The organism is Cognatundibacterium curvum (assembly GCF_014284235.1).
Classification (GTDB): Bacteria; Pseudomonadota; Gammaproteobacteria; order Burkholderiales; family Burkholderiaceae_D; genus Undibacterium; species Undibacterium curvum.
In genome coordinates this window covers 1-115,343 of the sequence record NZ_JACOGD010000003.1, presented here as the reverse complement: position 1 = coordinate 115,343, position 115,343 = coordinate 1, and the positions used below count along the sequence as shown (strand labels likewise).

Below are 115,343 nucleotides of genomic sequence, written 5' to 3'. Positions count from 1 at the left end.
CTTAAATTCTTTGTAGAAGTGCTGCAATGCTTTCGCCGCTACTTTCTGCTGTTGAGGCTGACCACGGAAATTACTGATACCAGCCAATGCAGCCAAACGGTCAGTCATATTTTCTGCATCGTAGAACTGGGTTTTCGCGAGTTCAAAGGTGGACTCATCGACCCATTCCAGCAAATAGGACAAGGCCAGATTTTTCAGACTGCGCTTTGCCATAGATACCGCATCCGGACTGAACTTACCCGGGGTCAGGTGCTGTTCATAAGCCGACAGCAAATCAGCACGCAAATGCTGGCTGATCTGCGCACGCGCAAACTGACGCGCAGTGTGGATAGCTTGCGGATCAACCACTTCAAATTCTTCTGCAATCATCGCTTCCGATGGCAGGGTCAGCACCAGTTCGCGGAAGGCCGGATCAAGTGTGTCATTGTTCAGTGTGGCACGCAGGGCTTCGATAAACATACTGTCCAGTTCCAGCGGCTCACCAGCCTGCACGGCTTGAGTCAGGCGCACCAAGCGACGGGTCGCCAGCCTTTGGCCTGCTTCCCAGCGATTGAATGGATCGCTGTCATGCGCAAGCAGCAGACCCAGCTCTTCGTCGCTGTAACTGATATTCAGCACGACTGGCGCAGAGAAATTACGCAACAGCGAGGCAACCGGCTGCTCTGTCACCTGAGTGAAGCGGAAAGTCTGACTGGCTGCGGTCAGTTCCAGCACCAGGCTATTTACACCAGCCTGCGCTTCATAGCCTTCGCAATGCAAAGGCATATCCTGACCTGCACTGTTCAACAAGCCCATCGCAACCGGGATATGGAAAGGCAGTTTTTCAGTCTGACCCGGAGTCGCCGGGCAGCTTTGGCTCAATGTGATTTCAAAGGTTTGTGCTGCAGCGTCATAGTGCGTTTGCACATCGACACGCGGCGTACCGGCCTGGCTGTACCAGCGTTCAAACTGAGTCAGGTCACGTCCATTGGCGTCCGACATCGCGGCACGGAAATCATCGCATTCCACCGCCTGTCCATCGTGGCGTGCAAAATACAGATCCATGCCTTTGCGGAAGCCCTCATGACCGAGCAGGGTGTAATACATACGTACGACTTCCGACCCTTTTTCGTAAATCGTCACGGTATAAAAATTATTGATTTCCACGAAGGAGTCAGGACGCACCGGATGTGCCATCGGGCCTGCATCTTCGGAGAACTGCACCTGACGCAACACGCGTACATCTTCGATACGTTTCACCGCACGGCCAGTGCTTGTGCCAACCAGATCGGCAGAAAATTCCTGATCGCGGAATACTGTCAACCCTTCTTTGAGCGACAACTGGAACCAGTCGCGGCAAGTCACGCGGTTTCCCGTCCAGTTATGGAAGTATTCATGCCCGACCACAGATTCTATGCCCGCATAATCAACATCGGTGGCAATACTTGGATTAGCCAGCACATATTTGGTGTTGAAAATATTCAGGCCCTTGTTTTCCATCGCGCCCATATTGAAGTCACTGGTCGCCACGATCATAAAGCGATCCAGATCCAGCTCCAGCCCGAAGCGCTCTTCATCCCAGCGTATGCTGTTTTTCAACGAATCCATCGCATGCTGGGTTTTATCCAGATTGCCCTTCTCCACCCAGACTTGCAGCAATACTTCACGACCTGAGCCGAGCTTGTATTGCTCTTCCTGACAAACCAGACTACCTGCCACTAACGCGAACAGATAAGACGGTTTCTTGAACGGGTCTTCCCACTTGGCGAAATGACGGCCATCACCCAGATCACCCTGTTCAATCAGATTGCCGTTACCAAGCAAGACCGGGAATTTCTTTTTGTCGGCGCGTAAAACCACGGTGTATTTGGCCATCACATCCGGACGATCCGGGAACCAGGTAATTTTGCGAAAACCTTCTGCTTCACATTGGGTAATGAAATTCCCATTGGAAGCATACAAGCCCGACAAAGACGTGTTTTTAGACGGTTTGATCAGCGTTTCGATTTCCAGCACCACTTCATCCGGTGCATTGGGAATGCGCATGGTTTCGCCGTCTATCGTGTAGGCAGACTTTTTCAGATTCACGCCATTCAGGCGTAATTGCAGCGTCTTCAGTTCGGCACCGAACAAAACCAGATCTTTTTCGGCACTGTCAGGGTTACGGCGCATGGTCAGGCGGGTCGCCACATGCGTGGCATCAAGATCAAGATCGAAGCCCATTTCTACGGTGTCGACCCAATATCCGGGCGCAACATAGTCTTTGCGGAAAATGGCTTGTGGAGTCGCTGCGGTATCGTTACGCATATGCTGGCTGTCTCGTGAAAAAAGTTAGAATAGCAAAGGCTTGCCGTTCAGGCCGGATACTGGCTGCGCGCTGCAGGCAGCATTTGCACTGAGGCCGCATACCATGTCTGAGGCGACCTGGGCCCGCATCAGAACGGGCAAAGGACGCGTTTACAGTCTGAGAGTCAAGCGCTTTGATCAGAGCTGCATTTTACCAATACCAGACCTGATCAAGGTAATTTGCAATGCGTTTCATAAAGCGAAATGAAGAAAATTTGGGAAAGTCCGCTGTTTTTTCCGGAAATAGCGGCTGGCTTGCGGCTGTTCTGCCAATACGCAGGCTGGTCGTGGCACCCGTGACTTGTTGTGCTGCCTCGCTGATTACAAAACGAAACGGAACAAAACCCAGCTTGGTACTATCATAGCAGTACGCATGTTGATGCGCGTAATCCGGAGAAAATCATGAAACAACTGTTACGCCCCCTGATATTACTTGCTTCGGCACTGATACTGAGTGCCTGTGCGACCACCTTCAGCAGCCAGGTCAGCGTCTTTCAGGAATGGCCTGCCAATCAGGGTAAATCGTATATCGTAGAACGCGCCCCAGCTCAGGAAAATAATCCTGAGTACAAATTCTATGAAGAAGAATTACGCAGACAACTGGATGCCAAGGGATTTCAGCCGGTCGCCACTGGCGCTGCGCCACAAGTCAAAGTTTCCATCGCTTATGGCAGTAATCTGAGTGAAGTGCAATTCACCGGCTTTGGCCATCCGGCTTTGTATGACCCTTTCTGGAATCTGCACTTCCGTCGCGGCTATTTTTATCGCCCTTATTATTTTGCGACCGATCCCTACTTCCCGCTGCGCGCCTCGGACCTGAACCTGCGCCGTTATTATCTGCATCAGCTGGAAATTAACATCACCGATGCAGTAACAAATAAAAAGCTGGCTGACATCCGCGCCTCCAGCGAACAACTGAGTCCGCAGATTTCGCTGTATATGCCCGATCTGATCGAAGCGGCCTTACTCGGCTTCCCACAAAAAAATGGCAGCACGACCCAGGTCGAACTGCCATCAAAAAAATAACAGCGAAATAACAGCGAAATAACAGTGCTTGCGGCGCAGGCCGCTGCAGCTGTTTTAGCCTGCAGCTCAGGCTGGTGGATCGCGCAGGGCCTCAACCAGCGCGCGATCCACGATAGAGCTGGCAGAAATCAAGACCGCATCGCCATGCCTGAACTGGGTAATCAGCTCGTCACTGGAAATCGAAAAAGAGTCATGTCCCTGGCGGCTGGTGAAAATATAACGGGTACGTTTAGGACTGACCCAGGCCAGTTTGAAGCGGGTTGTGACATCGGCGCTGTTGGTGAAATCCACCCAGACACCACGCTCCAGTTCATCCACCAGTTGCAACCACTCATCCGGTGCCTGATCCCCCTGGTCCAGCACATGACGATTCAAGCGTTTCTCACTCGCGCGTTGCGCAATGTTCACCGCAATTTCCAGTTGGCGACGCGGTGACAATTCCAGCGGTGCGCGCGCAATGGCTGCATGACGTTCTGCGAGCTTGGAAAAAAACAGTACGCGGTCTGGCTCATCCCATTTAATCGCATTCAGCCAGGCATTGAGTAAAGTCAGCATGGCGGGCAGCTTACTGACCAGCTCTTTGCGCTCTTCCGAACTGTTCTTGGGCTTCAGGCTCCAGATCAGGTCATCCATAGTCCTTAGCGCATTTTCCAGTGCGTTCGGCTTTTCTTCCTTGACGTTGTGCGCGATAGTCAGGATGCGTATCCACTGATTACGCAGAAAATCCTCCAGGAAGCCAGCAACTTCACCGGTTTCAACCCGGATGGCCACATCGTTTTCAGCAAACTCGCGCGCCAGCCGCATTTTTTCCTGCTTCAGAGCGAGTGCGACCGGTTCAGAAATCGCTTCCTCTGCCTGTTGCTCCTCTTCTTTCAGGAAGGCTTCCAGGTCGGCCACCACATCAGAAAACAGGTCAATCTGCTCATCAAATTCCTGCTGCACCCTTTCGACCACGTCTTCTATCATTTGATACAAGGGATCTTCCGGCGTTGCCTCACTGCCTAATAACACACTGGATTTGGCCAGCGTGTCGATCAATACGCGCGCCGGATGACTGTCTTTAAAAAAGAAGTCCTTATCCATCAATGCCACTTTTAAAGTGGGTATCTGTAACTGCCCTATGAGGGCTTTGATATCGGATGGAATGCTCGGATCATTGAACACATAATCAAAAATACGCGCCAGCAGTTCTATCGTATTCTGATCAATATGCGTCAGCTCGCTGCTGCTAGCCTGCTGGCTCAGCTGACGCAAATAGATGCCCTGTCCATTCTGACTGGCAGCCTGTTGCTGACGTTGCAAACTGGTCAGGTAATCAAAAAACTGACGGTCTATCGTCACCATCTCGGCGCCAGGCGTGCCATAGGATGGCGCAGACATTCCCTGCTCCTGCATGTCATGCGCAAGCTCCGGCCTGACATTACCTGGCTTAGGCGAGAAAATATTTCTGAGTTTATTTTCCAGGTAAGGATCGGTAGACTCCAGATCTTCACGTCTGCTAAAACGCCCGCGTTTTTTACTCTCGCGCTTGGCCTCATCAATATCGACCAGCACTCCGCGCTCTATGAAAGCCTCATTCAGTCCCTGATACACATTGGCCAGTTGCAGAAAAATTTCGGGTTGCAGCAGGCGCAGCACCAGATGCTGGCTTTCCTTATTACTGTCGAACTCTTGCCAGGCTTGCAGAAATGCAGAAATAAACACTTCGGGCCGGAAGGGATTTTGCGATACGCTGATAGGCGTGCGTCGCAGCACATGACCAATACGGATGTTCAGCGCCACCAGATGATCGGCGTTATTGACTTCCAATGCCTTGGCCAGATTGGTAGTCAATACTTTATTTTCCATCTCTTCAAACGTCACCAGCGAAATATCCTGCGCCTCACCCGCCTCTTTGAATTTTTTGCGGGTATTGACCACACTCACTTCTTTGGCCAGCGCAGCATTAATTTGCGACGCTACAATCCGGTAAAAGCTGGTGTGGTTGCGTTTCAGAAGCTGATAGGTTTGAAAGCTATTGGCAGCTTCTTCTGGCCTGACATTTTGATCCGACACCTTAAACAAGGCCTGCGTCAGACGGGAAGCAAATGCTTCCAGCTGGGATGACACCAGATTGGTCGCCACCGGTACCAGGCTTTGCAGCAGCAATAAGCGGCTGGAGTTAGAAAACTCATTTTTTTTGGCGATATGTAAAGGAATGGTGTCCATAAATTGAATTCAAAATGTGCTCTGTACTACACGGACTGCGCTACCTGACCTAACGCTAGCGATGACCGGGACCAGACTGACTCCGGTCAGTGCGAATAAAATGCTTCGGATGCGACGGTAATTGCCACGACTGTCAATACAGCCAGGAACAAGACGATCAGCAAACGACCAAACTGGGGCTTCTCTTCCTCATCATCTTCGAAATGCGGCTCGGCCATCACAACTCCTCTCTGATTAAGCTGGATATTCCGGAAACCCGGAACAATGCGGGGCAACTCGGGGGATACGGGACGTACATATCCAGTTCCTGTCAGGGTATGATCAGGCTGGAGCCTGTGGTTTTCCTGGCTTCCAGATCGCGGTGCGCCTGCGCCACATCTGCCAGTGCATAGCGCTGCCGCACATCGACCTTAATTTTGCCGCCCTGAACCATAGAAAACAGCTGAGCCGCCATATGCTCAAGATCCGCACGCCGTGCGGTGTAGTGCAGCAGGCTGGGTCGGGTAATAAACAGGGAACCGCGTGATGCAAGCTCGGACAGAGAAAAATCCGGCACCGGTCCTGAAGCATTACCAAAGCTGACCATCATGCCCAACGGCGACAGACAATCCAGCGATCCTTTAAATGTCTGCTGTCCGATGGAATCATAAACAACGGGTACACCTTTGCCATCCGTTATTTCCCTGACTCTGTCCACAAAATTCTCTTTATTGTAATTAATCACATGGGTGCAACCATGGGCTTTGGCCAGTTCCGCTTTGTCATCGGAACCGACCGTCCCTATCATTTGCACACCAATCGCACGCGCCCACTGGCAGGCGATCAGACCTACGCCACCGGCGGCGGCATGGAACAGGATAGTTTCACCGCCTTGCAAATGGAAAGTACGGTGAAACAGATACTGTACGGTCAAGCCCTGCAACATCATGGCGGCCGCGGTCTCAAAACTGATTCCCTCTGGCAGCCTGACCACATGTGCAGCAGGCATCACACGCGCCTCGGCATAGGCACCATTCGGACGCGCAGCGTAAGCCACCCGGTCGCCGACCTGCAAACCATGCACATCCGGGCCTAACTGCTCAATCACACCGGCTGCTTCCATGCCTAATCCTGCCGGTAATTCCTGAGGATACAAGCCAGTGCGAAAATACACATCAATAAAATTTAAACCACAGGCGTGATGGCGCACCAAAATTTCTCCCGGTCCCGGCCTGCCCAGTTCCACGTCCTCGTACTCCATCACTTCCGGACCACCGGTACGGTACATACGGATTGCCTTCACCATCACGACCTCCCTTATTTTTTAGTCGATAACAAATACATTCCACTCAGTACCAACGCTGTTCCCAGCAATTGCCAGCCGGTGACCGGCTCGGACAACAACCATGCACCCAGAAACAAGGTCGATACCGGGCCTATCATGCCAGCCTGAGAAGCAGTTGCCGCACCGATACGCTTGATCGCCATCATCGTCAGGAATACCGGCAACACTGTGCAAAACAAAGCATTGAACAATGACAGATAAATCACGGCATCAGGTTGATTCCACACGGAAATTGGCCGGATCGCCAGACATTGTGTAATGCAAGCAACACTTGCGATACACATGGCATAGGACACCAGCCGCAAAGTACCGAGTCGCGCCAGCAATTGTCCCGACTGCATCAAATAGGCGGCATACGAAACTGCCGCACCCAGCACCAAGGCCGCGCCCAAAACCACATTGTCAGCACCCCAATGCAAATCATGTAAAAACACCAGCACAATGCCTGAATAACTGAGCAATAAGGCGCCCAGTTCCAGCCTCGTTACCTGACGCTGGTACAAAATCATTGAGAAAAACAGCACAAAGCTCGGCGTCAAAAACAAGATCAAACGTTCCAGCCCGGCGCTGATGTACTGCAAGCCCAGAAAATCCAGGAAGGAGGACAGGTAATAACCGGTCAGCCCCACCAGTAGCAAACGCCATTTTTCACCTGTACTGAGCCGCAAAGGCTGACGCATCTGCATCATCGCAATCACAGCAAATACCGGCAATGAAAATGCCATGCGGAAAGCGATTAAGGTAACAGCATCCAACTGGTAGCGGTACAAGAGTTTTGCAACAATTGCTTTCGCGGAAAACAGGACGGCGCCTGCTGTTGCCATCGCAAGACCAGACAAATAATTCCGTCTGGAAATAATGTGTAAGGGATTCGTGTTCATGCCAGTCATTGTAAGCGCTATCCACGCTGAGCTGAAAACAAGCTAATTAGCGCCAATCAACAAAGATGTGCAGATAAACTGCTGTCATCCGGGTGTTGCAGATGAAACTGTATGAGCAACACGCGTGCTTACATTTGTAAGAAAATTCACACCTTCAACTCTGCAACAGGCAGTTTGCGAGAGACGTACATTTACTTACAAATTCCACGCAATTTATTGCAACTTACAGGGAACTTTATGATGCCAGGCCACTGTGTACCTACAAGAGGCAGGAAACCAGACTGACTGCCCGGCCCGGAGTTCCACTATAGAACAACTTTGTATCTAATCAACATTTCATCTCTGAACACCGGATTTGGAAATGTTCTCTGAGGGCGATATGGTAGAATGCTGCCCTTCAATATCTAAAAAGCCAGGCAAATCAGCCACCTTTGCGTGTGCAAATGCCGATTCAGGAAAGAGCGATCATGGCAGGACATAGTAAATGGGCCAACATCAAGCATAAAAAAGCTGCGACCGATGCAAAACGCGGCAAAATCTGGACCCGTCTGATTAAAGAAATTACCGTAGCCGCCAGAATGGGCGGCGAGGATGTCAACTCTAACCCACGTCTGCGTCTCGCCGTTGAAAAAGCGGCCGATGCCAATATGCCGAAAGAAAATGTCTCGCGTGCAATTCAGCGCGGCGCTGGCACACTGGAAGGCGCTAATTACGAAGAAGTACGTTATGAGGGTTATGGCATAGGCGGCGCAGCGATCATCGTCGACTGTATGACAGACAACCGGGTACGTACCGTCGCAGAAGTACGCCATGCCTTCAATAAATTCGGTGGCAATATGGGTACTGAGGGTTCGGTCGCCTTTTTGTTTACGCATTGCGGACAAATGCTGTTTGCCCCTGGTACGAATGAAGATGCACTGATGGAAGCTGCACTGGAAGCCGGTGCCGATGATGTGATTACCGACGATGAAGGCGGCATCGAAGTCATTTGCGCCCCATTCAGCCTGTCTGACATCCGCTCGGCACTGGAAGCGGCCGGTTTTAAGCCGGAAGTAGCCGAAGTCACCATGAAACCGGGCACAGAAACTGCATTCAGCGGCGACGATGCGATCAAAATGCAAAAACTGATCGACGCGCTGGAAAATCTGGACGACGTACAGGAAGTTTATACCAACGCCATCATTGAAGATTAATATGAAAATTCTGGTTGTCGGCTCAGGGGGCCGCGAACACGCTCTTGCCTGGAAACTTGCTCAGTCTGAGCGGGTACAAACTATTTTTGTGGCGCCGGGCAATGGCGGCACAGCGACTGATGCGCGTCTGAAAAACATCGCCATCAGCGATCCGGCGGCACTGGCAGATTTCGCTGAACAGGAACACATCGCACTGACCGTAGTTGGCCCGGAAGTGCCGCTGGCAGCAGGTATCGTGAATATTTTCCGTGCCCGTGGCCTGAAGATTTTTGGCCCGAGCAAAGAAGCCGCACAACTGGAAAGCTCTAAGGATTTCGCTAAATCCTTTATGCAGCGCCACCATATCCCAACCGCTGAATATCAGACCTTTGCTGACTTGCAGGCAGCCCATGCCTACATCGACGCCAAAGGTGCGCCGATTGTGATTAAGGCCGATGGTCTGGCCGCCGGCAAAGGCGTGGTGGTTGCGATGGATTTGAATGAAGCACATGCCGCGGTCGACATGATGCTGTCCGATAATAAGCTCGGCGATGCCGGTGCACGCGTCGTGATCGAGGAATTCCTGGCAGGCGAAGAAGCCAGCTTTATCGTGATGGTAGATGGCAAAAACATCTTGCCACTGGCCACCAGCCAGGATCATAAGCGCTTGCTGGATCAGGATGCAGGTCCGAATACCGGTGGTATGGGTGCCTACTCCCCGGCACCTATCGTGACACCGCAATTGCATGCACGCGTGATGCGCGAAATCATCGTACCGACAGTACAAGGTATGGCCAAAGATGGCATCGTATTCACCGGCTTTCTGTATGCTGGCCTGATGATCGATGATCAGGGTAATCCTAAGACACTGGAATTCAATTGCCGCATGGGCGATCCTGAAACCCAGCCTATCATGGCGCGCCTGAAAACCGATCTGGTACAAGTGATGGAACATGCAGTCAATGGCACACTGGACAGCGTGGAACTGGAATGGGATCGCCGCACTGCGATGGGTGTGGTGATGGCAGCAGCGGGCTACCCGGATACGCCACGTAAAGGCGATGTGATCAGCGGTATTCCTCCGGAAACCGCGGATAGCGTGACCTTCCATGCCGGTACCAGCCTGAACGACAAAACCCTGCACACCAGCGGTGGTCGCGTATTATGCGTGGTGGGCCTGGGCGATACCGTCAAACTGGCACAGAAACATGCTTACGACGTGGTGGAAAAAATTCATTTTGATGGCGCACAATACCGCCGCGATATAGGCTGGCGCGCACTGAACCGCAAACACTGATAGATGACGGAGTGTGTACTCCGTGACTCACCTGGATGGGTTGGACGCAGTCCAGCCCGTCTTGCTTTCTAACCCAGGCATTATCAAGGCACAATCAAGGCATATTCTGATGAAGGATACGATGACAGATACGCAGGCAGTCAAGTCTTACTTCTTGTCCTTACAGGCGAACATCGTACAGGCGCTGGAAGCCGTCGATGGCAAGGCTTTTCTCACCGATAGCTGGGAGCGGCCGGAAGGCGGCGGCGGTATTTCGCGCGTGATCGAAGAAGGTCAGGTATTTGAGCGTGGCGGCGTTAATTTTTCCCATGTGATGGGTAATAACCTGCCACCATCCGCTGCGGCCAGCCGTCCGGAGCTGGCAGGCCGCAAATGGGAAGCGATGGGCGTTTCACTGGTGCTGCATCCGCGCAATCCGTATGCGCCGACGGTACATATGAATGTGCGCTTTTTCACCACTCATGCAGAAGGCAAGGAAGCGGTCTGGTGGTTCGGTGGCGGTATGGATCTGACGCCGTATTACGGTTTTGAAGAGGATGCGCGTCATTTTCACCAGACCTGCAAAACTTCACTGACACCGTTTGGTGATGAATTGCATGCACGCTTCAAAAAATGGTGTGATGAGTATTTTTATCTGAAACACCGTAAAGAAGCACGTGGCGTCGGCGGTATCTTTTTTGACGATTTTAACCAGCTCGATTTTGAACAAAGCTTTGCAATGACACGCAGTGTCGGTGATGCTTTCATCCCCGCCTATCGCCCTATACTTGAAAAGCGCTGCGGACTCGCCTATGGTGAACGGGAGCGTGACTTCCAGACTTATCGCCGTGGCCGTTATGTGGAGTTCAATCTGGTGTTTGACCGTGGTACCCATTTTGGTCTGCAATCGGGCGGACGCACAGAATCGATACTGATGTCGATGCCGCCTATCGTTAAGTGGCGCTACAACTGGACGCCGGAAGCCGGTAGTCCGGAAGAACAACTGAGCACGCATTTTCTGGCGCACAGGGAATGGGTATAAATCAAAGCGGACCGCGTCTGCTGGTGTTCGGCGGCAGTTTTGATCCGGTGCATGCCGGTCATCTGGCGCTAGCACACAGTCTTTGTCTGCAGCTCAGACCAGAACAGTTAAGAATTATCCCGGCAGGACAGCCGTGGCAAAAAAACGCTCTGACGGCTACATCAGAGCAAAGAGTCAGTATGCTGAAACTGGCTTTTGAAACATGGACACTCTGTCCGGTCATCATCGACGAACAGGAAATCCAGAGAGCAAAGCAGCAGCAGGTCAATTACACCATAGACACGCTGCGCGCTTTGCGACAGGAATCAGGCAGCCGGGCATCCATCAGCTTTGCGATGGGTGCAGATCAGCTGCAGAACTTACATACCTGGCGGCAGTGGCGCGAACTGTTTGACCTGGCCCATCTGTGTGCGGCAGCCCGCCCCGGATTCAGCCTGGAGGTAGCCGCACCGGAAGTAGCACAGGAATGGAGACGCAGGGCGAGCAGTGCACTCACCATACAGAACACCCCGTGTGGCGGGAGTTTTCTGGAGCCGGAACTGGCGGTGGATGTGTCAGCGACCCAACTGCGCGCAGGATTACATCAGCATAACCCGACAATGAGATCACTAGTTCCTCACAAGGTGCTAGACTACATACAACAACATTCAATTTACTGAAAAAATGGATATTAAAAAATTACAAGCCCTCGCCGTTGATGCCCTCGAAGATGTTAAAGCGCAGGACATACAACTGTTCGACACCGTACACCTGACCAGCCTGTTTGACCGCGTGCTGATCGCTTCCGGTACCTCTAACCGCCAGACTAAGGCGTTGGCAGCGTCGGTACGCGATAAAGTCAAAGAAGCCGGCGGCGAAATCGTCAGCGTAGAAGGCGAAGCCACCGGTGAATGGGTACTGGTTGATCTGGGCGACATGGTCGTGCACATCATGCAGCCAGCGATCCGCGCCTACTACCGTCTGGAAGAAATCTGGGGCGACAAGCCAGTCAAACTTGGCGCTGCTAAACGCACTACCAAGAAAGTCAGCGAAGATGCTGAAGACAAGCCTAAGCGCGCACCGCGTAAAACTGCTGCTAAAGCGGCTCCGGTAGAAGTCACACATGACATGATGGCGATCCAGACTACGCTGGATGACGAACCGAAAAAGACGCGCAAGCCACGTACCGTCAAAGCGGCTGATGCAGAAGCTAAGCCAGCACGTAAAACTGCTGCACCTAAGGCAGCTAAAGTACCGACCGGTGCACGCGTCAAAGTAGCAGCGACGAAGACGGCAACCGCTTCTGCCAAAGAAGCAGCAGCCAAGCGTCCACGTAAAAAAGCGGCTGAATAAGCTGCGCGAATGTGAGGCGGCACATGCCTGCCTCGCAAACCCTGATAATGGCTGCCCTGGGCAGCCATTTGTTTGTCAGTGATCTCTCTCACGCAAAACAGCTATGCAATTGATAATCGCGGCCGTAGGCCACAAAATGCCGGACTGGATAGAAACCGGTTTTCAGGAATATGCCAAGCGCATGCCTCCGGAATGCCGTATCCATCTGAAAGAAATCAAACCGGTGGAACGCTCGGGCAGCAAAACGGCAGAAACCGTGATGGCTCTGGAAAAAGCCAAGATAGAAGCCGTCATCCCCAAAAATGCACGCGTGATTGCGCTGGATGAGCGCGGTAAAGACTGGACCAGTGTCGCACTGTCGCAGCAACTGACAAACTGGCAGCAGGACGGGCGCGATGTGGTGTTCGTGATCGGTGGTGCCGATGGTCTCGATGCCGAATTTAAAGCCAAAGCCGATACCCTGGTACGCATTTCCAGCCTGACCCTGCCGCATGGCATGGTACGTGTTTTGCTGGCAGAACAGTTATACCGCGCCTGGTCTATCACGCAAAATCATCCCTATCACCGGGTTTGAGTATCAACGCTGTTACCGCGCCGTCCAGTCCCGAATTTTCTGATTCATGAAAGCTTAACGTATGTCCGAAAACCGCATTTATCTCGCATCCAAAAGCCCGCGCCGCAAAGAATTACTGCAGCAAGTCGGCATCGCCTATGAAGTGCTGCTGCTGCGTGATGCACCGCCGCGTGGCCCGGATGTGACTGAAATCGTTTTACCCGGCGAAAAGCCACAAGCCTATGTCGCGCGTGTGACGCAGGAAAAAGCGGAAATGGCGTGGAAAGTCATACAGTTGCGCGGCCTGCCGCAACGTCCGGTGCTGGCAGCGGATACCACGGTGGTGCTGGGCGAGCAAATCCTGGGCAAGCCAGCTAATCGTGATGCAGCGATTGCCATGCTGAGCCAGTTAGCCGGACAAACCCATCAGGTCTTGACCAGTATCGCAGTACGTTCAGAACAGGGTCTGCACACCGTCACGCAATGTTCGGAAGTCAGCTTTGCAGCCATGAGTCAGGCTGAGATCGCAGCCTATTGCGACACCAGCGAACCCTATGACAAAGCCGGTGGCTATGGCATACAAGGCGCAGCGGCACGCTATATAGCAAACATACGCGGCAGTTATTCTGGCATTATGGGCTTACCCATTTTCGAAACCTGTCAGTTGCTAGAAGCAGCTGGCGTTCGCAACACCACAGACAGGCCATTATGAGCGAAAACCTCCTCATCAACATCACCCCGCAGGAAACCCGGGTCGCCTTGATTTTTCAAGGCGCAGTCCAGGAATTGCATATAGAACGTACCTTGTCGCGCGGTCTGGTCGGCAATGTGTATCTGGGCAAAGTCGTGCGCGTACTGCCTGGTATGCAATCGGCATTTATCGATATCGGCCTGGAACGCGCTGCGTTTCTGCATGTGGCCGATATCTGGGATGCCAGAGCGCCGGAAGGCAGTAATACGCAGGGACCGACGCCGATAGAAAAGCTGTTGTACGATGGTCAGGCCATCACTGTGCAAGTCATCAAAGACCCTATCGGTACCAAGGGAGCACGCCTGTCGACCCAGATTTCTATCGCAGGCCGTATGCTGGTGTTTTTACCGCAAGATACCCACATCGGCATTTCTCAAAAAATTGAAAATGAGGCGGAGCGCGAAGCCCTGCGCAGCAAAGTGCAGAGCCTGCAGCAAGCCGATGAAAAAGGTGGCTTCATCGTGCGCACCATGGCGGAAGATGCGTCGGATGAAGATCTGAAGGCCGACGTCGATTACCTGCGCCGCACCTGGTCTACCATCACCCAGCTGGCCAAGACCCAGCCACCGACTACCCTGCTGTATCAGGATCTGAATCTGGCACAGCGCGTGTTACGCGACTTCGTGAATGAAGAAACCAGCAATATCCAGGTTGATTCACGCGAAAATTATCAAATGCTGCTGGAATTTGCCCAGCACTACATGCCCTCAGTACTGCCAAAATTACAGCACTACACCGGTGAACGTCCGCTATTTGATCTGTATGGTGTGGAAGAGGAAATTGAACGCGCGCTGGGTCGCCGCGTCGATCTGAAATCGGGTGGCTATCTGATCGTCGATCAGACCGAAGCAATGACCACCATAGACGTGAATACCGGCAGCTTCGTCGCAGGCCGCAATTTCGATGACACCATCTTCAAAACCAATCTGGAAGCGGCGCATGCGATTGCACGCCAGCTCAGACTGCGTAATCTGGGCGGTATCATCATTCTCGATCTGATCGATATGGAAAATGAGGAGCACCGCAGTGCCGTGCTGGCAGAGCTGAATAAGGCCTTGTCACGTGACCGCACCAAACTGTCGGTATCCGGGTTTTCTGCATTGGGTCTGGTCGAGGTCACACGTAAGCGCACCCGCGAATCGCTGGCCCATGTGCTATGCGAAACCTGTCCGGCCTGTACCGGTAAGGGTCAGGTCAAAACTGCGCGCACCATCTGCTATGAAATCCTGCGTGAACTGCTGCGTGAAGCCAAACAATTCAATCCCAAGGAATTCCGTATCATGGCCTCGCAAGTGGTGGTCGATATGTTCCTGGAAGAAGAATCGCAACACCTCGCCATGCTGGGTGACTTCATCGGTAAGCCGATTTCTCTGCAAGTCGAAACCATGTTCCATCAGGAGCAGTACGACATCATCTTGATGTAAGCGACAGCAAGCCGAACTACGCCGGGGCAGCGCTATGCGCTGTCCCTTAGCGAGCTTAACTGCCTGGCACTCAGCCCTGCTTCAGCAGCCATTGCTGCACTACTACCCGTGTCACTTCGGCGATGATATCGCTGCTCGCTTCACTGTCTTTTTTCTTACGGCTGGTGTAAATCGCAAGTACAAACGGTGCGCGTGATGGCGGCCAGACCACCGCGATATCGTGCGCGTTTCCATAGTCACCGGTACCGGTCTTATCACCAACGATCCAGCCCTGCGGCAACCCCGCGCGGATACGGGTATTGCCGGTGGTATTCCCTATCAGCCAATCCTTGAGTAGTTGTTTTTGCGGCTCGGCCAGCGCATTGCCGAGCACCAGTTTATGCAGGCTGTTGGCCATCGCAGACGGGGTTGAAGTATCGCGTAAATCGCCAGGCAGCGCGCTGTTGAGTTCGGTTTCCCAGCGATCCAGCCGGAACGCGTTATCTCCGATGCTGCGCATGTAAGCGGTGAGTTCCGCCGGGCCGCCCAGCTCGCGCAGCAAGGCATTGGCCGCTGTGTTATCGCTGGTTTGTATGGTCGCCGCACATAAATCAGCGATGCGCATGCTGGCGTCTTTATGCTTTTCTGTGACGGGTGAATACGTGACGAAGTCGCTGCTGTTAAGCGTCATTTCACGCTCCAGCAAATCCGCCTCCTGACTGCTTTTATGCAGAATCGCGGCACCCAGCAAGGCTTTAAACGTACTGCAAAATGCATAGCGCTTTTCGCCTTGATAACTGAAGTGACGCCGCGTTTGCGTATCGAGCAAATACACGCCTACCGATCCGGAAAAACTCTTTTCCAGTCTGGCTAATTCCTGACGACTAGCCATCAGCGGAGAATCATTCAGCGCCCAGGCTGGCGAGGCCAGTCCCAGCGGCGTAGCTGCCAGCCAGCCCAACAGCTGGCGACGTTGTTCATTCAATTTCATACTTAGCTACCACAATTTTATTTGAAACTGCAGTTTGGAGTCGCAGCGCACGTTTTGGTTCCCTGACCGGAAACCGGCCTGTACCAGGTATTCCACATGTCAGCACCGACATGACAAATGTCATAGCAAAGTCGTGGCAAGCTGTACTACATGAAAGCTGTTTTCAGCTGCATCATGCAGACTCTTACTCACCTCAGGACTAGTCATGAAAACTGCATCTGCTTTATTGTTCGCCCTGCTCCTTAGTGCCCAGGCACATGCCGCCAGTACATTAATTGAAAACGTCAGGGTCTTTGACGGGGAAAAATATCTGGGTCAAAGAAATGTACTGATCTCCGGTAAAAAAATCAAAGATATCAATTTTCACGGAAAAGCCGACCGTGATACACAAGTGATTGATGGTCGTGGGCGTACTTTATTGCCAGGCTTAATCGATGCACACGTGCATGCCTTCAAAGATTTTGAATTAGCCACGCTGTATGGGGTGACTACCGAAATAGATATGTTCGCCGCGCAGCCGGGTTTACGGGAATTCAACCGCAATTTACAAGCGCAGGATGTACCACGCGAAGCGGATATTTATTCTTCAGGGATGCTGGCAACTGCGCCAAATGGTCATGGCACCGAATACGGCATCGCGGTGGAAACCCTGACCCAGGCAAGTCAGGCACAGGCATGGGTCGATGCACGCATTAAAGAAGGCTCACATTTCATCAAAATAGTGATGGAACCCGGCAGTCCGCAACATGCTGTAAGCAGTCTGGATACGGAGACCGTTAAAGCACTGATACAAGCTGCACATCGTCGCCAAAAACTGGCGGTGGTGCACATCAGTAATGTGCAGGATGCGATCACCGCACTGGATGCCGGTGCCGACGGTTTAGCGCATCTGTTTGTAGGTAAGGGCATCAGTGCGCGTGAGCTGCAACGCTTAACGGACAGTGCGAAACGCCATCATGCATTTGTGATTCCCACCTTTACCGTACTGGAAAGCATTGCTGGCATACAGTCTAAGGAGTTACTGGAAGACGCACAACTGAGTGCTTTACTGAGCAAGGCGCAGTTACCTGCACTGAAGACTGTGTATGGCAAAAGTCCGGATCCTGACTTGCTGATCGCCCCTAAACAAGTCACCGCAGCGCTCGCAGCAGCCGGCGTCAGCATACTTGCAGGTACCGATGCCGGTAACAGTGGCACACAATATGGCATCAGCATCCACCGTGAATTGAGCGCACTGGTAGAGGCTGGATTGACACCTGCTGCCGCATTAACTGCAGCTACGTCTGCACCTGCAAAGCGCTTTCACTTAGCCGAACGCGGACGCATAGCCAATGGCTACCTGGCTGATCTGCTGCTGGTTGAGGGCAGCCCTGATCAGCATATTCGGGATACTAAGCGCATCGTTGAGGTTTGGAAGCATGGATTCGCGCTCAATGAACTGCGTAGTCAAAAAGCCGACATCGTTCTAAAAGAAAAACAAGAAACCGGTAATCGTCCACGCCTGCCCGCAAATGGCCGCATCGCCACGTTCAGCGAGCAAAAAATCAGCAGTCCTTTTGGCATGGGCTGGCATACCAGCTCAGACGCGATGCTGGGTGGAAAATCGCAGATTCAATATCAGGTCATGGATGCTCAATCCGATGGCGATGCAGTGTTACGTATGTCAGCGAAGGTCAATCCCGGCTTTGCTTTTCCCTGGGCTGGACTGAGTTTCTTTCCCGGCCAGGATCAGACCCAGGCCGTGGATCTGAGTCAGGTCAATGTGCTGAGACTGAAAATACGCGGCGACGGCAAAATGTATAGCATCGCCTTTTCTATCCGGGGCAGTTTTATTCCACTGAGTTATCGCATCAAGTCAACTCAGGACTGGCAGGAAGTGAGTGTCCCGTTTAATCAGGTAGCCGGTTTAGATCCGACAATCATCACTGCCATCGCGATCAATGCGGGGCCAGAAACCGGTGAATATCAACTGGACATTGCTGATATCAGATTGCTCAGGGAGTGAGCATTCGCGTAAGATCGCTAATTTGGGAACGATACGTGGGTAGCGGTTCCGGTTTGAACGGACCTGCTGCCCGCCAATTTTATGCTGACTCATCTGCTCTCTGCCTTATGAATACAATGACTGGCGCGCTCATGACAAAACTCGGGTTTCCAAGGCTGCCGCAACGCTATGGCAAAGCGCCTTATTTCTGGCTGCTGTCCTTAGTCATGATGGTCTGGAAGTTCGTGTATGTGACGCCCACGACGACAGAGATCTTGCTGTTGAGCGCATCGATACTGCTCTTTCTTCCGCTATATCTGTGGAGTTTCAGCGTGCAGCAAAGCCAGCTGTACAGCACCATACTAATGACTGCTTTGCTAGGCATAGGCTGGGCTCCGTTTAACTTCGGCAGTTCCACATTCTGTATTTTTGCTGCGAGTATGTGCTCCAGAATCAGCCCAGGCCGGTCAGCCTATCGGGTATTGGCACTGCTGCAGCTGTCAGTGGTCGCAGCAACTGTCTTGCTTGCACTGCCACCTCAGTTCTGGGTGACTGCACTGGTGTTTGGTACTTCAGTCGGTGTCAGTGCAATCATTGCTGCACAGCTGGATTTAAGCAAAGAAAGTCTGTTGCGCAAACAGGAAGAAGTCGAGTATCTGGCAACGCTGGCAGAACGTGAACGGATTGCGCGCGACATGCATGATTTGCTAGGCCATAATCTGTCGGTCATCACCTTAAAAGCAGAACTGGCCAGAAAACTGTTTGAACGTGATGCTGTGGCCGCAAAACAGGAAATTCAGGACATAGAACAAACCGCGAGGCAGGCATTGCATGAAGTACGTCAGGCCATCAGCGGCTACCGCTCTGCCGGACTAAGCCACGAGATAAAAAATGCCAGACACGTATTGGATGCCGCACAGATTCAAGTAGTCACCGAGCTGGAAGAACTCACGCTGCCTGCAGCGCTGGAAAATGTGATGGCCTTGATACTGCGTGAAGCGGTCACCAATATCATCCGCCACGCCCAAGCCAGCATATGTGTGATACAGCTGCGCCGGATAACAGATCAAGCCGTGCTGAGCATCCGTGATGACGGTATTGCCGGATCGCTGTCTGCTTTAAAGAAAGGAAATGGCATGCTCGGTATGCTTGAACGTGCTCACTCTGTGGGGGGGCAGTTGACGCTCGATACCAGTCAGGGTATGCAGATCGTGCTGTCCCTGCCTATGGAGGTGCAGGCATGATACGGATAGTCATCGCTGAGGATCAGGTCATGGTATCGGGTGCACTGGCCGCCTTACTCAGGCTGGAAGCCGATCTGGAGGTGCTTGGACTTGCCAATAACGGCGTTCAGGCGCTCAGCTTATGCCGCGAACTTCAACCCGATATCCTGCTGACAGATATAGAAATGCCGCAAATGACAGGACTGGAACTGGCGGCGGAGATCAAGCTTCAGGTGCAGACATGCAAGGTCATCGTGTTAACCACCTTTGGCCGCAGCGGTTATCTGCGCCGTGCACTGGCAGCCGGTGTACACGGATATCTGCTCAAAGACGCACCGACAGAATCGCTGGCAGCTGCAATTCGCAATGTGCACCTTGGTGGACGGGCTATTGCGCCAGAACTGGCGATGGAAAGCTGGAATGGGCAGCAAGACCCCTTAAGTGAACGTGAACGCCAGGTGCTGCGCCTCGCTGGCGAAGGCGCAAGCAGCAGTGAAATTGCGAAAATCATGTGCCTGTCAGAGGGTACCGTGCGCAATTATTTGTCTGAAGCGATCAGTAAATTGAACGCAAAAAACCGCGTTGAAGCGTTTCGTTTTGCGCGTGATCAGGGCTGGCTGTGAGCAGTCTGGCGTTGCTTGCCTGAGTTCGTCCACTAATGGACTCAGCGCACAGTCTGAGCATTTCACCACTGTGTATTCGCAAAACGCTGCACCAGAAAATCCAGCAATGCACGCACTGCCGGTGACAGATGACGGCGCGAAGGATAAAGAGCGCTGATAGTAAAGCTGGGCAATTGCCATTGCGGCAGTATAGGCTGCAAGCGGCCGTCTTTGAGTTGTTGACTGACCAGATAAGTGGGCAACATCACGATACCGGCATCAGCCAGTGCCGCCTGCATCAGCGTGGTGGCATCGTTGGCTGTGAAACGACTGCTGATGTTGAGCGCCAGATGCTGTTCACCCTGACTGAGCTGCCATGGCGATTTAGCGAAACTACTATGACTCATACAGCGATGCTGCAACAAGTCCTCAGGACGCAAGGGTGTGCCCGTGCGCTGCAGATACGCCGGGCTTGCGACCAGCACCGAATCACACTGTGCCAGCGGGCGCGCGATCAGCATGGGATCGGGATCGCTGCTGATACGGATCGCCAGATCGATGCGCGATTCGACCAGATTCAAGGCACCATCGCCGAGGCTAAGATCGATCTGCAAACGCGGATGCAACTCCAGAAAAGCGCTGACCGCTGTCGCAAGCTGCGCATAGGCGAACGAGACGCTGGATGTCAGGCGCAATTGTCCATGCAACTCGCCATCTGGCATGGCTGTCTCTTGCTGCAAATCCTGCATCATCGCCAGCATTTGCTGACAGTGTGAGAGGCAGCATTCACCTGCATCGGTCAGGCTGACGCGGCGCGTGGTCCTTTGCAACAGGCGCGCATTCAGCCACTCTTCTAACTCTTCCACATAGCGGGTGACCATCGCACGCGACATATCGAGCTTGTCCGCGGTGGCACTAAAACTGCCACTGGCCGCTACCTCGGTAAATACCTGCATCGCCGTCAGTCTGTCCATGCTGTCCTCTGCTGGTTTGAATTCGCACGTTTTTTGAAACAATCATGCCCATTTTAAGGGATTTATCACGCAGGAAGGCAGATATACACTGGCTTCAGTTTCAAAAAACCTTGAATACAACTTACAGCAAACATTGAGCAGATCTACAACAAACTCTGCATCCTCCTACTGAAAAAGGAAACCTACCATGTTACGTCAGACTTTGATCGCCGCCACTATCGCCCTTACCGTCAACGCTGCACAGGCTGAACAGGCTCTGCAAGTGCGCGTGTATAACGCCGATGCCAAGAGCTTTAATGTGAACTCCACCCTGATCACCGGTGAAAAAGAAGCGATGGTGATTGATGCCGGCTTCACCCGCGCTGATGCGCTGCGCATCGCTGCCAATGTGCTAGACAGCGGTAAGGAACTGAAAGTGATTTTTGTGAGCCAGGCAGATCCGGATTACTACTTTGGTGTGGAAACGCTCAAACAATACTTCCCACAGGCTCAGGTATTGGCAACGCCAGCGGTATTAGAAAAGCTGAGCTCTAAAGTCGCCGCCAAAGTCGCTTTCTGGGGCCCGAAAATGGGCGTGAATGCACCGGTCAAACCTGTGCTGCCAGTCGCCTACACAGCAAACACTTTGACGCTGGATGGAAAGACCATAGAAATCCGCGGTACCGAAGGCCTGCTCGCACACCGTCCATATCTGTGGGTGCCGTCTATCCGTGCTGTAGTGGGTGATATCGGTGTGTTCAACAATATGCATGTGTGGACCGCAGATACCCAGAGCGTGGCAGAGCGTCAGGCCTGGATCGCCCAGCTCGACGAAATGCAAGCCTTGAAACCGGCACTGGTGGTACCTGGCCACATGCGTGCAGGCAGCGCTTTAGATGCAAGTGCCATCGGCTACACCAAAACCTATTTGCAAAAGTTTGAGCAATTTGCAGCGAAATCGGCGAATAGCGCAGAGCTGATTCGCCAGATGCAGCAAGCTTATCCGGATGCAGATGGCGCGCTGTCGCTGGATATCGGTGCGAAGGTCACTAAAGGCGAAATGAAGTGGTAATACAGGACGCAGTCAGATGTCAGCGGCAAACGTTCGCGCCCGTTTGACTGGTAATTGAAACGGCAACGGCAACGCCAGTTGTACGTAGCAAGTAGCAGGAACGCAGCAGCCTCCCTATGTATCAAACGGGAGGCTGCTTCCCAGCTTCGCTCATTTCGCTATGCCAAAAAAGTTAAGCACGACTGAAAAGCTAGCTATGAATACCTCAACGAATGCACAACGAACCGCACAACATCTGGCGCTGGTACGCAGCACTTACGAAGGAAGCAATGCAGCCGAGAATGCACAACGCCTGCGCGACGCGGTCACCAGCGACATACGCTGGACTGAAGCTGCCGGTTTTCCATATGCCGGTACCTATATTGGCTGGGATGAGATACAGCATAATGTGTTCGCACGTCTGGGTAGCGAATGGCAGGATTACCGCGTCACGATAGAGCATTACCTGAGCAGTCAGGATCAGGTGGTCGCAATCGGCACTTATAGCGGTATCTATCTGAAAACCGGACTAGCCTTCAGCGCCCGTGTTGCGCATTTGTGGACCTTGCGAGATGGCCGTATCAGCGCCTTCGAACAAATCGTCGACAGCGCAATGGTGTGGCGTGCGATGAAGTAAGCTGATAAACGAGTACGGCCTGTTACAGCACGGTATAAACACAAAACGCACTGCGGACTCAGCAGTGCGCTTATGTTTGATGATATTGCGTCGATTATGTCGCGCGCTACCGTGCTCAGGGCTTGTGCTCATCCCTCAATTCGCGACGCAGGATTTTGCCTACATTGGTCTTAGGCAGTTCAGTGCGGAATTCTATGTATTTTGGTTTTTTATAAGCCGTCATCTGCTCTTTGCAATAGTCCATCAAGACATCGACTGTAAGTGCCGGGTCTTTTTTCACCACGAATAATTTCACTGCTTCGCCAGAAGCCGCATCCGGCACACCGACGCATGCACATTCAAGTACGCCCGGATGCGCTGCCACCACCGCTTCCACCTCATTCGGATAGACATTGAAACCGGACACCAGGATCATGTCTTTTTTACGATCCACGATGCGTACAAATCCGCGCTCATCCATAGTGCCGATATCGCCGGAACGGAAATAGCCATCAGCCGTCATCACTTTGGCCGTTTCATCGGCGCGGTTCCAGTAACCACGCATGACTTGCGGACCACGGATAGCAATTTCACCCGGCGTACCTGGTGCGACCGGCTGGCCAGCATCATCCAGTATCGCCACCTCGGTCGATGGCACCGGTAAGCCTATGGTGCCGGAAAACTGCTTTGCGTCCGGTGGCGTCAGCGTGGCGGTAGGCGAAGTCTCGGACAAGCCATAGCCTTCGAGGATAGGTTTGCCAGTCAGTTTTTGCCAGCGTTCACTCACGCTTTGCTGTACTGCCATGCCACCACCCAGCGTGATCTGTAATTCAGAAAAATCCACCTGTTTGATGTCAGCATGATTCAGCATGGCGTTAAACAGGGTATTCACGCCGGGGAAGAAATTCACTTTATGCTTACTCAGCACGTTCAGAAAGCCCCCGATATCACGCGGATTCGGAATCAGGATATTCATCGCTCCCCAACGCGCGCCCATCATCATGCAGGCATTCAGCGCCAGGATGTGATACAGCGGCAGTGCGCACACTGTGATCCAGGGCCGGTCTGCAGGCAAGCTCTGTAATGCGGGCTGGGACCAGGCATCATTCTGCAGGATGTTAGCAATCACATTCCTATGCGTGAGCACTGCACCTTTGGATAAACCGGTGGTACCGCCCGTGTATTGCAGGAAGGCGATGTCCTCATGCGTTTGCAAGGGCTTGAGCAAATGCAGACCCGTGCCCTCTTTTAGTACCTGTTTAAAACTGACTGCGCCAGCCAACTGAAAAGCGGGCACCATTTTCTTGACATGTCTGACCACAAAATTCAGCAGATGTCCTTTCAGTCCGGGATGCAGATCGCCCATACTCGCAAGCACGATGTGGCGCACAGGGACTTTGCTCAGGACTTTTTCCAGCGTATGCGCAAAATTCTCCAGTATCACGATGGCTTCCGCACCGGAATCGCTGAGCTGATGCTCGAGTTCGCGTGGCGTGTACAAGGGATTCACATTCACCACGGTGTATCCGGCACGCAGTATGCCAGCGACGCACACCGGGTAATGCAGCACATTCGGCATCATCACCGCCACCCGCGCACCGGGTGTCAGACCGCGGCTTTGCAGCCAGGCGCCAATACGGGCCGAATACAAATTCAGATCCCGATAGCTGAGCCGCTGTCCCATACACAGGTAGGCGTCGCGGGTCGCATAGCGTTGAAATGACTCTTCCAGTAAGGCAGTCAACGATGCGTACTGACCGGGATCGATCTCGTCCGGTACACCGGCGGGATACGAGGACAGCCAAGGCTTAGATTGTTGCATAGTGGTCTCCGTTTTTTATTAGGTCAGGCTTAGCTTGCTTACGCTAAGTTTCGCTAGATTTTTTCGCTAGATTTTTTCGCTAGATTTTACTTAGTCACAAGCATAATTTACCTTAATTTTATTTGGCTACCTCACTTGCTTTTACTGAAATGCAACAATTTCACATCCGCAAACTTTATTTATGGAAATCTTCGCCCCATCCTATACAATGCCCGGCTCCGGCATCCAACTCTGAACGACCATGCAAGACACCGAACTACGCTCAGCGCGTGACCATTGGACAGATATCGCCAAAGGCATAGGGATACTGCTGGTGGTGTATGGCCATGTGGCGCGTGGTGTGTTCAATGCAGACTTAGGCATGGATGCAGGCTGGTTCCGGCTGATCGACGATTTGATCTATGACTTTCACATGCCGCTGTTTTTCTGGCTGTCCGGGCTGTACTTACTGAGCTCGCTGCAGAAATACGGTGCTGGCGGCCTGATCCGCAGTAAGCTCGACACCCTGCTCTATCCGTATCTGGTCTGGTCGCTGCTGCAGGGTAGCGTAGAAGTATTCCTGTCGCGCTATACCACCAGCCAGACCAGCATGGCTGAAGTGCTGCGCCTGTTCTGGCAACCGCGCGCGCAATTCTGGTTTTTGTATGTGCTGTTCATCGTGTTTGTGGTGGCGGTGCTGTTGTTACAGCGCCACCCGGCCCGCTTGAAAGCCGGTCTGCTGCTTGCACTGGCGGCGTGGTGGGCGCAAAACCAATGGCAATTGCTATTCCCAGTGGATTTTGTCGCCTCGTTTATGCTGTTCTTCCTCGCGGGCACGCTGTTTCAGCAATACCGCTCCACATTCCGGCAACATGCACTCAGCGTGCTGCTGATCAGCGGATTCAGTTTTAGTACGCTGGCCTGGTTTTATCACAGCCAGCTGGGCCTGCATCATGACAGCAACCACTGGCTGAAACTGCCTTTGAGTCTGAGTGGCATCCTGCTGGTGATCAGCGCCTCCATGCTGTTGGAACGTCGCCAAGCCAGCCAGCCCGGACAAGCTGGCCTGCGCACGCATCTCACACAAGCACTGCTGCTATGCGGCAGCTACTCCATGCCCATCTATCTGATGCACATCCTGAGCGGCAGCGGCATACGCATCGTGCTCAAAAAAGTGTTCCACCTGCAGTCCGCCCCGCTACACCTGCTGCTCGGCTGCCTGTTTGCAGTGCTGTTACCGCTACTGTTCTACCGCCTGCGCGAACGCCAGGGATTTCAGTGGATTGGTTTGCTGTTTACTGCGCCGCGCTGAACTTTGCACGGCTTGCACATGCTGTGACAGGCGGATTAATGACGTTGGTATCGTTCAGCGTTTGTAGTATCTGAACGATTCCATTCGGCGTAATACGCTTCGCTATTAACGCCTTACGGATTACACCTTACCGCGTTGCTTACAATAAAACGAAAGCGGCTAAGGGTAAAAAATAATTCTTCTTTAGCCGCAAAAAATTTAAGCCACTCTTCAACCCCTTGCAGCTAAGGGGTTGGGAGTGGCTTTTTTTGTTTCTAAAGAAGAATGACGAATGATTTTTTTATTCGCGAAGCATCAAACATTCCTCCGATTACTCCTCGTCAATCGGAGCTACGCGAACTCACCTGGATATTACAAAAATAATCGCAATTTCTCGATCATTTGAACTGGCGCACATTCCAATGAACTACGATGATCTGTTCCAATTGAAATTCCATTCAAAAAAACCATTCTCATTTCTCAATAGAAATTCATCTTGTTGATCATTGAAGAACACTTCATAGCATTCAATTTTTTTAGGCAACTGATCACCTATTCGAATGCCCCAAAAATTACCTTTATATTCGCCACCCAGAATTACATCAGTTAAAACACCAGCATTAAATACAAGCTGCAGAGAGTCATTGCTATATGATAAAACCTCATATGACTCCCCCTCCAGTCCATAAGGGTATTTGTTAAGTTTCCAAGTAATATTGCGCTCAAAAAATAAGTGGAGATTATCATTTCCATCAAAAAGAAAAGATGGATCAATAATTCGCAACGTTGCATCAAAGGATGCGCCTAATTTAAATCCAAATATCGATGATCCGATAGTTAGAGATTGAGTCAAATCTATGTCACTCATAAATTCCTATTATCAAAATGAAGTCCATTGACCATTTTTGTAAAATAATCGATTACCTAACGTATCAAAATAACTTTGAGAAGATGTAATTGTCCCAGGTTTAAAGCCTGAAGTTGGATCAATTACCCTAACTTCCATAGCATCGTTATATATGAATTTGTAAGGCCGTAAGGCGTAAACCTTTGGTAGGGCGCATCAAGATGCGCCGTATGGAGGCCTGAGCAATATGAGCGACGTTTGAATTCCTGCTGATCTTCTTTGTTTTTTTCCACTTTAGCTGCTGAAGAGGAAACAGCACCTAGGGCACATCGCGATGCGCAGCATGCATTAGCTATTATCATCAAGTTATTTCAATTCACAGACTGCGCTATCGTAAGGCTACACACCAGCTTCCACTAAACGAGAAAACTCAAATAAAGCCGATCTGAAACGCTATCGACTCAGTCATTCCTGACTGGGTAGCTGTAAACTTCGTCCACATCCGGCGCATCATGATGCGCCCTACCTCAGGATTGCATCTTGCCGTGTTGAGCTGAATATTGGGGCCGGAAATCTTCTGTTAGCTTTTTACGTAGTTTTCTGCGCCGGACCGTCATAAAACAAAGAGCAAATTCATTGAATTTCTGGCTTGCGGCACGATGATTGCAACCACTCCATGGCTGCTGGCAAAGCTGCAGCCGTCTGCTGTTGTGGCTGGAACTGAGCCGGCACTTCCTTACCATCGGCAGTATGCAGCACATGGGTGACCAGGGCGAGCCTTGCACCGTCTGGCAGCAACCAGGAGCTGACACCATTTAATTGCCCTGCACTGCCCTCACCGAAACTGCGGGTGGCGGGCCGCTGCTGCAGTAGTGCAGCCAGAATTTCTGATGCACTGGCAGTGCCCGGCCCGGTTACCAATGCCAGCGGCAAGCTGGTTTGCGGCTGACGCCATTGCGCTGCCAATGCCACATCGGGCTGCATTTGTTTGCCATGCTCTAATTCCTGGTAAGTGCCATGCGTCAGACGTATCATGGTTTTTTCAGACCGCGCATTCTTCCACCAACCCAGCAATTGTCCTTCTTCAAATAATGGGCTAAAGCCAGCTAAAGGGGGACCAATTGCACCACCACCATGCGCGCGTAAATCCAGAATCAGGCCACAAGCGCCGCTTAGCTGCTGCAACAATGCACCCAGACGATCAGCATAGGCCTGACGTAATTCAGGTTGCGGAGCGCCAAACCCCGGCAAAGCCAGATAGGCTACGCCCGGCGCTGGCCACTCCAGCTGCATCTGCGGCACGGCAGTAGCGGCAGCAGATGCCAAGGCGGGCGCCCGGCCACCCCGCGCAGGTAGGATACGGGAATGGGGAACCGGTTCTGCCAACAGATTGAGGCCGAGTTGCAATACCAGATTCCTGTCCTTCGCTGCCAGCGCATGCCTGCTTCGTTCCATCATTGCACGCCAGGCACCCCATCCCATCGTCGGCGCAAACATCGCTTGCTGTTCAATACGCTGCATTTGCTGTTGCAGTACGAAGTCAGGTTGAGCAGCTTGCCGTTTGTCGCCGATTGGTAACCAAATGAGTTGTGCTTGTCCCCAGCGCCAGTCCTCGCCACGAGGATGCACAAAACTGAGTTGTAATCGTTCCGTCTCCGGCGGTGCCCAGGCCAATACACGTAACGCAGTTGCCGTCCCTGAAGGCAGGCTGCTAATGTAATGCCGCAGCATCTGTTGCCCACGCCAGGCACTCAGATAAACAAAGCCTGGCGCCGCATTTGCACTCTGCTTCAGCGGCAGGCGCAATTCCAACAGACAGTCCGTGCAAGGCGTTGCGATCTCTTGCTGGCTAAATGTCTGGATATCTGGCTTTGGCCATGTCAGCGTCTGATGTTCCCAGGCCTGTGCATGACTGGCGCTAACAGACAACAGCACAAGCACCAGCCACCATGCCCGCAACGAATCAACTGCCTGACGCAAAAAGTACCGGATGTTCTGCATAGTTTACGATCTTCCAATTTCCATAGACAGCGAATGTGTGACCACGCCTAAAAGTTGCAACTATAGCAGCAAATTAGCTAAAAATAATAAATCAGCAACTTCAAATCCCGGCGACTCAGCACCCGTCGACCTGATCAAGGGATGCTAATTCTGTGTTGAATTTGAGGGAAAGAAAACAAAGAGGACAGAAAAAACGAGATGGCACATCCGGCGCATCGTGATGCGCCCTGCCTCAGGATTGCACCTGACTACGCTGAGTGTATGGGTATGAACTTTAGCTGTTGAGACTGACATCCTGATTTGAATCCAGTTCTTCGCCAAACATTATCCTATGCCCATCAACGGATACGATGCCGAACTCTCTCATCCCCCAAGGTTCATCCGTCAAAGGTTTCATCATCTCGACCAGCTTCGAATTAAACTCTTCAAACAAAGCTGTCGCATCCGTAACCGTGATGTAGGCAAAATAGGAATGATCACCTAAGGCCTTAGGCGCAATCGCGTCAGGGCATTCGCCAAGCATGAGCGAAAAATTATCCCTGGACAGAAAACACCAGCCACCCTCTTCAAATTCAACATCCATTCCCAACTTATCGCGATAAAAAGGGACAGACACTTTGAGGCCAGGTACCGCAAGAACGAATCTGGGCTGAGTCAACATGATGTTTTTTCGGATGTTATCTGTTGCCATGATCATTGACCTATTCGATAAAGACAAAGTGCGCAAAAACTAAGTTTTATCACATAACATCAGCACGTAGGGAGCTTCGCGATGCGCCTTACCGCGTTGCGTAACTTGCAGTAATTAATTAGGTCAACACTTGGTCAAGTTCTATCTAAAAAAATTAGATGATTCAAACGAGTTATCGGGAATTGTTCACAACTTAAGTGCTAAGAATGCTTTTCAAAAAAGGGAATTCTTGCACACATACAGCATCAATTTGTGATCGTAAATAATCGTCGCCACTATCATGTTTACCTATACATAAATAATAATTTTTATTCTCAAATTTAGCGAAAATTAGCCACTCTCCAGTTAAGGACTTTGATTTAACGAGACGATCCCAACTGCCGGAAACTATATCATTTACGATATGAGGGGTATCGGTCTCGACCACCCACCTGCGCTCCCCGGCAGCATCTGCCTCTACAATTTTTTGCTCGAAATAAGGTATTCCAAATTTATCGATACCTTTGTGAATGTTTTTAGCAAAACTTGCTATTCCATCCTCAAGATAATGTTGATGCCACAATCCTTTAAGTGGGGTACGTGTAAATACAGTAGCTGCTTTGAGTCCAATATTTTCTTCCAATCCCTCTAGTGCCCTTATTTGGCTGATTACTTTTGTAGGATCTAAGTGTCCAGACTTAAACGCTGCAAACAATTGAAGCAAGAGCAAAAAACTGAATCGATCCTCAAATATGGAATCAAGTCGGATTTGATTAGCAAAATTCCTTAACTCAGAATTAGCATCAGAGCCGTCTGCAAACGTTGCATTGAAAGAGTGGCGAGGCATTACATATAACCTGACGAATAGAATGTACCCGCCGCACTGAAACACAAAGACGTCTTTATAGTGCGACGAAAAACACAAGTTAAATTGAAGGGAATGTTTTCACTTTAGATAATACATTACATGTGAATTGACTGGTTGATTGAGCGCCAATCAACCAGTCAAATACATCAAGCACACGCCAACAACTGTGCCGCATCCTGCGCCGCAATGCGGCCTTCGTCAGTGGGGATGACCCAGATTTCTGCGCTGCTGTCGGTGCTATGTATGGCGCAGATGGCGTTGCCGTCGGCGGCGTGGTTTGCAGCAGGGTCGAGTCGCAGGCCCAGATAATGCAGACCGGCGATGACGTCGGCGCGTAGCTGTACGTCATGCTCGCCGATGCCGCCGGTGAACGCGATGGCATCGATACCGCCCAGCACCGCTGTCAGTGCGCCGCATTCACGCAGGATGCGGTAGGCGAACATGCGTATTGCGAGTGCGGCGCGTGGGTCGGATGAGGCGCGCAGGGTGCGCATATCGGCCGAGATGCCGGATACGCCGAGCAAACCGGATTGCTTGTACAGCGTGTTTTCTATGCGTTTGGCATCCCAGCCATCCTGCAGCAAATGCAGCAGCACACCGGGGTCGAGCGCGCCGCAGCGGCTGCCCATCATCAAGCCATCAAGCGCAGAAAATCCCATGGTGGTGGCGATACTGACGCCCTGCCGCATCGCGCACAGGCTGGCACCATTGCCCAGATGCGCCATGATCACGCGCTGACCGGCGCGCGCCGAAACGTCCGCCAGATGACTGGCGACATAGCGGTAAGACAAACCATGAAATCCATAGCGTCGTATGCCCTGCTGACTCAGTTCTGCGGGCAAGGCAAAGCGGTATTCCTGCTCCGGCATTTGCGCATGAAAGCCGGTATCAAAACAGGCCACGTGCAGACAATCGGGAAAGGCGGCGCGGAAGGCTTCGACACCGTCCAGATTATGCGGCTGATGCAGCGGTGCCAGATGGTGCAGGCTGCGCAGATAAGTCAGCATCGCCTCATCCACCACCACTGAATTGGCGCAGCGTTCACCACCATGCACCACGCGATGCGCCACCGCGACGATTTGCGCACCATCGCTGTGTAAGCCTATCTGTTCGCGCAGCAGTGTCAGCATGGCGTGAAACGCGTCCCCGGTAACAGACTCTGCCAGCAGCGTCAGCGCATGTTGTTCGCCGTCATAACGCAGGGTGGCACGTGGTTGTCCGCCCGGCTCCAGACCTTCGGCCAGACCAGACAATATCACCTCGCCTAGTTCCTGCTGCACTAACTGGTACAGCGCAAATTTAATACTGGAGGAACCCGAATTCACCGCCAGAATCGCGCGACTCATGGTGCTTTTTTCCGGTATTGATGCGCCAGTAATTTGACCAGCGCAGCCGATGCGACACGCGCACTGGCGCCATCGGCACGGCTGGTCAGCGCAATCGGTACGCGGGCACCCAGCACAATGCCACAGGTGGCGGCACCGGCCAGATATTCAAATTGTTTCGCCATCATATTGCCGGATTCCAGATCCGGCACCATCAGAATATCGACGTCCCCTGCGACTGGCGACTGTATGCCCTTGATGCGTGCTGCCTCAGCAGAGATCGCATTATCAAAAGCCAGCGGGCCATCGATCAATGCGCCTGTGATTTGCTTGCGGTCTGCCATTTTGCACAGCGCGGCAGCATCAATCGTGGATTGCATTTTAGCGTTCACACTTTCGACTGCGGCCAGCAATGCGACTTTAGGCTGGCTGATCTGCAATGCATGGGCCAGTTCTATCGCATTCTGCAGGATGTCAGCTTTTTCATTGAGACCGGGTGCGATATTCAGCGCCGCATCGGTCAGCAATAAGACCTTATGGTACATAGGCACATCCAGATGAAATACATGCGACAGCCGGCGCTTGGTGCGCATAGCCGTGCATTGCACGACTGCTGACATCAGCTCATCGGTATGCAGACTGCCCTTCATCAGCGACTCTACCTCGCCATTGGCCGCCATCTGTACTGCTGTTTCTGCGGCAGCGTGACTGTGCGGCACATCGACGATGCGTATGCCATCCAGTGACAACCCGGCTTCGCTGGCTAATTGCGCCAACCGGGCGGCAGGTGCCACCAATACCGGAATGATCAGTCCCTGACGCGCCGCATCGAGTGCGCCTTTAAGTGATTCTGCATCGCAGGGATGAACCACGGCGCACAGCACTGGCGCCAGATCGTCCACGCTGTGTATCAGCGCTTGCTGACGAGCGCCCAGATCGAACATGGCGAGGGTAGGCAAATGTGCGCGCGGACGTGCGACCGCCAACGTTGGTGCGATCACCAGTGCCGTACCCGATACCACGGTCACGCCTTTCTGATTCAGGATTTCACACGCGAGGGTGACGCGTTTTTTTTCATCCTCTTTGGCGGTCACAGTCACCGACACCGTGAGCGCATCACCGATATGCACAGGCTTACAGAAATGCAGATTCTGTTCCAGATAAATCGTACCTGGCCCCGGCAACTGGGTACCGAGTACCGCCGAGATCAGCGCGCCGCCCCACATGCCATGCGCGATCACGCCATGGAACAGCGTGGCGTCTGCATATTCCGCATCCAGATGCGCCGGATTGACATCACCGGAGACCGTAGCGAAAGCCTGAATATCAGCATGTGTCAGGGTTCTTTCGGTACTGGCGCGTTGTCCGATGTAGAGATCGTCATACACCACATTCACTATCTGTTGCTGGTCGCTGGCGACCGGATACACAGGATCATTCATCTCTTTTCCTTAATTCACGATGTGATAGCCGCCATCGACATACAGGGTCTGCCCCGTCATGCCGGAAGCTGCATCGCTGACCAGAAATGCGGCCAGCTGACCAATTTCATCCAATGTCACCAGACGACGCAAAGGCGCGCGCTGTCTGGCCTTGTCCATCAAGCCGTCAAAATCCTGTAAGCCAGATGCGGCGCGGGTTGGCACCGGTCCAGGCGAGACCGCATGCACACGGGTTCCGGCCGGGCCCATCTCAGAGGCCAGATAGCGCACCAGCGATTCCAGCGCCGCCTTGACCGGCCCCATCAGGCCATAATGATCAACCGCTTCCGCCGCGCCCAGATAAGTCATCGTGATCAGACTGGCCGATGGGCTCAGATGCGGTTCACATAGCTTAGCCAGACGTGCAAAGGAATGACAAGAAATATCCATCGCACGGCAAAAACCTGTGGCAGAACTGTCGATCACTCGTCCGTGCAAATCCTCCAGCGGTGCCCAGGCGATAGAGTGAATCACAAAGTCAATTTGCTGCCCGCCTGCTGTCGCCTGCTGCACCAGCTTGGCCAGTGCATCTTCCTGCTCCACATTACACACGATCAGCGGCGCCTCAACTTGCTGCGCCAGCGGCGCGACAAATTGCGCTGCTTTTTCATTCACACAACTGAGCACCAGTTGCGCCCCCAGCGCATGCGCCACTTTTGCACAGCCCCAGGCGATACTGTGCTCATTGGCTAATCCGATAATCAAACCACGTTTGCCTTGCAGGGACATGGGAGCGGAATTTTGATGCATAGCTTATCCTTTTTCTGTCAAAAAGCGTTGTGCAGAATTTTGCAGCGATCATTGAAATTGTTTTTTAAAACGCAGCATGGTCACGCTGCGTACCAGCAAGCCAAGCACGACTATGCCTGCAAACATGGGCCATAACACGGTGATACCCGCTCCCTTCATCAGGATGCCGTAACTGGCATTGATGTAGTAATACAGCGGCGACACATACATCCCCCAGCGCATGACGGCGGGCATGGCTTCCGGCGGCGTCCAGGCGCCGGATAAAAACATCATCGGTGCCAGTATCAGGATTACCATCATGCCAGCCTGCGCCATATTGCGGGTGACGGTTGCAATGCCTATACCTATACCTGCCAGCGTACTCACATACACCGTGGTCAGTGCAAAAAACAGCAGCAAACTGCCTGCCACCGGTATAGAAAATACCGGTATCAGCACACCGAACAGACCCAGTGCGGTACCACCTAAGATCACCGCCACCATCGCAATAATCTTAGGCAGCATGATTTGCAGCGGCGACAGCGGCGACACCAGCAATTGCTCTATCGTGCCACGTTCTTTTTCCCTGACCATAGCGGCCGCTGGCAACAGCATGGAAAACAAGGTCACGACATTCAGCAATTCAGAAATCCCCATAAACCAGGCATCGTTCTGATTCGGGTTGAACCAGACCCGGGTGTGATTACTGATCACCGGGCCGCTAGACAGCCCACTGCTGAGGTCTACACCGAGCCGGCTGGCGCTTTGCTCCAGTCCATAGCGCGCAATGATCTGGGTCGCATCCACCGCTGCCAGAAAACCCTGCACCGAATTGGAAGCATCAATCTGCATCTGCACAGCAGTGCCATCACCACGTGCAAGTGCAGCACCAAAGCCAGGCGGTATATCCAGCACCGCCATCGCCTTGCCATCATCCAGCATTTGCTGCCCCTGCTCTGGATGTGTCATGGCTCCGGCCCAGCGAAATTCCGGCGGCATAAAACGTGCCGCCAGCTCACGCGATGCAGCTGTGCGATCACTATCCGACAAGACTAATGCCGCATTATTTAACTGGAATGACACGCCGGACGCTGCGTTATAAATATCGGCAGTAAATGCATACAGCACGAATACCAGTAAGACTGGATCGCGCAACAATTGCAATAACTCTTTCCAGGTCATCGCCTGCACCCGGCGCCACCAGACCCGGTTCAAAAAAAATAAAGTCACTGTACTACTCCCTTAATTTGCCGGACGTTTATGGAAGGCCAGAAAACCCGCACTGAACAAGCCAAACGAATACAGGACCAGGATCAGCATATCCGGCCACAGAGCAGCAAAGCCCACGCCTTTCAGGAAACTGCCAATCGCAATCTCGGCGTAGTACATGCCGGGTAAGGCATGCGCAATCACGCTGGCAACTGCCGACAATGAAGGGATGGGAATAATCATGCCGGAGTACAGTACCGCAGGCACCACCGTCACGATGGCCGTACCTACCATGGCCGCGACCTGGGTATTGACCATCACCGACACCAGCAAACCTATGCCCGTGGTACAGACCACATATAGGATAGTGGCGAGCAGGAAAAACAGCAGATTCCCCTTGAACGGCGCACCAAACAGGAATAAGGCAAAAGCGGTCAGCAGGCAGGCATTCACGACTGAAATCGCGACATAGGGTAAGAGTTTGCCAACCAGATATTCACCGCGCGACAGCGTGGACGAATACACGTTGTAAATTGCACCTGATTCTTTTTCCCTGACCACGCCGAGCGCAGTCAGAAACGGCGGTGACAGCATCAGGATCACCATAATCAGCTTGGGTGCAATCGACCAGATACTTTTGACTTCCTGGTTATACAGATAGCGTATCTCCACCTTAACCGGCTGAAACGCAGCGCGCAGCGTGGCTTGTGGAATCCCGCTGAGTGCAGATAAATGCGCGGATAGCTGTTCGATATTGGCCGCTGCATTGATGGCGCTGACATAGCCCTTGGCGGTCAGTGCGCGGAATGGGAAAGTACCATCGATCCAGGTTTGCACATCGGCTGGCTGCCCGGCTTTCAGGCGGGCACCGAACTGTGGGGGAATAATGATCACGGCACGTATGCTGTTATCCATGACCAGTTTTTCCAGTTCAGATTCGCGCTGACTGTAGGCCTGAAAAGCGAAGTAACGTGAATCGCTGAACTGATGCGCATACTCGCGCGAACTGACCGACTGATCGTAGTCGACGATTGCCAGCGGTATATGCTCCACATCGAGCGACAAGCCGTAGCCAAACAACAGCATCAGCAGTGAAGGAACGACAAACGCCAGCGTGAAGAACAAACGGTCACGCACAATTTCGCGCCACTCTTTATACGCGACGACACGGATACGACGCAGATTCATGAACTGCCTTTCTGATGTTGGGCATCCTGTTGTTCCAGGCTGGTCACGATATGGACAAACACATCTTCCATAGACAGACGACGTGGTCTGAGTGCGCTCACCTCAAACGCCTGCAGACTGGTTCGCACACGCTGGCTGTCAGCCTCCAGGTCTTGCAGCAGCACATGCAGCTTGGGACCAAACAGACTGGCGCTGGCAAAACCGGCCTGCTGCAATACCTGTAAGGCTTGCGGGGCATCTGAGCAATCGACTTCCACTAACTGACCGGCTTCCTGCTCCAGCCGGTTTTTTAACTGTTCAGGCGAGGCATCCGCCACCACGCGCCCTGCATACATCAGCGCGATATGATCGCAATGCTCGGCTTCCGACATATAGTGGGTAGTGACCAGTATCGTTACATGCTCTTCACGCGACAACCGGAACAGTACATCCCAGAATGCGCGTCTCCCCAAAGGATCAACGCCTGAAGTCGGTTCATCTAAAAATAAAACCTGAGGCCGGTGTATCAGCGCGCAACCCAGCGCCAGCCGCTGCCGCAAACCCATAGGCAGGCTGGCGGTCAGCGCATGACCAAAGGGACGCAAGCCAGCCATGTCGAGTATCCAATCCATGCGCTCGGCAGTCTGTTGCCGGCTCAGCCCATAGATGCCCGCATACAGCCGTATATTTTCCAGTACGCTCAAATCCAGATACAGGGAAAATGCCTGCGACATATAGCCTATGCGTTCGCGTATCTGCAAACCCGCAGTCCGCATATCGGCACCGGCCACCATGCCTTGCCCGCTGCTTTGGGTCAGGATACCGGTCAGCATTTTGATGACCGTGCTTTTACCCGCGCCATTGGCACCCAGCAAACCAAAAATCTCACCCTGCGGCACTTGAAAACTGACCTGATCGACGGCCTTGAATTCACCGAAATGACGGCTCAGTTCACGCGCTTCTATCGCCAGCTGTTGTGTGGCGGGCTGCGCCGCAGAGACAACAGCAGCGGTATTTGCAACCGTAGCAACGACAGCCGTAGCAACGACAGGCTCAGCGACAATCGCATCCGCATCCGCACCTGCAGCTGCACGCTGCCTGAGCAAAGCGATAAACACATCTTCCAACTCCGCATCCAGTACCTCAGTCTGCGCCTGTGCAATCGCTGGTGTCTGCTGTAAAGTCTGCAGCACTTGCTGACGCGCCGCGTCGGCTTCAGCACTATCCACAAACACGCGGATTTCCTGGCCCAGTGCTTCCAGTTGTGGAAAGCGCTGGGTCAGACGCTGTACCGCTGCCATCTGCTGCTGCGCATCCGCACAGACGGTGCTGACGATGCAACCGGCTGCCAGATCCTTCATGCGTGCGGGTTCGCCTGAAGCCAGGATTTTCCCTTCATGCATCAGCGATACGCGATGAAAGCGGCTGGCTTCATCCATATACGCAGTCGAGACCAGCGCGGTAATACCTTTTTCCTGCAACAGACGTGACAAGATGCTCCAGAATTCACGGCGCGAGACCGGGTCTACACCGGTAGTCGGTTCATCGAGTATGACTAATTTGGGTTCGTGGATCAGCGTGCAAACCAGACCCAGCTTTTGCTTCATGCCGCCCGACAGATTTTTCATGGGGCGGTCACGGAAGCGTTCCAGGCGCGTGCTTTTCAGCAGTGCCTCTTTACGCTCGCGCAAAGCCTCAGGACTCAGTAAACGCAGGCCACCAAAATAATCGATATTTTCTTCGACTGATAAATCCCCATACAGATTCTGCCCCAAGCCTTGCGGCATCAGGCCTATCCTGTCCTTGATTAGCTCACTGTCCGCCTCATTATTGATTAACTGAGAAAACACGCGCAGTTCGCCCTCATCATGCGCGAGCACACCGGCAACCGCTTTCAGCAGACTGCTTTTGCCAGCGCCATCAGGGCCGATCAGGCCATAGATTTCACCGGGCCGCACTTGCAGGCTGATGTGATCCAGCGCCAGATGTGCGCCATAGCGCTTGACCAGCTGATTCGCTTCGACCAGCCAGGGCTGAGGCGCACCGGGCACCTCAGCTGCAGCGCCATCCTTATTGAATAACAGCGGCATAGGCTTATTTCCAGCGTGGTTTTTGCCACGCCACGTCCTGCTTCCAGCGTATCACTGCATCGGCTGGTATGCCCGGTGTCAGCTGATGTTCAGGATTATTTGTGATGCGCAGTTTGACGGCATACACCAGCTTGGTGCGTTCATCGGTAGTCTGGACTTCTTTCGGTGTGAATTCAGCGCGTGCAGCGATATAGCTGACCGTCGCATCAAAGAACTTGTCGCCAGCCGCATCGGTGTAGACGCGCACAGGCAAGCCCAGTTTGACTTGTCCGATTTTGGATTCCGGTACATAGACCTTGAGATAGAGCCGGTCCAGATTCACCATTTCTAATATCGCGCCGCCCGGCATCACGACTTCACCCGGCTCACGCAAACGGCTCAGCACCACGCCGCTGTCGGGGGCGGTGATTTGCAAATCCTTGAGCACAGTTCCGGCTTCGCTGACGCCAGCTGCAGCCCGCTCACGTTGCGCGCCTAAGGCATTTACCTCCTGTTGACGCGCGCGGATTTTTTCATTGCCCAGATTCGCTTGTGCCACACCCTGCGCGGCGCGCTTCACCGCTTCTTCAGCCGCATGCACATCAGTACGCGCGACCTGCCAGGCCAGATCCGCCTGTTCATAGCGATGGCGCTCAATCACGCCGCGCTCAAACAATTCCTTGTGGCGCTGCGCATCACGCTGACTCTGCTGCTCAACGGCGCTGGCTTTACTCAGCATGGCGCGCGCCTGGCTCAGACTGGCTTCGGCCAGTGCCAGTCCCATCGGTACTTCTTTTTGTGCGACATCGAGGCTGGCCTGAGCCGACTTCCATTGTGCCTCGGTGGCATTCAGCACCTGCCGCGCCTGCTCGGTTTTAGCCTGAAAACTCTCGTCTTCCAGTTGCGCCACCAGTGCACCGGCTGCCAGCGTATCGCCCTCTTTCGCCAATACCTTCAGCACACGGCCCGGATATTTAGCGGCTGCGATAATGCGTTCGCCCTCTACCCTGCCGCTTGCCACGATCAGGCCATCCGGCATAGGCCGGCTGCTGCTGAAGTAATATGCGAGACCGGCGATGATCGCCACGCCAGCCACACCCAGCAAGGCCGGACCCAGATTTTTTTGTTTGCTTTGCATAGTCATTCCTTGCAGATTTATTGGTGGTGAGCAGCCAGCATGCCGGCTGCATAGAGCAGTTGCAGGCGTGCCAGTTCATGGTCGTAAATGGCGTTATCGCGGTTGGAATAGGCTTGCAGACGGCGCGTCTCGGCATCCAGTACATCGCTGTTCGGTGCCAGCCCTGAGCGGTAGCGTTCACGTGCCAGATTCAGCACTTCATCAGCCTGTTCAACCGCAGTCGCCACCAGCCCCAGCCTTTGCCGGGTTTCCTGCTGATTCATCCAGGCCTGTCTGACTTGCAGCTGGATTTTTTCCTGATTATCTTGCGCCAGTTCAGCCACAGCGCGGGCGTTGGCGGACAATTGCGAAGATTGCTGGCGTACCTGACCGCCATCAAACAACTCCCACTTCATCACCAGCCCGGCCCACCAGCCCTTATCCTGCGCCAGATAACGGTTCTCCAGTTTGTTATAACCGGCACTCACGCCTAACTGCGGCAAGTGGCTGGCTTTCACGCTGGCGGCCTGATGCTGCAAAGCCTGCGACTGTTGACGCAGCGCCTGCAATTCAGGACGCTGCTCTTGCGCGGCCAGCAAATAGGCGCTCAGACTCTGATGCAGATCACGCCGCTCATTGCCGGGATCGGTGACCAGATCCTGCAACTCAACCTTGTCATCATAGGCACGGCCCAGCCAGCGGTTGTAGGCGGCACGCGCCAGCGACAAACCATTCTCTGCCTGCAATTGCCACTGCAAAGCATTGGCCAGTGCGACTTCGGTGGCCAGCACATCATGTCTGGCCACATAACCGCGTTCATGTAAAGCCTGCACATCAGCGCGATGTTTTTGCATGGCCTGTACATGGCTGTGGCTGACCTGCAGCGCATGCTCTGCGCGCAATACCTGCACATAGGATTGTGCAATTGCGAGTTTCAGTTCGCTGTAAGTCAGCCGGGTCTGAGCGATACTGACCTGCTGTTGTGCTTCCGCCGCCGCCACGCCTTGCGCGATGCGGCCACTGGTGAACAAGGGAGCACTGACGGTCACGCCGCCGAAATAACTGGCATCCTGCGCAAATGGCAGCGATGCGCCTTTGAGCATAGGCAGTGCCGGAATACTGATCTTGGCAGCCGGTTCGCTTTCTGTGCGCAGATAGCCCGCTTCCAGCGCCAGCTTAGGAAAGTAAGTCGCTTTGGCGGCTGCCAGTTGGGCTTCGGCTGCCTCCTGTCTGGCGCTGGAAGACGCGAGTAAATGATCGCGTTTTAAACCCTGCTCCCAGGCTTGTTGCAGGCTTTCTGCAGCGTTCGCCAGCGGGCTCAGCAGCAGGCCATTGATGCAGATCAAACCAGCTGCAATTAGGTGCGTAGCGCCGTCATTACGGCGATTTTCAGCGCAACAATGCGACGCGGGCCTTTTGTGCGGCAGCGCAAAATATTGTCGGATTCTGTCTGTTCGCAGAGTGAAAACGGAGTTTTTCATGAGACTATCCAGGAATGTTTTTTACAGTGTATTGCTGCAAATGCACTATCCAATTGATTCGAATCAATCGTGATCACTGCCAGGTTCGCCACAATGAAACCACAGCACGAAACCGGAGCCCACCATGAATCAGCCCTCTTCAACTGCGCCATCCACACCTGCCCAGCCCGACAGCATTTGCTATCTGACCCGGGAGCAGTCGGTACATCCGCTAGATTTAGCCTTGCACAATCAACTCGCGCAATGGACTGGCGGTATTTCACCGGCCAGCGTGATCCTGGCCTGGCTGGACTGGGGCTTACATCTGTCCTTCGCACCGGGCAAGCAAATGGAGTTACAGCGCTTGTGGCAACAGCAAATGGCGGAGTGGCCTTTATTCCTGGGCCAGGCACTGCAGAACAGCACGACTCAGCCCGAGGCGGGCGACGATAAACGCTACAGCCACACTGGCTGGTCAGCCTGGCCCTACAACGCGCTGGCGAAAAGTTTTTTGCAGAATCAGGCATGGTGGGACAGCGCAACCACAGGCGTGCGTGGCGTACAAAGCCATCATGAAAACGTCGTCAGCTTTATGGCGCGCCAGTGGCTGGATGTCCTGTCGCCAGTCAACTACCCGGCACTCAATCCTGAAGTGCTGGAGACGGCCCGCAATACCCAGGGCACCAGCCTGCAGCATGGCATGCAGCACTGGATGCATGATGTGGCCGAGGCCGTACAACAAAAACTGCAAGCAGACGCCAAAGTACAGGATTTACCTTACCAGCCTGGACGCGATGTGGCGCTCACGGAAGGCAATGTGGTATTCCGCAATCAACTGATAGAACTGATCCACTACCGGCCACTTAGCCCAAACACCTATGCCGAGCCGGTGCTGATTGTTCCATCCTGGATCATGAAGTTTTACATCCTGGATCTGTCGCCGCATAATTCCATGGTGCGCTATCTGTTGGAACAGGGACATCAGGTATTCATGATTTCCTGGAAAAATCCGGATGCGGCTGATCGTGATCTGGGCATGAATGATTATCTGGAATCCGGCTTATTTGCAGCATTACAGCAAGTCAGCGAAATAACTCAGCACGCAGCGATCCATGCGACCGGCTATTGTCTGGGCGGCACCCTGCTCGCCATTGGTGCAGCTGCACTGGCGAAACGGCAATCCGATAACTATGCCCCCAAACTGGCCAGCATCAGTCTGCTGGCGGCACAGACTGATTTCAGCGAACCTGGCGAACTCGGCTTATTCATTGACGAAAGCCAGCTCGCCATGTTGGATGCATTGATGTGGAAGCAGGGTTATCTGGATGGGAAGCAAATGGGGGCCTCTTTCCAGCTATTGAATTCACGCGATCTGATCTGGTCGCGCATCATGCGCCACTACATGCTGGGTGAAGAAGATACGACGAATGATCTGATGTCCTGGAATGCCGATACCACCCGTATGCCTTACCGTATGCACAGCGAGTATTTGCAGCATCTGTTCCTGCACAATGATCTGGCGCAGGGACGCTATTTGTATGAAGGGCAGCCGCTGCATCTGCAGGACATACAGGTGCCGCTGTATGTGGTGGGCACGGTCAAAGATCATGTCTCACCCTGGAAATCCGTCTTTAAAATTCATCAGCTGACCGACACCACCGTCGATTTCATCCTCGCCTCCGGTGGGCATAATGCGGGTATCATCTCTGAACCCGGTCATGCACATCGCAGCTATCAGTTGGGTGCAACCAGCACGCATGGTGCGATCAAACCCGATGCAGAAAGCTGGTTGAAAACTGCAGAAACGGTAACGGGCTCATGGTGGGAACACTGGCATCTGTGGCTCGCGAAAAACAGCAGCGCAGCAAAGTCAGCAGCACAACAAGCCGATACCGCAGCCAGTCTGGGCGCAGCACCTGGCACTTATGTGATGATGCGCTGACTGGGTAATGAAAAAAAGGGAGTCGCTCACATGAGGACTCCCCTTTTTTTGATTTGCGTTTTATTTGCGTTTGATTTGCGTTTGATTTGCGTTTGATTTGCGTTTATATACGCGAAACTCAATCTTCAGGCACGGCGGCTACGGATTTTACTCACAATACTTACCCCGGCTAATACCAGCGCACCGGCAACCACACCCAGCACAGTATCAAAACTCATAGGAGTGATCGCCGCCAACAGCTGACCGCCCGGTAAGCCTTGCGCGATATGGCTCAGCTCTTCGCTCCAGTGATGGGCAAATGGCAGGCCATGGGTCAGGATACCGCCGCCGACCATAAACATCGCGACCGTACCGATCACCGTCAGCGATTTCATCAGCAAAGGAGCGAAGGCCAGCAAACCGCTACCGACCAGCTTTTGTAGGCTGCCCAGTCCACCAGGAGCGGCGTGACGCTGCAGATACAAACCCATATCGTCGAGCTTCACAATCGCTGCTACCAGGCCATAGACGCCGACTGTCATCACGACTGCGATCAGCGACAGCACTGTCAGTTGCGACATGAAGGGCGCAGTTGCAACCGTACCCAGCGTGATAATCATGATCTCAGCACTGAGCACAAAATCGGTGCGGATCGCGCCTTTGATTTTTTCTTTTTCCAGCGCCAGAATATCCAGATCTTCTCTGGCCACGGCCGCCAGTAATTCATCCTGCTCCTGCTGCTCTTCTGCATCGGTATGCAAAAATGAATGCGCAATTTTTTCAAAGCCTTCATAGCACAGATAAGCGCCGCCTATCATGAGTAAAGGCATTACCGCCCAGGGTGCGAGTGCGTTGAACAACAAGGCCAGTGGCAACAGGATCAGCTTATTCCGTATCGAGCCCACTGCCACTGCCCACACCACCGGCAATTCACGCGCAGCGCGCACACCTGAGACTTGCTCTGCATTCAGCGCCAGGTCATCACCGAGTACGCCAGAAGTTTTCTTTGCCGCGATTTTTGTCATGGCAGCGACGTCGTCTAATACGGTCGCAATATCATCAAACAAAGTCAATAAACTGGCACCAGCCATAAAACGCTTTCAAAAATAAATTAACTTACAAAAATTCAACCATCATGCGATGGCGATGCGATCGCCAGCCCTGATGCCACTGTTTCTGGATATTTTACCTGGTGAATTACAGCCCGGAAGAAGCTGGCATGGCACGGGTTTCTGTCTCAGCCAGCAGATAATTATCCTGCATTTGAGCCTCAAAAATGCGGACCGCATTGCGCCCACCCGCTTTAGCATGGTACATCGCGATATCAGCAGCCCGCGATAAAGTGCGCTCATCTTCACCATGATGCGGGAACAGGGCGACACCGATACTGGCAGTGATCTCATGCTGTACACCGGAAAGCTCAAACGGAATACTGAGCGCATGACAGATTTTTGTCGCCAATTGCTCAGCCACCGTGACCGACCCTATGTCCATCATCAGGCCGACAAATTCATCACCGCCTATGCGACCTATGGTATCGGATTCGCGCAACAATTCAGACATGCGGCGCGCAGCCTCCTGCAAAATCGCATCGCCCACCGCATGGCCGTAATTATCATTGATCGGTTTAAATCTATCCAGATCGATGAACATCAATGCCAGCTGGCTTTGCTGACGACGCGCCAAACTCAGACCGTACTGCACCCGCTCGAAAAATAACACCCGGTTCGGCAAATTGGTCAGGCTGTCATGATGTGCCATATGGGCGAGTTTTTCATCAGCCCGCTTACGTTCAGTGATGTCGCGTTTTACCGCTACAAAATGGGTGGTTTCACCATGCTGATTAAGTACCGGCGCGATCAATGCCTCTTCCCAGTAAATTTGGCCAGACTTGCGACGGTTAATTAGTTCGCCTGACCACAGCTTACCCTGATTCAGATTCGCCCACATCGACGCATAGGTCTGCGGGCTGGTGAAACCGGATTGCAGCAGCTTAGGTGTTTTCCCAAAGACTTCTTCCGCGCTATAGCCGGTTTCCTTAGAAAACTGTGGATTCACATATTCAATACGGGTATCCGGGCCGGTAATCAGCACCGATGCCGGGCTGTTTTCGACTGCCATCGACAGTAACTTTAAGCGTAGCGACTGTTCTTTTAACTCCTGCATACTCAGGGCCAGACGGCGATTCACGCTATAGATGTACAAGGCGATCGCGGCTACACCGGACGCAATTAATAAAGTCAGCCCTATCCACACATATAGCAGGCGATTATTGTGTTCTTGCGGTGCCTGGTACAGAAAATCATCACTGGTGTAGCCCTCAGGCAGCATGCCCATACTGGCATAGGTATCCGCAATATGACGCCAGCGCCCCGGATGCATATAGCCGATCGCGACTAAATCCGTCCTTAACAAAGCCTGCATCTGTTGTGCCTCAAACTGCAAAGCCGCCTGGGCTTGCGGACTCGCAAATCGTTCCGGATAGCTGTGCAAGATCAGTGCAATAATTTCTGCAGGATGCGCCATCGCATATTCCCAGCCGCGCAGACTGGCGTCCCGAAAAGCTTGCACACGCTCAGGATGCTGTTTGATTTCCTGTTCCGAGGTGAACAGATTGTCGCCATAAAAATCGATACCCATAGAGCGTGGCGTGTAGATCTGATAATCGACATGCGACTGATTCAGATAGAAGGGTTCATTGGTGACATAGGCAGACATGACATCCACTTTGCCATCAATAAAATCCTGAGTGGAAAAACTGTGATCGACTGTTTTCATGGTCGCATCCGGGATACCGATACTGCGCAGGTAGGCGATCAGTTCGTCAGACTGCGGCTCCAGCATTAAACGCTTACCACTCAAGTCATGGACGGTTTGCAAATCAGATTTTTTTCGCGCAATCAGAATTTGCGGCGAATGCTGGAAAATCACAGCCAGCGCAACGACCGGTTTGCCCGCCTTTCTTTCCAATAGCAGGCTGCTGGTACCGACCCCAAACTGGGCACGTCCACTGACGACTTCATCTATTACATTCAAGCCGCTTGCCTGCGGACTCACTTCCCGCACATCGACTTCAAGACCAGCCTGTTGATAGTAACCCTGCTGTTGCGCGGCATAATAGCCAGCGAATTGAAATGCATGCGTCCATTTCAATTGCAAAACCACTTTTTCCAAAGCATGCGCTTCCCCGGTCAGCATCGGAGACAATTGACTGGCTATGCACAGAAGACACAGCAGCACACGAAATTTCAAGCTCATAGCAAACACCCAGGGCAAGCACAGCCGCGGAAAAAGGTGAAGCAGGGTTCAGGGAGGATAAAAATTTAAAGGTTTATAATGATTCTGTCATCTATTGTACAACAATACCAGAAAAAATCCGGTGCTAAAACCACTCAGCCATGCAAGCGCTTACGTATCCGGCTCAGCGCTTCTGGCGTCACCCCCAGATAATGGGCAAGATCACGCAATTGCACGCGTGCAGCCACCTCGGGATAGTGCTGCAAAAATGACAGATAGCGCGCATCCGGCGTCATGGTCAGTAATTCGCGCTCGCGTTGTTCTTTTCTGACTATATGCGATTCCAGCAAGCCACGGATTGCTTTTTGCCATTCGGGATAAGTCTCTGCCAGCGATTTCAGCAGCGCATAATCGACCTGCTCGATCTGACTGTCTTCGATCGCGGTCACAAAAAAATCTGTTTTCAAGCCACTGATGAGCACATTCGGACAGGCAAAAAAACCTGCTTCACCAATAAAGGACTTAATCCACTCCTGCCCGTTTTCGGACAGATAGGTCAGTTTAAAAATTCCTTTACGGACCACATACACATAGGGCTGCCATTCGCCCGCAGAAAATACTTGCTGGCCTTTCTGGATTTTTCTAAGGCTGACCGCCTGTTGCAACTGTGCGCCAGCCGGTAAGGCACAGCCAGCGGCCTGCTCCATCAGACGCAATAGCTGGCATTTTTCCTGCACGGCTTCAGTCATGTGCACTCCCTGACTGCAGTATCTGCTCTAAAGGCTGCCATACCTGAGCCGGTAACAGCTTTTGCATACAATCCTGATGACCGAGCGGACACACGCGCTGGCGGCAAGGTGCGCAATCCAGGCGCAGAGAGAAAGAATGCGCGACGCTGGAAAATGGCGGCGCATGATCGGGATCGGTCGGGCCATAAATCGCCAGTACCGGCCGGTTAAATGCAGAAGCGATATGCAGCAAGCCGGAATCATTACTGACCACGGCCGTTGCCGCTGCGATCAGCGCGACCGCTTGGTACAGACTGGTTGTACCCGCCAGTTGTTTCACCTGCGGTGCCAGCGCTGCGATGCGATTGCAGACTTCGACATCTTTGCCAGACCCTAGTAATACGACTTGAGCTTCCTTGTCGCTCTGCTGTATCTGCTGCGCCAGCGTCGCAAAGTGTTGTTCCGGCCAGCGCTTGGCCGGGCCAAATTCTGCTCCGGGTGCCATCACGATGATGGACTGACTGGCGTCCAGTTTGAGTTCAGCCAATACTGCGGTGATACGCTCTGCATCCAGCGTCAGCTTAGGTTTAGGCAGTTGCGCAGGCAATTCCGGTACGGGTGGAAAAGCCAGAGCCGCATAAAACGGCACCATGGGACGCGGCTGCAGTTTATCGTCAAAATGCATGCGGTTGATCAGGCCATAACGGCTTTCGCCACGATAGCCGACGCGCAGCGGGATACCCGCCATCCAGGGGATCAGCGCAAATTTAATCGTATTCGGTAATACATAGGCTGCGCTATAGCCACGCGCGCGCAATTGCTGCGCAAAACGCCAACGCTCTTTCAGTTGCAAAGCCCCATGCTGAAACGGCGTTTGTATGATCTCATTCACTTCTGCCATCGCGCGCAATACCGGCGCAACCCAGGCTGGTGCCAGCACATCGATGATGGCATCGGGCTGCTGCTGTCTGAGTAGCTGCAATAAGGGCTGCGCCATCACGGCATCACCTATCCAGTTCGGAGCGATCACCAGCAGACGCGGGGCAAGACTGAGTTTCTGTTTCATGCTGCTACATACAGTATGCGCCTGGCAGCGCTCTGCATACTGGCCAGGTGCATCCTGATCTCCCATTGATTGATCTTGTCAGGCTGCAAATTGTAAGCGATGCAGGTTGGCATACACAGCTTCTTTTTTCAGTAACTCAGCGTGAGTGCCTACTTCAACGATCTGCCCCTCTACCATCACAGCGATACGACTCGCGCGTTCTATGGTCGACAGGCGGTGAGCAATCACTAAGGTAGTACGGCCCTGCATCAGCTCATCCAGCGCGGCCTGTACGGCGCGTTCGGATTCGCTGTCCAGCGCAGAGGTGGCCTCATCCAAAATCAGGATAGGCGCATCTTTGTAAATCGCGCGCGCAATCGCCAGACGCTGACGCTGGCCACCGGATAAACGCATGCCGTTATCACCGATGCGGGTCTGTAAACCTTCCGGTAATTCCGCCACCACTTCGGTCAGATGCGCAGCCCTGACCGCATTATCGATTCTGGCTTGATCCGGAGCCGCATCACCATAGGCGATATTGGCGGCGATACTGTCATCAAACAGCACCACATTCTGACTGACCATGGCGATCTGGCTGCGCAGGCTATCAAGCGCGATATCCGATAAGGCGATTCCATCGAGCAGTATGCGGCCCTGAGTCGGCGCATAAAAACGCGGCACCAGATTCACCAGCGAAGTTTTACCACCACCCGACATACCGACCAGCGCGATCGTTTCTCCCGCCTGTACATCCAGATCGATATGCTTCAAGGCTTCCTGCTCTTGTCCTGCATAGCTGAAGCCAACTTGCTCGAAACGCAGCGCGCCCTGGGCACGCTGAGGCAGACGCTGTCCAGCCATGTCTTCACCTGCGGTATCGACCATGCCAAATACCGATTCTGCCGCCGCCATACCGCGCTGCATAGGGCCATTCAGGTCAGCCAGTTTTTTTAAAGGCGTCAGCAACATCAGCATCGCGGTAATGAATTCCACAAAATCGCCTACCGTCGTCACATCCGCCCGGCTTTGTATCAGCGCCAGTACGATCACAATAGAAATCGCGACCGATGCCAGTAACTGCGTGAGTGGCGTGGTAAAGGCCACCGCCACTGTGGTTTTCAGCGCGTAGTTGCCAAGTGTGCCGTTCTTGTCTTCAAAGCGCTGCTGCTCATACTGTTGTCCGCCGAAGATACGTATCACCTGATGGGCGCGGGTACTTTCCTCTATCACCTGCGTCAGTTCACCATTCAAATCCAGCTGCTGCTGGTTCAGACGGCGTAAGCGTTTACTGACAGAGCGCACCAGCAAAGAAATGCCAGGAATCAGAATCAGCGTGACCAGGGTCAGCTTCCAGTTCAGCCAGATCAGATACGACATCAGCGCCAGCACCGTCAAGGAGTCACGGAACAAGGTGGTGATCGAGACCTTAATCATTTCCACGATTTGCTGCGCTTCGAACATGATGGTGTTGATGATGCGGCCGCTGGATTCTTTGTGATAGAAGCCGACCGGTACCTGCATCAGCTTGCGAAATACCTGGGCACGTAAATCATTGAGCAAATTAATCGCGATGCGGCTCATCAGATAACTGGTGATGAAAGTACAGATGCCACGGAACAGAAAAATCCCGATTAAACCGACCGGTACATACCAGATATGGAATTCCTTTGCCGGGACTCCTGCGCGCGTATGAAAGCCGTTATCCAGCAAATAGCCTAGCCCACGTGGCAACGCAACTTCAGTCAGTGCCGTTCCTATCATGGTCAGCACAGTCAGAAACAAGTAAGCCTTGTACTGCCACAATGCTTGCCACAGGCGGGTAGTAATCGATTTATTGAGTGTTGCCATAATGTGTAAACCCTGAGAAGGCTGCTATTCAACGCGATCCGGACAGCAAGTGAAGCGCAAAAATCTGCTTCACCAATGCGTCACAGGATAGCGCGCGCTGCAGCCTTCCTGAAAAAATAAAAGACGGGGCGCTGCCCCGTCACCTGAATTCTGTTTTTATCTGCGTTCCCGTTTGCTGCTGCGTTCCCGTTTGCTGCTGCGTTTCCAGGCTGGTGTTCAGCCTCAGGCCGGTCGCTTCGCACCGGCCAACAACACCGCCAACAACACCAGAAAAGCCATCGCAAACACGCCATCGCGCAGGATCGCATTAAACGCTGCACCACAAACCATACTAAGCGTCAGCATCGCCAGCGGCACCGCCAGCCTACGCTGATCTGACGCTGCACTGCGGCTAAACTGCCAGGCCAGGCGCGCCTGCTGCGCATAAATCAGCAACAAGGCCAGCATGCCCAGCACACCGGTTTCAGTCAGATACAACAGGTAATCGCTATGTGGCGTCGTCATAGTGGCACTGGACAAGCCTTGCGCACGTTCACGATACAAGGGCATCCAGCTGCCTATGCCGTGACCGCTCCATGGTGCTTCCGCAATCAAACCTGAGGTGACACGATACAGCTCAGTACGCATGCCATCATCATCGCCACTACGTCTGCCCTCAGAAAAATCCCGTATCTGCTGCAGAGTACAGACGCTGCGCAAACGCACTTTTTCCCAAGGTGCAGCCTGCACCGTATTCACTACACAGCTGGGCGGACGTGGCTGACTCAGCGCATATTGCCACAGACCAATAGCTGCCAGCAATGGTAAGGCCGCAATCAGCAGGCTGCGCCAATTCCAGCGCAGGCGACTCAGCATCATCAATAACAGCATCAGCACCCAGATCACCAGCGCGGTACGGGTTTTGGACAATAAAAGCATCACTGCCGTGATAAACAAAAACTGCAGCCATTGCGCAGCACTGTTTTTCTGTCTGGCCACCAGCCCGCATAACAGCCAGCCACTCGCGATAGCAAGCAACATACCGAGCAGAATAGATTTATTGCCGAGGTAGAGCACATAGCTGCGGAACAAAGGCACAGCGGGCAGCAGTTGCAGACCGGAGAGTACAAACAAAAAAGCTGCCAGCGTGGCACCGCCGAAAAACACGTTCAACGCCCTGCTCTGCCAGGCACCGGCCTGCAAAGTCAGAAAGGGCAACAGGAACAGGTAGGTCTGGTAATGCCCAAACGCGGGCCAGAATTCCTGCTGTACCCCGTCCGGCTTCCCGTGCAGCACAGCCACCACCGCGGTCACCGCCGACAAACCCAGAATGGGTAACAGCATGGGATGCTGACGCAGCCGCTGCCATTTTTGTTGCCAGTTACCTGACACCAGCAGACTGACATAAAACAACACCACGCCGGTGTACATCCAGGCCACAGGAAAAAACAGCGTCAGCGGCAGCCAGACCGCGACTTGCTCAGGCCAATGGCTGCGCGCTGTCAATGGCATATTCCGAGAATCCAGCGCTTGCGGCCCATCGGCGCTGGCAGTGGTACTCAGAGGATCATGCATAATCAATATTCACGTTCTTCGCCGATAGCCATTCCGCCAGATTGGCACGCAGCGTGTCATCCGGATTCACGCGCCACTGGTCGGACAGATACAACTCTGCGCTGGCTTGCGCATTCTGGTAATTCACCACCACCGGGCAACCGTCAGGATTCAGATGTGGCTTAAGCATTTCCTGTAATTTTTTAGTGTCGGTGCTGGCATCCAGATTCAACCGCAAGCCTTGCGAGAACTGCACGCGTGCACGGCCTATGTCCATCAGCTTTTCTGCCGAGATGCGCATACCGCCTGAAAAGCGATCTTCCGATACCTTGCCCAATACCGCTAAAAACTCATCTTCTTTCAGCAGCGATTTAAACTCTTCCATCAGCTCGCTGTAGACCGTGACTTCCACCACCGCGGTGCTGTCATCCAGCGTCACCACCATCAGCTTGCCGCGCTGGGTCATCTGGGTACGTACGCCGGTGATGATGCCGCAAATCATACGCAAATCGCGCGAAGGTTCAACTTTGGCGAGTGTGGTCTTGATGAACTGGCGCACTTCCGGCGCATAGGAATCAAACAAATGCCCCGACAAATAAAAGCCCAGCGCCAGCTTCTCTTCGGTCAGGCGTTTTTTGTCGGTCCAATGCGGCACACTGATGTATTCCGGTGGCGGGATCAGATCATCATCGTCACCGAACAGGCTGACCTGATTGGCGGCCGCATCGGCCTGTTCTGCCGCTTCTATCGCGAGTGTCACAGTAGCCAGCAACACCGCACGGTCTTTGCCCAGACTATCCATAGCACCGGCACGTATCAGCGATTCTATGGTACGGCGGTTAACCTGGCGCTTATCGACGCGTTTGCAGAAATCGAATAAATCCTTGAATGGTCCGTCGGCCTCACGTGCAGCAACAATGTTTTCAATTGCATTCTGGCCTGAACCTTTGACCGCGCCCAGACCATAACGGATCTGGTTCGCTTTTTTACCTGGCTCGCCAACTGGCATAAAGCGGTAGTCAGACTGATTGATATCCGGCGGCAGCATTTTGAGCTTGCAGATATCCATCGCATCTTCAACCAGGATTTTCACCTTATCGGTATCATCCATAGCGAGCGACATATTGGCTGCCATGAACGCGGCCGGATGATGGGCTTTCAGATAAGCGGTGTGGTAAGACAGCAGCGCATACGCGGCAGCATGGGATTTGTTGAAGCCGTAACCCGCGAATTTTTCCATCAAATCGAAAATCTCGTCGGCTTTTTGCTCAGACAAACCACCCTTGGCCGCACCTTCACGGAAAATCTTACGGTGCTCCGCCATTTCCTCGGCTTTTTTCTTACCCATAGCACGACGCAGTAAGTCAGCGCCACCCAGTGAGTAGCCACCGACCACCTGCGCCATCTGCATGACCTGCTCCTGATACACCATGATGCCGTAGGTTTCAGACAAAATGCCTTCAGTACGCGGATCGGGATAATCAAATTTCTCGCCGTGCTTACGTTTGCAGAAGTCGGGAATCAGATCCATAGGACCCGGACGATACAAAGCCACCAGCGCGATAATGTCTTCAAAGCGATCTGGCCGCGCATCTTTCAGCATGCCCTGCATGCCGCGGCTTTCCAGCTGGAACACGGCCACGGTTTTGGCCTTGGTCAGTAAGTCATACGAGGCGCGGTCATCCAGCGGCAGCTTGGCCAGATCAAAGTCTTGCAGCGCCGGGTCCAGCATTTTGATGTAACGCACCGCACGGTCAAGAATAGTCAGCGTAGTCAGACCCAAAAAGTCGAACTTGACCAGACCGACCGCTTCCACGTCGTCTTTATCATATTGCGAGACCACACCAGAATCACCACCCTGGGTGTACAGCGGACAAAAATCGGTCAGCTTGCCGGGCGCAATCAACACACCACCCGCATGCATACCGATGTTACGGGTGATGCCTTCCACCTGCTGCGCCAGATCGAGCAGGGTTTTCACCTCTTCCTCGTTTTCCTGACGCTCAGCCAGCAAAGGCTCTTCGACAATCGCCTCAGCGATGGTGACTTGTTTACCCGGTTTGAAAGGAATCAGCTTAGACACGCCATCACAGAACATGTAGCCGAAGTCCAGCACACGCCCCACGTCACGGATCGCGCCTTTGGCCGCCATGGTACCGAAGGTCGCAATCTGCGACACCGCATCTTTACCGTAGCGATCTTTCACATACTGAATCACGCGGTCGCGGCCTTCCTGACAGAAATCGATATCGAAGTCGGGCATGGAAACGCGTTCAGGATTCAGGAAACGTTCGAACAGCAGGTTGTATTGCAGCGGATCGAGGTCAGTAATCAATAGCGAATACGCGACCAGCGAACCCGCACCGGAACCACGGCCCGGTCCCACCGGTACCCCATTGTTTTTGGCCCATTGAATAAAGTCTGCCACGATCAGGAAGTAACCGGGGAAACCCATCTTGATGATGGTATCGGTTTCGAACTTGAGGCGCGCTTCATAGCGTGGCCGCTCTTTTTCACGCTTCTCTTCGTTGGTGAATAAATGCTGCAAACGGAATTCCAGCCCGCGCTGCGCTTCAAACACCAGGAAATCATTCAGGCTCATGCCATCCGGCGTCGGGAAATCCGGCAACTTAGGCTTACCCAGTTCCAGCGTCAGATTGCAGCGTTTGGCGATTTCTACCGAATTTTTCAATGCTACCGGCAAATCAGCAAACAAGGTCTGCATCTCTTGCTGGGTTTTAAAACATTGCTGATCATTGAAGCGGCGCACGCGGCGGCCATTGGCGAGCATATCGCCTTCCGCGATACAGACCCGCGCCTCATGCGCAGTGAAATCGTCTTTGCTCAGGAACTGGACCGGATGAGTGGCCACCACCGGCAAGCGCAAACGGCCCGCCAGTGCGACCGCAGCGCGCACATGGTTGTCCATATTCGGCTGACCGGCACGTTGTATCTCGATATAAAAGTGGCGCGGGAAGATGCTTTCCCATTGAAGTGCCAATTGCTCGGCCAGCGCGATATTGCCATTGTCAATCGCAGTACCGACATCACCAAAATGCGCGCCGGACAAGGCGATCAGATTGCCACCTGCACCGCTGTCCTGTAATTGCTTCAGCCATTCTATGCGCAGCTCAGCGCGACCACGATGCTGATTGGTGAGCCAGGCGGTCGCCAGCAATTCGCACAACTGCAAATAGCCCTGACGGTTTTTCACCAACAGCAGCATGCGGGTAGGCTTATCGCGGTCATTATCATTACTGATCCAGACATCGCAACCGGCGATAGGCTTCATGCCCTTGCCACGCGCGGCTTTATAAAACTTCACCATACCAAATAAATTGGCCAGGTCAGTCACTGCCAGCGCAGGCTGCTTATCCTTAGCCGCCGCCTTGATCACATCGTCGATGCGCACCAAACCATCCACGATAGAATATTCTGAGTGGACACGTAAGTGCACAAATTGGGGATCGCGCGGGCCGCTGGCCTCAGGCGTCACTGCCTGGTCGGGAGAAATTATCAATTCTGTAGTCATCCCGCTATTCTACCGCGCCAAGCTGCAGTTACAGTAGTCCGGCGCAGATTTCAGCCAGCTTTCCTGGCCTGCACAGTAACAGGCTGCGACCGGCTTATTGTCAGGGCTGCACAGATAAGCTGAAATAAGCTGAAACTTAACTTTTCAATAAAATGATGCGCACTCAGTGCTGTGACTAGCCTGCCAGACGCGGCTTTACTGCGCTTTTCCCCGCCAGAAGCGCAAACAAACGCGCTTTCTGTGCTGCGCTACGGTAAAATACTTGACATCCCACTATGGGTGCATACGCCTCGCTGCGCAGGCTAAATGAGCAAAGCGCGGTCTGGGTGTGCCTCTATGTATATACGGGGGCGGCAAAACAGTTTGCTGCCATCCCTTAAAAAAATCACCGTATTAAATTAAATTTTTGATATTTAATACATAAATAATCACGTATCGTCCTGAATGGCCAGACTATGAGCAACGACAACAAAAATAAAGCAGCGGCAGCGGCAGCCGAAGCCGCACCGGTATCTAACTTTTTACGCGCCATCATCGATAACGACCAGGCCGCAGGCACTTATCAACGCGATGGCATGCCCAGTGTGATCACGCGCTTCCCGCCTGAGCCGAACGGCTACCTGCATATCGGCCACGCTAAGTCGATCTGCCTGAACTTTGGTCTGGCACGCGACTATGATGGCCGCTGCCATCTGCGTTTTGATGACACCAATCCGGAAAAAGAAGACCAGGAATACGTAGACTCCATCATGGACAGCGTGAAATGGCTGGGCTTTGACTGGCAGGAATCCGCAGCCAAAGGCGGTGGCAATCACTTGTATTTCGCGAGCGATTATTTCGACAAATTCTATGCCATCGCTGAACACCTGATCAGCACTGGCCACGCCTATGTAGACAGCCAGTCGGCGGAAGACATGGCAGCCAATCGCGGCGACTTTTCCAAGCCGGGTGTGAACTCGCCTTTCCGTGAGCGCAGCGCCGCTGAATCGCTGGATCTGTTCCGTCGCATGAAAGCCGGTGAATTCAAAGATGGCGAACACATCCTGCGCGCTAAAATCGACATGGCTTCGCCAAACATGAATATGCGCGATCCGGCCATTTACCGTATCCGCCATGCGCATCATCACCGCACCGGCGACGCCTGGTGCATCTACCCGATGTACGATTACGCGCATCCGCTGGAAGACGCGATAGAAAACATCTCGCACTCTATCTGTACCCTGGAATTCCAGGATCACCGTCCTTTCTACGACTGGATTATCGAACGCGCCGCAGAAGGCGGTTTTGTCCAGCGTCCGGTACCGCGTCAATATGAATTCGCCCGTCTGAACCTGACCTATGTCGTGACCAGTAAGCGTAAATTGCGCAAGCTGGTTGAAGACGGCATCGTCAGCGGCTGGGATGATCCGCGCATGCCGACTGTGGTCGGTATCCGCCGCCGTGGTTATACCCCGGAATCTATCCAGGCCTTCTGCGAACGCATAGGCGTGACCCGCTCCGACGGCTGGATCGATTACAGCACGCTGGAAGGCTGCCTGCGCGAAGATCTCGACCCGAAAGCAGCGCGCGCCACTGCCGTACTGCGTCCGCTGAAACTGATCATCGATAACTTCCCTGAAGCTCAGAACATCGCCTGCAGCGCACCGGTACATCCACATCATCCGGAACGCGGCAACCGCGAATTCACCATCGGTAAAGAACTGTGGATAGAACAGGAAGACTTCATGGAAGAGCCAGTCAAAGGCTATTTCCGTCTGTTCCCGGGCAATAAAGTTCGTCTGCGTTATGGCTATGTAGTCGAATGCACAGGCTGCGACAAAGATGAAAACGGCAACGTGATCGCAGTACATTGCAACTACTTCGCCGACAGTAAATCCGGCACCGAAGGCAGCGCCAATTACAAAGTCAAAGGCAATATCCACTGGGTCAACGCAGCCGATGCAATGGAAGTGGAAGTCCGTCTGTATGACCGCCTGTTCACCGACGCCAACCCGGACGCAGGCGGCAAAGACTTCATGACCTTATTGAATCCTGCATCCCTGGAAACCATACGCGCCTACGTCGAACCCGGCTTACACAACATCGCCCCCGACACCCGCCTGCAATTCGAACGCCACGGCTATTTCGTGACCGACCGCGTTGACAGCACAGTCGGCAAACCGGTGTTTAACCGGATTACGACTTTGAAGGATTCATTTGGGAAGTAAAATCTAAACTACACACCTTAACTAATTCTTTCAGCAGGCATTGCATATTCAAAAAGAATTAATTAGGCCTAAGCCTGTAGAAAATATTAAAAAATTAATAATGGAATTTTTATAGAGAAATAAAATTACGTCAATATTTTATTTTCTTTTAGGTATAGCAACTAATGTAATTCAAACGTGGCCTAACACTTCGTGTTAGGCCACTTCTATCCCGAAAGTGGAAATTCGCGCCAATTGATCGCTATAAAACTACGAATTATCCTTTAACGCCTTGGTCAACCAAACAAGTTTGGGCATAACTGAACGGAACTCTTCTTTCGTAATCGTCTCAGCATGTGCATCAGACCTAAACTTATTCGCAGCATCTACATATTCCGAGAACTTAGTTTTGTCGTCGTTAAATATGAACCGATATCTGTCCCAGTCTTTTAAGACTGCTCGCTTCAAGTCTAGGAAGTACATCTCCCCACGGAAAATATCATCGAAATCCAGGCATCTTGCTTTTTCTATCTGTACCTGTTTATTCAAACAACCGATAATAAAATCTTTGCCTGCTTTAGCTCCGTAGCCCATCTTAACTACGCTACGAACCAACTCACGGAATCCGAACTCGAACTGATTGCGCTCTTTGCTCAACAATGCCCAGCGTTCTTCCAACGATTCGGGGCACGCTAGATCCCGCGCATCATATTGCACGGCAGCCTCAACGAGCTTGATGCGAAAGCAAAAATCTTGTGTAACCTTCTCTATTAGACCGTAACCGACCAGATGTTCAATGGAGCGGGGATCATCTTCCGCATATGCATTAAACAGCTTTTTATCATCAACAGCAAGGTGTTTAAGCAAGGAAAACTCGCGAGGGAATCGTTCGGTTAGCACTTGTAAAATTAATGCAATGTAGTTTCGTGTATGCGCTTTGATTTGATCTCTTGCGGCACGGTATTCTTCTTTTCGAATATGAATCTTCCGTGGAACATTTTCGGTAACACGATTAAGTCGAAGAAAGCTGCAGGCTTGTTTAATTAAAAACGGATGGCCGCCAAAGTCATCTGTTAGATATGTATATACCTCACGATCAAATGTCACTCCCATGTAGAATCCCAAATGAGAGATCATGCGCTCTACGTCATCGACGTTAAAAAAGCCTAAGTAATAGGGTTCGATGTACTTATAAATAGGGTTATCAACACCACCAGGGAGATAAGCTGTCTCTAGGGGATAGGGATTCGTTCCACACATTAGAAATGAAAACATATTTGTGGACTGTTGGTATGTCGAACGAATCGCTTGCCAGAATGGAAGGAAGTTCTCACCGCTACGCCAATGCTCTGAAGATGAAACATCGAAACAAAGGTTCTCAACCTCATCAAAAATCAGGTAGGACGGGCGATTAAATTTGAATCGCACTAATGCTAGGTCTGATGCGAAACAGGTTGTGGCATCCTCTTCTGTGTAAGCAGTCTCTTGTTTACCAAGATCCTCCATGCCATTGGCACGGAAAAGTGTGTCCTTGACGCGGAACAGGGCTTTATTCCACTTGGTTTTGTGAAATCCGGGGTCCGAGCAATCTAAAAATGCAACAGGCACGGTCATTTGTTTCAGCGTTCGAAGCACTGCCCAAAGCAACGACGATTTTCCTATGCGGCGCAACCCAAAAAGCGAACCATTCTCCCCATTGTTATATTGACCTATCAGCCGTTGCAACTCAGTTTTTCGACCATAGAAATAGCGCTCTGTTTTAAGAACAGAGGAAATTGAGAAGAGGTCTTTTGTATAAAGCGTTTCTTCGAGCCGTCGAATCATAAGCGCTTCCTTGGCGCTCACCCCTCCAGTTAACTCGTGATATCGGAAGGCCACCATAATCCGAGGGTCACCATCAGCCTCAAAGCGGGATAACGTGGAAGAAACGACCTCTCCATTCGTGACAAGAACAATGCACAGTCTGTCTACACGATGTCCGTTCGTAGCAATTATTTTATCTATAGCTTCTAATAACCGACCGTCTACCTCGGGATAATTATGAAAGATACAGAGCAACTGAGCATGAAAATTAAATCGCTGAATGAAGAGATCGGTTGGCTTTAGGAATGCATATGGAAATCTATTCCTTTTCCCCGTGCGCAAAATGGAGGCTCCAGAAACAAACCAGAACGCGCTAAGATTATTAATGATTTGGATTTCTTGCGGTCCGAAATCGCGAAGTTCGAGACCTGGCAATATACCCGGATTCTGCTTGTCATTCATAATTTTTAATTCTTCCAATTTTGCTAATACTAAACGCTTAAAGTCTTCACACAAGTACTTTTATTAACCAATTACCAATTTCAATAATGCATTAAAATTTCTTAATTAGCAAGAAAGAGTTCCTGTATCTTCGTATAGCAGATGAGTGGCGGGTCTATGACAATTCCGCTTTATCTGATCCACAATTAGTGGCAGAGGGCGTCGCCACTGATCTTATTATTCACAAGGGCTTATCATGGCAACACCTCCAGTCGATATAAAGCAGCCGCCTGATTTGATCGCTGCAAAATTGCGTGATAGCGCAATGATGAATAAGCTGGTCAAGCAAGCAGTTTGCGAAGCGGTGGAAAAAGCGCAGCGCCTGGGTTTTTTACCGCCGGCATCGGGTGTACAAAAGCCGGGCAAGTAAGCTGTGGCACACGGCTTGCGCTGACTTAGCAGGTCTTCGTTCCGCGGCGCTGTTCAGGCGGATTATTTAAAACCTTCCCTACTCTACTTTTGTTTTTGGGCTCTTATCGCCTGCATTTAACGACGCTGAATTCCCGCCAGCGCAGGATTGATTTTTTTAGCGGCGTCTTGCTTAAACAGCGTCGCAGTGATGTTGAAGCTTCGCCTGCCACATGCGCAATCAGCTCAGATTGCACTGCTATCTTTACTCCAACCCCAGCGACAAGCGCACCATTGCAGCCACTACAGATGATGGCTGATATGAATTTATAAAAAAAGAATCTAGCCTGCCGGTGGAAGCTAAGCGCTGCTTGCCATTAAAATCCAGTTTTCCATTTTGCGTCTGCACGCACTATGCCACCCATTTCACGTCGTCAGTTTTTAGGAAGCTCAGCCCTGGCTGCCAGTATGTTATCCGGGCTGGTTCAGGCCAAGCCGCAGCAGGCGCGGCCGAATATTCTGTTCATCATGGCGGATGATCTGGGCTGGGCCGATCTGGGTTGTTATGGCATGCGGGACTTTGCCACGCCAGTGCTGGATCAACTGGCGAGTGATGGCGTGCGGCTGACGCATGCGTATGCAAATTCGCCGGTCTGTTCCGCCTCGCGCACTGCCATTATCACCGGACGTTACCAATACCGTTTGCGCGTCGGGCTGGAAGAGCCGATACCGGATGCGAAATCCAGGCATGGTTTATCGCCTGCCCATCCTACGCTGCCTTCTCTGTTAGGGAAATCCGGTTACCGTACTGCGCTGCCGGGCAAATGGCATCTGGGCGCAGCACCTGAGTTTGGTCCGCTGAAAAGTGGCTATCAGTATTTTTTCGGGAATATGCAGGGTGGAATCGACTATTTCACGCATAAGGCCGGGGTAGGTGCGAACGAGCCGGTGGATTTGTGGGAAGGCGAGCAGCTGGTGCATGAGCATGGTTATTACACCGACATCCTGAGCCAGCGCGCGGAGCAATATGTGCGGGCGCATGCCAGAGAGGCCGCACCTTTCCTGCTCAGCCTGCATTACACAGCACCGCACTGGCCCTGGGAAGGCCCTATGGATGAAGCCGTGGCTGGCACGCTGAAAAAACTGATCCATGCTGATGGCGGCAGTCTGGAAACCTATGGAAAAATGGTGGCCGCAATGGATAGTGGCATAGGCAAAGTCTTGCAGGCCTTAAAAGAAACCGGTCAGGCGGACAATACCATCGTGATTTTTACCAGTGACAATGGCGGTGAACGTTTTTCTCATACCTGGCCTTTGTCGGGACAAAAGACTGAGTTGCTGGAAGGCGGCATACGGGTACCGGCCATCGTACGCTGGCCCGCCGCACTCAAGCCTGCTGTGTCCGATCAGATTTGCATAGGCATGGACTGGCTGCCGACTTTGCTGGCAGCCGCAGGCGTCGCGCCCGACCCGGATTTTCCCAGTGACGGGGTGAATCTGTTGCCGGTACTGACGCAACAGGAAAAAGCAATTCCACGCACGCTGTATTGGCGTTATAAATCGTTTCAGCAGCGCGCGGTGATCGATAATTATCTGAAGTATCTGAAAATCGGCAATAACGAATTTTTATTCGATCTGCGCCAGGACCCGCGTGAACGCGCCAATCTGGCGGTACTACAGGCAGCGCAATTTCAGCGCCTGAAACAGCAATGGCAACAATGGGATGCCACGATGCTGCCTATCACCAAAGAGGTGTACAGCCACCGGGTACCTGGACAGCGTCAGGCAGATCACTATGCGGTCGGGCTGGACGACTAGGCGCGCCTGAAGCACGGGCATTGTGCACCGGTGCAATGCCACTTCAAATGCCAGTCGTAATGCAATCAATACCAGTTGCAGTCAAGTCGCACTATTTTCGTGCAGAACCGGCTTTACTGTTGAATAAACAGGCAAATTTTTTTCAAAATGAATTGCCACTCAGAAAGTAAATACGTAAAATCCCGCATGTTTATTGCGCTGCACAAATTTGCGCGCCGGCACGGATTGTTGATTCATTTTTACCTTTGTCTGTATTGAGCATTTTCCCATGAAAAAAATTCTATTAGCTACTGCGTTGCTGGCTGTTGTGTCCAGCGTCTCTGCCAACGAAATTTCCCCTGTAATGGATAAAAACACTTGCGAAAAAGTGGTTTATCCAAAAGCGGCATTGATCAATGAGGAAAGTGGTTCTGTCACGCTGGCAGTGCTGGTCGGTGCGGATGGAAACGTGATGGATTCTAAAATCGAAAAATCCAGCGGCTCCAAAACCCTGGACAAGGCAACTGCCAAGATTTTCTCTTCCTGCAAATTCAAACCAGGCAGCAAAGACGGTAAAGCACAGCAAGTCTGGACGAAACTGGAATACGTCTGGAGCCTGTCGTAATTCAGTCTGCGCAATGAAGCTGTGACAAAAAGGATGACCGGGTGTCATCCTTTTTTATTGCCTTTGTTACTAAGCCGCACCGCCCTCACGGTCAGTACAGCTACGGACACTTAGCCGTATGCCCGCTATGGTAAACTGCGGGTCTTCTTTCCGCTTCCGCCGCGCGGCCCGCCTTGCTGTAGATGGCTGCCAGCCGCATACGCAAGCGCTATGTTTTTACAGGATATTTATCGTGACCACCACTACCGAACTGAATCAGCTTTTCCCTCGCCCTTTGTGGCACTGGTTTGAACAAATCTGTGCAGTCCCACACCCATCCAAGCACGAAGCTGCGCTGAGCCAGCTGATCCAGGACTGGGCGAAACAACGCGGCCTGCCGGTGGTAGTGGATCAGGTAGGTAATCTGATTATCCGCAAACCAGCCACGGCTGGCATGGAAGACCGCAAAATGGTGGTGATACAGGCGCATATTGATATGGTGCCGCAAAAAAATGCCGATAAGGTGCATGACTTCGTGACCGATCCTATTCAGCCACGCATAGATGGTGACTGGGTCAAGGCGACCGGAACCACGCTGGGTGCCGACAATGGCATCGGTATGGCATCTGCACTGGCGATACTGGGCGCGGATGATATCCGCCATGGCCCGCTGGAAGTGCTGCTGACGGTCGATGAAGAAGCCGGCATGACAGGCGCTTTCGGCCTGCAGCCTGGCATGCTGGAGGCAGAAATCCTGATCAATACCGACTCCGAACAGGAAGGCGAAATTTACATGGGCTGCGCCGGTGGCGTGGACGCAGAGATTTCATTACCGGTCAGCTGGCAGACTGCAGCCGCAGATCAGCAGGCGTATACATTGAGTTTGTCTGGCTTAAAAGGTGGTCACTCGGGTGTGAATATCCATCTGGGCCGTGGCAATGCAAACAAACTGATCGCACGTTTTTTGGCAGGCCATGCGGCAGAGCTGGGTCTGGCGCTGTCAGAGATCAAAGGAGGCTCGCTGCGTAATGCGATCCCGCGTGAAGCGCAATGCAGCTTTACCGTTCCAACCGCACAGGCCGGCTTGCTGCAACAACGCGTGTCGCAATATCAGGCCATACTGCAAGCGGAACTGGCGAGTGCAGAACCTGCATTGAAACTGCAATTAGAAACCAGCACAGCACCAGCGCAAACTCTGCAGGCGGACAGCCAGCGCACACTGATCAACCTGATCAACAGCTGCCCTAACGGCGTGATCCGCATGAGCGACGAGATCGCCGGTGTGACTGAGAGTTCGCTGAACGTCGGTGTGATCAGTACCAGCAGCGACAAAGTCACCGTCCTGTGCCTGATACGCTCACTGATCGACAGTGGCCGTGAAAACATAGAAAGCAGCCTGCAAAGTCTGAGCGACCTGGCTGGCGCGCAGATCGCTTTTTCCGGTTGCTATCCGGGCTGGAAACCAGACACCAGCTCACCGGTGATGGCGATCGTACGTCAAACTTATGAGAGCATTTATCACAAGGAACCCGTGATCATGGTGATCCATGCGGGTCTGGAGTGTGGCCTGTTCAAAAAACATTATCCGGATCTGGACATGGTATCGATAGGCCCGACTATCCGTTATCCACACGGCCCGGATGAGATGGTCAACATCGAAACCGTCGGTCAATACTGGACATTGTTGCTGGCGGTGCTGGAGCGGATACCGGCTAAGGTGGCCAACTAAGTCAGCAAACTAATGCAGCAAACTAATTTGCCAGACCACAGCTTGCGCTAAGCAAGCGCGGACAGCGGCCCACCTCACCGGTGCGCCGCTGTTTTTTATTTGGCATCCGTTGCTGGTTTCACTAGTGCAGGCGCAGTAGCATCCGTATTACCAATAGCTGGCTGGCGCGCCACCAGTATCTGCGGCACACTGGTTTTCTGCTGTTGTTGCACCTGTAAAGTCGCGACTTCTTTGCGTGGCCGCACAGGCTGAGGATGATGTAATACAAACATGGGGATACTCCTGTGATGTCAGACTATAGTGGCTGCGAACGCTGAGAATACAAGAGTCGCAGTGCAAACTTTGTGATTCTGTCGCACAATATGTAACCGATCCCATTCACACAGCCCTGCCATGCACTACGCCATGATGAAATCCCTGCGCCCCGCTTCACTGCTGCTATTGGCTGGTTTTGCGCTGCCTGCCAGTGCGGCTTTGCCTGCGGGTGATGCCAAAGCGGGTAAAGCCAGTTTCCGCATCTGTATTTCCTGTCATCAGACCGGGCCTGCAGCACGCGCCGGATTTGGCCCGCCGCTGTATCAGGTAGTAGGACGCAAAGCCGGGTCAGTGCCAGACTTTGCCTATTCCAGTGCGATGAAAAATGCAGGCTTTGTGTGGACGGACGAGAAACTGGTGGCTTTTTTGCGCGCACCGGGTGAAGTAGTACCGGGGAATAAGATGCGCTTTTATGGCATCAGCAATGAGCAGCAACTGGCCAATATCCTGGCTTACCTGCGCCAGCAAGACTGAGCACCCACACCTGAAGCACCGAACAGTGTAGGATGGCGCCTTCGCAAAATTTGCCTCGGCTAATTTGCAGCAGCCCTGAGAGAGAATCAACTTGTCACAAGCATCAAACAATGCCAGTTCCGGCGACATCCCCGACACCATACAGGAAGCGCGCCTATGGCGCGATAAAGGCTGGACCGCCCGTGTCATCAAAAATGAAGATGACGATGGCTGGGCGGTTGCCATGATCAAGGATGGCGAACCGGAACCCGCGCTGGTCGGCCCCTGGACTATGGGCAGGGATAAAAAAAATCCTAAACCGCTGGATGGCAATGCCTTCCGTACGCTGGTAAAAACGGCCTGCGAAGTGATACGACGACACGAACAGCAATTGCATGCGCAGCTACATAAAAGCGTACAACTCAGCCATGCTGACAGTGATTACACCGTGCGTTTGCAAATCATCCCGGATGAATATGAACCGTATGCCGAGCTGAGCGCTGCCGACCAGTTCGGCGAAGAAATTGCACGCGTGCGGGTGGCTCCACATTTCAAACTAAGCCGCCAAAGCGCACTGCACTGGATAGAACAGGATTTCTGCCGCCCGACAGAATAAATAGGAACAGCAATAAGATCAGTAATAAACTCAGCCCCGGACGACCAGATGGCCGTACGGGGCTGAGTATTAAGGCAATGCAGCGTCATCGACACTGCACTTTACAACGGGGGATCAGAATGCGTATTGCACACCGACCGACAGGTTGTTCACAGCAGATTTGTCATCACCAAACTTGACTTTGCGTGTTTCGAATTCACCGCGCAGCGCCAGTTCTTTGGTCAGCTTGTAAGTCAGACCCAGACCAAACACAGGTTGGGTAGAAGTAGTGGAATCTGAGCCGGTGAAACTGCCCAAACCAGCAACGCTACCGCTTGCGCTGCCTTCTGCCTTAACGCTGGCGATACCCAGTTTAGCAAAGCCAGTCAGTTCATTGGTGAGGTCATATTTAGCGATACCGGCCAATTCAAACGCTTTACCTTTCAGGCTGGCTGTGCCGCTGGACTTGGCATCGCGGTAAGACGCGTCTATCGTTCCCAGCGAATAGTAACTGCCTTCTACCGCAAACGTGTTATTGATGTTGTAGCCGCCCAATAATTTGTAGGTATTGGCGTTTGTGCTGCAAGTGGTGGTGCCGCTGCAATCGTTATTCCATTTTGCTTTACCGATAGTGCCGCCCACATAGACCTGGGCAGACGCCGCTGCGCTCAACAAAAGACCAGCTGCTACCAGGCCTGCACTGATTAATTTATTTTTCAACATAGTCATATCCTTAGTCATTGTGTATAGAGTCTTCGACTGAATCCACAGGTGCTACGCAAGTTTGCATTGCGCTTACTCCTGTTTGCTTCACCGTGAACACAGTCTGACAGCCTGCTCACTTGAAGAAAATCAATTATCTCAAAGTGCATCTTAACTAGAAGAAAGGTACTGAAAATCAATACTACAACCACTATTTAACACAATTAAGAGTATTATTTTTACACCAAGCGACGAATTTCAGATATAAAGAAACGTATGCTTCACGAACGTTCGTGCGATTATTTTTACAACATTTAGCAAGAGAAACATACATTTTTCCGGTGCTGGAATTGACGCAGCGAAAAGCTAAGCTCACACTGCAGCAGGAAACGCATCAAGGCCAGACAGAATGCGTCACGGATACTGACCCTAAAAAAACAGGCACTCTCCCTATGAATAAGGCTCAGGCAATGCTGGATGCATTGCGCGCTCACTACCTCAATGATCTGCCTTCCCAACTGGATGAACTGGAAAATCTGATCCTGCACATGGATGCACACTCCTTTAATCTGGAGACGTGCAGAGAGTTATACCGGCGTATTCATAGCCTGAAAGGCAGTGGTGGTACCTACGGCATGCATATCGTGTCTGATATTTGTCACCCGTTTGAAGATCTGATTTCTGCATTAATAGAGCAGCCGGGCTTACTACGTGAGCGTTTCACTCCGACGGCGCTGGAGTACCTGGATCTGTTACGACGTGTGATCCTGCTATACCGACAGCAAGAATTACCCGGTGATGATATCCGTGCGCAATTGAGTCATATCCGGCTGCGCACCGCACAATGCAGCTATTCGGCACTGATCGTAGAAAGCTCTGATGTGATCATCAGCGTAGTGCGTGACATCCTGATTCCTTACCGCTTTCGGGTAGAAGTCGTTAATGATGGTTATCTGGCCCTGGGCCGCGTTTTGTCTGAACCATTCGATCTGGTGGTCACCGGGCTGGAAACGCCGCGTTTAAATGGACTTGCCTTAATCAGCGCGATGCAAAAATCCAGCCCCAGACACAGGCACACCCAAAGTGTGTTAGTCACAGCATCTGAGCTCAGGCATGATAAAGAATTACCCGATGCGATACTCAAAAAAGACGCGCATTTTAAAGAGAGTTTTGGTCAGTTTGTACATCACCTCATCAAGTCCTGAGCACTTTTCTGAGTGATGGGATGCCTGAGCGGGAATGCCTGCGCCATCTGTACAACAGCTGCCTGGCCAAACCCGTATTTTTGCTGGCTTATTTACAATTCATGCAAGGTAGTCATGCTATGATCAGCGGCCTTGCTTGAACGCAATTATTCTCTCAGCAATGACCTTCTGCTGATTCTCATTTGTTTTAGGACGATGCAAAATTTTCCCGGCAAGGCTTGGCGACGCACTTAGCATAATGTGTACGACAAAGAGCCACCACGCCACTGGGGCGGTTTTGAGCAAGTCCTGTATTTCTTCTGATTGAAAGTGCTTTCCTATGCGCAGTTTGCTTATCTCTGCTCTTATCTTCAGTCTTGGCAACTCTGTTTGCTATGCGAACGAACCTGAGTCAGCCCAGCAGTCTACACAGCCCGCCACAGCCGATATGCTGCTGAAAAAAATTGATATTCTCGACCACTGCGTCCCACCTAAATATCCCAAAGCCGCGCAATTAAACCGGTTTCATGGAAGTGCCAGAGTATTACTGAAAATTGATACTGACGGAAAAGTCGATGCAGTAGACTTTTTACGCAGCAGTGGCTGGTGGGTACTCGATGAGGCCCTGGCAAAATCTGTGGTGGGCTGCAAAATCCTGGACCAAGCACCAGGTAAAGACATCACGGCAGCAGTCAGCTATCACTTCCGTCTGGATGAGAAATATCGTTTCGACGCAGATCCGGAACTGATCGCGGACAGTTGTGAAAAATCCGATCTTGTCAAAATTGCTGATCCCAAAGAAAATGGCTTAGGCATTGTGGTAGGCAGCCTGGTCAGTAAAACCGGCGAAGTACAACGCACTTCTCTGGAATGGGCCAGCGGTGATGAAGCACTGGACCGTGAAAGCATACGTGTTGTCAAAAGCTGCAAATTCAACCCAGCCACTACCGCCGGTAAGCTGTACAACGCGCCCTACTCGATACGCCTGCTGCCAGTCAGCAAGTGATCGCTCAATACGCAAACCATCGCTAAACGCTGTAGCCCACGACCTGGCCGCCCGCACCAAGCGCATGCGGTCAGACTGCAACAGTGACAGTTGGCACGGAATTTCCGTTTAATTTGTGCTGCACTCAGGCATTAACGACGGGTAAAATAGCTGCTATCCATTCTGCTATCTGTGTGGCAGCAGCCAGCTACTTCAGTCTCCCGCTCAGGGAGAGATGTAGTTCCCGTCTACCGGCCACTTGCTCCATGCATAAACAAACTCTGAATTCCCGCCTGAATGCTTATCTGATTTATCTTGGCGTTGCCATCGCTTCGGGAGGTGTGGCTTTATATACGCCGCTGATTGTGTCTGAAACCGGGATTAAATTTTCCGGGTTCTGGGCTGCGTCTATTTTGTGCGGCCTGAACCTGGGACGGGTAATCGGGTCCTGGTTAGGCAGCCGTTTCCCCGCAACAGCCAATCATCCGCTGGCGGTGTCCGGCAATATTTTGCTTGAGGGCATCGCCCTGTATTGCATGGCATTCCTGGAACAGGCCTGGGCGCTGGCTGTCTTTGCTGTGCTGGCCGGGCTGGGCAGCGGCTTGTCGTTTCCGGGGCTGAAGTTTTACCTGCTAAAGCTACGCGATCTGGATCAGACAGCTTTATTCAGCCGCTTATCTTTCGCCATCAGGATAGGCCTGGTGGCAGGCTATCTGCTGGCGGGCTGGATTCCACATCACACCATGAAGCTGGTGTTCCTGATCGTGCTACTCACATTTATCAGCTATGGCCTACTGATGTTAGCAGCCATGCGCGCTATCGTGCGCCATGAAAGCAACTTACTGAAGCAACAGCTTGAGCAGGAACAGCAACAAAAACTCGCCTGTGATCTGGTGGCCGGCAATGAAAAGCTAAGCCATGAACGGTGTCAGCAGTCAGAATTGCCCTTGCTGTTTTATTTGTCCAACGCAGTGTTCTGGTGCTTTGCCGTGCAACCAACCATAGGCTTCAGTCTGCATATACCTAAATTCACCCCGGATCTTTCCGTCTCTACCCCATTCTGGATCGCTGCCGTGGTGATCATTGCGTTTCAAATTCCGGTATCCAGACAGGCCGTGCGCAACAAAGACCATTTCCGTTTCCTGCAATTCGGTTACCTGAGCCTGTTTCTGAGTTTCCTGTGCATGCTGGCGTTTCCGGCCTACGCTGCGACAGTGATCATCGCCTCGGTGCTGCTGTCTTTTGCCCAGATTTTTTATGGCCCTTCGCTGGATGTGCTGACCGCACGCTATGCAGACCGGGTATCAGCCGATACCGGCCAGCTGATGTCGCGTCAGATGCTGTATCAGAGTATGGGGAATATGACGGGCAGCCTGGCCGGTGGTCTGTTATTTGACCTGGCACAACGCTGGAACACACCTGCCATCAACTGGGGATTACTGGCTGCCGGCAGTCTGGTGATGGTGATTTTGAGTCAGCATAAAATTCCTTCACTTTACCGCGATGCCACCCGTCACGCCACGCGCTGAGCGGTAAGCGCGTCTGCGATCATTGAGCCGGCGACAGACTGCAGCGTATGAAGGCGACTGGATTTTTATGCATTTTGTCTTGCATCAGTTCCAGCGTCAGTCTATCGATAGCATCGAGCCTGAATCCGCTACGGACATACAAGCCCTGCTCATTTTCTGACCAAACGCGTTCCACCTGAATGGCTGGAATATCCAATGCATTTCCTTCATCGCCTAAAAAATGCAGAAAATAGTGAATCGCTTCCGGTTTTTCCTCAGCATTAGTCAGCACCTGGATACCGGTTTCACTCATATCAATCACCAGAGCCGCGATGCTGCTGCCCGGTGACACGCTATTGAATACCCAAACCGGAATCAGATCCTGATCTTTGACTAAACGGAAAAATTGTATGCGTTGATACTGACGTTTTTCTGGCTGATTCATACGAACTCAAAAAGTGAGCAAAGACGATCTGGGGATCGCCGTTAAAGTGTGGAGAAACAATATAGAAAAATTATGACGCGCCAGTGACGCTGGACAAGTAACATCGTTGCACAAAAACAACCATTTTCACTTGTTTTGACAGGGAAACACTGCCAGACTACGAGCTGATAAAGTGAGTCGGGAAAGTAACATGAATATCCACGGTCAGTGGCAGATTGACCTGGTCGGCGATGTGCTGGTCAGAACTTTCGGTGGTAGTTTTAACCAGCAGGGAACAGAAGCCTTATTCGCAGAATTGCAAGCCAAGGCACCTAAAGACAGACCTTGGGCTGGATTAGCACACGGCGCCATGTGGGAAATGTCAACCCAGGATTCCCTGCAGTCCTACAGCAGCATGAGTGACTGGGTGTTCGCCAATGGCTGCGTTTGTGTTGCATTTATTCTGCCCAGTAAATTGCATCTGGATATCATGCGCCGCCAGGGCGGACTGGCAGAAAATCCTCGCTACCAATCTTGTACCAGCCTGGAGCAAGCCTGTGCATGGCTGAGCCAGCGCGGCTTCGCAATCACGCCGGAGCAGTATCCACACCAGGTATTTTTAAACAAGCTCGAACAGCGCCAACATCAATGTGCGTGATTACGTCAGGAATCCGGCTGCCCGGGCTGATCATATTTATCGGATTTTCCTGCAAACCTGGCAACCGGGTACTTCAAGGCATTTATTCTGATTTTTTCTTGTGTGACGGCGAATAAATCAATTTGCAAGCGGTCTGCCGCCATTAGTAAGTAGCACAATACGTCAGCCATTTCATGTTCGGCCGCCTGATATTGCGCCGGGTTCAAAGTGTCCTTCTCACCGCTGGGTAACCACTGAAAAACTTCGAGTAACTCAGCTGCTTCTACCGTCAAGGCAGCAGCCAGATTTTTCGGCGTGTGGAATTGCGCCCAATCGCGTTCAGCAGCAAATTCCCTGAGTGCCTGTTGTAAGGTGATTAAACTGTCCTGCATCTTTTCCTTCCTGTGTTGATCTGTTCATCCATAAGCTGCCATCCTGCCCTGCAAGCTGTGCATACAAAAAAGCCAGATGCTCATACAAAATAATTTGCTGACTTTTTAAGCAATCCCAGAGTAAAATCAAGATTGCTGCAATGCGTCAATTGTCAAATCTGGCCTGACGCAGCCCGCCTGAACCGTCTTACCTAATCTGAAGGAGAGCTTCATGCCGTTGCCACACCCCGATGTCACCGCTGCTGCTGCGCAAGAGCAGCTCAGCCAACAATTTACACTACTGCAAGGATACGCGGCATTCGCATTTCAAAGTCTGGAGCAGATTCTTGCATTGCAATTCCAGTTCGCGCGCCAGTCGTTGAATGATTACAGCCAGACTTCACATCAGTTATTAAATGCAAAAGATGCCCAGGAATGGGTGGAGCTGAGCAAACAACGTTCACAAACCCGCGCAGACCATTTGCAGGCTCATCATCAAGCCTTGCAACAGTTCGGCGAACAGACCCGCGAACAATGGCTGCAACAATGGCAGCAGGCTGGCAGTCAATGGAAAAGTCAGCTTGAACAGCAACTCGTTGATCAGGGTCATGGCTTGAGTTTTCACAGCAATACCGTGTTCAATGTGCCAGCCAGTCTGATACCCGATACCCTGAGTATCACCGTCAGCAATCCTTTGAACACCCAGGTGCAGGCGACCACGACGCTGGTACCGATTGCAGAAGAGCGCGTCACTGAAATTGATATCACCCCCGCACCTGCAGTTGCAAACCCAGCAACAGTACCAGGCTCAGTCAGCCAGCTATCCCTGCTGACGGCAGAAACTAATACAGCGGCTAAGACTGCACCCAGCCCAAAAGCAGCACCCAAAAAAGCCGTCACCAAGTCAGTGCAGCCTGCTACCACAGCAGCAGTCCCCTCTGACAAACCCACGCAGCAATCTGCAAGCGCCAGCAAAACCACTAAAGCCACGTCCATTAGCAAAACCGGCGTAAGCGCAGCTGCCAAGCTGACACCCAGTCCAGCGCCGCAAACTAAGCCCGTAGTCGCCGCAAAAGCAGTAGCACCGGCTGCCAAACGCGCCAGTGCTCAGCCTGCAACTACTAAGCCAGCAACTACCAAGCAAGCGGTCGTCAAGCCAGTCGCACCGGAACTCAGTGCTGCGGCCACACCTGTAGCAACTACCAGCGCCAATGCCGCCAGCGCACAGAAGCCAGCGCAGAAGTTCCCTTTCCCTGCGGCTAAACTGCAGGCAAAAACTGCCCCTGCCGCCAAAAAAGCCAGAACCACCAAGCCCTGATACAGCAGGCCCTCAAGCCTGCATATCTGCTTTCTGCCCTTTCGTTCTTTTTACAAACGAGGGGCAGATAGCGACTTCCCCTCCTCCTCTGAATTAACGCCGCAGGCTCATCTGGTGAACGCCGTTCTCGGCTACAATGCGGCCTTTCGCTTTACCCATAGCACCATCAGTAATCTGAGCATTGATGGCGCATGGTGCCAACTACGATTTTGCCGCAAGGATTTTTATGAGCATCGTCATCCACGACGCATTACGCGCCTACATTGATCCACTGACAGAACATGAATATGAAGCACTGGAACGCAGCCTGTTGACTGAAGGCTGCCGGGATGCATTGGTGTGCTGGGGCAATGTGCTCATCGATGGCCACAATCGCTATGCGATTTGCCAAAAGCACCAGCTGCCCTACAAGGTGGTACAAAACGATCACTTTGCCAATATCGAAGAAGTCCAGTTGTGGATGATCGATAATCATCTCGCACGTCGCAGTGTGTCTGATTTCCAGCGTGGCATGCTGGCCTTGCGCAAGAAAGAAATTCTGAGCGCCAGAAACCAGCAACAAAGTCAACAGCATTCGGCCAATGCAAAGCCTGAGCAACAGGAAAGCGAACAAGCTATCCCCGTAACTAAACCGACTCAGAGCCGTCAGGAAATCGCACGCGTAGCAGGCATCAGCAGCCATGCTGTAGTGCAGATAGAGAAAATCCAGCGTGCTGCATCACCGGAGTTAGTCAGGGCGGTACGTGATGGCAGCATCTCCATCAGTGCGGCCGCCACCATCGCCAGCCTGCCCACAGAAGAACAAAAAGCAGCAGTTGCCGGTGGCCGTAAGGAATTGCAGGAGATAGCGCGGCAAGTACGCGAAAAGAACCGCGTACAGCGCCAGCAAGCTAAGCCTAAGCCAGAAACGACAGCATCCGAAGTGGCGTCCCCACCTTGGGAGAGCGACGCAACACCGAACACTGCAGCGCCAGGCTTAACTGCAACTGCAGATCATCCTGCGGTTCCACAGCAGGAATTGCAGCAACGTCTGTACGAGCTGGAAACCGAAAACCAGCGCCTGAAAGATGAAATTGAGCAGTTGCGCACCGCTTTACAACGCGCGCAGGTATAAACAATCCGGATCGAACACCAATGGCAAACCGCAGACCAAGTTTAAGTCAGCTATTTTTAAACAGCTCGCCTGATCCGGCTGAGCAGGCCCATCAGAAGCGCCTGCGCACGCTGGCCAAAGCTAGTGATGGTAAGGCCTTTGTGCTGGAGGATGCGCCGCTCAGGATGATGTACCTGACGCCGAAATGCATGCAAAGCGTGATGCATATGGAGCAGCCAGATGCATTACTGTGCGCGTATTCGCAATGGATGATGGGATTTCGCTTGTTTCAGGAACAGCCGCGCGAGTTTTTTCTGATCGGTCTGGGCGGTGGCTCGCTGGTCAAACATATCCTGACCCATCTGCCGGAATCGCACATCACTGCGCTGGAAATCAATCCGGATGTGATTGCACTGCGTGATGCATTCGCACTGCCCGCCGATGACGCCCGTTTGCAAGTAATACAGGCCGACGGCGCAAGCTATCTGCCGGTGATGACGCAACAGGTGGATGTAATTTTTCTGGATGCCTATGACAAACAAGGCCTGGTACCGGCATTAAATACAGCAGAGTTTTACCGCAGTTGCCAGCAGCATTTGCGGCCACAAGGCATGCTGATTGCCAATGTCTGGGGCAAACCCAGCAGCATCGCCCACATGCTGAATAGCTTACGCAGCCAATTTACCGAGGTCTGCTGGGCACGTTCACCCGACAGTTATAACCTGATCGTGTACGCCAGTCAGCAAACCCTCGAACAGACAGTGCTGCAACAGCGAGCCAGCCGCTTACAGCAAATACAGCCGGAATTGCCTTGGCTGCGCATCGCTGCATCACTGGATAGCTTGCCCAGCCCCGCCACTGAGCAAGACCTGGAGATGTTGACAGAAAAAATGCGTCAGCTGCTCGTGATTGATCAGAATGTGCCGACTACTTATGCGGCCTGGAGATCGCAGGTATTCGCGCGGCTCTAGACAACAAATTTGCAGCAAACTGTGGCAGTTTGCGCACGCAGATTGTCAGGCGGGCGTATTTCTGGCAAGCTGACTGCATCATCGTTTCAGCGCCAAAGTCTATCGTTTGAGGTGCTCAGAAACAGGCTAAGGGACCAGACTATGTACGATAAAAACGACTTCACGGCAGTTTCTAAATTTCTCAAACTCGGCGTCAAAATCACCTTCAAAAACCCAATGGGACAAAGCCCAAGTTACGATACCAGCTTTCCTAACCCTAAGGGCGGCATGGTGACTATTCAAGAAAAAAGCCTGTACGACGTGGAGCGTAAACTCAGGGCACTGATCGGTGACGATACGCCGGTCAAAACTAAACTGGCACCTTTCACCTATCTGGGTACCAATTTCCGCGGACTATTGTATTGCACCCGTGGCTCTAACGACTTCATCGTGCAAGAGACTCATGATGTGTTTGGCGTGGAAACCAAACGTACGGTACGTCAGGCTGATGAATTTGTTTTACTGCTGAGCTAACCCCAAATCCCCTTAGTTGCGCTGCGCCCGGCGCACAACCCGATGCGGTTCAGGCATAGCTGTCTGAGCCCGTATGCATCACTGCCTTCACAGCAAAAATCTACACGCTTTCTGCTATCCGGCGTCATTCACCGACCAGCCGCCGTCATTCGCCGATCAACACAAGACAGACAGATCAGCCTGCTCTATTCTGAGCATGTCAGCAAAACAAACCTGAACCCCAAATACTAAGGAGATCAACATGGATACTCAGCAAGTCAATACTAAGTCTGGTAACAAATCGAATAACCTGATGATAGGTTTGGCGATGATCGTCATCGGTGGCTTATTCCTGCTTGACCGCATGAATATGATCAATGCGCTCGAATGGTGGTACGTGGCTCCAGCGATGATTGCAATAGCCGGTGTGATCAATCTGTTTTCCCGCGAAAATCCCGAAGAGCGTGCCAATGGCCTATTTCAAATCATTTTAGCGTTCTGGCTGTTTGCTTCCGCTGAGCACTTATGGGGCTGGACTTTCCGCACCAGCTGGCCAGTGTTGATCATAGGTGTAGGACTGCGTCACCTGGTGATCGCGATGTCTGCCAAGCGTCAGTAAAGTCCGGCGTCTATCACGTCACAATATCTAAAATCTGACTGAATTTTATATTTAACTGGAGTCGCATCATGCGCCAACGTAACCCACAAAACCGCCTGGTATTCGGTGCCATACTGATGATCTTCGGCGCCTTAGCTTTGCTCGATAATCTGAATGTTTTCAACACACTCAATATTTTCCACTTCTGGCCTATGGTATTCATTGCCGTCGGTGCTTTGAAAATTTCACGCAGCGATACCGTTTCCGGACACTTGATCGGCGGTATGTTTATCGCGGTAGGTGCAGCCATGACTTTACAACACATGGGCATTATTGACTTCCGCATGCGTAACTGGTGGCCAATCTTTCTTATCGCAGGAGGTATGGCCGTCATCTTTAAAGACCGCTTGATTACTGAAAATAACCTGAATCCGCTGAATTCGGAACAATCGCCACAAAACATCTGCAACGTATCTGCCATGATGAGTGGAGCCAAAATCAATAATGCGTCGCCTGACTTTCAAGGCGGTGAACTGACTGCTGTGATGGGTGGCATAGAACTGGATATGCGCGGCGCCTCGATACAGTCTGAAGCGGTACTGAATGTGTTTGCGATTTGGGGCGGTATTACCGTACGTGTACCAAATGACTGGACCGTGGTTTCACAAGGCGTGCCACTGTTGGGTGGTATCGAAGATAAAACCGTACCACCTATGGATAAAAGTAAGAAGCTCTACATCCAGGGATATGCCATTATGGGTGGAGTGGAAATCAGTAACTGAACAATGCGCCAGGCAGTGCCACCATCATTCTCAAGACAGATGGTGGCATTTTTTTGCTTTCATTTTGTGGCTCTCAATTTGCAGCTATCACTTCGCCACTGTTCAGTTTCGCATCTCACTAGCTAACTATTGTGCACACTATGCATCCACTCTTGTCCGACACCAGACGTTTTCTGTGGTACGCCATGATTTGGCTGTTACTCACGCTTTTACTTACGAGACTGATGGTAACGATGGCCTATGCCAACTGGTCACAAGCCTTGCTGTTCCTGATGCCGGTCATCGTTGTATACAGTTTTCTGTCTACCTCGGCCTACTATATTTGCCGCATCTTTCCGCATCACAAACGCGCTGTCTATCTGGCCTTCCTGATCTTTGTCAGTGCGGCTTTTCTTTCAGCGCTTGCTTGCGTGCTGATCAGCAGTCTGTGGCTGCAAATCCTGCATAGCCTGTATGAAGACGCGTTCGCGGTCAGTCTGGATGAGCATATTAGCTTGATTATTTTTGGCATCGCCTTCGCGCTTTACTTGCTGAATTTGTTTGCTTACGATGTGTTGATCGCACTGGATCATATGCATGCAGCTGAGCGCCGTGAAGCCGACGCGAGGCTACTGGCACGTGACGCCGAACTGCAAGTATTGCGTTCGCAGATAGATCCGCATTTCCTGTTCAATAGCCTGAATTCCATCAGCGCGCTGACTGCCATTGATCCGGCCGCAGCACGCGAAATGACGATAGCGCTGGCTGATTTTTTCCGTCTGACGCTGAGTCTGTCTGAAAAAGAAAAAATCACTGTGAAGCAAGAGACTGAGTTGTGCGAACAATTTTTGGCCGTAGAAAAAATCCGCTTTGGTAAAAAACTGCAAAGCAGCATACAGGTCGATGAACTGGCGCAAGCCGCGCTGATCCCTCCCATGATCCTCCAACCCTTGCTGGAAAACGCCATCAAGCACGGCATACGGAATCTGCGTCAGGGTGGAGAAATTCAGGTCAGGATACAGGCTCAGGCTGGCTGGCTACATCTGCAAGTCAGAAATCCGGTGGCGCAACAAGACCTGCCCGGCAAAGGAAATGGTTTAGGTTTGCAAAACCTGAAGCAACGCTTTGCCGCGCTGTATGCGGATCAAGGCCGAGTCAGCTGGAGCAGGACTGAGACAGAATTTTTAATCGAAATTGCCTTACCGCTGGAGTTAGCGTATGAATGAGCCCTTACGTGTAGTCATTGCTGATGATGAAGATCTGGCACGACGCCTGATTACTGAATACCTGAAACCGCATAACGATCTGCATATAATCGCAGAATGTGAAACCGGAACCGAGGCGGTGGATGCCATAACCCATCTGCAGCCTGATTTGGTATTTCTCGATATACAAATGCCGGAACTAACCGGACTCGAAGTGCTGGAAGCGACTGGCCGCCAGCATGGCGTCATTTTTACTACCGCTTACGACCAATACGCGCTGCGTGCTTTTGATTTGCATGCCATTGATTACCTGCTTAAACCGTACTCGCAGCAACGTTTCAATGAGGCGCTGAGCAAAGCCAGGAAACTGATCAGTAGTCAAGGTGATGCGCGGGATACGTCCAGGTCACAGACCGCAGCAGGCTTGCCAGGCATGCTGGCAGCACAAACCGCACAGACACAACGCCTGTTGATACGCGACCGAGGGCAAACGCATGTGGTGCCAATTGCAGACATCGATTTTATTGAGGCCCAGGACGATTACATCCTGATCCATGCAGGCCAGAAATCCTGGATGAAAACGCAAAGCCTGTCCGATCTGGAAGCACAATTAGACCCGGCTCAGTTCATCCGCGTGCACCGTTCCTACCTGCTGCACCTGCCTGCACTGCACAGTCTGGAAAAAATCAGTAAAGACAGTCAGCTCGCGGTACTGAGGAATGGTCACAAAATTCCGGTCAGCCGTTCGGGATTGGAGCGTATAAAGCCCAGCCTGACTTAGCCGGACTGAAGCTTGCTAACAGTCCGATGCGTAGCAGTTTTATTGAATTGCATGCAGCACTATGCTGAGCTCGGTTTTCGTCTCCAGCATCAGTGCCGGAAGATTATCCGCATCAATATGCAGGCGCTGCAGGCTGGCCGGAACCTGGCTCCAGTCCAATTGTTCCGGCTGATTATGCACAAATACCGCATCCAGAAAATCAGCCGTTGTGAGCACATCGGTCAGGCTGATTTTATGTTGGGGTGCAGCCTGATAATGTTTGAAATTCACGACCGCATCGCGGATTTCGTCCGGGACTTCCCAATCTTCGAGTATGGCCGCGCCTATACTCGCATTCCAGTCATCGATCAGATTCCATAGCACGGCTTCTGAGTTAAAAATATCCTGGTATTGATGGGCCCGGTTAAGAATGTAGAATTTCCCGATATCATGCAGCAGGCCAGCAAGCATGGCCTTATCCGGGCTCATACGAGTCTTGTTTCTGGCGACTACCATCGCCAGCGCAGCCACACGCAGGCTGCGCCGCCATAAACCATCCATTTGCACCGAAAAGCCGCCTTTGTATTTATTTTCAGCGAGCTGTTTCATACCGACAGAAATCGCGATATTTCTGACGGCCGCAAATCCCAGCAATAACGTGGCTGAGCGTAAATCCGTGACCTGACGGCCAGAAGGATTGAAGCTGGCTGTATTACTCAAATGTAAAACCTTAGCAGATAGCACCGGTTCAGCACCAATAATCCTGGCTACCTGATCATTGGAAATATCCGGCTGGCTGAGCGCCTTGCGTATTTTCATGGTGGCGCCAAGCGAAGTAGGGAACACCAGCTTTTTCGCCGACAACTCCGCTGTAAAGTCTTCCAGAAATGTGAATTCTGCGTTTTTTTCCATGATGCGCTTTCCTTACCCGGCGATGAGAGGCATCCGTCGCAGCAGATGACGCTTTGGTTGGCATTTTCGACCATTGATCGCAAACTGCTGGTGCCAGCTCAAGGACGACCTTAAGCTAATAACTGAAGAACGCAGGCCAGACTCAATGTGATTAACCATGCGCTCTGCCAGTTTTATCTATCTTAACGGTTTCCGGGGAGAAAATCATGAATACAAACAATCGCGACAACATCTATCTGTTCTTCAAGCAATGTTTGGAAGAGTTTGCTTATCTGATACGCAGCGGCCTGCGTTCTTTGGAGCGCACTCCATTGCCACATCTGCTGGTCACCTGTCTGGCGCTGGCGATTTTCATCAGCGTGTTGCCTTTGGCATTAAGCTTGTTTGTGTTGTTTGTTTTGCTCAAACTGCTGGGTGCGCTGACGCTCTTCAATGTGAGAAAAAGCCGCCAGGCACCTGCGCGTCTGGGTCAACCAGACTAATCAGATCAGGCCGAAACGCGATGCAGATTAATTGCATCACGGGTTTCCAGGGCGACCCGGCGTGCGGCAGCGGCAAAGCCCTCGTCAGCCACGGGTTTGGCGTACAGAATTGCACGTGAAGAGTTAATCATCATGCCGCCGCCATTCGCTGTCTGCCCGGCTGTCACAGTCGCGACGATATCGCCACCCTGCGCACCGATACCGGGAACCAGTAAAGGCATATCGCCGACGATTTTACGGACTTCCGCCAGTTCGTTCGGGAAGGTCGCGCCTACTACCAGTGCAGCCTGTCCGTTCAGATTCCAGCGTTCTGCGACCAGTTGCGCCACATGCTGATACAAAGGTCTGCCATTCACTTCAAGGAATTGCAGATCTGAACCGCCGGCATTGGAAGTGCGGCACAACACGATGCATCCTTTATCTTTCCATTCCATATAAGGCGCGACTGAATCAAAACCCATGTAAGGATTCACGGTAACCGCGTCGGCACCGTAGCGTTCAAACGCTTCACGCGCGTACTGCTCTGCTGTCGCACCGATATCACCGCGCTTCGCATCCAGGATCACGGGAATATGGGGGTAAGTCTGGCGGATATAGCGACAAATATCCAACAACTGATCTTCTGCTGATAAGGCAGCAAAGTAGGCGATCTGTGGTTTAAATGAACAAGCCAGATCTGCGGTAGCATCGATGATGGCTTTGGAAAACTGGAAAATCGCATCTGGCTTGCCAGCAAATTCAGCGGGGAAACGACTGATGTCCGGGTCCAGGCCTACGCACAGTAAGGAGTTATTTTGTTGCCATACGGCGTTGAGATTTTCAATAAAAGTCACGGTCTGCCCCGGTAAAATTAATCTGTATCCCGCCATTATACCGCGCCCCGCTATTGCTCAATTTCACGACAGGCAGGACATCGCCGGGATTATTGATTATTATCCTGCTGTAAAGGCTGCTCCGAATGGCTAACCCCGCTGCAGATAGCCACGCCGCCACCTACTTACCCAGCGCTTACCGCTCAGACTGATATGAACGATACAATTGACTCCGGCCAGGACTTACTGGCACTCGACAAGCAATTTTGCTTTGCACTGTACTCAGCCTCGCTTGCACTGACCAAGACCTACAAACCTTTGCTTGATGAGATAGGACTGACTTATCCGCAGTATCTGGTGATGCTGGTGCTGTGGGAAAAAGATCATATTCTGGTGAAGGACATAGGGCACGCGCTGTTTCTGGATTCAGGCACACTGACACCCTTATTAAAACGGCTGGAAACAGCTGGCCTGCTGCTACGCCAGCGCGACAAAGAAGATGAACGTCAGGTCAGGATCCTGCTGACGCAGGATGGTAAAGCATTGCGCAAGCTTGCGCGCAGCATACCGGAAAAAATCATGTGTGCCAGTGGGCAAAATCTGGACAGCCTGATGGCGCTCAGGCAGCAGTTAAGCGGCTTACGCGATGAATTACATCAGCAACAGGAAGTATAGCCAGCGGCAATTCAGCACATTTTTTATTTGCCAGCAGTCGGCGCTGCTGGCAAACAACCGCACATTTAGTAAGAATCTATCGTAAGCATAGGAATATACAATGAACAATTAGATTGCGCGCAATTCAATTGCGAACTATAATTTATTCATTGGAGCACTAGCCTGCTGACAGAAACTTGCAGACCACCGCTCCTGTTCTGCCCCCCCCCCCCAACTATTTAAAGGAAACTGATCATGCAAATTCTTTACACAGCAAATGCAACTGCAACCGGTGGTCGTGATGGCCGCGCCACTTCTGACGACCAACAACTGGATGTGAAACTGACGACACCAAAAGAGCTGGGTGGCGCTGGTGGTGCAGGCACGAATCCTGAACAATTATTCGCAGCGGGTTATTCTGCCTGCTTTATCGGCGCAATGAAATTCGTTGCGGCCAGCCAGAAAAAAGCATTGCCAGCAGATGTCTCCGTGAATGGACTGGTCGGCATAGGTCCAAATGGAAAAGGTGGTTTTGGTATCGCCGTCACGCTGAATATCTCCTTACCTGGCATGGAGAAAGAAGCGGCAGAAGCATTGATACACCAGGCGCATGAAGTCTGCCCATATTCCAATGCGACGCGTGGTAATGTGGAAGTGAATCTGAATTTGGTGTAAGCCCGGAGCCGGTCACCTCTGACCGGCTACATGCGGCGCCAGAAATAAAAAAAGGAGCTGTGCCTACGCAGCTCCTTTTTTACTATTGGTCACAGCATAAAAAGCGCGACCAGCACCTTCTTAAGAGCGGGCTTTGAGTAAGCCACCCAATAACGCCGCCCGCTTCTGAGGCTTAGCTGCGCTGACTTCTTCCGCCTGCGCAGTTGCCACCGGCAGCGACGCTGTTGTACTTGGTGTGTAGGGCTTCAGGAACCACGGGTCTACTTTTTCACGCGGTGGCTGATAACCTCTGGCTGGACGCGCATCATGTCTGCTGCCAGATTCGTGTCTGCTACCCGCATCAAAGCGTTCGCGCGCTGGCTTGGTACGCTCAGTATGCACTGAAGTCGCAACAAATCCGGATAATTGCAAACGTACGATTTTCTGTTTGATGAGCTTTTCTATATCGACCAGCAAACGTTCGTCCTGATCGGTATGCAAAGAAATCGCATCCCCTTTGGCACCGGCACGACCGGTACGGCCAATACGATGCACATAGTCTTCGGCGTTGTAAGGCAAATCAAAGTTGATCACGCATGGCATTTCAGAGATATCCAGTCCGCGCGCAGCCACATCGGTTGCGACCAGCACTTCAACCTCTCCGCGCTTGAAATCTTCCAGCGCCACCATGCGCTCATTCTGCGATTTATCGCCATGAATTGCGGCTGCCTTGACACCCTGCTTCACCAGATGAACCGCCAGACGTGAAGCGCCTATCTTCGTATTAGAGAATACGATAACCTGCTTCAGGCCGCGCTCACGAATAATGAAAGAAACCGCATCACGCTTTTCTTCCTCTGAGACTTTATACAGTATCTGCGTCACATTATCGGAGGTCGCATTGCTGCGTGCGACCTCGATAGTTTGCGGCTGATTCAGGAAGCTCGCTGCGAGTTTTTTGATCTCAGGCGAGAACGTCGCAGAAAACATCAGATTCTGCCGCTGTTTTGGCAACAGGTTGATGATACGCTGCAGGTCAGGCAAGAATCCCATATCCAGCATACGATCCGCCTCATCCATCACCAGTATCTGGGTCTGTGACAAGTTGATCGTTTTTTGCTGAACGTGATCAAGCAAACGTCCCGGCGTTGCGATCACAATTTCCACGCCTGCCCTTAATGCAGCCGTTTGCGGATTCATGTCGACCCCGCCAAACACCACAGTAGAACGCAAAGGCGTGAAGCGGGAATACGCTTTCACATTTTCAGCCACCTGATCCGCCAGTTCACGGGTCGGTGTCAAAATCAATGCTCGTACCGGATGACGCGCAGGTGAGGCACTGGAGTTCGCATGCGCCAGCAAACGCTGGATAATAGGCAAGGAAAAACCGGCTGTTTTACCAGTACCAGTCTGAGCAGCGCCCATGACATCTTTACCTTGCAGTACTACAGGAATCGCCTGTGCCTGAATCGGGGTAGGATGCACATAGCCTTGCTCGGTCAATGCACGCAAAATATCTGGCGACAAGCCAAAATCTTCAAACCGGACTTGTGCCGCTGTTTGATCTGTGGGGGATGGGGTCTGGGACTTCGTATCGGTCATGATAAATGGTGGGCCTCCCGTGAGTCGAACACGGTACCAACGGATTATGAGTCCGCTGCTCTAACCAGCATGAGCTAGAGGCCCAATTCTTTCTGCAAGCAATGCCTGCTGTAATCTGAGGTTAATCCAGGTTTGGAAAAGGACTTCAGGATTTGCAGGTAAAGCCAGATGCTGCCGCCTGCAAATATTGTACTGAAAACTCAGCACAACATATTAAACGGGCACCGAAAAAAATCAGCGCCCATTATATACGATTAATTACCTTCTAGGAAGCTCTTGAGCTTATCAGAACGCGATGGATGACGTAATTTTCTCAAAGCTTTTGCTTCTATCTGACGAATACGTTCACGTGTCACGTCAAATTGTTTACCAACTTCTTCCAGCGTGTGATCGGTCGACATTTCAACACCAAAGCGCATGCGCAGCACTTTAGCTTCACGTGGCGTCAATGAATCCAACACATCCTTGACCACATTTCGCATCGATGCATGCAAAGCTGCGTCGGCTGGCGCCAGGGTGTGATTGTCTTCAATGAAGTCGCCCAGATGGGAATCATCATCGTCACCGATCGGTGTTTCCATGGAAATCGGCTCTTTAGCGATCTTCATGATTTTGCGGATTTTATCTTCCGGCATTTCCATTTTGATCGCCAGCGTAGCCGGATCCGGCTCAACACCGGTTTCCTGCAAAATCTGACGCGAGATACGATTCATTTTATTGATCGTCTCTATCATATGTACCGGAATACGGATAGTACGCGCCTGATCTGCGATAGAGCGGGTAATCGCCTGACGTATCCACCAGGTTGCATAGGTCGAGAATTTATAACCGCGACGGTATTCAAATTTATCGACGGCTTTCATCAAACCAATATTCCCTTCCTGAATCAGATCCAGGAATTGCAAGCCACGGTTAGTATATTTTTTAGCGATAGAAATCACCAGACGCAAGTTAGCCTCAGTCATTTCACGCTTCGCTTTACGTGCCTTCATTTCACCGGCAGACATGCGCTTATTGATATTGCGCAGATCAGCCAAAGGCAATACTACACGTGCCTGCAGATCGATCAGTTTTTGCTGCAACTGCTGCACAGCGGGTACATTACGGCCGAGGATAGCGCTATAGGAATGACCAGAATTCACTTCACCTTCGACCCAGGATAAATTGGTTTCATTACCCGGGAAAACTTTGATGAAATGCGAGCGTGGCATACCGCAACGATTAACTGCCACTTCCAGAATTTGCTTCTCGATGTGACGCACTTCGTCGACCTGACCACGCAAAGTGTCACACAGCTTCTCAACGACTTTTGCCGTGAAGCGTATACCCAGCAATTCATTCGAAATTGCTTCCTGCGCTTTTACATACGACTTCGAGTTATAACCCTCTTTTTCGTAAGATTTGCGCATTTTTTCAAAGTTGGTCGCAATAATCTCAAACTTAGCCAGCGCATCACGCTTCATCTGCTCGAGCTGCTCGGAAGAAATCGCTGCAGCACCTGCGGCACCACCGTCTTCCTCTTCCTCTTCTTCCTCTTCTTCCTCTTCTTCCTCTTCATCAGAGTCTTCATCGGAAGGCGCAGCCACCGCAACCGCCGGCGCATCTTCTACAGCATTCGGATCAACTAAACCGTCAACGATTTCATCAATCTTGATTTCATCTGCCGCAATCCTGTCGGCAGCAGCCAGAATCTCGGCGATCGTGGTCGGACAGGCGGAAATCGCCTGTATCATGTCTTTCAGACCTTCTTCGATTTTCTTCGCGATGACGATCTCACCTTCGCGGGTCAGCAACTCAACCGAACCCATTTCACGCATATACATGCGAACCGGATCGGTGGTGCGACCGAAATCGGAATCAACCGTCGACAAGGCGGCTTCAGCAGCTGCCTCGACTTCATCGTCGTCTGTGGTGACTGTTACTACATTATCAGACAACAACAGGGTTTCCGCGTCGGGAGCCTGCTCGTACACCGCAACACCCATGTCGTTGAAGGTGCCGATAATGCCTTCAATCGCTTCCGGATCAACCACGTTTTCCGGCAAGTGATCGTTAATTTCTGCAAAGGTCAGATAGCCGCGGTCTTTACCCAGTTTGATCAGGGTTTTTAATTTCTGACGGCGGCGTTCCAGTTCTTCTTCTGTCGCCTCTGGATCAGAAGAGAACGCATCTTTCAACAATGCTTTTTCTTTCGCCTTACGGTCTTTTGCTTTCGCCTTATCAATGGCTTTCATCTCCGCGCGTTCAACCGCGTTCAGAGCTGCAATTTCTTCGTTTTCAGGCTGGTATTCTTTAGGTTTGCGACCACGGCGCCCAGGCACTTTCACACCAGGCAAAACATAGCCCGACGTGTCTATCGTCGCGAGCAAAGCAGCATCGGTAGTCTGGCTGACGGCAGGTGCTGATCCGGTTTTAATTTCCTGAACCTCAGGCACTGCTTTTGCCGGCTTGCGCGCAGATTTTGGCGCTGCTTTCGCTTCAGCTTTTTCGACAACAGCCGGCGCTTCCGGCGCAGCGGCTTCAGCCTTGGCTACGGCAGTTGCTTTACGCTTTTTAGGGGCAAGGGATTCCAGATTCTCTGCAGCCACATCGGCTTTCTTGGATTTGGAGGATGGCTTGGTGCTAACTTCTTTCACAGGCGCTTTCTTTGCTGAAGTCGATTTTGCTGATTCGGTCATAGACTTTTTCGGACTGGCTTTTTCAGTGACTTTAGCTGCCGCAGTCACTGCTACGGCAGATTTCACTTTAGGCGCTTTCACGTCTTTCGCAACCCCTTTTTTCTCTGCAGCTTTGAGCTTAGGATCATGTTGAGGGGCATCATTTTTTAAGGCAACTCGTGCAGCCGCACTGGCTGCCGTTTTCGTCTGCGCTTTTGCACTGACACTGACTGCTTTAGCTGCAGCTGATGGGCGTGCTGCTTTTTTTACGGGTACATCGCTGGCATCTTTCACAGACGCCTTAGCCGCTGTTTTTTTTACCGTTGTCGGCATCAGGGTTTTCGCGGGTTTCTTCATTGCGTTAGCCATTGAATCAAACCATCCGGTACTGAGGAAGTCGTCTGTCTATACCTCTCATACAAAAGGAAGAACAGCTTACAGACTCTGCATCTGCAAGCCCTGCACCTCATTTTGTTTCAGACTTCCCGAGTCTCAGCGCCAGCGTTTTGGGTTACTCGGAGGAGCATCTGCTCACCTAAACAACACATTCTGCACAGAAAAACATCAAAATTTGCAGAATGAAACAACCTAAGACCTTGAATCGAAAGCTTTTAATTATACCACGCGGACATCACATTCTCTAGCCTGACCAGGTCTGCGACAGCCCAGAACTGATAAAAAAATAGGCAAAGCTTTCATTTAACCTATTTCTAAGGCGATAAGCATTTATACAAAAAAGACGCGCAAAAAACAAATGGAGCTCGAAAAATTCTTATTGACGGTTAGCTGCCTCGGAAATCGCCTGCTTACGCAATTGATCTAGTGCCAACATAATATCCCGCCAACGATTCTTTTCCTGCTCACCATGCAAACCAGCAGCAACCAAGCGCTCCGCCTCTACCTTGAGTGCCTGGGTACGTATCTGGCGCACAGCCCCCAATAATTCAAGTCTGACCAGTTCAGGCTCAGTATCCGTCTGCTCGGCAACTTCAGCAATCAGACCATCAAAATCCGATCCCGTTCCCCGCAATTGCTCAGCAAGCGCAACGAATTGCGCATTTTCGCCCAGCGACATGCAAACCTGTACCAATTCTTTGAGCATAGCTGCACCATCCGGTGCTAATAAGGCGGCGTCTTGCAACACATGCTCATCAACATAAACGGCCAAGGCAGGATACGCGACCAAAATACGCATAATCTGGCGCTCCAGGCCAACCGGAGCACTACGCTTAGTGCGTGGAGGCGCTAACTTAACCCTGGCGACCGGCTGACTCAGCTCAAACAAAGCTTCGATCTCTGCCGGTGCTGTCATGGTCTGTTGCGCGAGGTTGCGAACTATCTGCAAGCGCAATCCCGAGGCCTGCATCGCCTGTAGCAAAGGCTTGGCATCAAACTGCGTCTTAGCGCGGCCCTCTGCCGAATTGAGGTCATTAACACCGATCACTTCACGCATAAAAAACTGCGACAAAGGCATCGCATCACGCACCTGCTGCTCAAATGCATCTGCACCAAATTCGCGGATATAGCTATCCGGATCATGTTCAGGCGGCAAAAACAGGAACTTGATAAATTTATCATCATTCGCATGCGGCAGACAGGCTTCCAGCGCACGCCGTGCCGCCCGGCGCCCTGCTGCATCGCCATCAAAACTGAAGATCACATGATCTGTCTGCCGTAACAGTTTTTGCACATGGGTCGGCGTACAAGCCGTTCCCAATGTGGCAACCGCTTGCGGAAAACCCATTTGTGCCAGCGCCACCACGTCCATATAGCCCTCCGTCACCAGCACATAGCCAGCGTCGCGGATAGCCTGTCTGGCTTCAAACAGTCCGTATAACTCAAAACCTTTTTGAAACAGCGGGGTCTCAGGGGAATTCAGATATTTGGGTTCGCCCTGCTCCATGATGCGACCACCAAAACCAATAATCTGGCCTTTGGTATTACGAATCGGGAACATCACGCGATCACGGAAACGGTCATAACGCTTGCGTCCTGCACCTTCCTCATCGCTTTTATCGATGACCAGCCCAGCTTCAACCAGTTCCGGCGCCGCATAATCCGGATACACACTGCGCAGACTATCCCAGGCATCAGGCGCAAAACCCAGCGCGAAACGGGCCGCAATTTCGCCCGTCAGGCCACGCTTCTTGAGGTAAGCGATCGCTGGCGGTGCATGACGTAATTGCTGCTTGTAATATTCACCAGCTTTAGTCATTACTTCGGATAATGCCAGACTTTTAGCCTGCACTTCTGCGCGCTGAGCTGGCAGCATGCGATCTTCTTCCGGCACCACGAGCCCCTGGCTTTGCGCCAGATCGCGTATCGCATCGACATAGCTGAGTCCGGAATATTCCATCAAAAAACCGATGGAACTGCCATGTGCGCCACAACCAAAGCAATGATAGAACTGCTTGGTCGGACTGACGGTAAAGCTGGGAGATTTTTCGTTATGGAAGGGACACAAACCCATGTAGTTTGCGCCACCTTTTTTCAACTGAACGTACTTACCCACCACGTCGACAATATCAACGCGGGCAAGCAGATCCTGAATAAAACTTTGCGGTATCAATGCATACAGCCGGAAGGTCCGGCATTCGTATTCAATTATTTAGACAAGGCAGCTTTGACCAGACCGGATACTTTACCCATATCTGCGCGGCCAGCCAGCTTCTGCTTCAACACATCGATGACTTTGCGCATATCCTGAGGGCCGGCAGCACCTGTTTCAGCGACCGCAGCATTCACCGCAGCCTGCACTTCTTCATCGGACAAAGCCGCAGGCATGTAAGTCGCCAGCACTTCGATTTCCGCTTTTTCAATATCTGCCAGATCCTGACGTCCGCCAGCTTCAAACTGCTGAACCGAGTCCTTACGCTGCTTGATCATTTTTTCTATGATGGCCAACACCATGCCATCATCCAGCTCAACCCGCTCATCGACTTCTTTTTGCTTCATTGCCGCAGTCAGCAGACGTATCGTCGCCAGCTTACTTGCTTCTTTAGCGCGCATTGCTGCTTTCATGTCGTCGGTGATTTGGTCTTTTAAGCTCATTACTTACCCCTGAATACTGAATCAGATAAAAACAACAAAGCCCGCTGCGGCTTACCGGAGCGGGCATGCAAACCTAAGCTATACAACTCTGAAAGCACCTGGCATAACCAGACACCAATCAGGATTAGTACATCTTCTTAGGCAATTGCTGACTACGAATGCGTTTGTAGTGACGCTTAACTGCGGCAGCCAGCTTACGCTTACGCTCTGCAGTTGGCTTCTCGTAGAACTCGCGAGCGCGCAATTCGGTCAACAGACCGGTCTTTTCGATAGTGCGCTTGAAGCGGCGCATGGCGACTTCGAACGGCTCGTTTTCTTTAAGGCGAATTGTGGTCATTTAAGTTCAAACCATGGAAAAATTATAGGAAGACAGAGATATTAACAGGAATTCTTAAAAATGGGAAGAATACTGATTAAATCTTACGCAAATTTTGAGATTCTGTAGCAACAAAAACCACAAAACCTTTCAGAGTCTATCCAATTTTCTTGAAATTCCGGTCTGACCGGAGCTAACCCTGAAGGCGGCATTGTACACCAAAGCATGAATGCTGGCACCTTAAGAATTACAAACTGACTCAGACCGACGATCCGGCTGCAAATCCGGACGCCCAGGCCCACTGGAAATTGTAGCCTCCCAGCCAACCCGTCACATCCATCGCTTCGCCGATAAAGTACAGGCCCGGCACCTTAGTCACCATCATCGTTTGTTGCGACAGTTCACGGGTATCGACACCACCGCGTGTCACTTCGGCTTTCTTATAGCCCTCTGATCCGCTTGGTATCAATTCCCAGCGATTCAGCTTTTCACCCAGCAAACGCAGGCGCTTATCCTGCATCTCCGCCAATTTCGCTGCACCATCAAATCCATGGGCCTGCAATAATCCATCCGCCAGTCGGGCTGGCAAATACTGCGCGAGAAAATTCACCAGATTCTTCTTGCTACTGTTTTTTCCAACTAACAACTCTTCTGCCAAATCAACTTCCGGCAAGAGATTAATTCTGATCGCAGTACCCGGCTGCCAAAAACTGGATATCTGCAATACCGCAGGGCCAGACAAGCCCCGATGGGTGAACAGCAAATCCTCACGGAACTGCATTTTCTGTTTTTTATCACCAGTCGCGATATCTACTTCCAGCGAAATACCCGCCAAAGGAATAAACGGCGCCCAGGATTGCGCATCAAATGTTAAGGGCACCAAGGCCGGTCTGGGTTCAACCATTTTTAATTGAAACTGACGCGCAATCTGATGTGCAAAATCAGTCGCACCTATTTTCGGAATCGACAAACCTCCGCTTGCAATGACGACGGATTCAGTCACCAACTCACCCTGCGAGGTCTTAACCAAAAAGCCCCGCTCAGGCAGCTGCTCAACGCCACTTACACTGCAAGGCATACGCCATTGCACTTTAGCCGCATCACATTCCGACTTGAGGACTTGAATGATATCCTCCGCCGAGCTATCGCAAAATAACTGCCCCTTATGCTTTTCATGCCAGGCCACGCGATAGCGCTGCAATAAAGCAAGAAAGTCTTGTGGGGTGTAACGTGACAGCGCACTTTTACAAAAATGTGGATTTTCTGACAGAAAATTAGCCGGACCGGCCTGCAGATTGGTAAAGTTACAGCGCCCACCACCAGAGATACGTATTTTCTCTGCCAGCTTACTTGCATGATCAATTAACACCACACGCTTGCCGCGCTTAGCGGCAGTTGCCGCACACATCATTCCGGCGGCACCGGCACCGATCACCACCACATCGACCTGTTTATTCATAACATTTCCGTTTCTCAGAACGCGCGATTGTAGCGGATAGCAGACGAACACTCATCTGAACAGGATTAAACTTGTAGCAAAAGTTGCGCAAAACAAGCCTGCATGCGCTTAAACACAGCAATTCCCAGGCAGGCCCACCTCAATAACTGCAATTGCCAATTAACCATTAATTTGTTTGATATACACAACATTTTCATAGAATAACTTTAAGTATTCATATAAGGAAATAATATGTTCTTGACGAAGCTCAAGCACTAAGAGTTAACTGCTGGACATAGGCCGCAAACGTTTGCGCAATGCGCTCCATGTGTCTGTCTGAGTGCAAGGCATCAGAGAAAGACGGCATCATGTTGAAGCTCTGCAATTCCAGATTACCCATCAACTTTCCAAGGAAAACCCATGACTGCGAAATCCAAGCGTCAGTTTTACAAAGGGACTACCCAAACCCTGATCGCGCTGGCTGTGTCCACAGCCTTCCCTATGCATGCCGCCTGGGCTCAGGAAGCCAAACCAGAAGCAGCAAAAAATGACGGCACTAAGCTGGAAACAGTGATAGTAACCGCCAACCGCCGCGCGGAAAACATCAAAGAAGTACCAATGTCGATTTCTGCGATCAAAGGCGATGCGCTCGACACCTACAATGCCAGCGGCCAGGACATCCGTTTCCTGGCAGCGCGCGTGCCTAGTCTGAACGTTGAATCTGACTTTGGCCGCTCTTTCCCACGCTTTTATATCCGCGGTCTGGGCAATACCGATTTCGATCTGAATGCATCGCAGCCTGTTGGCCTGGTGTATGACGATGTGGTTCAGGAAAGCCCTATGCTCAAAGGCTTCCCGGTATTCGACGTAGAACAGGTAGAGATCCTGCGCGGTCCGCAAGGCACTTTGTTCGGCCGTAACTCTCCGGCTGGTGTGATCAAGTTTGACTCCGCTAAACCTAGCCGCCGCTTTGAAGGCTATGGCAACATCGGTTATGGCAACTACAATGCCGTCAACCTGGAAGGAGCGATCAATATTCCTTTGAACCAGGACTGGGCAATGCGCTTCTCCGGTCAGGCACAAAGCCGTGACAACCGCGTGACCAATCCACGTGCTACCGGTGAGAAAAACCTGGAAGGCTACCGCGATAACGCCGCACGTCTGCAATTCCTGTACAAAAACGGTAATTTCAGTGCTTTGCTGAATCTGCATGGTCGTGACATGTCAGGCAATGCCACCCTGTTCCGCGCTAACATCATACAAAAAGGCTCGAATGAGCTGGTACCTGGCTTTGACTACGGCAGCTATCCTACCGATGGCCTGAACAAGCAAACGCTGACTTCCTCCGGCGCAAGCGCACGTCTGCGCTGGGATCTGGACGGCATCACAGTCCATTCCATCACTGGCTATGACAAGGCAAAGTTCTACAGCCGCGCTGACGTTGACGGTGGTTACGGTGCTTCCTTCGCATTGCCTATGGGCCCAGGCTTCATTCCATTCCCGGCTGAAACAGCTGACGGACTGCCATATCTGAAGCAATTGACTCAGGAAGTTCGCATTGAATCGAATACGAAAGACAAGCTGCAATGGATCGCTGGCCTGTACTACTTCAACGAAAAACTGCAAGTCGACAGCTTTGACTTCAACTCTCTCGGCGGCAATGTACAAGACGGTTATGCAGTTCAGCACCAAAATGCAACTTCTTACGCAGCATTCGGCACTATTAACTATGCTGTCAGCGATCAGTTTAAAGTGCGCGCCGGTTTGCGCTACACCAGCGACAAGAAAGATTTTGACGCACAACGTACCTGGACTCCAGGCAAAGCACCTGGCGTAGGCATCACTCCACTGTTCACAGCCAATCCATCCTCCAGCAATCTGACCTGGGATCTGAGCGGCAGCTACACTTTGGATAAAGAAACCAATGTGTTTGCGCGCGTTGCAACTGGCTACCGCGCTCCTAGTATCCAGGGTCGCGTATTGTTCGGCGATTCCATCTCTGTTGCCCAGTCTGAAAAAAATCTGTCTTTCGAAGCAGGTATCAAGAAAGACATCCTGGATAACACAGCACGTGTGAGTGCAACTGTATTCCAGTACACAGCGAAAGATTTGCAGCTGACAGCAGGTAGCGGTGCAGTTAACCAAAACCGCCTGGTTAATGCTGACAAAGCAACCGGTCAGGGTTTTGAACTGGATCTGCAAGCTAACATCAACCGCAACTGGAAGGCAAATGTAGGCATCAGCTACAATGATACGGAGATTAAAGATTCCGGCTTGTTTGTTTCTCCTTGCGGTAACGGATGTACCGTGACCAATCCAAAAGGCCCGGTTGCCGGTACAGTTCTGATCGGTGGCAATCCACTGCCACGCGCACCGAAATGGGTAGGTAACTTCGCACTGAAGTACACCACACAAATCGGCGAAGGCACGCTGTATGCTAATACCGACTGGTCTTACAAAGACACGTACAATATGTTCTTGTATGAAGCCAAAGAGTACAAGGCGAAATCCTTACTCGAAGGTGGTGTTCGTATCGGTTACATCTGGAACGATGGCAAATATGAAGTGGCTGCTTATGGTCGTAACATCACCAACAAGCAACAAGTCATCGCAGCAATCGACTTCAACAACCTGACAGGTATCGTCAATGAACCACGCAACTACGGCGTCCAGTTCAAAGTCAATTTCTGATTACCTGATGGTCCAGCCCGCTCTACACAGAGCGGGCACAAAAAAATGCACTGGCCTTAAAACCGGTGCATTTTTTATTGTGTAAAACAAAACACACTCAGACGAATAGCGTGCCTTAATTGGCCTAAGCCTTACCGTGGGATGAATTCTCAACGGCGTTCGCTATCCCCCCATGCAAGCGGCGACTGATGCTCACGCACAGTCTGACTTGCTCTGCGATGTTCGCCGGGACAGGCAATTCCTGATTTAAGACCTTAAGTATCCAGGCTGCGGTGGAGGCGGCATCAGTGTCTTCAGGCAGTTCAGGCTCTGTAGCAGTTAACAGCTCTTGCTTTTCCAACAGCGTCTCACGCACGCCTTGGGCAAATCTGTCTATCTGCTGCGCGCGGCCAGTGTTGGCAACTGCCTCACCTTCAGTTCCGCGCATCATCAGCACCTCGCCTTGCGTCGACGTCAGATGGGTAGAAAAATAATGGCCCAAAGACTGCAAATACTCAGGATGGGTATAGGAATACAAGCGCAGTGCGGGAATATCGAAGGGCTGCAGCATCTTGACCAGAGTATGAGAAGAATTGCGCACGCCCAGAATACGCCTTAGCATCAGCAGCCGATGCAAAGCGGGCGACAAACAATCCAAACCTGTCATTGCTGGCAGACCAGACGCAAAGCGCTGGCTGACTTCCTGCGCCGACAGGCATAGAGGCAAATCCATAGCCTGAAAAATCTCAGCACTGGTCACACGACCAGGATCTTCGGCAATCCCATGTACCAGTACCGGAATACCTTCGCGCGCCAGCAAGCTCGCCAGCAGCGGCGTCAGATTAGCTTTTTTACGCGCACCGTTATAGCTTGGTATCAGTACGGGCGCAGCGGTCAGACCGGGTGGCAGTTGTAGCTTCAGCATGGCTGGCGCTAAAGCATCCATGAAGCCCGCCAGTTCGTTGATGGACTCCCCCTTTATACGCATAGACAGCAGAATCGCGCCTAACTCCAAATCGCTGACGCGCTGCTCCAGCATTGCAGTAAACAAGCTGCAGGCATCCTGTCGCGACAAATCACGTGCACCGTCTTTACCGCGTCCGATTTCCTTAATAAAACGGGCGGCTGGCAATGTTTGGCCACTACTCAGTTCTTGCGCAGTCATGCTTTTCTCACGGTTGATCCAGCAGTGCTAACACGGCCTGCCATTCTGCGGTGGAGACTGGGGTAATTGACAAGCGGCTGCCTTTTTGTAAAACCAGCATATCCGCCAGCTCAGCGTGCGTTCGCATTTCAGCCAGACTCAGCAAGCGGGTCTTTCTGATTGCCTGCACATCGACCATCATCCAGCACGGTGTTTCCTGAGTGGATTTCGGATCGTAATAATGACTCGCCGCATCAAACTGGGTATGGTCGGGATAGGCGCTGCTGCATACCTCAGCAATGCCAGCGATACCAGGCTCAGCGCAACTGGAGTGATAAAACAGCACGCCATCGCCCAATTGCATCTGATCACGCATGAAATTTCTGGCCTGATAATTACGCACACCGAACCAGGGAACGCTGCCAGCCGCTAATGCATCATCGATACTGACTTCATCGGGTTCAGACTTCATTAACCAATACGCCATCATCCTCTCCTGACTGTCGCAAATTCTCAAAAGCATATTGTCGCACAGCGCGATCCAGACAGCGCACAACGGGTAGGAACGGGGTTCCCTATCAAAGGCTGTCAACGCCTTGCTGCCTAAGCGATACTTAATCAGCGATACAAAAGAAAACGGCTGTCATTGCTGACAGCCGTTCTGTATAAGTCCCCACCAGAGCCGCTATGCCGGCATCCTGAACCTGATGGTTCAAGTTGGCCACAGTCAGTTCAATTTCGGGTTCATCGGACTAGCGACGCTCACGCCCATCGAACTATGTTCCGCAGCCTATGCACATAAATGGTTCAAGGAATATATGACATTGGCGAACACGGCAGGGAATTAAAGTTTACTCCTAAAACCGGCTTCAAGGAAAGTTGTTTTGATGAAATAATCTAATAAAGTTCAGGTTCAGAATAGCTTTTCTTGCGGCGTCAGTGCCTGATCCATGATTTGGTGCATGCCAGTGATTTTCTGCCTGACTTCGGAAATCGACATGCCGGACAGCGGGCCTTCTGAGGTTTTGGTCGCCAGCAATTCCGTGGTCATGCCCAAGGCCGCCATCACGGCTATCCTGTCCGTCCCTTTGACCTTGGACGTATCGCGGATGGCGCACATTTTTGCATCCAGATAGGCGGCGGCTTCGCGTAAGGCGCGATCTTCACCCTCACGGCAGGACAACTTATAACTTTGTCCCATGATCATCACATCTACCTGTATGACTTTTTTCTCGGTCATGCCGCATCTTCCTCTTGATCTTGATTAACAATTTCTGGTGGCAATAACTGTATCAGCGCCAGCACACGATCCTGTGCTTGCTCTATGCGTTGTTGCATATCCAGATTCTTTGCCGTCTGGCCAGCCAGTTCATTGCGTAAGGCAGCGTTTTCTGCGCGCAATGCATGCGTCAGCTCAGCGAGTCTGGCGACTTTTTCGGCGAGTAATTCGAATTCGGGAATCATCATAGGCTAGGTTTTGGATGCAACAAATCTGAGCTCTTATTATACGAGCAAATTTCCAGCAGCCAAGCTGAGTCTGACGCGAAATTTCGTTAAATCCCTCAAACCAGGCGGGAAACCAGCAGCAAGTCGCAAGCATATTCAACAAGCGCAGCCCTAAGCAGCTGCGAATTTTCAAAGCCAGACTGTCCAATTCTGCCAGGCACCAAAGTGTCGCCCTGAGTGCACTTAACTCTACCTGCTAAGCGGCAGGCAGCAAGGGATTCAATGAGCGACTTACAGATTTTTATGTTCAACGACCCACTTTTTAAAAAAATAGGTTATTATTTGCTGCATAGCTAACCACGCCTGACTCTTCGTTGGCATAATTCTGGTACATTCTGGATGTCACCATTGAATTCTGGCCAATCGCCTTCAGATACAAATTTGAATTCGGCAAATTCCAAATAACCGACCGACATTCTGTGGCGCTGTTACCCCTTAATTTTTCCCTCTCAACGAGGATTCCATGAGCGAAAACATCAAACATGTAAGCGATGCTTCCTTTGAAGCTGACGTATTGAAATCTGACAAACCAGTACTGGTTGACTTCTGGGCTGAGTGGTGTGGTCCTTGCAAAATGATCGCCCCTATTCTGGAAGAAGTTGCTAAAGAATATGGCGACAAAATTGTTGTTGCCAAAATGGACGTCGATGCGAACCAGGCAGTACCTGCCAAATTCGGTATCCGTGGCATTCCAACCCTGATCCTGTTCAAGGATGGCGCTGCAGCTGCACAAAAAGTCGGCGCGCTGGCAAAAGGTCAGTTGGTTTCCTTCATTGATAGCAATATCTAAGGTATCATCACCACGCTGTAGCTGCTGACACCGGCAGTTACAGCGTGAATTAAATACGATTACCGATTACTGAACGACTAAGTAACAAGAACCGAAACTGGCTGTGTGTCAGTTAAGTACTTAAGTACACAAGAGTACATAATAACTATTCTGTTTATTCTGTCATTTCCCCCGTTCACTCCCCCACCTCATTTTCCCATCCCGGGACACTCACCATGCATCTATCTGAATTAAAGGCCCTGCACGTATCCGCTTTGCTGGACATGGCCATAGGACTTGAAATCGACAACGCAGCCCGTATGCGCAAGCAGGAATTAATGTTTGCCATCCTGAAAAAACGCGCCAAAGCGGGCGAGCAAATTTTCGGCGACGGCACTCTGGAAGTTTTACCAGACGGCTTTGGCTTTCTGCGTTCACCAGATGCCAGCTACATGGCCTCGACCGACGATATCTATATTTCTCCTTCCCAGATCCGCCGTTTCAATCTGCATACCGGCGATTCGATCGAAGGTGAAGTCCGTACCCCGAAAGATGGTGAGCGTTACTTCGCACTGGTGAAAGTGGACAAAGTCAACGGCGAATCGCCGGAAGCGTCCAAACACCGTATTCTGTTTGAAAACCTGACGCCACTGCATCCGAATAAGGTGCTGACGCTGGAACGCGAAATGCGCGGCGAAGAAAATACTACTGGCCGCATTATCGACATGATTGCACCGATAGGCCGTGGTCAGCGTGGTCTGTTGGTTGCCTCGCCTAAGTCTGGTAAATCTGTGATGCTGCAACACGTGGCACATGCGATAACGACTAACCATCCGGATGTGACACTGATCGTATTGCTGATCGACGAACGTCCGGAAGAAGTCACTGAGATGCAGCGTTCGGTGCGCGGCGAAGTGGTTGCCTCGACTTTCGATGAGCCCGCTTTGCGCCATGTACAAGTTGCCGAAATGGTGCTGGAAAAAGCCAAGCGTCTGGTTGAAATGAAGAAGGACGTGGTGATTCTGCTTGATTCCATTACCCGTCTGGCACGTGCCTATAACACAGTGATTCCGGCGTCCGGCAAAGTATTGACCGGTGGTGTCGATGCGAATGCACTGCAACGTCCGAAACGCTTCTTCGGTGCAGCACGTAACGTGGAAGAAGGTGGCTCGCTGACCATCATCGCTACCGCGCTGATCGAAACTGGCAGCCGCATGGATGACGTGATTTACGAAGAATTCAAAGGTACAGGTAACATGGAAGTTCACCTGGAACGTCGCCTGGCAGAAAAACGCGTTTATCCAGCTATCAACCTGAACAAATCCGGCACCCGCCGTGAAGAATTGCTGATCAAACCGGATCAGCTGCAAAAGATCTGGATTTTGCGTAAGTTGCTGTACTCGATGGATGAAATCGAAGCGATGGAATTCATTCAGGACAAAATGAAAGCCACTAAAAACAATGCAGAGTTTTTTGAAATGATGCGTCGTGGTGGTTAATCTGTCTGCCTGAGACAGATAAAGGGCTGGCAAATCAATTTGCCAGCCCTTTTTTATTTCACTGTCGATTCACAAAAAAAGATGGATACTCTCAGGCTGACGATTCGGGTCTTACACTCAACACAATCAGCTTTTCTCAAAAATGATCATGTTTAGAAAAGAGACAGCCCCTGCAACAATTGCTGAGGGGCTGTCCTGTTAAACGCAATGACCTGAGTTTTGAAGCCTGAGCTTATGGTTTCTGAACGTTTGCGCTTGCGGCATTATTCCAGCCACCGCCCAAGGCCTTGTACAGGCCAACGACGGCACTCAGATGGGCGCGCTGAGTTTCGATCAGGCCAGACTCAACCTGAGCCAGATCACGCTGCGCATTCAGCACTTCCAGATAGCTGGAATAGCCATTTTTGTAGCGTAACTCGGCCAGACGCTGACTGTCTTTCAAGGCCAGCACGCGTTTTTGATTCGCGGTGTAAAGCTGGGCATTGGCCTCAGCATTATTCAGCGCATCATGCACATCGCGGAATGCCCCCTGTACCGCTTGCACATATTGAGCCGTAGCCTGGGTTTTACGTGCTTCTGCACCCGCTACCACAGCTCCGATTGCACCGGCCCTGAATACCGGTTGTACCAGATTCGCCCCCAGATTCCACAACAGGGAAGAAGGGTCGACCAGGTCTTTAAACACGCGCGATTCGTAGCCGATACCGCTGGTCAGTTTCAGACTCGGGAAGTAAGCAGCTTTTGCCTGACCGATGTCTGCATTCGCCGCCACCAACGCCTGCTCTGCGGCCAGAATATCAGGACGGCGATTCAAGACCTCAGACGATAAATCAGCAGGTAATTGCAAATGCTGATAAAGACTGGAAATCTCACTGCCGCGCGCAATCACGGGATGCGCGATGCCAGCCGGGCTGCGGCCTAACAATACTGCGATGGCAGATTCCAGGTTGGCGACATTTTGCTTAGCTTGCGCAACGCTGGCTTCAGCACTTGCAGTTTCTGCCTCAGCCTGATGTAAATCCAGCTCGCTAATGGCACCGGCGGCACGACGCTTCTGTTGCAGACGCAGATTTTCGGCGCGGGTCTTATCGGTTTCCTGCGCCAGCTTTAACTGGGCATCGGCTGCACGTAATGCGAAATAAGACTGAGCCAGATTACTGAACAGAGTAGTTTGCACTACATTGCGATTCTGTTCCTGCGCCAGTAAACGTGCTTTGGCAGCCTCATCGGCACGCGATAACTTGCCCCAAACGTCAACTTCATAGGAAGCCGTCAAACCGAGCTGAAAATCTTTACTGACCGGATTGGCACCAGCCGCCAGTTTGCCTGCATTTTCACTGGTGCGGACTTTGGTGCCGACCAGGGTGGCATCCACCGTAGGATAGCGGTTTGAAGTCGCACCAACTGCCAGTGCACGCGCTTCTTCTATGCGTCCGGTAGCCAGTAATAAATCCTGATTATATTTCGCAGCTTCCAATATCAGGTCGGTCAGCACCGGGTCCTGGAACTGTGCCCACCACTGGGTCAGATCAGCAGCAAGCAGGCCAGGCTTGCCTGCGCTTGCCAGGTTTTCTGTTTTCGCAGATCCCGGCAATTCCAGTGCAGGACGTTGATAATCCGGCCCCACTGAAGCACAGGCACTCAGCATCAAGGCACTCAGCACTGCGCTATAACTCAACGATAATTTCAACATAATTATTCCTTCCCTTGTGCTTGATGCGACTGGCTCAGAGGAATGTGATCCGGATGATGGAAATCTTCTGCTGTTGTTTTAAAGCGTTTGTCATTGATCAGTTTAAAGAACAAAGGCACAAAGAAGATCGCCAGGAAAGTCGCTGCCAGCATACCGCCCAACACGCCGGTCCCCAGTGACTGACGGGCTGCGGCACCGGCGCCATGCGAAAACGCCAGAGGTACTACGCCAAGAATAAAGGCCAGCGAAGTCATCAGAATCGGACGGAAACGCAGACGGGCGGCTTCCACTGCGGCTGCTACCGGCGCGTAACCCTCATGCACCTTCATCACCGCAAACTCCACAATCAGAATCGCATTTTTCGCCGATAAGCCAAGCAAGGTCACCAGACCGATCTGGAAATACACGTCATTATTAAAGTGACGCAGATACACAGCCAGCAAGGCGCCGAAGATACCGAAAGGCATAGCCAGCAATACTGAGAATGGCAGTGACCATTTTTCATACTGAGCAGCCAGAATCAGGAAGATCATCAGTACACCGGCACCTAAAGCCAGACCCGCTGCATTGCTGCTGCGTTTTTCCTGGAATGAAGCACCGCCCCAGTCGTACACCACATCAGCCGGCAACACATTTTTCGCAGCACGCTCCATCGCTGCAATTGCCTGTCCCGAGCTAAAGCCTGGTTTGGCATCGCCCATCAGTTTAATCGCTGGCATTGCATTGAAACGCTGCACAGAATCCGGTCCGGTAATGAACTTGATGGTGGTGAAAGCACGTACCGGTATCATCTGGCCGGAAGCGCTGCGCACATACATATTGCCTATGTCTTCTGGCTTGGCACGGAACTGTCCATCTGCCTGTAACTGTACCGTGTAGATACGACCGTTTTTATTGAAGTCGTTCACATAGTAGTTACCCATAGTCGCTGCCAGCGTGTTGTACACATCTGGCAAAGATACGCCCATGGATTTGGCTTTTTCATTATCTACGTCGACATACAACTGCGGGGAATTAGCCTGCCATAAGGTTTTCACACCAGCCAGTTCCGGTTGCTTATTCGCTTCTGCGATCAGCAAAGGCAGTATCTGTGCTAAACGTTTCACACCACCTTCACCGGCATTTTGTAAATAGAATTCAAAACCACCGGTTTGTCCCAGACCTTGTATTGCAGGCGGCGCAAAGAACAGCGGCAAACCTTCCTTGATATGCCCGGTCTTCATATAGCTTTCACCGACCAGCTGTTGAGCAGACTTAGACCGCTCATCCCAGGGTTTCAACGGGAAAAACATGGTTGCTGAAGAGGATTTCAGACCACCACCACCAAGGAAATCCAGACCGACCAGCGCAAACGTCGTGTCTATGCTCCCATTCGATTTCATCGCGGCTTCGACTTGCTTCACCATCGCATCAGTACGGTCCAGCGACGCGCCGTCAGGCAGGATAGCAGCGCCAATGAAATAACCCTGATCTTCATCCGGTACCAGGCCACCAGGTACCGTTTTCCATAACACACCGGTCAGTGCCACCATACCCAGCACCAGCGCCGTGCCTAACACTGCACGCTTAAGGAAGAAGCTCACACCGTTGGTATAACGCTTGGTCAAACGCAGGAAAGCCGCATTAAACCAAAGGAAGAAAGGATGATGATTCTCTGCACCCGGTTTCAGCAAAATCGCGCACAAGGCAGGGGTGAGTGTCAACGCGACGATACCGGACAATACAACCGCAATCGAAATCGTGACCGAGAATTGACGGTATAACTCACCTGCCAGCCCACCGAGGAAAGCAATCGGACCAAACGCGGCAACCAGCACCAGCACAATCGCAATCACCGGCCCGGTAACTTCATGCATCGCTTCGATGGCGGCCTCTTTGGGAGACATGCCCTCTTCATTCATCAGACGTTCTACGTTTTCCAGCACCACAATCGCGTCATCGACCACGATACCGATCGCCAGCACCATGCCGAACAGGGTCAGCGTGTTGATCGAATATCCGAGTAAATGCAGACCCGCCATCGTACCAATCAGTGAGACTGGAACAGCGAGAGTAGGAATGATGGTGGCACGCCAGCTTTGCAGGAACAGGTAAACCACGATAAATACCAGCACCATCGCTTCAGCCAGCGTCTTAAGCACTTCAGCAATCGACTCCGTCACAAACGGTGTGGTGTCATAAGGAACCGCGTAAGTCATCCCTTCAGGGAATTTCGCCTTCAGCTCCTGCAAAGTTTTTTCTACTGCTTGACGGGTTTCCAACGCATTGGCACCAGTCTGCAGGAAGACACCGACGTTGGCAGATGGATGTCCATTCACGCGTCCATACAGGTTGTAATCTTTCGAACCCAGTTCTACCCTGGCCACATCTTTGATGCGGATAGCAGCGCCGCTTTTATCTGTTCTGACGATGATATTGGCGAATTGTTCTGGCTCCAGCAAACGCCCTTTGGCCGTCACCGTCATGGTCAGCTCTTCAGTGGTGTTCGGTGTCGCACCAACTTTACCGGCCGCATACTGGGCATTTTGCTCATTGATGGCGTTAGAAATATCCGCTACCGTCACGCCCAGTTGCGCCATGCGATCAGGACGCATCCAGATCCGCATCGCATAATCTTTGGCACCGAAAATCTGTACATTGGTGGTACCCGGAATACGTTTGATTGCATCCAGTACGTTCTGCGTAGCGTAATTTGACAGGTAGAGAGAATCGTAGCGGTTATCCGGTGAATACAAAGCAGCCACCACCAGGAAGTTCGACGAACTCTTGGAGACGGTTACACCTTGACGGCGTACCTCTTGCGGCAGCTTGGCATCAGCCTGGCGCACACGGTTGTTCACGTTAACCGCTGCAATATCGAGATTGGTGCCGACTTCAAAAGTCACGTTGATAGAAACGCGACCATCTGCCGACGACACAGAGTCCATATACAGCATGTGTTCCACACCATTGATCTGTTCCTCAATCGGTGCTGCAACTGTACGTTCTATCACTTCAGCCGAAGCGCCAGGATAAAACGCTGTCACATTCACGACTGGCGGAGAAATCTCCGGATAGCGTGAGATCGGCAGCACACGCAGTGCGGCCAGACCTGCCAGCACGATGATCAGCGACACCACAGTCGCGAAAATCGGCCGGTTAATAAAAAATTTTGAGAACATGAATGTTTCCTTATCGCCCGCCCTAATTCAGGACAGGATGTTCATGAAAAAGTAACTGCCTGGCTTGGAATTGCCTTTGAACCGGCTCAGCTTATTTTGCTGCTGAGGCAGATGCTGCCGATGCTGCCGCCGGAGCCGATGCAGAAGCACTGGCTGATGCAGGCTTGCCTGCAGGCGCGCCTGGCATCGCTGGCGGCGGGTTCAGCGCAGCCTGCGCGGAAACGACCAGTGGCTTGACGGTCATGCCCGGATCATGCGCCTTGATCACACCGTCGACCATCACTTGCTCACCGGCCTGCAAGCCCTTGGTGACTATCCATTGTCCATGTGTCCAGCCATCCAGCTCTACTGGCTTAGGTACCAGTTTGTTATCCGGTGTCACCACAAAAACCATCTTACCCATAGGTCCATCGATGACTGCACGTTGTGGCACAGCCAGTGCGGCTGTACGTTTGGCACCGGATAAAATCACACGTACAAATTGCCCAGGACGCAGTGTGCCTTCGGGATTCGCGACCTGTGCACGTGCATCAAAGCCACCATTAGCGGTATTGATACGCTCGCTCACAAAATTCATTTTTCCTGTGGTCGGGAACATTGAACCATCTGCCAGCTTCAGCTTCACATCAAAACCGATACTGCCGTTATTGGCTCGCTTACCCGGAACTGCAACTTTGCCGCTACCGACTTCTTTTGCTACTTTCAGGTAGTCGGCTTCAGGGATACTGAAGTTCACATACAGCGTGTCGGTTTGTACGATGCTCGTAAGCAGGCTGTCGGCTGCAGTCACCAGGCTGCCGTTGGATTTAGCTGCCATCCCGGTGACGCCATCGATAGGTGCGACAACTTTGGTGTAGCTCAGATTCAGACGTGCTTCATTGACCTGAGCACGGACCTGCTTCAGGCTGGCCTCGGCTGTTTCCAAATTGGATTTAGCGTCATCAAATTCTTTCTGGCTGATCGCTTTTTCTGCGGCCAGTGGCGCTAAGCGCGCATATTCACGCTTGGCCTGATTCAGCTTAGCTTCGGATACCGCCGCCGCCGCTTCAGCAGAAGCGAGCTGGGTTTGATAAGTGGATGGGTCTATCTGGAACAATACGGTTCCAGCTTTGACGCGCGCGCCTTCTTCGTAAAGACGGTTTTCCAAAATACCAGGTACACGCGCACGGATTTCAGTTTCTTTGGAACCTGCGGTTTGGCCTACATATTCATAGTCCAGCGCCAGATCGCTGCTTTCCAGCTTGACCACGTTAACTTCAGGTGGTGGCATGCCGCCCGCACCTTGCGGCGCACCTTGCTTGCCACACGCAGCCAGTGCCAGCAAAGGCAAACTGACAGCCAGCACGCGCAGGGAACGACGGGAAAATAATTGCTCTATCTGAGCGGACAGGTCGGATGACCGGGAGGAAGGGATGCCTGTAGAGTGCATGGTAATTCTTTCTGATTGATGAAAGGATGGTGTGCTATTATATACATACACGAATGTTTGTAAATAAGGTTCTGCAATACCCTTATAGATTAACAAGACATTGCGCTAGCACAATGACAATGCAATGACGAATAGATGAATTGTTGGTTTTTTTATTCAACGTTGGGAAAACCGCTGCCTGACAGCAATTATCTGTGCAGTGTTTTCATTATCACAGGCAATAAATTAGCATTTCAATAAGTAAATGTTGCTTACAAACAAAATTACACAGTAGAAAGCTGTATATCTGCACTTTTTTCGAATTCGATGACAGACGTACATTGCGCAAACCGAGGCCAACTTTTAAGATGCCGTCCTTACCAGTTTTGAAGTAAGGAAACGCTTTACTGCAGGCAGTTCGTCATATACCGGGATCAGAAAGCAAACACATATCATGGCAAGAAAGACCAAAGAAGAAGCATTAGAAACCTATGCCGCATTATTAGATGCAGCAGAGGAGGTCTTTGCCAGCAAAGGTGTGACTAACACCACGCTCAATGATGTGGCCAGCGCAGCGGGAATGACGCGTGGTGCCATTTACTGGCACTTTAAAGATAAAAATGCCTTATTTCAGGCCATGTGTGACCGCGCCTTCCTGCCTATGGAGTCACTGCTGAATGAGATTTCTGCTGCACCTGACCGGGATCCTATCGCTGCTTTACGCCAGTTGAATATTCACTTCTTACGCCAGGTTGCCAGTGATCTGCGTCAGCGCAAAGTATTCGACATCATCATGCATCGCTGTGAAAAGAACTCTGACCTGCCTTTCTTTGTCGACGAAAGAGAAAAGCGCGATGAGTGCCTGGCCAAAGTCCAGGGCATTATTCAAAATGCGGTGAATCAAGGGCAATTACCGGCCCAGACAGATACCTGGATCGCGATGCAAGCCAACCATGGATTCCTGATCGGCCTGCTGCGTGAATGGCTGGAAGATACGCGCGCTTACAACATGAACGAACATGCAGAGGCGATGGTAGATATGTTCCTGGCTGGCTTAATCGCGCGACCGCCACTCAAAAAACCAGCTGCGGCCTGAACCTGCAAACGAAATCAGACCGCAAGGCACCAGCTCAGGCAGGCAGCTTCAGATCGAATTTCACCGCCAGCATACGCAAAGCAAAGGTGCTGATGATCCCGGCTGACAACGCGGCTGCATCGCTAAACTCAAAATACGACATCCCCAGATAGACCCAACAACCGGTGAAGGCGCAGGTTGCATACAACTGGCTGCGCCGGAATACCAGCGGGATTTCATTACAGATCACATCCCTGAGCACACCACCAAAAATACCGGTCACGACGCCCATCATCACGCACACAAACATAGGCATGCCGGATTCAAAAGCCAGCGAAGTGCCGGTCACGCTGAATAAGCCCAGACCCAGTGCATCGGCCCATTCCAGAATATTCTCAGTCACCACATGGCGCAAACGGCGCAATAGCGGGACAGCGATCAGAGCAAAGATAAATATCAGTATCGGATATTCCTGATTTTCCACCCAGAACAAGGGCCGCCGATCCAGCAACAGATCGCGCAAAGTACCACCGCCAAAAGCCGTAATAAAGGCGACCGTAAATACCCCGACAAAATCCATACGCTTACGCCGGGCTTCAATAAATCCCGAACATGCAAATGCCAGCACGCCGACGAACTCTATCGTGTGCAACATGGCATTCATTCCTAATGTCGTACTTGCCATTCCCTGCTTTCTTAACTCAAACCATGAGATTTTACCTGTTAGAAGTCTGTTCTGTAGCGATGCAATTCTTATATGCAACATTAAAAGTGACATATAGACAGACTGTTTCCCAGCATAAACCACGCTACAGAACCACGCTAAACTCGCCAAGCTGGCATTCAATCCGGTTTGCATTGTATAATCGCGGGCTTGGCAACTTGCATGTGCAGGTTATCAATTAATTTAATTCAATTCTGGCAAGTGATACGCAATCGGGTCAAGAAGCTGTGCGACCGACGAAGTGCTTATTGGCTACCAACTTTTATTTCGAGGCAAGCATGAAAGACGGCATCCACCCAAATTATCGTGAAGTGTTGTTCCACGACGTTTCTAACGATTTCAAATTCGTAACACGCTCTACAATTCACAGCAAAGAAACAGTTGAATTCGAAGGCAAAACTCTGCCACTGATCAAGATCGAGGTTTCTGCAGAATCCCATCCTTTCTACACTGGCAAACATAAAATCGTTGATACCGCTGGCCGCGTTGAAAAATTCCGCCAAAAGTTCGGCAAAGTCGGTTCCAAAACCGCAGTTGCCAACTAATCAGCGCAACGATTTCCATAAAAAAGGCAGCTCAGGCTGCCTTTTTTACTGCGGCTTTACTTACAATCTACCATCCCCTACTGTTAAACAACCGCTCTGCTTACTCACCGAATTATGAAGCCAGTCCGTCTGCCTGCTGCTGCCACCATTGCCTTACCACGCTGGGGAATTTTTGCTCTTTGCCTGCTGTATATTCTGCCGGGACTGATAGGACGCGATCCCTGGAAAGGCGATGATGCGACCAGCTTTGGTGTGATGTGGACGATGGCTCACGGCACGATCGCAGACTGGTTATGGCCACATATCGCTGGCTTGCCATTACCGGAAAAAGGCCCGCTCGCCTATTGGATAGGCGCTGTGAGCATCAAGCTGTTAGGTGGCGTTATGGGCGAGCCTATGGCCGCGCGTCTGATGACAGGACTATTTTTTCTGATCGGTGCGGTTTCAGTCTGGTATGCGACTTATTTATTGGGCCGAAGACCAGAAGCTCAGCCCCTCAAATTAGCCTTTGGCGGCCAGCCTGAGCCTCGTGATTTCGGACGTACGCTGGCTGACGGCGCTTTGCTGATTTATATCGCCAGCCTGGGTTTGCTGTTACACAGCCATGAAACCGGGGTGGAAAGCCTGCAAATGGCACTGGTCGCCTTCACTTTTTATCTGTGCGTGCGTTTGCTCGATGAACCAAACATTCGCTACAGCCTGCAACTGGGGCTGGTACTGGGCTTACTGATCCTGAACCGGGGCTGGGTGGTACCCGCAGCTTTGACACTGACCTTGTCCGCTTTATGCATAGTGCGCGGACAGTCTGCAAAGATACGCTATGTGCTTGGCGCGCTGCCGCTGGCATGTCTGCTACCGATAGCCTGGATGCTGGTATTACGTCAGCATCACCCCTTCGACAGCAGCCCTTTTCCAGCCTGGATGGAATGGAATTATCGCCAGATCAGAATGCCTGACCTGGATAGCATCAGCTACTTCTTTAAATATGCAATCTGGTTTGCCTGGCCTGCATGGCCGTTCGCGGCCTGGGCTGTGTTTGCCTGGCGCAGACAAGAAAAAGCGCTGCATATTTCCTTATCAGCGGCATTTTTGCTGTGTTTTACGATACTCGCATTCATCAACCACAACTCTGAAGAATCGCTGTTACTGCCACTGCTACCGGCGATTTCTATACTCGCCGCGTTTGGCCTGCCAACCATGAAACGCAGTGCAATCAATGCGGTCGACTGGTTTGCTGTGATGGTCATGACAGGTACAGCCAGTCTGATCTGGCTCGCATATATCGCTTTACAGACGGGCTGGCCAGATAAGCTGAGTCTGAAGCTGCGCCTGCTTGCACCGGGTTTCGAGTCCAGCTTCCAGCCCCTGGTTTTTCTAATCGCGTGTGCAGCCACTATCGCCTGGTTCATGCTGGTCTACTGGCGCATTTCACGTCGCCCGTCTGTATTGTGGCGCGCCGTGGTGCTGTCAGCCGGTGGCGTGATTTTATGCTGGCTGTTATTGCTCAGCATAGGCCTGCCATGGATCAATCACCGCATCAGTTACGCCGCACTGTCTGAGGACTTACAACAACATCTGCCGACTCAGAACGCTTGTGTGGAAGCCTATGTTGGCCCGTCACAGCGCGCCAGTTTTGCCTACTTTGGCAAACTACGCTTTGCCGGTTTCTCTGATCACAATTGCCAATACCTGCTGCTGCAGCACAGCCGCCGATACAGCTTCACGCCTGAGATGCCAAGCCACTACGAGGCCAAAGAATGGGAGTCGATCTGGATAGGACACCGCGCTGCCGACAAGGATGAATTGTTCACACTGTATCGCCGCAAGCGTCCATGAGTGACACCGCGGGCGGCGCGAAACAAGCAATGCGCCGCATAGGCGCGCTAGCCTGGCCGGTGCTGGTCGGGCAGCTCGCCACCGTCAGTAACGGCGTCATTGATACCGCACTGACTTCACGCTATTCCGCCACCGATCTGGCCGCGCTGTCTATCGGCGTATCGATTTATATCAGCATCTTTGTCGGGCTCAATGGCGTGCTGCAGGCACTCTCTCCCACCATAGGCCAGCTATACGGTGCACAGGAATTCCGCGCGATTGGACTACGCGTGAAACAAGGTATGTGGCTGGCCGCGCTGCTGACCATCATCGGTTGCCTGGCCTTACTGTTCCCGCAGACTTTACTCAGCATTGCGCATGCCGATGCCACACTGACCGACAAAGCGGCGCAATACCTGCAGATACTCGCCTATGCCCTGCCCGCCACTATGGGCTTCAGGATTTACAGCGCACTCAATAATGCGATAGGCAAACCCAAAATGGTGATGGCGATACAGGTGCTCAGCCTGGGATTGAAATTCCCGTTAAACAGTTTATTTATTTTTGGTGGTTACGGTCTGCCTGCCATGGGCGGGCCGGGCTGTGCCGTGGCAACCGTCATCATTTCCTGGCTCACGCTGCTGATCGCGTGGTTCATACTGCGCCATGCCACGCTGTATCAACAGTTTGCTCTGTTTGGCAGCGGTTTTGTCTGGCCGCACTGGCCCAGCATGAAGCAATTGCTGCGACTTGGCATCCCTATGGGCCTGAGCTATCTGATTGAAGTCACGGCCTATGCCTTCATGGCTTTATTCATTGCGCGCTTTGGTGAAATCGCCGTCTCCGGCCATCAGCTGAGCGCCAATTTTGGCACTGTGCTCTACATGCTGCCTCTTTCTATCGCCAATGCCTGCGCCACGCTGACTGCACAAGCGCTGGGTGCCGGTCAGCATAATCAAGCCAGGCTGACCGCCAGTGCAGGTATCAGGCTGGCCCTGTGCCTGAACCTGCCACTGGCGCTACTGATTGTACTGGGCAGAAGCTGGATACTGCTCGCCTACACCGATAATCCCGCCATCATTGAAGCCGCCATGCCCTTGTTTATTCTGGTTGCGGTCTATCAGATATTTGATGCGATCCAAGTCATCATCGCCTTCATCCTGCGCGCCTACCACGTCGCCATCGTCCCCACCCTGTTGTATGCGCTGACGCTGTGGGGTTGTGGACTGGGTGGTGGCTACCTGTTAGGCATCGATCCTGGCGGCTGGTTTCCGGCAAACGTACATGGCGCAACCGGCTTTTGGATCGCCAACACACTCAGCGTGGTACTGATCGCCATCAGCCTGTGGTGCTATCTGCGACACGTACAACGCCAGCACCACAAAACCGTATCCGGTGCATGAAACGGCAAGCACCCCAGCGCATTGCATAGCAAAAACCGATGTCGGCTTGCAAAACCCCCTCCACCCTGTCATAATCTCGCCTACGCGTTGCCGAGATGGCGGAATAGGTAGACGCACGGGACTCAAAATCCCGCGCCGCAAGGCGTGCCGGTTCGATTCCGGCTCTCGGCACCACAAGAATTCATGCGGCTTACAGCGATGTACGCCGCATTTATTTTATGTGGATTTAGTTCCGCAATTCGGCAGTAGTTCCGCAATTCTGGATTCATCCCATCAAAATATATCTACCTGCTGACGCAGTCCATCCTTTTTTCAACTACTCTTGAGCTACACAACGACCTTGAGATCAAGTGCATCCAGCACAGCTGCGCACTGGCGTATCTGACGACCAGATATAGTAATAAGCTGTTAAAGTTAAGTAAGAACTATCGATGAAAAACTTTTGCTGACAGCTCTTTTTGTGACTCAGTGCTGCCTGGCCGAACCAGCGAATCTTTCAGAACTGTTATTACATCCATTACTGCCCAAAGATGCTGCTTTACTTTGCCAGCAACACATTGATGGCAGCGATGCGTCTGGCGCACTCACTGCCATTCATTGAGCGGCATATGGCTTGAATCTGCAAGCGGAGGACACAAAGCAGTTCTTCAGTGAGCAATTCAGGCGCAGCACTGACGCTCACTCAGTCAGCAAAGAAATCGGATGGACCTTCGTCGCAGAAAATCAAAAATCATCTATACAGCCGTACCGTCATCCTCTACGGGCACCTGGTCAGCTTGTGAAAAACCAGCGAGCAGCTTTGCAAGCCTGCTCTTGATTTCGAAAGTAGCGCGGGCGGCACGGAAATGAACTGATAAACATAGCCAACGGGCGGACTTAAGCTTTGGCTTTGCCAGCTCATCCTTCCTCTTCATCCCAAGCCTTTAATAAATCTGCGGGAATGAAATGAGCAACTTCGGAAAAGCGTTTGCCCCATAGGCGTTCAGCCTGTTTGAGCAGCAGTGCGACTGGGCTGCTGGGTTCATTTTTTTCTATCCAGATACGGGCCTGGCTGAGTAACTGACGGATATGTTCGCGCTGCTGCTCAGTGCTCATGCCAATTTCCTGTGATACGGCCATAGTTTGATTCCCGAACGGTGACAGCAGATTCGCCCGGCCAGACTCTGCCCCCGGTGATTGCGCGCTGCTCTTTGTCTGCGATTCTTGAATCGAATCAGCTTCGTGGTTTTCACTGCTATTTGGAGGATGAGCCGTTTTGCTGGGTGTCACTTTCTCAGAAAAATGCAGCCCTTGTGAAAAGGCAGTCATCGTCGCTAGTAATCTTTGCAAAGAAGTCAGATCCGGTGCTTCACCTTTGAGGTTAGCCTTTGCCCAATCGATGATTTTCTGCGTATGCACTCCCGCAGACAGTAATGCTTTAATGCCACTCCCCTGACGCGTGTACAGGTCGGCCAACTGACGCTTAACGAGATCAGGGTCTAAGGCATTTGGCAGTCTGGGGACTGCCAGTGCACGTTCTACGTCACGTACCGTCAGGCGAGCCGAGGTATTACCGGAAATCAGTACATTACGGATGTCACTCAATAAGCCTTCGGGATCACACAATGCCGCCAGCGCATTGGCGCGCACGGCCGGGTCGATGCAATTATCAATCAGCAATTGCGGATGAACCTCACGTTCAAAACGGGAAAGCACTGCGCTCAATGCGCACAGCCCCTGTGCCACGCCTTCGGCACCGGCAGAGCGGGTACGACAGCGTGCGTACCAGATCAACAAAGTGATGTCTTTGGAGCGCAATAATAAGCGCAGGCAGTCACGTTCTATCTCGCTCCAGTCAGGCTCCTCGGCTTTGCTGGTGAAGCTGCCATATTGCACCTCCGCCCTTGGCTCCAAACGGCTGCGCAGGACTGCAAACTCATTGTCGTACTCCAGACTGTCGCCACAAGGTGCGGCCTCGCTGATGGGTTCTAAAAATTGTGTGGGGATATTTTCCGCAGGCTTTAAGCCATCGATTAATTTGCTGTAGAGCTGCTGTAAGGCTTTCATTGCGGATATCCTGGTGTTGTGGTGGCTAGTGTGGTAACGGCAGGCTGTTGCTGATCACGCTTGCCTATGTAATTTTCCGGCTCCAGTATCATGCCTGTGATGGATTCCAATCCAGCCAGGGATTCACCACCCATCCAGCTGGACCAGCCCAGCTGAGCATGCTCACCCAATTGCGTTGCCGGAGCAGCATGAGACTGGATCAGCAATTCAACTTCCCAGATATATTCAAAGCCGACAAAGGCACGCACCAGCTCGACCAGTGCCGCCAGATCACTGCCTGTTTGATCACCCTGAGGCGTCAGGCGCAGATAGGCGCTCAGGTTTAATGGGCCAATAATCAGGCGAAACCGGGTTTGCCGGTCAGCCACCACTTCCCCCAGCATAGCGCCCTGCCCCAACGTCCCCGCCATTCCGGCCTGACCAAGCCTACATTGATCCTGTGGCTCTATCGGCATCCATGCCAGACAGTATTCACGCAATGCAACCTTCACCCCAAAATAACGCGCCAGGGTGCTAACCAGACCATCCGGATTACGTGCAGCACGCACTCTGTGTGCTACTGAAGCCCAGCGTGCATGCGGGCTCAGCGCGCTACCCTGAACCTCATCCGGTTCATCACCGCCTATGCGCGCAATGTAGCGGGAAAAACTCTCTGCATCGGCCCGGTCCAGACCGGCTGCACTTTGTGCCTGAGACCAGGCACGGTACATATGTGTCATCCAGCGATGGTGAAACATATCCAGAAAATTTGCCAAAGTATGATCCAGCTTCGCTTCGCTGCGCTCACGAACTAATTCGGTAAAGTGCAAAGGCAATACGCCATTCGAACCCAGCATCCCTAAGCCAAACAGCTTGATCATCCAACGTCCGTCACGTTCAGATACTGAGGCGATTTCGCGCGGTGAAAAGGCCAGGCTGGCTTGTTGCCCTAAGCGGTAACGCTCTTGTGATGGCCTTTGCGCCTGTCCTATCGCTGGTTGATCCGTATGAACTGCAGCAAGATAGCGCAACAAGGGAACAAAGCCGTGTTGCCATGGTTGCTCCTGCGCTTGCCGCAAACGCTGTTCGCTATCGGCATTGGCTGGCTTCTTGTGTCTTGTTTTGGATTGCATCACACCACTCCTCGTGTGCCCATGCGCACGGGCCACTCTGCCACCATGCCGCGCTGCATGGACTCCAGCCTGGTTTGGGTGAACACATTGATGGCGACATGACGTGCCAGATAATGCTCAAGGACCACGCCAAACAAATAGGGACTGACGCCACTGAAACCGTCTTCATCCACAGTCAGCGTACATTGCACACCACGCCCGTACACCAACGGCCCGTTGCCAGGCAAACGCCGTGTCACTGGCTCTATATGGCTACCGATCAGCGCGCTGACCTGGCGCGCTGCCACCACATCCTGAGTGTTGACGAATAAGCGCAGCATATCGCGTAAAGCCTGTGCCCCCTGGCGTGCATCCATATCCAGCAAAGGCAGATAATTAAAGCTGAGCTGCCGCACCAGACGCCAGGCCATCTCGCCCTGAGCGAACGCTGGCATCGGTGCGCTGGGGGGGCGAATCAAACCCACACTTTCCAGTGGCAAGGATGCCACCACGCGCAGATCGGATACCCCATTACGCGGTATCAGACGTGGCAAATCACGATTGGTGAGCATCGCCTGTACCGACAAATAGCGCAGTGTTTCGCTGTAGGGGGCTTCATGCTGATCCACCAGACTGACAAACACTTCGGTACCGGTATAGGCGGTGCGGGTGCCGTATTTACGGGCCGAGTCAGAATCCAGTCTGGGTTCACGCCGCAATGAAAAATAACGCCCGTGATTTCCCTCATCCTGGTTCAAAGTCTGGAACAAAGGGCGGAAGCTCACACCGGCATCCGCTTCCGAACGCTGTGCCAGCATTTCAGATACGCTGAAAACTTCATAGTCCATAGGGCGTGCGCGATCTGGCAACAAATGAAACTCATTGTGACCGGTTTTTATTTCCAGTCTGTCGGTCCGGCGCGGAAATAAATTCACCACCGGAGTACAAAATAATGCGAACTGATTTTTATCTACCAGACCGCGCAGGCTTTGCGTATCACGTGTGAGCAGAATAACGATTTCTGCTTCTTTCGCCTGGATTTTTGCCAAACCGGCGGACAGATTTTGTAAAGAGAAAAAGTAAAACCGGCTCGGGCAAGCGAAATATTCATGCAGTAAATTATGGCCATGCCAGGTATTCCAGGCCAGCGGCAACACACTCTGTTCCGGCTGCAAGCCCTCCTTTACCAGTGCATCCTGAACCACCACATGAGGTTGATCCGCCATATGCCCCGGCAAGCCAGTCAGCGTCGCAACCGCACCTGCATGCAGCAATTCAAACAAGTGTGAGGCAATCTGCTCATCACCGCTCAGATAGATGGGCAAACTATCGAGGCCTTTGAGATCAGAAAAATTCAGTTCACCCACAACCCGCAGCCGTAAGCGCAGACTGCCTGCGACCTGCAAATGCGGTGGTAAATATCGCCCCAAGGCCGGAATATCGGGCGGTACGCCGGCCAGCCTGGCATCGACGATTTCTATCGGCCACAACATCACATCCTGACTGGAGCGGAATTCACAAGCGGTCTGTTCACCCTCCGGTATCTTGGAAAAAAATGCCGTGTCGCGCGGTACTGCAAAGCCACTGCTAAAGTCACCGACTAACATCGCCGGGCGCAGCTGTGCTACCGCCATCGACGGGGTAGGGCTCACATAATTCGGATACACCACTTCCAGCAAACGCTGGGTAAAGCGTGGAAACTCCGCATCCAGCTTGATACGCATACGCGCCGACATAAAACAAAATGCCTCGATCAGCCTTTCCACATAAGGGTCAGCCACCTCTACCCCATGCAAACCCAGACGCCGTGCAATCTTAGGGTGCAGCTCAGCAAACTCCGCAGCGCTCTCGCGCATATAGGTCAGCTCCTGATTGTAGTACTCCAAAAGTTGTGGTTCCATGTTTCACTTTCTTTGTGGGTATTCCGATGATTTATTTAGGTTACGATCGCATCAGGCAACTGCCACGATGTCTGGATCCGTGCGTAGTTAACTAACTCAGACCAAAATTTCCATAGACATGGACAGAAGCAAATTCGCCCAAACTAAATGCCTTACTTCTCACTTGCAACAGCCAGCTACGGCGGTACGGATAAAATGGATGATTCATCTTCATGTCCTTAAAAGCAGTCTTGCGTCAGCATCAGAAAACTAGTCTTTCCCCGGCCCGGTCTGAAACAAGCGCACGATCTCTGGTTTAGGACTGGCCTGACCATTCCAGTGGGCACCGGGTTTGAGCGCGAATCGTTGTACCCGGCCTACCGGTAAAGGAATGCGGTGTGTTC

At 52.0% G+C, this 115,343-nt stretch carries 96 protein-coding genes, 2 tRNA genes and 1 other RNA gene (1 of these 99 running past the window's edge); 46 read left to right on the top strand and 53 right to left on the bottom strand.

Annotation, left to right across the window (positions count from 1 at the left end; all coding sequences use genetic code 11):
* Positions 1-2,286, bottom strand: the 5' portion of a protein-coding gene (pepN, locus tag H8K43_RS06655; protein ID WP_186903124.1) for an aminopeptidase N. 393 nt of this gene lie to the left of the window's left edge; 2,286 of the gene's 2,679 nt are visible here — the first part of the coding sequence; its start codon is at positions 2,284-2,286; the stop codon falls past the left edge of the window.
* A gap of 441 nt (positions 2,287-2,727) precedes the next feature.
* On the opposite strand from pepN, the gene H8K43_RS06650 reads away from it, so the two are divergent.
* Positions 2,728-3,351 carry a DUF4136 domain-containing protein gene (locus H8K43_RS06650; RefSeq protein WP_186903123.1) on the top strand — a complete coding sequence of 208 codons (624 nt, stop codon included), beginning with the start codon at positions 2,728-2,730 and terminating at the stop codon, positions 3,349-3,351.
* 66 nt (positions 3,352-3,417) lie between these two features.
* Here the strand turns inward: H8K43_RS06650 and H8K43_RS06645 are convergent, their stop codons facing one another.
* The 4 genes from H8K43_RS06645 to H8K43_RS06635 form a co-directional block, all read right to left on the bottom strand.
* Complete coding sequence (locus tag H8K43_RS06645; protein WP_186903122.1) at positions 3,418-5,559, bottom strand: DUF1631 family protein; 2,142 nt, start codon at positions 5,557-5,559, stop codon at positions 3,418-3,420.
* An 86-nt stretch (positions 5,560-5,645) separates the two neighbouring features.
* Positions 5,646-5,777 (bottom strand): hypothetical protein, encoded by a 132-nt coding sequence (locus H8K43_RS19085; RefSeq protein WP_268970582.1) that lies wholly within the window; start codon positions 5,775-5,777, stop codon positions 5,646-5,648.
* Between the two features lie 92 nt (positions 5,778-5,869).
* The gene (locus tag H8K43_RS06640) at positions 5,870-6,844 is read right to left on the bottom strand and encodes a quinone oxidoreductase family protein (RefSeq protein ID WP_186903121.1); all 975 of its coding nucleotides are present in this window, start codon (positions 6,842-6,844) and stop codon (positions 5,870-5,872) included.
* 11 nt (positions 6,845-6,855) lie between these two features.
* Positions 6,856-7,773, bottom strand: coding sequence for a DMT family transporter (locus H8K43_RS06635; RefSeq protein ID WP_408058496.1), 918 nt, complete (start codon positions 7,771-7,773; stop codon positions 6,856-6,858).
* A gap of 458 nt (positions 7,774-8,231) precedes the next feature.
* On the opposite strand from H8K43_RS06635, the gene H8K43_RS06630 reads away from it, so the two are divergent.
* The 8 genes from H8K43_RS06630 to rng all read left to right on the top strand — a co-directional run bounded on the left by H8K43_RS06630 (position 8,232) and on the right by rng (position 15,314).
* Positions 8,232-8,957 carry a YebC/PmpR family DNA-binding transcriptional regulator gene (locus tag H8K43_RS06630; RefSeq protein WP_186903119.1) on the top strand — a complete coding sequence of 242 codons (726 nt, stop codon included), beginning with the start codon at positions 8,232-8,234 and terminating at the stop codon, positions 8,955-8,957.
* 1 nt (position 8,958) lies between these two features.
* Positions 8,959-10,233: a phosphoribosylamine--glycine ligase gene (gene purD / locus H8K43_RS06625; protein WP_186903118.1), complete on the top strand. Its 1,275-nt coding sequence runs from the start codon at positions 8,959-8,961 to the stop codon at positions 10,231-10,233.
* Between the two features lie 109 nt (positions 10,234-10,342).
* Positions 10,343-11,254: an oxygen-dependent coproporphyrinogen oxidase gene (gene hemF, locus H8K43_RS06620; RefSeq protein ID WP_186903117.1), complete on the top strand. Its 912-nt coding sequence runs from the start codon at positions 10,343-10,345 to the stop codon at positions 11,252-11,254.
* Positions 11,245-11,913: a nicotinate (nicotinamide) nucleotide adenylyltransferase gene (nadD, locus tag H8K43_RS06615; RefSeq protein WP_186903116.1), complete on the top strand. Its 669-nt coding sequence runs from the start codon at positions 11,245-11,247 to the stop codon at positions 11,911-11,913. The genes hemF and nadD overlap by 10 nt, the downstream gene beginning before the upstream one ends.
* Positions 11,914-11,917: 4 nt before the next feature.
* Entirely contained in the window at positions 11,918-12,586 is a 669-nt protein-coding gene (gene rsfS, locus H8K43_RS06610; RefSeq protein WP_162020026.1) for a ribosome silencing factor, read from the top strand.
* 103 nt (positions 12,587-12,689) lie between these two features.
* Entirely contained in the window at positions 12,690-13,160 is a 471-nt protein-coding gene (gene rlmH / locus H8K43_RS06605) for a 23S rRNA (pseudouridine(1915)-N(3))-methyltransferase RlmH (RefSeq protein ID WP_186903115.1), read from the top strand.
* A gap of 61 nt (positions 13,161-13,221) precedes the next feature.
* Positions 13,222-13,851, top strand: a complete 630-nt coding sequence (locus H8K43_RS06600) for a Maf family protein (RefSeq protein ID WP_186903114.1) — start codon at positions 13,222-13,224, stop codon at positions 13,849-13,851.
* Positions 13,848-15,314: a ribonuclease G gene (gene rng / locus H8K43_RS06595; RefSeq protein WP_186903113.1), complete on the top strand. Its 1,467-nt coding sequence runs from the start codon at positions 13,848-13,850 to the stop codon at positions 15,312-15,314. Before H8K43_RS06600 ends, rng begins: the two co-directional genes overlap by 4 nt.
* Before the next feature lie 70 nt (positions 15,315-15,384).
* Here rng and bla read toward each other — a convergent pair whose 3' ends face one another.
* Complete coding sequence (gene bla / locus H8K43_RS06590) at positions 15,385-16,284, bottom strand: class A beta-lactamase (protein ID WP_186903112.1); 900 nt, start codon at positions 16,282-16,284, stop codon at positions 15,385-15,387.
* Positions 16,285-16,489: 205 nt separating this feature from the next.
* Between bla and H8K43_RS06585 the strand changes: the two genes are divergently transcribed.
* The 3 genes from H8K43_RS06585 to H8K43_RS06575 all read left to right on the top strand — a co-directional run bounded on the left by H8K43_RS06585 (position 16,490) and on the right by H8K43_RS06575 (position 20,114).
* Positions 16,490-18,289 carry a CIA30 family protein gene (locus H8K43_RS06585; RefSeq protein WP_186903111.1) on the top strand — a complete coding sequence of 600 codons (1,800 nt, stop codon included), beginning with the start codon at positions 16,490-16,492 and terminating at the stop codon, positions 18,287-18,289.
* A 131-nt stretch (positions 18,290-18,420) separates the two neighbouring features.
* Entirely contained in the window at positions 18,421-19,512 is a 1,092-nt protein-coding gene (locus H8K43_RS06580; RefSeq protein ID WP_186903110.1) for a sensor histidine kinase, read from the top strand.
* Positions 19,509-20,114 (top strand): response regulator transcription factor, encoded by a 606-nt coding sequence (locus tag H8K43_RS06575; protein WP_186903109.1) that lies wholly within the window; start codon positions 19,509-19,511, stop codon positions 20,112-20,114. Before H8K43_RS06580 ends, H8K43_RS06575 begins: the two co-directional genes overlap by 4 nt.
* A gap of 62 nt (positions 20,115-20,176) precedes the next feature.
* On the opposite strand, the gene H8K43_RS06570 is transcribed toward H8K43_RS06575, so the two are convergent.
* Entirely contained in the window at positions 20,177-21,067 is an 891-nt protein-coding gene (locus H8K43_RS06570; protein ID WP_186903108.1) for a LysR family transcriptional regulator, read from the bottom strand.
* 187 nt (positions 21,068-21,254) lie between these two features.
* On the opposite strand from H8K43_RS06570, the gene H8K43_RS06565 reads away from it, so the two are divergent.
* Together H8K43_RS06565 and H8K43_RS06560 are read left to right on the top strand one after the other, a co-directional pair.
* Complete coding sequence (locus H8K43_RS06565; RefSeq protein ID WP_186903107.1) at positions 21,255-22,118, top strand: MBL fold metallo-hydrolase; 864 nt, start codon at positions 21,255-21,257, stop codon at positions 22,116-22,118.
* A 196-nt stretch (positions 22,119-22,314) separates the two neighbouring features.
* On the top strand, positions 22,315-22,734 hold the full coding sequence (locus H8K43_RS06560; protein WP_186903106.1) for a nuclear transport factor 2 family protein: 420 nt from the start codon (positions 22,315-22,317) through the stop codon (positions 22,732-22,734).
* 115 nt (positions 22,735-22,849) lie between these two features.
* Here H8K43_RS06560 and H8K43_RS06555 read toward each other — a convergent pair whose 3' ends face one another.
* On the bottom strand, positions 22,850-24,535 hold the full coding sequence (locus tag H8K43_RS06555) for a long-chain-fatty-acid--CoA ligase (protein WP_186903105.1): 1,686 nt from the start codon (positions 24,533-24,535) through the stop codon (positions 22,850-22,852).
* Positions 24,536-24,776: 241 nt separating this feature from the next.
* Here H8K43_RS06555 and H8K43_RS06550 point away from each other — a divergent pair, with 241 nt between their 5' ends.
* Positions 24,777-25,826 carry an acyltransferase family protein gene (locus H8K43_RS06550; protein ID WP_186903104.1) on the top strand — a complete coding sequence of 350 codons (1,050 nt, stop codon included), beginning with the start codon at positions 24,777-24,779 and terminating at the stop codon, positions 25,824-25,826.
* A gap of 406 nt (positions 25,827-26,232) precedes the next feature.
* Here the strand turns inward: H8K43_RS06550 and H8K43_RS06545 are convergent, their stop codons facing one another.
* The 12 genes from H8K43_RS06545 to H8K43_RS06490 all read right to left on the bottom strand — a co-directional run bounded on the left by H8K43_RS06545 (position 26,233) and on the right by H8K43_RS06490 (position 40,634).
* On the bottom strand, positions 26,233-26,673 hold the full coding sequence (locus tag H8K43_RS06545) for a hypothetical protein (RefSeq protein ID WP_186903103.1): 441 nt from the start codon (positions 26,671-26,673) through the stop codon (positions 26,233-26,235).
* 612 nt (positions 26,674-27,285) lie between these two features.
* Positions 27,286-28,653 (bottom strand): S41 family peptidase, encoded by a 1,368-nt coding sequence (locus tag H8K43_RS06540; RefSeq protein WP_186903102.1) that lies wholly within the window; start codon positions 28,651-28,653, stop codon positions 27,286-27,288.
* A gap of 274 nt (positions 28,654-28,927) precedes the next feature.
* Positions 28,928-29,344 carry a VOC family protein gene (locus H8K43_RS06535; RefSeq protein WP_230403726.1) on the bottom strand — a complete coding sequence of 139 codons (417 nt, stop codon included), beginning with the start codon at positions 29,342-29,344 and terminating at the stop codon, positions 28,928-28,930.
* Between the two features lie 193 nt (positions 29,345-29,537).
* Positions 29,538-30,170, bottom strand: a complete 633-nt coding sequence (locus H8K43_RS06530; RefSeq protein ID WP_186903101.1) for a hypothetical protein — start codon at positions 30,168-30,170, stop codon at positions 29,538-29,540.
* Between the two features lie 167 nt (positions 30,171-30,337).
* Positions 30,338-31,537: an acetate/propionate family kinase gene (locus H8K43_RS06525; protein WP_186903100.1), complete on the bottom strand. Its 1,200-nt coding sequence runs from the start codon at positions 31,535-31,537 to the stop codon at positions 30,338-30,340.
* Entirely contained in the window at positions 31,534-32,958 is a 1,425-nt protein-coding gene (locus tag H8K43_RS06520; protein WP_186903099.1) for a bifunctional enoyl-CoA hydratase/phosphate acetyltransferase, read from the bottom strand. The genes H8K43_RS06525 and H8K43_RS06520 overlap by 4 nt, the downstream gene beginning before the upstream one ends.
* 9 nt (positions 32,959-32,967) lie before the next feature.
* Entirely contained in the window at positions 32,968-33,747 is a 780-nt protein-coding gene (fabI, locus tag H8K43_RS06515; protein ID WP_186903098.1) for an enoyl-ACP reductase FabI, read from the bottom strand.
* 48 nt (positions 33,748-33,795) lie between these two features.
* Positions 33,796-34,956, bottom strand: a complete 1,161-nt coding sequence (locus H8K43_RS06510) for an ABC transporter permease (protein ID WP_222610977.1) — start codon at positions 34,954-34,956, stop codon at positions 33,796-33,798.
* A 12-nt stretch (positions 34,957-34,968) separates the two neighbouring features.
* On the bottom strand, positions 34,969-36,123 hold the full coding sequence (locus H8K43_RS06505) for an ABC transporter permease (RefSeq protein ID WP_186882185.1): 1,155 nt from the start codon (positions 36,121-36,123) through the stop codon (positions 34,969-34,971).
* Positions 36,120-38,192, bottom strand: coding sequence for an ATP-binding cassette domain-containing protein (locus H8K43_RS06500; protein WP_186903097.1), 2,073 nt, complete (start codon positions 38,190-38,192; stop codon positions 36,120-36,122). Before H8K43_RS06500 ends, H8K43_RS06505 begins: the two co-directional genes overlap by 4 nt.
* A 4-nt stretch (positions 38,193-38,196) precedes the next feature.
* Positions 38,197-39,309: an HlyD family secretion protein gene (locus H8K43_RS06495; RefSeq protein WP_186903096.1), complete on the bottom strand. Its 1,113-nt coding sequence runs from the start codon at positions 39,307-39,309 to the stop codon at positions 38,197-38,199.
* Between the two features lie 17 nt (positions 39,310-39,326).
* On the bottom strand, positions 39,327-40,634 hold the full coding sequence (locus tag H8K43_RS06490) for a TolC family protein (protein ID WP_186903095.1): 1,308 nt from the start codon (positions 40,632-40,634) through the stop codon (positions 39,327-39,329).
* Between the two features lie 259 nt (positions 40,635-40,893).
* On the opposite strand from H8K43_RS06490, the gene H8K43_RS06485 reads away from it, so the two are divergent.
* A complete protein-coding gene (locus H8K43_RS06485) occupies positions 40,894-42,690 on the top strand; it encodes a PHA/PHB synthase family protein (RefSeq protein WP_186903094.1) in 1,797 nt (598 codons plus the stop codon).
* A 125-nt stretch (positions 42,691-42,815) separates the two neighbouring features.
* Here the strand turns inward: H8K43_RS06485 and H8K43_RS06480 are convergent, their stop codons facing one another.
* The 7 genes from H8K43_RS06480 to dnaE form a co-directional block, all read right to left on the bottom strand.
* Positions 42,816-43,760, bottom strand: a complete 945-nt coding sequence (locus tag H8K43_RS06480; RefSeq protein WP_186903093.1) for a DUF808 domain-containing protein — start codon at positions 43,758-43,760, stop codon at positions 42,816-42,818.
* Positions 43,761-43,866: 106 nt separating this feature from the next.
* Entirely contained in the window at positions 43,867-45,927 is a 2,061-nt protein-coding gene (locus tag H8K43_RS06475) for a diguanylate cyclase domain-containing protein (protein WP_186903092.1), read from the bottom strand.
* A gap of 134 nt (positions 45,928-46,061) precedes the next feature.
* Positions 46,062-46,655 carry a Crp/Fnr family transcriptional regulator gene (locus H8K43_RS06470; protein ID WP_186903091.1) on the bottom strand — a complete coding sequence of 198 codons (594 nt, stop codon included), beginning with the start codon at positions 46,653-46,655 and terminating at the stop codon, positions 46,062-46,064.
* On the bottom strand, positions 46,648-47,700 hold the full coding sequence (gene waaF, locus H8K43_RS06465) for a lipopolysaccharide heptosyltransferase II (protein ID WP_186903090.1): 1,053 nt from the start codon (positions 47,698-47,700) through the stop codon (positions 46,648-46,650). Before waaF ends, H8K43_RS06470 begins: the two co-directional genes overlap by 8 nt.
* Before the next feature lie 78 nt (positions 47,701-47,778).
* A complete protein-coding gene (gene msbA / locus H8K43_RS06460; RefSeq protein WP_186903089.1) occupies positions 47,779-49,527 on the bottom strand; it encodes a lipid A export permease/ATP-binding protein MsbA in 1,749 nt (582 codons plus the stop codon).
* 222 nt (positions 49,528-49,749) lie between these two features.
* Entirely contained in the window at positions 49,750-51,081 is a 1,332-nt protein-coding gene (locus H8K43_RS06455) for an O-antigen ligase family protein (RefSeq protein WP_186903088.1), read from the bottom strand.
* On the bottom strand, positions 51,074-54,592 hold the full coding sequence (gene dnaE, locus H8K43_RS06450) for a DNA polymerase III subunit alpha (protein ID WP_186903087.1): 3,519 nt from the start codon (positions 54,590-54,592) through the stop codon (positions 51,074-51,076). The genes H8K43_RS06455 and dnaE overlap by 8 nt, the downstream gene beginning before the upstream one ends.
* A 455-nt stretch (positions 54,593-55,047) precedes the next feature.
* Between dnaE and H8K43_RS06445 the strand changes: the two genes are divergently transcribed.
* Positions 55,048-56,799, top strand: coding sequence for a glutamine--tRNA ligase/YqeY domain fusion protein (locus H8K43_RS06445; RefSeq protein WP_186903086.1), 1,752 nt, complete (start codon positions 55,048-55,050; stop codon positions 56,797-56,799).
* Between the two features lie 249 nt (positions 56,800-57,048).
* Here H8K43_RS06445 and H8K43_RS06440 read toward each other — a convergent pair whose 3' ends face one another.
* Positions 57,049-59,097, bottom strand: coding sequence for an ATP-binding protein (locus H8K43_RS06440; protein WP_222610976.1), 2,049 nt, complete (start codon positions 59,095-59,097; stop codon positions 57,049-57,051).
* 181 nt (positions 59,098-59,278) lie between these two features.
* Between H8K43_RS06440 and H8K43_RS06435 the strand changes: the two genes are divergently transcribed.
* The 4 genes from H8K43_RS06435 (at position 59,279) to H8K43_RS06420 (ending at position 63,560) form a co-directional block, all read left to right on the top strand.
* The gene (locus H8K43_RS06435) at positions 59,279-59,452 is read left to right on the top strand and encodes a hypothetical protein (RefSeq protein ID WP_186903084.1); all 174 of its coding nucleotides are present in this window, start codon (positions 59,279-59,281) and stop codon (positions 59,450-59,452) included.
* 446 nt (positions 59,453-59,898) lie between these two features.
* Positions 59,899-61,248 (top strand): sulfatase family protein, encoded by a 1,350-nt coding sequence (locus H8K43_RS06430; protein WP_230403753.1) that lies wholly within the window; start codon positions 59,899-59,901, stop codon positions 61,246-61,248.
* Positions 61,249-61,516: 268 nt separating this feature from the next.
* Complete coding sequence (locus H8K43_RS06425; RefSeq protein WP_186903082.1) at positions 61,517-61,852, top strand: energy transducer TonB; 336 nt, start codon at positions 61,517-61,519, stop codon at positions 61,850-61,852.
* Between the two features lie 232 nt (positions 61,853-62,084).
* Positions 62,085-63,560 carry an aminoacyl-histidine dipeptidase gene (locus H8K43_RS06420; protein ID WP_222610975.1) on the top strand — a complete coding sequence of 492 codons (1,476 nt, stop codon included), beginning with the start codon at positions 62,085-62,087 and terminating at the stop codon, positions 63,558-63,560.
* Positions 63,561-63,655: 95 nt separating this feature from the next.
* On the opposite strand, the gene H8K43_RS06415 is transcribed toward H8K43_RS06420, so the two are convergent.
* A complete protein-coding gene (locus H8K43_RS06415) occupies positions 63,656-63,832 on the bottom strand; it encodes a hypothetical protein (RefSeq protein ID WP_186903081.1) in 177 nt (58 codons plus the stop codon).
* Positions 63,833-63,965: 133 nt separating this feature from the next.
* Here H8K43_RS06415 and H8K43_RS06410 point away from each other — a divergent pair, with 133 nt between their 5' ends.
* Both H8K43_RS06410 and H8K43_RS06405 read left to right on the top strand, forming a co-directional pair.
* Positions 63,966-64,349: a c-type cytochrome gene (locus H8K43_RS06410; RefSeq protein ID WP_408058494.1), complete on the top strand. Its 384-nt coding sequence runs from the start codon at positions 63,966-63,968 to the stop codon at positions 64,347-64,349.
* 91 nt (positions 64,350-64,440) lie between these two features.
* Positions 64,441-64,944: a hypothetical protein gene (locus H8K43_RS06405; RefSeq protein WP_186903080.1), complete on the top strand. Its 504-nt coding sequence runs from the start codon at positions 64,441-64,443 to the stop codon at positions 64,942-64,944.
* A 114-nt stretch (positions 64,945-65,058) separates the two neighbouring features.
* Here the strand turns inward: H8K43_RS06405 and H8K43_RS06400 are convergent, their stop codons facing one another.
* Positions 65,059-65,646, bottom strand: coding sequence for an outer membrane beta-barrel protein (locus H8K43_RS06400; protein ID WP_186903079.1), 588 nt, complete (start codon positions 65,644-65,646; stop codon positions 65,059-65,061).
* A 431-nt stretch (positions 65,647-66,077) separates the two neighbouring features.
* Between H8K43_RS06400 and H8K43_RS06395 the strand changes: the two genes are divergently transcribed.
* The 3 genes from H8K43_RS06395 (at position 66,078) to H8K43_RS06385 (ending at position 69,323) form a co-directional block, all read left to right on the top strand.
* On the top strand, positions 66,078-66,830 hold the full coding sequence (locus H8K43_RS06395) for an ATP-binding response regulator (protein WP_186903078.1): 753 nt from the start codon (positions 66,078-66,080) through the stop codon (positions 66,828-66,830).
* 427 nt (positions 66,831-67,257) lie between these two features.
* Positions 67,258-67,815 carry a TonB family protein gene (locus H8K43_RS06390; RefSeq protein ID WP_186903077.1) on the top strand — a complete coding sequence of 186 codons (558 nt, stop codon included), beginning with the start codon at positions 67,258-67,260 and terminating at the stop codon, positions 67,813-67,815.
* 245 nt (positions 67,816-68,060) lie between these two features.
* Entirely contained in the window at positions 68,061-69,323 is a 1,263-nt protein-coding gene (locus H8K43_RS06385; RefSeq protein ID WP_186903076.1) for an MFS transporter, read from the top strand.
* A gap of 19 nt (positions 69,324-69,342) precedes the next feature.
* Here H8K43_RS06385 and H8K43_RS06380 read toward each other — a convergent pair whose 3' ends face one another.
* Positions 69,343-69,747 (bottom strand): PilZ domain-containing protein, encoded by a 405-nt coding sequence (locus H8K43_RS06380; RefSeq protein ID WP_186903075.1) that lies wholly within the window; start codon positions 69,745-69,747, stop codon positions 69,343-69,345.
* Positions 69,748-69,937: 190 nt separating this feature from the next.
* Here H8K43_RS06380 and H8K43_RS06375 point away from each other — a divergent pair, with 190 nt between their 5' ends.
* Positions 69,938-70,384: a hypothetical protein gene (locus H8K43_RS06375; RefSeq protein WP_186903074.1), complete on the top strand. Its 447-nt coding sequence runs from the start codon at positions 69,938-69,940 to the stop codon at positions 70,382-70,384.
* Between the two features lie 5 nt (positions 70,385-70,389).
* Here H8K43_RS06375 and H8K43_RS06370 read toward each other — a convergent pair whose 3' ends face one another.
* Positions 70,390-70,755 carry a nucleotide pyrophosphohydrolase gene (locus tag H8K43_RS06370; protein WP_186903073.1) on the bottom strand — a complete coding sequence of 122 codons (366 nt, stop codon included), beginning with the start codon at positions 70,753-70,755 and terminating at the stop codon, positions 70,390-70,392.
* Positions 70,756-70,966: 211 nt separating this feature from the next.
* Between H8K43_RS06370 and H8K43_RS06365 the strand changes: the two genes are divergently transcribed.
* The 8 genes from H8K43_RS06365 (at position 70,967) to H8K43_RS06330 (ending at position 77,953) form a co-directional block, all read left to right on the top strand.
* On the top strand, positions 70,967-72,052 hold the full coding sequence (locus H8K43_RS06365) for a phasin family protein (RefSeq protein ID WP_186903072.1): 1,086 nt from the start codon (positions 70,967-70,969) through the stop codon (positions 72,050-72,052).
* A 226-nt stretch (positions 72,053-72,278) separates the two neighbouring features.
* Positions 72,279-73,166, top strand: coding sequence for a plasmid replication/partition related protein (locus tag H8K43_RS06360; protein ID WP_186903071.1), 888 nt, complete (start codon positions 72,279-72,281; stop codon positions 73,164-73,166).
* 20 nt (positions 73,167-73,186) lie between these two features.
* Positions 73,187-74,116 (top strand): fused MFS/spermidine synthase, encoded by a 930-nt coding sequence (locus tag H8K43_RS06355; protein ID WP_186903070.1) that lies wholly within the window; start codon positions 73,187-73,189, stop codon positions 74,114-74,116.
* Between the two features lie 141 nt (positions 74,117-74,257).
* Positions 74,258-74,629 carry a hypothetical protein gene (locus tag H8K43_RS06350; protein ID WP_186903069.1) on the top strand — a complete coding sequence of 124 codons (372 nt, stop codon included), beginning with the start codon at positions 74,258-74,260 and terminating at the stop codon, positions 74,627-74,629.
* Between the two features lie 241 nt (positions 74,630-74,870).
* Entirely contained in the window at positions 74,871-75,227 is a 357-nt protein-coding gene (locus tag H8K43_RS06345) for a LiaF transmembrane domain-containing protein (protein WP_186903068.1), read from the top strand.
* Positions 75,228-75,295: 68 nt separating this feature from the next.
* Entirely contained in the window at positions 75,296-75,988 is a 693-nt protein-coding gene (locus tag H8K43_RS06340; RefSeq protein ID WP_186903067.1) for a LiaI-LiaF-like domain-containing protein, read from the top strand.
* A 140-nt stretch (positions 75,989-76,128) separates the two neighbouring features.
* Entirely contained in the window at positions 76,129-77,193 is a 1,065-nt protein-coding gene (locus H8K43_RS06335; protein ID WP_186903066.1) for a sensor histidine kinase, read from the top strand.
* Positions 77,186-77,953: a LytR/AlgR family response regulator transcription factor gene (locus H8K43_RS06330; RefSeq protein ID WP_186903065.1), complete on the top strand. Its 768-nt coding sequence runs from the start codon at positions 77,186-77,188 to the stop codon at positions 77,951-77,953. The genes H8K43_RS06335 and H8K43_RS06330 overlap by 8 nt, the downstream gene beginning before the upstream one ends.
* A gap of 39 nt (positions 77,954-77,992) precedes the next feature.
* Here H8K43_RS06330 and H8K43_RS06325 read toward each other — a convergent pair whose 3' ends face one another.
* Positions 77,993-78,844 (bottom strand): HDOD domain-containing protein, encoded by an 852-nt coding sequence (locus tag H8K43_RS06325; RefSeq protein WP_186903064.1) that lies wholly within the window; start codon positions 78,842-78,844, stop codon positions 77,993-77,995.
* 206 nt (positions 78,845-79,050) lie between these two features.
* On the opposite strand from H8K43_RS06325, the gene H8K43_RS06320 reads away from it, so the two are divergent.
* On the top strand, positions 79,051-79,326 hold the full coding sequence (locus H8K43_RS06320; protein WP_186903063.1) for a hypothetical protein: 276 nt from the start codon (positions 79,051-79,053) through the stop codon (positions 79,324-79,326).
* A gap of 5 nt (positions 79,327-79,331) precedes the next feature.
* Here H8K43_RS06320 and pyrF read toward each other — a convergent pair whose 3' ends face one another.
* On the bottom strand, positions 79,332-80,159 hold the full coding sequence (pyrF, locus tag H8K43_RS06315; RefSeq protein ID WP_186903062.1) for an orotidine-5'-phosphate decarboxylase: 828 nt from the start codon (positions 80,157-80,159) through the stop codon (positions 79,332-79,334).
* 192 nt (positions 80,160-80,351) lie between these two features.
* Here pyrF and H8K43_RS06310 point away from each other — a divergent pair, with 192 nt between their 5' ends.
* Both H8K43_RS06310 and H8K43_RS06305 read left to right on the top strand, forming a co-directional pair.
* Positions 80,352-80,813, top strand: coding sequence for a MarR family winged helix-turn-helix transcriptional regulator (locus H8K43_RS06310; protein ID WP_186903061.1), 462 nt, complete (start codon positions 80,352-80,354; stop codon positions 80,811-80,813).
* A gap of 234 nt (positions 80,814-81,047) precedes the next feature.
* Positions 81,048-81,467, top strand: a complete 420-nt coding sequence (locus H8K43_RS06305; protein ID WP_186903060.1) for an organic hydroperoxide resistance protein — start codon at positions 81,048-81,050, stop codon at positions 81,465-81,467.
* A 120-nt stretch (positions 81,468-81,587) separates the two neighbouring features.
* Here H8K43_RS06305 and H8K43_RS06300 read toward each other — a convergent pair whose 3' ends face one another.
* The 7 genes from H8K43_RS06300 to H8K43_RS06270 form a co-directional block, all read right to left on the bottom strand.
* A complete protein-coding gene (locus H8K43_RS06300; RefSeq protein ID WP_186903059.1) occupies positions 81,588-83,048 on the bottom strand; it encodes a DEAD/DEAH box helicase in 1,461 nt (486 codons plus the stop codon).
* A gap of 6 nt (positions 83,049-83,054) precedes the next feature.
* Positions 83,055-83,132, bottom strand: a tRNA-Ile gene (locus H8K43_RS06295).
* 170 nt (positions 83,133-83,302) lie between these two features.
* The gene (gene rpoD / locus H8K43_RS06290) at positions 83,303-85,726 is read right to left on the bottom strand and encodes an RNA polymerase sigma factor RpoD (protein WP_222610992.1); all 2,424 of its coding nucleotides are present in this window, start codon (positions 85,724-85,726) and stop codon (positions 83,303-83,305) included.
* Between the two features lie 751 nt (positions 85,727-86,477).
* Positions 86,478-88,274, bottom strand: coding sequence for a DNA primase (gene dnaG, locus H8K43_RS06285; RefSeq protein ID WP_186903058.1), 1,797 nt, complete (start codon positions 88,272-88,274; stop codon positions 86,478-86,480).
* 35 nt (positions 88,275-88,309) lie between these two features.
* Positions 88,310-88,756: a GatB/YqeY domain-containing protein gene (locus H8K43_RS06280; RefSeq protein WP_162019957.1), complete on the bottom strand. Its 447-nt coding sequence runs from the start codon at positions 88,754-88,756 to the stop codon at positions 88,310-88,312.
* A gap of 124 nt (positions 88,757-88,880) precedes the next feature.
* The gene (gene rpsU, locus H8K43_RS06275) at positions 88,881-89,093 is read right to left on the bottom strand and encodes a 30S ribosomal protein S21 (RefSeq protein ID WP_005877634.1); all 213 of its coding nucleotides are present in this window, start codon (positions 89,091-89,093) and stop codon (positions 88,881-88,883) included.
* A gap of 238 nt (positions 89,094-89,331) precedes the next feature.
* Entirely contained in the window at positions 89,332-90,531 is a 1,200-nt protein-coding gene (locus H8K43_RS06270) for a BaiN/RdsA family NAD(P)/FAD-dependent oxidoreductase (RefSeq protein WP_186903057.1), read from the bottom strand.
* Positions 90,532-90,930: 399 nt separating this feature from the next.
* On the opposite strand from H8K43_RS06270, the gene H8K43_RS06265 reads away from it, so the two are divergent.
* Positions 90,931-93,201, top strand: a complete 2,271-nt coding sequence (locus tag H8K43_RS06265) for a TonB-dependent receptor (protein WP_186903056.1) — start codon at positions 90,931-90,933, stop codon at positions 93,199-93,201.
* Positions 93,202-93,325: 124 nt separating this feature from the next.
* On the opposite strand, the gene ybiB is transcribed toward H8K43_RS06265, so the two are convergent.
* The 5 genes from ybiB to H8K43_RS06240 form a co-directional block, all read right to left on the bottom strand.
* Positions 93,326-94,345 carry a DNA-binding protein YbiB gene (ybiB, locus tag H8K43_RS06260; protein ID WP_186903055.1) on the bottom strand — a complete coding sequence of 340 codons (1,020 nt, stop codon included), beginning with the start codon at positions 94,343-94,345 and terminating at the stop codon, positions 93,326-93,328.
* A 7-nt stretch (positions 94,346-94,352) separates the two neighbouring features.
* A complete protein-coding gene (locus H8K43_RS06255; RefSeq protein ID WP_186903054.1) occupies positions 94,353-94,811 on the bottom strand; it encodes an EVE domain-containing protein in 459 nt (152 codons plus the stop codon).
* Positions 94,812-94,990: 179 nt separating this feature from the next.
* A non-coding RNA gene (ssrS, locus tag H8K43_RS06250) (6S RNA) lies at positions 94,991-95,170 on the bottom strand.
* A 67-nt stretch (positions 95,171-95,237) separates the two neighbouring features.
* Positions 95,238-95,564, bottom strand: coding sequence for a cell division protein ZapA (locus H8K43_RS06245; protein ID WP_162019952.1), 327 nt, complete (start codon positions 95,562-95,564; stop codon positions 95,238-95,240).
* Entirely contained in the window at positions 95,561-95,791 is a 231-nt protein-coding gene (locus tag H8K43_RS06240; protein ID WP_230403723.1) for a DUF904 domain-containing protein, read from the bottom strand. The genes H8K43_RS06245 and H8K43_RS06240 overlap by 4 nt, the downstream gene beginning before the upstream one ends.
* A 502-nt stretch (positions 95,792-96,293) precedes the next feature.
* Between H8K43_RS06240 and trxA the strand changes: the two genes are divergently transcribed.
* Together trxA and rho are read left to right on the top strand one after the other, a co-directional pair.
* Positions 96,294-96,620: a thioredoxin TrxA gene (trxA, locus tag H8K43_RS06235; RefSeq protein WP_162019951.1), complete on the top strand. Its 327-nt coding sequence runs from the start codon at positions 96,294-96,296 to the stop codon at positions 96,618-96,620.
* Positions 96,621-96,835: 215 nt separating this feature from the next.
* Positions 96,836-98,098, top strand: coding sequence for a transcription termination factor Rho (rho, locus tag H8K43_RS06230; protein WP_162019950.1), 1,263 nt, complete (start codon positions 96,836-96,838; stop codon positions 98,096-98,098).
* 232 nt (positions 98,099-98,330) lie between these two features.
* On the opposite strand, the gene H8K43_RS06225 is transcribed toward rho, so the two are convergent.
* The 3 genes from H8K43_RS06225 to H8K43_RS06215 form a co-directional block, all read right to left on the bottom strand.
* Positions 98,331-99,791: an efflux transporter outer membrane subunit gene (locus H8K43_RS06225; RefSeq protein ID WP_186903053.1), complete on the bottom strand. Its 1,461-nt coding sequence runs from the start codon at positions 99,789-99,791 to the stop codon at positions 98,331-98,333.
* 2 nt (positions 99,792-99,793) lie between these two features.
* On the bottom strand, positions 99,794-102,952 hold the full coding sequence (locus tag H8K43_RS06220) for an efflux RND transporter permease subunit (RefSeq protein WP_186903052.1): 3,159 nt from the start codon (positions 102,950-102,952) through the stop codon (positions 99,794-99,796).
* A 91-nt stretch (positions 102,953-103,043) separates the two neighbouring features.
* Positions 103,044-104,381, bottom strand: coding sequence for an efflux RND transporter periplasmic adaptor subunit (locus H8K43_RS06215; RefSeq protein WP_186903051.1), 1,338 nt, complete (start codon positions 104,379-104,381; stop codon positions 103,044-103,046).
* 433 nt (positions 104,382-104,814) lie between these two features.
* On the opposite strand from H8K43_RS06215, the gene H8K43_RS06210 reads away from it, so the two are divergent.
* Entirely contained in the window at positions 104,815-105,456 is a 642-nt protein-coding gene (locus H8K43_RS06210) for a TetR family transcriptional regulator (protein WP_186903050.1), read from the top strand.
* A 34-nt stretch (positions 105,457-105,490) separates the two neighbouring features.
* Here the strand turns inward: H8K43_RS06210 and H8K43_RS06205 are convergent, their stop codons facing one another.
* Entirely contained in the window at positions 105,491-106,120 is a 630-nt protein-coding gene (locus H8K43_RS06205; protein ID WP_230403721.1) for a trimeric intracellular cation channel family protein, read from the bottom strand.
* 317 nt (positions 106,121-106,437) lie between these two features.
* Here H8K43_RS06205 and H8K43_RS06200 point away from each other — a divergent pair, with 317 nt between their 5' ends.
* From H8K43_RS06200 to H8K43_RS06185, 4 genes are all read left to right on the top strand, one after another.
* Positions 106,438-106,704 carry a type B 50S ribosomal protein L31 gene (locus H8K43_RS06200; RefSeq protein ID WP_162019943.1) on the top strand — a complete coding sequence of 89 codons (267 nt, stop codon included), beginning with the start codon at positions 106,438-106,440 and terminating at the stop codon, positions 106,702-106,704.
* A gap of 114 nt (positions 106,705-106,818) precedes the next feature.
* Complete coding sequence (locus H8K43_RS06195) at positions 106,819-108,540, top strand: ArnT family glycosyltransferase (protein WP_186903049.1); 1,722 nt, start codon at positions 106,819-106,821, stop codon at positions 108,538-108,540.
* Positions 108,537-109,922 (top strand): MATE family efflux transporter, encoded by a 1,386-nt coding sequence (locus H8K43_RS06190; protein ID WP_186903048.1) that lies wholly within the window; start codon positions 108,537-108,539, stop codon positions 109,920-109,922. Before H8K43_RS06195 ends, H8K43_RS06190 begins: the two co-directional genes overlap by 4 nt.
* Positions 109,923-110,011: 89 nt before the next feature.
* Positions 110,012-110,096 (top strand) — tRNA-Leu (locus tag H8K43_RS06185).
* A 723-nt stretch (positions 110,097-110,819) separates the two neighbouring features.
* Here the strand turns inward: H8K43_RS06185 and H8K43_RS06180 are convergent.
* From H8K43_RS06180 to tssF, 3 genes are read right to left on the bottom strand one after another with little or no spacing between them, the layout of a single operon-like run.
* On the bottom strand, positions 110,820-111,968 hold the full coding sequence (locus H8K43_RS06180; protein WP_186903047.1) for a type VI secretion system protein TssA: 1,149 nt from the start codon (positions 111,966-111,968) through the stop codon (positions 110,820-110,822).
* Positions 111,965-113,080 (bottom strand): type VI secretion system baseplate subunit TssG, encoded by a 1,116-nt coding sequence (gene tssG / locus H8K43_RS06175; protein ID WP_186903046.1) that lies wholly within the window; start codon positions 113,078-113,080, stop codon positions 111,965-111,967. Before tssG ends, H8K43_RS06180 begins: the two co-directional genes overlap by 4 nt.
* Positions 113,080-114,960, bottom strand: coding sequence for a type VI secretion system baseplate subunit TssF (tssF, locus tag H8K43_RS06170; RefSeq protein WP_186903045.1), 1,881 nt, complete (start codon positions 114,958-114,960; stop codon positions 113,080-113,082). The genes tssG and tssF overlap by 1 nt, the downstream gene beginning before the upstream one ends.
* Positions 114,961-115,343: the final 383 nt, after the last annotated feature.

Excerpts from the sequence above, each read along its gene's own strand:
- H8K43_RS06345 (WP_186903068.1), top strand. The coding sequence starts at position 74,871 with ATGGATACTCAGCAAGTCAATACTAAGTCTGGTAACAAATCGAATAAC.
- H8K43_RS06370 (WP_186903073.1), bottom strand. The coding sequence starts at position 70,755 with ATGCAGGACAGTTTAATCACCTTACAACAGGCACTCAGGGAATTTGCT.
- H8K43_RS06335 (WP_186903066.1), top strand. The coding sequence starts at position 76,129 with ATGCATCCACTCTTGTCCGACACCAGACGTTTTCTGTGGTACGCCATG.
- H8K43_RS06240 (WP_230403723.1), bottom strand. The coding sequence starts at position 95,791 with ATGATGATTCCCGAATTCGAATTACTCGCCGAAAAAGTCGCCAGACTC.
- H8K43_RS06520 (WP_186903099.1), bottom strand. The coding sequence starts at position 32,958 with ATGAATGATCCTGTGTATCCGGTCGCCAGCGACCAGCAACAGATAGTG.
- bla (WP_186903112.1), bottom strand. The coding sequence starts at position 16,284 with ATGAAATTGAATGAACAACGTCGCCAGCTGTTGGGCTGGCTGGCAGCT.
- rpsU (WP_005877634.1), bottom strand. The coding sequence starts at position 89,093 with ATGACCACAATTCGCCTTAAAGAAAACGAGCCGTTCGAAGTCGCCATG.
- H8K43_RS06255 (WP_186903054.1), bottom strand. The coding sequence starts at position 94,811 with ATGGCGTATTGGTTAATGAAGTCTGAACCCGATGAAGTCAGTATCGAT.
- H8K43_RS06380 (WP_186903075.1), bottom strand. The coding sequence starts at position 69,747 with ATGAATCAGCCAGAAAAACGTCAGTATCAACGCATACAATTTTTCCGT.
- H8K43_RS06430 (WP_230403753.1), top strand. The coding sequence starts at position 59,899 with ATGTTATCCGGGCTGGTTCAGGCCAAGCCGCAGCAGGCGCGGCCGAAT.
- H8K43_RS06475 (WP_186903092.1), bottom strand. The coding sequence starts at position 45,927 with ATGAGCTTGAAATTTCGTGTGCTGCTGTGTCTTCTGTGCATAGCCAGT.
- rlmH (WP_186903115.1), top strand. The coding sequence starts at position 12,690 with ATGCAATTGATAATCGCGGCCGTAGGCCACAAAATGCCGGACTGGATA.
- H8K43_RS06190 (WP_186903048.1), top strand. The coding sequence starts at position 108,537 with ATGAGTGACACCGCGGGCGGCGCGAAACAAGCAATGCGCCGCATAGGC.
- H8K43_RS06525 (WP_186903100.1), bottom strand. The coding sequence starts at position 31,537 with ATGAGTCGCGCGATTCTGGCGGTGAATTCGGGTTCCTCCAGTATTAAA.
- H8K43_RS06280 (WP_162019957.1), bottom strand. The coding sequence starts at position 88,756 with ATGAGCTTAAAAGACCAAATCACCGACGACATGAAAGCAGCAATGCGC.
- H8K43_RS06320 (WP_186903063.1), top strand. The coding sequence starts at position 79,051 with ATGAATACAAACAATCGCGACAACATCTATCTGTTCTTCAAGCAATGT.
- H8K43_RS06340 (WP_186903067.1), top strand. The coding sequence starts at position 75,296 with ATGCGCCAACGTAACCCACAAAACCGCCTGGTATTCGGTGCCATACTG.
- H8K43_RS06225 (WP_186903053.1), bottom strand. The coding sequence starts at position 99,791 with ATGTTGAAATTATCGTTGAGTTATAGCGCAGTGCTGAGTGCCTTGATG.
- H8K43_RS06530 (WP_186903101.1), bottom strand. The coding sequence starts at position 30,170 with ATGCCTCGCCACTCTTTCAATGCAACGTTTGCAGACGGCTCTGATGCT.
- H8K43_RS06310 (WP_186903061.1), top strand. The coding sequence starts at position 80,352 with ATGAACGATACAATTGACTCCGGCCAGGACTTACTGGCACTCGACAAG.
- H8K43_RS06545 (WP_186903103.1), bottom strand. The coding sequence starts at position 26,673 with ATGAGTGACATAGATTTGACTCAATCTCTAACTATCGGATCATCGATA.
- H8K43_RS06270 (WP_186903057.1), bottom strand. The coding sequence starts at position 90,531 with ATGAATAAACAGGTCGATGTGGTGGTGATCGGTGCCGGTGCCGCCGGA.
- H8K43_RS06575 (WP_186903109.1), top strand. The coding sequence starts at position 19,509 with ATGATACGGATAGTCATCGCTGAGGATCAGGTCATGGTATCGGGTGCA.
- rsfS (WP_162020026.1), top strand. The coding sequence starts at position 11,918 with ATGGATATTAAAAAATTACAAGCCCTCGCCGTTGATGCCCTCGAAGAT.
- rng (WP_186903113.1), top strand. The coding sequence starts at position 13,848 with ATGAGCGAAAACCTCCTCATCAACATCACCCCGCAGGAAACCCGGGTC.
- H8K43_RS06505 (WP_186882185.1), bottom strand. The coding sequence starts at position 36,123 with ATGAATCTGCGTCGTATCCGTGTCGTCGCGTATAAAGAGTGGCGCGAA.
- H8K43_RS06375 (WP_186903074.1), top strand. The coding sequence starts at position 69,938 with ATGAATATCCACGGTCAGTGGCAGATTGACCTGGTCGGCGATGTGCTG.
- tssF (WP_186903045.1), bottom strand. The coding sequence starts at position 114,960 with ATGGAACCACAACTTTTGGAGTACTACAATCAGGAGCTGACCTATATG.
- H8K43_RS06395 (WP_186903078.1), top strand. The coding sequence starts at position 66,078 with ATGAATAAGGCTCAGGCAATGCTGGATGCATTGCGCGCTCACTACCTC.
- H8K43_RS06205 (WP_230403721.1), bottom strand. The coding sequence starts at position 106,120 with ATGGCAAGTACGACATTAGGAATGAATGCCATGTTGCACACGATAGAG.
- H8K43_RS06485 (WP_186903094.1), top strand. The coding sequence starts at position 40,894 with ATGAATCAGCCCTCTTCAACTGCGCCATCCACACCTGCCCAGCCCGAC.
- trxA (WP_162019951.1), top strand. The coding sequence starts at position 96,294 with ATGAGCGAAAACATCAAACATGTAAGCGATGCTTCCTTTGAAGCTGAC.
- H8K43_RS06305 (WP_186903060.1), top strand. The coding sequence starts at position 81,048 with ATGCAAATTCTTTACACAGCAAATGCAACTGCAACCGGTGGTCGTGAT.
- H8K43_RS06585 (WP_186903111.1), top strand. The coding sequence starts at position 16,490 with ATGAAAACTGCATCTGCTTTATTGTTCGCCCTGCTCCTTAGTGCCCAG.
- waaF (WP_186903090.1), bottom strand. The coding sequence starts at position 47,700 with ATGAAACAGAAACTCAGTCTTGCCCCGCGTCTGCTGGTGATCGCTCCG.
- H8K43_RS06215 (WP_186903051.1), bottom strand. The coding sequence starts at position 104,381 with ATGCACTCTACAGGCATCCCTTCCTCCCGGTCATCCGACCTGTCCGCT.
- H8K43_RS06300 (WP_186903059.1), bottom strand. The coding sequence starts at position 83,048 with ATGACCGATACGAAGTCCCAGACCCCATCCCCCACAGATCAAACAGCG.
- H8K43_RS06360 (WP_186903071.1), top strand. The coding sequence starts at position 72,279 with ATGAGCATCGTCATCCACGACGCATTACGCGCCTACATTGATCCACTG.
- nadD (WP_186903116.1), top strand. The coding sequence starts at position 11,245 with ATGGGTATAAATCAAAGCGGACCGCGTCTGCTGGTGTTCGGCGGCAGT.
- H8K43_RS06540 (WP_186903102.1), bottom strand. The coding sequence starts at position 28,653 with ATGCAGAACATCCGGTACTTTTTGCGTCAGGCAGTTGATTCGTTGCGG.
- H8K43_RS06425 (WP_186903082.1), top strand. The coding sequence starts at position 61,517 with ATGAAAAAAATTCTATTAGCTACTGCGTTGCTGGCTGTTGTGTCCAGC.
- H8K43_RS06385 (WP_186903076.1), top strand. The coding sequence starts at position 68,061 with ATGCATAAACAAACTCTGAATTCCCGCCTGAATGCTTATCTGATTTAT.
- H8K43_RS06210 (WP_186903050.1), top strand. The coding sequence starts at position 104,815 with ATGGCAAGAAAGACCAAAGAAGAAGCATTAGAAACCTATGCCGCATTA.
- H8K43_RS06455 (WP_186903088.1), bottom strand. The coding sequence starts at position 51,081 with ATGCATGATCCTCTGAGTACCACTGCCAGCGCCGATGGGCCGCAAGCG.
- hemF (WP_186903117.1), top strand. The coding sequence starts at position 10,343 with ATGAAGGATACGATGACAGATACGCAGGCAGTCAAGTCTTACTTCTTG.
- H8K43_RS06650 (WP_186903123.1), top strand. The coding sequence starts at position 2,728 with ATGAAACAACTGTTACGCCCCCTGATATTACTTGCTTCGGCACTGATA.
- H8K43_RS06330 (WP_186903065.1), top strand. The coding sequence starts at position 77,186 with ATGAATGAGCCCTTACGTGTAGTCATTGCTGATGATGAAGATCTGGCA.
- H8K43_RS19085 (WP_268970582.1), bottom strand. The coding sequence starts at position 5,777 with ATGGCCGAGCCGCATTTCGAAGATGATGAGGAAGAGAAGCCCCAGTTT.
- tssG (WP_186903046.1), bottom strand. The coding sequence starts at position 113,080 with ATGCAATCCAAAACAAGACACAAGAAGCCAGCCAATGCCGATAGCGAA.
- fabI (WP_186903098.1), bottom strand. The coding sequence starts at position 33,747 with ATGCATCAAAATTCCGCTCCCATGTCCCTGCAAGGCAAACGTGGTTTG.
- H8K43_RS06180 (WP_186903047.1), bottom strand. The coding sequence starts at position 111,968 with ATGAAAGCCTTACAGCAGCTCTACAGCAAATTAATCGATGGCTTAAAG.
- H8K43_RS06390 (WP_186903077.1), top strand. The coding sequence starts at position 67,258 with ATGCTGCTGAAAAAAATTGATATTCTCGACCACTGCGTCCCACCTAAA.
- H8K43_RS06435 (WP_186903084.1), top strand. The coding sequence starts at position 59,279 with ATGGCAACACCTCCAGTCGATATAAAGCAGCCGCCTGATTTGATCGCT.
- H8K43_RS06570 (WP_186903108.1), bottom strand. The coding sequence starts at position 21,067 with ATGGACAGACTGACGGCGATGCAGGTATTTACCGAGGTAGCGGCCAGT.
- H8K43_RS06645 (WP_186903122.1), bottom strand. The coding sequence starts at position 5,559 with ATGGACACCATTCCTTTACATATCGCCAAAAAAAATGAGTTTTCTAAC.
- H8K43_RS06535 (WP_230403726.1), bottom strand. The coding sequence starts at position 29,344 with ATGGCAACAGATAACATCCGAAAAAACATCATGTTGACTCAGCCCAGA.
- H8K43_RS06195 (WP_186903049.1), top strand. The coding sequence starts at position 106,819 with ATGAAGCCAGTCCGTCTGCCTGCTGCTGCCACCATTGCCTTACCACGC.
- H8K43_RS06635 (WP_408058496.1), bottom strand. The coding sequence starts at position 7,773 with ATGACTGGCATGAACACGAATCCCTTACACATTATTTCCAGACGGAAT.
- H8K43_RS06350 (WP_186903069.1), top strand. The coding sequence starts at position 74,258 with ATGTACGATAAAAACGACTTCACGGCAGTTTCTAAATTTCTCAAACTC.
- H8K43_RS06410 (WP_408058494.1), top strand. The coding sequence starts at position 63,966 with ATGATGAAATCCCTGCGCCCCGCTTCACTGCTGCTATTGGCTGGTTTT.
- H8K43_RS06640 (WP_186903121.1), bottom strand. The coding sequence starts at position 6,844 with ATGGTGAAGGCAATCCGTATGTACCGTACCGGTGGTCCGGAAGTGATG.
- H8K43_RS06495 (WP_186903096.1), bottom strand. The coding sequence starts at position 39,309 with ATGCAAAGCAAACAAAAAAATCTGGGTCCGGCCTTGCTGGGTGTGGCT.
- dnaE (WP_186903087.1), bottom strand. The coding sequence starts at position 54,592 with ATGACTACAGAATTGATAATTTCTCCCGACCAGGCAGTGACGCCTGAG.
- H8K43_RS06550 (WP_186903104.1), top strand. The coding sequence starts at position 24,777 with ATGCAAGACACCGAACTACGCTCAGCGCGTGACCATTGGACAGATATC.
- rpoD (WP_222610992.1), bottom strand. The coding sequence starts at position 85,726 with ATGACCGAATCAGCAAAATCGACTTCAGCAAAGAAAGCGCCTGTGAAA.
- purD (WP_186903118.1), top strand. The coding sequence starts at position 8,959 with ATGAAAATTCTGGTTGTCGGCTCAGGGGGCCGCGAACACGCTCTTGCC.
- H8K43_RS06355 (WP_186903070.1), top strand. The coding sequence starts at position 73,187 with ATGGCAAACCGCAGACCAAGTTTAAGTCAGCTATTTTTAAACAGCTCG.
- ybiB (WP_186903055.1), bottom strand. The coding sequence starts at position 94,345 with ATGACTGCGCAAGAACTGAGTAGTGGCCAAACATTGCCAGCCGCCCGT.
- H8K43_RS06220 (WP_186903052.1), bottom strand. The coding sequence starts at position 102,952 with ATGTTCTCAAAATTTTTTATTAACCGGCCGATTTTCGCGACTGTGGTG.
- H8K43_RS06365 (WP_186903072.1), top strand. The coding sequence starts at position 70,967 with ATGCCGTTGCCACACCCCGATGTCACCGCTGCTGCTGCGCAAGAGCAG.
- H8K43_RS06480 (WP_186903093.1), bottom strand. The coding sequence starts at position 43,760 with ATGGCTGGTGCCAGTTTATTGACTTTGTTTGATGATATTGCGACCGTA.
- H8K43_RS06265 (WP_186903056.1), top strand. The coding sequence starts at position 90,931 with ATGACTGCGAAATCCAAGCGTCAGTTTTACAAAGGGACTACCCAAACC.
- H8K43_RS06415 (WP_186903081.1), bottom strand. The coding sequence starts at position 63,832 with ATGTTTGTATTACATCATCCTCAGCCTGTGCGGCCACGCAAAGAAGTC.
- H8K43_RS06580 (WP_186903110.1), top strand. The coding sequence starts at position 18,421 with ATGACAAAACTCGGGTTTCCAAGGCTGCCGCAACGCTATGGCAAAGCG.
- H8K43_RS06200 (WP_162019943.1), top strand. The coding sequence starts at position 106,438 with ATGAAAGACGGCATCCACCCAAATTATCGTGAAGTGTTGTTCCACGAC.
- msbA (WP_186903089.1), bottom strand. The coding sequence starts at position 49,527 with ATGGCAACACTCAATAAATCGATTACTACCCGCCTGTGGCAAGCATTG.
- H8K43_RS06400 (WP_186903079.1), bottom strand. The coding sequence starts at position 65,646 with ATGTTGAAAAATAAATTAATCAGTGCAGGCCTGGTAGCAGCTGGTCTT.
- H8K43_RS06560 (WP_186903106.1), top strand. The coding sequence starts at position 22,315 with ATGAATACCTCAACGAATGCACAACGAACCGCACAACATCTGGCGCTG.
- H8K43_RS06600 (WP_186903114.1), top strand. The coding sequence starts at position 13,222 with ATGTCCGAAAACCGCATTTATCTCGCATCCAAAAGCCCGCGCCGCAAA.
- H8K43_RS06245 (WP_162019952.1), bottom strand. The coding sequence starts at position 95,564 with ATGACCGAGAAAAAAGTCATACAGGTAGATGTGATGATCATGGGACAA.
- H8K43_RS06500 (WP_186903097.1), bottom strand. The coding sequence starts at position 38,192 with ATGCCGCTGTTATTCAATAAGGATGGCGCTGCAGCTGAGGTGCCCGGT.
- H8K43_RS06445 (WP_186903086.1), top strand. The coding sequence starts at position 55,048 with ATGAGCAACGACAACAAAAATAAAGCAGCGGCAGCGGCAGCCGAAGCC.
- H8K43_RS06470 (WP_186903091.1), bottom strand. The coding sequence starts at position 46,655 with ATGACTGAAGCCGTGCAGGAAAAATGCCAGCTATTGCGTCTGATGGAG.
- H8K43_RS06325 (WP_186903064.1), bottom strand. The coding sequence starts at position 78,844 with ATGGAAAAAAACGCAGAATTCACATTTCTGGAAGACTTTACAGCGGAG.
- rho (WP_162019950.1), top strand. The coding sequence starts at position 96,836 with ATGCATCTATCTGAATTAAAGGCCCTGCACGTATCCGCTTTGCTGGAC.
- H8K43_RS06565 (WP_186903107.1), top strand. The coding sequence starts at position 21,255 with ATGTTACGTCAGACTTTGATCGCCGCCACTATCGCCCTTACCGTCAAC.
- H8K43_RS06630 (WP_186903119.1), top strand. The coding sequence starts at position 8,232 with ATGGCAGGACATAGTAAATGGGCCAACATCAAGCATAAAAAAGCTGCG.
- H8K43_RS06555 (WP_186903105.1), bottom strand. The coding sequence starts at position 24,535 with ATGCAACAATCTAAGCCTTGGCTGTCCTCGTATCCCGCCGGTGTACCG.